Source organism: Pseudomonas sp. IzPS59, assembly GCF_014863505.1.
GTDB lineage: Bacteria > Pseudomonadota > Gammaproteobacteria > Pseudomonadales > Pseudomonadaceae > Aquipseudomonas > Aquipseudomonas kribbensis.
Genome location: NZ_CP062251.1, coordinates 2295046 through 2410388 on the forward strand (window position 1 = coordinate 2295046; position 115343 = coordinate 2410388).

A 115343-nucleotide genomic window follows, 5' to 3' on the forward strand; every position below is an offset into this window, starting at 1 on the left:
CTGCCTTGCTGCAGGATGTACGCTTCCTGATTGCTGCCCGACTGCACGATCCGCCCGAGCAGCGACTGACCGTTCTGCGAGAGCAGGGCGAGGTTGGCCTGGCCGTTCTGGTCGATCAGGGCTTGCTGGCCTACGGGGGGCGGCAGTTCACCCAGGTCGGCGGAGGGCGCCAGGTCGTCGTTGTCCATCAGGTCGTCGGCGCGCACGCCCGCACTGCCGCACAGGGCGAGCAGGCAAAGCAGGGCGGCGGTCGGCGTGTTCATGGTGAAAATCCTGTCGGGTTGCCCCACCTGCCCGAAAGCAGGTGGGGCGTGGGCTCAGAGGGTGGTCACCGAGATGGTGCGCACGGTGCCCTGGGACGAGCGGATGGTGGCGGTCGGGTTGGCCGATGGCACGACTGTCGTGTTGTTCAACGTCAGCCGCCAGCGTCCGGTGACCGGTACCGTCGTCGTGCCGAGGGTGACCAGCCCGGTCGGGGTGGTGACCTGCACGGTGATGGTGTTGCCGGTGGTCACCGACGAGGTGCCGGCAAAGTCCCAGTTGAAGCGGTTGCCGGAGCGGGCCTGCACGGTCGAGGTGGTGATCGTGAAGGTTTCCGCCGCTGGCCGTGGCGACACTTGCACGGTGACCGTGGCCGGCGTCGACAGGGCGCCGAAGCTGTCCCGGGCGATGTAGGTGAAGGTCGTGGTGAACGCGGTGGTCACGGTGGCCGGTGGGGTGTAGGTGATCACCGTGCCGTCGGTGCTGACCGTGCCGCGTCCTGCCGGCGGTTGGGTCAGGCTGGCGACGCCCAGCGGCACGTTGCCTTCCGGATCGGTGTCGTTGGCCAGGACGTTGATCGGGATCGCGACACCCAATGTGGCGACGCTGTCGGCGACGGCGGTCGGTGGCCGGTTCGGCGCGACGCTGATGGTCACCGTGGCCGGGTTCACCGAGGCCAGGCCTTTGCTGTCCTGGGCCTTGTAGGTGAAGGTCGTGGTCAGCGGTGCGTTGACCACGGCCGGCGGGGTGTAGACCACCGAGGTGGTGCCGTTCAGGGCAACGGTGCCTTGGCCGGCGGGCGGTTGGGTCAGCGCGGTGATGGTCAGCGGTACGTTGCCATCGGGATCGTTGTCATTGGCCAGGACGTTGAGGGTGATCGGCACGCCGAAGCTGGTGCTGCCGGTGTCGGCGACGGACAACGGGGCCTGGTTTTCTCCAGTGTCCGGTGCGTTGCCGACGACCACGACCGGCTCGGTGTCGCTGCCGCCGGCGGCGGATTTGACCGTGACGGTGGCGGGTGGCTGGGTCAGGTCGGCGACGGTGATTTTTTGCAGGGTACCGGTCTTCGACAGGCGTCCGTAGCCCTGGGCGACCATGTCCGGCACGGCGACTTCATCGGTCGACGTGGCTTCGATCAGCAGGCTGTGATTGGCCCAACTGTAGCGGGCGGTCTGGATTTTCACTACGTCGGTGAGCTTGCTCGACACGGCGGTCGGACGCGTCGTACCGGCGGGGTTGGTAGCCGTCACGACCACCACTGATGGCAGGGTTCCGTTGCCCAGGCGCTGGCCGAAAAACAAGCCGTTGTTGTCGCTCAGCAGGCTGGTCTGGCAAGGCGTCGGCGGTGGGCCGGGCAGCAGCGCCAGGCTTTCACGAAAGCACAGCGTCGAGCTGTTGTCGGCCTTGGCGAACACTTCGGCACGCACACCGGCCGACGTGCGGCGGTAGGTGGCACGGTCGATTTCCACGTGGGTCTGCTGGCGGTTGTCGAGGACCTTGCCGGCGACGGTGAACAGGTTGGTCTGAATCGTGCCGGCAGCCGAGGGGCCGACGATCCGCACGAAGTTGGTGTTGAACGGACTGCCGGTCACCGCTTCGGTGAGGTTCGGGTCGCCGACGAAGGTTTCGATGTTGCCGGTGTCCGGGTTCACCTCGGTGTAGGGCCCGTTGATGCTGCGCAGGAACGGCCCGATGGCGCCGTTGAGCGCACCGCTGAAGTTGCCCGGCGCACCGATGCCGACGTCCTTGGTGATGTTGATCGCCCGCCGGCCCGGTGTGGTGACGTTGACGGTCTCCACACCGAACGGGTGGGTGATGGTGTAGGTGCCGGCGACAGGCACGTTCACCCGGATGCGGATCCGCGCAAAGCTTTGCTGCTGGCCATCCACCGGATTGCCCGAGGCAAATGCCGCTTCGATCCCGGCGACGTAAGCGTCCATGCCATAACCGGCACCGTTGTTGGCAATGTTGGTCTCGGCGAGAAACCAGAAGGCTTCCGGCGGCCAGTTGTCGGGGAAGACCATCGGCAGTGTGTCGTCGAAAATCCCCGGTTCCGGCAGCAGGGTGCACATGTACGCCGGCGGTGTGGCTGCCGCGACGCGGGAGCTGGTGGCCCGCGACTGGCACAGCTCCATCGACAGCAGGTTGTTGTCCTGGTACCAGATCGGGAATTTCCCGGTGGCGTAGGTATAAGGGCCGGGATCGACGGCGGCCAGTTGCGCGAACGCACTGCTGGTCAGCGAGATTGTCAGCCCGAGCGCGTTGAGCGCGAAACGTGGCCACTTGTTCATGATGCCTCCTGATGCGGATCTGGGCATGTGAGCGTTCATTGCACGATGACCACTTCTTCGGTATCGCTGCCGCCGTTGGACGACGTTACCCGGACCCTGGCCGGCGGAATCGGCGAGATCCCGGTGGCCAGGGTTTTCACTGCGCCGTCACCGCCGAGGGCTCCAATGGCGGCGCCGGTGCCGGAGGTGGTGGTGAGCACCGGCGGCGAGGTTTCGTCACTGGTCGAGGCCACCACGGTCAGTTGCCCGGAACTCAGGCTGTACTCGGCGCGCTGGATCACCACCAGGTCAGTCAGGGCCATGGGCAGGGTGGTCGGCGAACTGGTGGCGATGGCCAGGTGGTTGTCGGCGGTCACTTGCAGCGTGGTCGGCAGGGTCGGATTGACCTGTGATTGCGCATACCAGCTGCCGGTGCTGTCGGCCTCTTTGAGGTTGAGCACTGGCGTGCTGCTGGTGACCGCGACGTTGGCCGGGGCGGGCGGGGCTTTGACGAACACGTCCTGCTGGGCCACCGGGGCGCTCTCGCCGGGTTTGCGCGAGTAGGTGCTGCGTTCGGTGATCAGCGGCGTGGGTCGAACCACCGTCGACAACTTGCCGGAAACCGCAAACACCGTGGTGCGCAGGTCGATGCCGCCGGGGCCTTCGATGCGCAGGTAGTTGGTGTTGAACGGGCTGCCGGTCACCGCTTCTTCAAGGTTCGGGTCGCCGACGAACTGTTCGGCGCCGCCGCTCACCGGATTGGTTTCGGTGTAGGGCCCGTTGACGCTGCGCAGGAACGGCCCGACGTCACCCTTGAGCGCGCCGTCGTAGGTTTTCGGGCTGCCGATGCCGATGTCGCGGGTCATGTTGATCGCGCGACGACCGGGGGTGTCCACGTTGAACACTTCGACGCCGTACGGGTGAGTGATCACGTAGGTGCCGGCGGTGGGCACATCGACCCGGATGCGGATGCGGGCGAAGCTGATCTGGTCGCCTTCTACCGGATCACCGCCACTGAACGCCGCTTCGACGGCCGAGCCGTAGGACAGGTTGATGCCCCGGGCCGCATCGACAACGGTGCCGTCGGCGGTGAACCAGAACGCTTCGTCGGGAAAATTGCCCGGGAAGACGATCGGCTGGGTGTCGTCGAACACGCCAGGCGCGGGAATCAGCGAGCACATGTAAGAAGGCGCGCCGGGCGTGCTCGGCACCCGCGAGCTGAGCGCTTTGGACAGGCACAGATCCAGCGTACGACCGTGGGTGTCCTGATACCAGCTGGCAAATCCGCCGGTCGCCGGGGCATAGGGTCCGGGATCGACGGCGAACAGAGCGGCCTGGGCAATGCCCTGGGCCAGGGCGCTCACGACCAGGACGGTCGCGGTTTTGGACAGTAAAGGGTGCATGAGTTAATCCCTCTATCGAAGTGCCTGCCCCTTGGGGGTGGGTCAGTTGCAGAGGGGCTTTACAACTTCCATACCAACGGCCGGGCAACGGGCCGCAAAGGCCCGTGGTGCAAAGGTTGGCGAGAGAAGGTGGGGATTTATTGCAGCGCTGCCATCGGGCGACAGTCCCCAGCATTGGGGATTGTGGGGATCCATCGGCAAAGCGGATTTGCGGATTTGTGATCGTGGGGCCGTTCACCCCCCGCATCCGGGCAATCACCCAACCGTGGGCTATAACCCTATAGGGACGTATCGGGAAGTCGCCGCCATGAACATGCAGTCAAAAACGCTACCGGTCGAGGAGAGCAGTCTGCGGCTGGGCTCGCGCAAGCAGCCGTTCAATCTCTTGCGCTGGTTTTCATTGATCAGCATGGCGGTGATCGGCACGGTGGCGGTGGCGCTCGGCACGGTGTCGACGCGTTTCGTGATCGAGGAAAGCGTTCAGCGCGATGCCTTGCTCACGGCACAGTTCATTCAGGCCATCGCTTCGGCTGAGGTGCGCCACGTTTCGATTCCCAATATCCGCACCATGGGCGACTTGCTGGACCCGCGCCAGGACCGGGACTTTCCCGACGTCGACCCGGCGGCCCGGGCCAGCGCCCGGGGCGAATTCCTCGATCACATCGAGCATCTGCCGGACGTGATCCTCGCCAACGTTTACGCGCCGGATCGCCTGGTGATCTGGTCGACCAACTCCGCACTGGTCAACACTCGCATCCATGCCGACGAAGACCTCGATCGCGCGTTCAACGAGAAGATTCCGGTGTCGGCCAGTTATCACAACGTCGACAAGGGCCGTGAAGAACAGAAGTTCGTGGTGCCGCCGGATTACATCTTCATCGAGAACTACATTCCGCTGTTCGACGCCGACGGCAAGAACGTCACCGCGATGGTCGAGATCTACAAGGAACCCAAGGACCTGATCGCCCGCATGGAGCGTGGCTTGACCCTGATATGGCTGGCTACCGCGCTGGGCGGCGGGCTGATTTATCTTGGGCTGTACTGGATCGTGAGGCGGGCGGCGATCCTGCTGGCGGTGCAGCAGAAGCAACTGATTGCCAATGAAACCTTTGTCGCGCTGGGCGAGATGTCCTCGGCGGTGGCGCACAGCCTGCGCAACCCGTTGGCGACCATCCGTTCCAGCGCCGAGCTGGCCCTGGAGTTCGACGCGGGGCCGGCGCAGAAGAACATCAAGGACATCATCGGTCAGGTCGATCGCATGTCGAAGTGGGTGCGCGAATTGCTGCAGTCGCTGCGACCGCTCAACGACGAACCGGAGCCAGTGAACCTGGTGGCGGCGTTGCACGAAAGTCTGGTGGCGTTCGAACAACAGATCGCCAAAAACGCGGTGCACGTGGTGTTTCATCCGCAACAAACGCCGATGGTGCTGAGCCAACCGGTGCAACTGACGCAAATCCTCAACAGCCTCCTGGCCAACGCACTGGAAGCCATGGACAAGGGCGGCACGCTGACCATAACCCTCGAACCCACAAACAACGGCGGCGTCAGCGTCATGCTCAGTGACACCGGCAAAGGCATGAACGAAGAGCAGCGCAGCATGGCGTTCCGGCCGTTCTTCACCACCAAGCAGGGCGGGCTCGGCGTAGGGCTGGTGCTGGTCAAGCGGATCATGGAGCGTTTCGGCGGCGGCGTGACCCTGGACAGCCGCGAAGGCGAGGGCACCACCGTTCGTCTGGCGTTTCAGCTCATCCAGTAAATGGGGTGAACTTTCCCCCAGGAGCGGGTGTCAGGCCCCGGTCACCGGGGAGTGGGGAATCCAACAGCGCCTGTAACAGCTTGTTTCAACGGGTATTAATACTTTGGCGAGCTAATTGCAAAACACCATCACCCCTTCCTTAGATGAGGCGGCTGGTGATGGACAGAACAACGCGTGATCACAAAAAGCTATTCCTGCTGACGCCTTTGAGCGTCTTTCTAATGCTGGCTCTGGGCAATATGGCCGGGGTCCGAGCGAGCCCGATCGACGATGAAAACCAGCCGGAAGCCTCCGACCCGTCAGCGTATTACGACGAGCCGGCGGATGAACCGGCGGCCCTCAACGCCATCCTGACCATGCCCGAGGCCAACGAAGATTCCTTCGATCTGCCCGACGGGGTGAAGGGCACGCGCAACACCACGCGTTCGGAAAACATCCTGCCGCCGACCGTGCAGACCAGTTTCAATTACCCCACCAACGGCAAGCCGAGCCCGCTGTTTGGCGCTCAGCCGTTTACCCAGCAAATCGTCCTGTTCGAAGAGTTCGGCCCGGAAAAGCTCGACCCGACCACTCCGGCCGCGCCGTTGGGTTTTCCGCCTGCGGCCATCGGCCCGGCGCCGGCCCAGGACCCGAGCAGTGTCGCCCGCAGTGCGCCACCGGGCACCGCGCTGGACGCGTTCCTGCGGCAACCGGGGCTGACACCGTTCCCGAGCCAGTTCTCCAACGTCGTCGACCGCAACCCGTGGCAGTCGCAGATCGAGCTGTTCCTCAACCGTCACATCGGCTCGTCCGCCGAAGGCCGGCCACCGGGAAAAGGCTGGGCCCACCAGCGCTGGAACGAGTTCTACCCGCAAGTCGCCTACAAGACCGTGCAGACCGGTGCGCGTCTGAACGGCGGCCTGCGTGACAGTCGGCAGATGCACGGTTATGCCGTCGGCGAATTCGGCCCCGGCGGTCTGTACCACAACGTTGCCGGCGTGCCGGCGACGGATGGCACGGCCAAAGGTGTCGATGCACGTTTCCACCCGGCGATGCCGGTGCAGAACCACAACTCGGTGTGGACCTTCGACGGCACGCTGCCGCCGAAACTGTTGATGGTTCGCTACGGCCAACCGGTGATGATGCGTCACTACAACGGCTTACCGATCGATCCTTCGGCCAACCGTGGTTTCGGCCTGCACACCATCACCACCCACGAACACAACGGCCACGCACCGGCGGAAAGCGACGGCTATGCCAACGCGTTTTTCTTCCCCGGCCAGTACTACGACTATCGCTGGCCGATCCAGCTCGCCGGTTACGACAGCATCAACACCAAGGCTGAAGATCCGCGTGCAGCGTTCCCGTGTGCACCGGGGGAAACCCTGTGGGTCAACGACATGCAGCCTGCGAAGAAGACCTGCGACCACGGCACCATCAAGATCCGCGGTGACTGGCGCGAAACCATGAGCACTCACTGGTTCCACGACCACATGCTCGATTTCACCGCCCAGAACGTCTACAAGGGCAACGCGGCGATGATGAACTACTACAGCGCCCTGGATCGCGGCAACGAATCGGTGAACGACGGGGTCAACCTGCGTTTCCCCAGCGGCAGCGCCTTGCCGTGGGGTAACCGCGACTACGACGTCAACCTGGTGTTCGCCGACAAGGCCTGGGATCAGGAAGGCCAGTTGTGGTTCAACCCGTTCAACACCGATGGCTTCATCGGCGATCAGGTGCTGGTCAACTGGCAATGGAAACCGACCCTCGACGTGCGCGCCCGCAGCTACCGGTTCCGCATCCTCAACGGCTCGGTGTCGCGCTACTTCAAGCTCGCGCTGGTACGGGAAATCAAAGGCACCGGCGGTGAATTCCAGGGGCCGAAGAACTCCGGCGTTTCCTACAGCCGCGTGCCGTTCCACATGATTGCCAACGACGGCAACATCATGGAGCACAGCGTGCCGTTCGACGGCTCGATGGATCTGGATGCCGACGGCGACAAACAGAACCACAACGCGATCCTGCCGACCCAGGGCATTGCCGAGCGGTTCGACATCATCGTCAACTTTTCGAAAAACGGCATCAAGCCCGGCGACAAGCTGTTTTTCGTCAACCTCCAGGCCCAGGACGACGGTAAAGGCCCGAAAGAGACGATCTCGCTGTCCGACGTGCTCTCCGAGAAGTACCTGGCGGTGATCAAGCAGACCAGCAAAGGCCCGCAATGGGACAAGGGTGATCCGGCGGTGGGCAAGGTCTTGCAGCTCAACGTCAAGCCTTTCACCGGCCAGGACCTGGCCATGGACCCGGCGGCCTACGAACCGGCCAAACCGGGCAAGGCTGAAGGCATGGTGATGATTCCGCTGAAGATCCATCGCGACAACGCCGCCGACAAGGCGCTGCTGGCCAACGCCCGTCACCGCACCTTCACCTTCGGCCGCAGCGACGGCACCGATGAAGCACCGTGGACGGTCAAGACCGATGGCGGCTTCGGCTTCCACATGGACCCGCGTCGGTTGAACGCCTCGACCAAATTGGCCAGCGGCCCGACCGATGCCGGCACCGCCGGGTTCGGCACCCTGGAGGTGTGGAACATCAAGCTCGGCGGCAAGGGCTGGAGCCATCCGGTGCACGTGCACTTCGAGGAGGGGATCATCCTCAGCCGTGGCGGCAAGGCCCCGCCTGAATGGGAAAAATGGGCACGCAAGGATGTCTATCGCATCGGCTCCGAAGCCGACGGGCTGGACAGCGTGGAAATGGCGATCAACTTCCGCGAGTTTGCCGGGACCTACATGGAGCACTGTCACAACACCCAGCATGAGGACAACTCGATGCTGCTGCGTTGGGACCTCGAGAAACCCGGGCAACTGCAGTTGATGCCGACACCGCTGCCGAGCTGGGATGGCGTGCGCTACGTCAACTCCGCCGCGCTGCCAACCTTCCGCACCGGCGATGGCTTCGGCCCGCAAGTGACCGTGAAGAAATGAAAAGGGAGGGAGCCGACATGACCCAGCCAACGCCGCGCTCCCGCGCCCTCGGCATGCACTTGATCCTGGTGCTGGTCACCTGCCTGCTCGGCAGTCAGGTGCTCATCGCCCATCAAGCGCTGCCCGAAGGTGCCAGCGAATCCGCCACCCCGTGGGGTGGCGACTATTTTCCCAACACCCTGCTGACCGATCAGGACGGCCGGCAGGTGCGTTTTTTCGATGACCTGATCAAAGACAAAGTGGTGGTGATCAACTTCATCTTCACCTCCTGCAGCGACTCCTGCCCGCTGGAAACCGCACGCCTGCGCCAGGTGCAGAAACTGCTGGGGGACCGGGTCGGCCAGGACATCTTTTTCTACTCGATCAGCATCGACCCGCTCAGTGACACCCCCGACGTGCTCAAGGCCTACGCGCAACGCTTCAAGGTCGGCCCCGGCTGGAAATTCCTCACCGGCGAATTCGAAGATGTCACCGACCTGCGCAAGAAACTCGGGCTGTTCATCGAAGGCGTCGACAACGGCCGCACCAAAGATCACAACCTGAGCCTGATCGTCGGCAACCAGAGCACCGGGCGCTGGATGAAGGCCTCGCCGTTCGAGAACCCGTGGATCCTCGCCGATCAACTGGCCAACACCCTGCAGAACTGGAAGCAGCCGAGCATCGAGCAAAGCTACGCCAATGCGCCGGAAATTCGCCCGCCGAGCAACGGTGAAGAACTGTTCCGCACTCGGTGCGCCTCCTGCCACAGCCTCGGCCCGCAGGACGGTGAAGGCATCGGCATGCGCAACATCGGCCCGGACCTGATCGGCGTGACCCGCCAGCGTGATCCGGCCTGGCTCAACCGCTGGATTCGCGAGCCGGATCGGGTACTGGCAGAAAAAGACCCGATTGCGCTGCAACTGTTCGAGCAATACGAGCGCATTCCGATGCCCAACCTGCGCCTCGACGAACAGTCGGCGCAGTCGATCATCGACTTCCTGCGCGATGAAACCGAGCGCCAGCACCCGACCACGCAGCCCTTGGCTGACGGGGCGTTGGCGCCAACCAGTGCGGCCGCGAGCAGCGAAACGGTGAGCCGTATGCGCTAGCGGCCAAATAGCGACTTTGAGTCCTGTATTGCGGTGATAGCCACCTACACTCACTCGTGAGGTGGCTGTAACCGGTTCGATACAAAAAAACGCCAGGGCACCCCCATGCAACGACTGGAAGAACAACAAACACCGGCGCCAAACGTCGCGGCGGCCGCCATCAAGGGATGGGGCGCGCAGTTCAATCTGCTGCGCTGGTTCTCGCTGGCGAGTTTTTTCATCATTGCCGCCGTGGCGCTGGGGCTGGGTTATATCTCCACGCGTTTCGTAGTCACCGAAAGCGTCGAGCGCGATGCGCTGCTCACCGCGCAATTCGTCCAGGCCATCGGCGATGCGGAAATGCGCCATGCCGGCATCACGCCGCTGCGCACCATGGGTGAAATGCTCGACCCGCGTCAGGACGAAAACTTTCCCGACGTCGATCCGCTGGCCCATGGCGCGGCCCGGGCCGAGTTTCTCGATCACGTCGAACACCTGCCGGATGTGCTGCTGGCGACGGTCTACGCCCTGGATCGCTCGGTGATCTGGTCGACCAACCCGGAACTCATCGGCGTCAAGTTCGAGGACGATGACGAGCTGGACGAGTCGTTCGAAATGAAAGTGCCGGTGTCTTCCAGCTATCACAAGATCGACGACGAGAAGCCCGAACAGAAACTCTCCCGCGAACCCAAATACCTGTTCATCGAGAACTACATCCCGATGTTCAACGCCGATAAAAGCAAAGTCATCGCCATGGTCGAGATCTACAAGGAGCCTGCGGACCTGGTGGACCGCATCGACCGCGGATTTGCCTCGATCTGGGCGGCGACGATCCTCGGCGGGGCGGCGATTTACCTGGGCCTGTTCTGGATCGTGCGGCGTGCCTCGACCCTGCTGCACAGTCAGCAACAGCAACTGATCAGCAACGAAACCTTTGTCGCGCTGGGGGAGATGTCCTCGGCGGTGGCCCACAGCCTGCGCAATCCGCTGGCAACCATTCGCTCCAGTGCCGAACTGGCTCAGGAAGTGGCCAGCCAGAGCGCCCAGCGCAATATCGGCGACATCATCAGTCAGGTGGACCGCATGTCGCGCTGGGTCCGGGAGTTGCTGGTTTCACTGCGGCCAATGAGTGACGACGGCGAGGCGCTGGAGCTGCGCGCCGCCGTGGAAGATTCCCTCGGCGCGTTCGAGGCGCTGATCCGGCGCAACGGTGTCGAGGTGCGATTCAACCTGCAGGACTGCCCGCCGGTGGTCAGCCACAAGGTGCTGCTGACGCAGATTCTCAATAGCCTGTTTGCCAACGCACTGGAAGCCATGCCGAAGGGCGGCGTGCTGAGTGTCGAGATTGAAGCCCCCCACGCCGGCCAAGTCTGCATGACGGTGGGTGACACCGGCAAAGGCATGAACGCGCAGCAACAACAATTGGTGTTCAAACCGTTTTTCACCACCAAGCAGGGCGGCCTCGGGGTTGGCCTGGCACTGGTCAAAAGAATCATGGAGCGCTTTCAGGGCTCGGTCGTGCTGACCAGCCGCGAGCAGGAAGGAACCCGCGTCAGTCTCAACTTTAAAGTGGCATCGGGAGGGGAATATGGAACACAGCATTCTGCTGGTCGAGGATGACGAACTGTTGGCCGACAATATTCAGACCTACCTGGAGCGCAAAGACTTCGAGGTGACGGTTTGCCACTCGGCTGAAGACGCGCTGGGGCAACTGGAAAGCTTCATGCCGGACATCGTGCTGACCGACAACTCGCTGCCGGGCATGAGCGGTCACGATCTGATCCAGAAGCTGCGCATCAGCGCGCCGGATCTGAAAGTGATCATGATGACCGGTTACGGCAATGTCGAAGACGCGGTGGTCGCGATGAAGGAGGGCGCCTTTCATTACGTCACCAAACCGGTCGCATTGCCGGAGCTCAAACTGCTGCTGGACAAGGCCCTGGCCACTGAGCGGATGGAGCGCACGCTGTCGTTTTATCAGGAGCGCGAGGCGCAAAAGTCCGGGGTGCAGGCGCTGATCGGCGAATCAGAGCCGATGCTGCATCTGAAGAACACTATCGGCCAGTTGCTCGAAGCCGAGCGGCGCATGACCGGTGGCGACCTGCCGCCGGTGCTGGTGGAAGGCGAGACCGGTACCGGCAAGGAACTGGTGGCCCGTGCGCTGCATTTCGATGGTGTACGCAGCAAAGGTCCGTTCATTGAATTCAACTGCGCTTCGATCCCCGCCAACCTGGTGGAATCGGAGCTGTTTGGCCATGAGAAAGGTGCGTTTACCGATGCCAAGGATCGCCGTGTCGGTCTGGTGGAAGCGGCGGACGGCGGCACGCTGTTCCTCGATGAAATCGGCGAGATGGACCTGGTGCTGCAGGCCAAACTGCTGAAGTTGCTGGAGGACCGCACCATTCGCCGGGTCGGCTCGGTGAAGGAGCGCAAGGTCAATCTGCGGGTGATCAGCGCCACCAACTGCAACCTCGAACAAATGGTCCAGCAGGGCAAGTTCCGCCGCGACCTGTTCTTCCGCCTGCGGATCATCTCGATCAAGGTGCCGCGCCTGTATGCCCGGGGCGACGATGCGTTGCTGCTGGCCCGGCATTTTCTCGCCAGCCACGGCAAGCGCTACGGCAAGCCGAACCTGCATTTCAGCCAGCAGGCCGAAGAGTTGCTGCTCAATTACACCTGGCCGGGCAACGTGCGCGAACTGCGCAACATGCTCGAACAGACCGTGCTGCTGGCGCCGAGCGACACCATCGCCGCGCACCAGTTGAACGTGTGCATGAGCCTGGTGGACGAACCGTCGCTGCACCAGCATCACGAGGTGCCGCACTTCGAGCCGCGCCCGGCGAGCAACACCGAGTCGATGAACCTGCCGGAGGTCGAGCGCGACATGGTGCGCAAGATGCTCGACAAGACCGACTGGAACGTCACCAAGTCCGCCCGCTTGCTGGGCTTGAGCCGCGACATGCTGCGCTATCGCATCGAGAAGCTTGGCCTGGCGCGACCGGACAAGCGTCAGTGGTAAACCGCGTTGGTTCGTGGGTTCGGCGGGCTCAGACACTCCAGCAGGCACGTCGGGTCCAGCACCTCGTCATTGACGTAGATGCCGCGCTCGGCATCGTAGGTGCGGATAAACACCCGCACCGTCGCATCGGCCACGGTCGGCAGCTGTGAGTCATGGAATACGCGGCGATCCGGGATAACGATGAAATCCTGCGGCGGCGTGTCATCGAACGCTCGCGGCGGCTGCGCATTCAGCGACGGCGGAGCAGGGTGGGCGAAGGGCTGGTCGGCCCCGTAGTAATTGAAATTGCTGTCGAGGGCTTGCGCCTGAGGGGCTGCGAGCAGACAGACGGATAACAGCAGCCGATTGAACGTTTGCATGGCGGCACCTGTGGAAGCGGTTTTCCCCAAGGCTATTAACTATAGCCGCCCGTTGGCTTACAAGTTCGCAACAACCTGGATCATCGCGCTCAACTAGACTCGGGCCGCTCAATCAAGAGCATCGTGCGGAGTGCGCCATGGAAGTGCCAGACAACAAGAACGCCATCGAGAGCAATCGTCAGGCGTGGAACGATTCGGCCCGTCACCATCAGGAATCGCCCGAGTGGCAGGCCTTGCTGAGCGAGGTCACCCAGACCGGTTTTTCCTGCCTCGACGAAACCCTGCGCGGGTTGCTGGAACAGGTTGGCATCGACGGAAAAGACGTCGTGCAACTGTGCTGCAACAACGGCCGCGAGAGCCTCTCGCTGTTTGCGCTGGGTGCGCGAAGTGTCGTCGGGGTCGATCAGTCGGCGGCGTTTCTTGAACAGGCCCGTGTGCTGAACGGCCATTCGCCGCACACGGCCGAATTCATCGAAGCCGATATTCACCGCCTGCCCGAATCACTGCGCAATCGCTTCGATGTGGCGCTGATCACCATCGGCGTCCTCAACTGGATGCCCGACATCGGCGAATTCTTCCGCCATGTCGCCTCGACCCTGAAACCGGGCGGGAAACTGGTGATCTACGAGACTCACCCGTTCCTGGAAATGGTCGATCCCGACGCCGAAGATCCATTTCGCCTCGCGACCTCGTACTTTCGCCAAGAGCCGTTCGTGCAGCAGGAACCGATCGTCTACGTCGGCAAGGTCGAGCAGCAGGTCGCGCCGTCGTACTGGTTCGTGCACAACCTCGGCGCCATCTTCACCGCCGCCCTTGACGCCGGGCTGAACATCGCGCATTTCAAGGAGTACCCGCATTCGAACCGTGAAGAGGCGTATGACCAGTATTTGAACCGCGAGGCGCAGATGCCGATGTGTTTTACGTGGGTGGGGGTGAAAAACTGAGGCAGGTACAGAAGGGTGGGTTGAAAGCCACTCTCTCTTTTGGGGCAAGTCGGATACGGGCTTCGGTCACATATCCGATTGCTCGAAGTAACTCTTCGTCGTCACCCTCTGCCAGTACCTGAGAGAGGTATTCACGGATAGCATTCAAATCAATCAGCAATGCCTTCATATCAAAATCGGATGTGTTTTGATTCATCGGTCTGTCCCTGTGTTTCTGCCCGAATGTATTCATTCACATGGCGGAAAGCAGTCAGTGGGAGCCGAAACTGAATGGCGCTGTTTCTTATACGAGAGTAGGAAGAATCTGCAGCGTCCATTAACGCCGCAGATTCAATGAACGGATCAAGCCTGCGCAGCCGCGGTCACCACCGGCCGCCCCGGTTTACGCAGCGGTTCCAGTCTCGAACCTTCATAACGAGTCTCGCGGAAGAACCGCCACTTTCCAAACAATCCATAGACGTGGGTGACGCGGCCCTGTTCGTGATAACCCATACGAATGTGCAGCTTCAGCGCCGGGATGTTGTGGGTTTCGCAGACGTCCACCACCTTGTGGCAACCCTGGGCGGCCATGGCTTGCCAGAGGGTGACTTGTACGTCCACCGACAGGCTGCTGCCAAAGTAGGCGCGGGTCATTTCGCCGCCGAATTCGAAGAACTCGCCAGGCTGGACCGGGAAGTTGCAGCCGTAGTAGTGACGGTCGTGATAGTCCCGGGTGCTGCCCCAGATGAAGGCCACGGCGTGGCCGTCGGCGTCCAGGTACATGTGCCCGGTGTGGCCTTCGCTGGCGAGTTCGGCCATGGTCTGCACACGGTCACCGAAATGTTTGCCGAACGCGCCGGCATTCTGTGGGGTGATGTCGACTTTGCGCAGGCCTTCGTAAGGGCGCAGCTTGTGCGGCGGCACCGGGCTGATCAGGTCGCGCTCCATCCACAGCAATTCCCAGTGGAAGAACACGTAGCGTTTCCACAAGGTGGAAAACGTGCGGCCCAGGCCTTTTTGCTTGATGCGTTCGCGCAGCTTTTCGATGACGCTCATGATGCCCTCCGTGGCCGAAGCCCGGGTGTTTTTGTAGTTGGCTTTTGTGGGTATAGATCAAGCTGGCAAGTACATTTCAAAGTGCCATCTTCGAAAGTGTTGCCAGTTGTGTAACTCAGTCGAGTGCCGCGGCACCGCGTAGAAAGTCCTTGTTCAAGTCGGCGTAGGAAACCCGTGGAACCCCCGGCAGCCGGCGCTCTAGCACGCGACTCAGGGACTCTCCGGGTTTTAGATAGGCATCACCGAAATCGGCCCCGAGCTGATTCGGATGGGCGACGATTTCCAGCACACCGTCGGTCGGCGCAGGCTCGTTGCGCAGGTCCACCGGGGTGCAGACATAGTCCGCCGTCGCACCGGCCAGCCCTTGCAGACGACGGTTGAGCAAACCCTTGAACAGGCGCTTCGGCAGGCTGAGGTTCTGTCCCAGATTGCGCGCCAGTCGCACCGGTACACCCTGATGTGCGGCGAAGCGCGCGACGATCTCGCCGATCGGCCAGATGTTGTGCACGTGCTGATGTGAATCGATGTGGCTCGGGCGCATGCCGTGATCCACGCAACGTTGCCACTGAGCCTGCAATTCTTCCTGCACCGCTTCACGATCTTCGCGGCCCAGCCACAGGCTGTGCCGGGCCAGGTTCAGATCGAACACCCCGTGGCTGTCGCAGAAGGTGGGGCGGGCGAGAATCCTCTGGCTCAATGGCCGGCCGTACGTCAGGTTGAAGTGCAAGCCGACCCGACCCTCCAGCATGTGATGACGAGCCATCGCGCAGGCCGCTTCGAAGGCCGGCATGTTGGCCATGGCCGTGGCGGAACTGATGACCCCGGCCTGGAAGGCGCTGAAGATCACCGCGTTTTCGTTCGGGCTCAGGCCGAAATCGTCAGCGTTGACTATGACTTGGCGAGGCATGTTCGCCCTCCGTGGTGGGGTGGGTTGCCGGTTTTACGAGGGCCACCGGTTTTGTCGTTGCCTGCCGTGCGCGCCACTGCTGTAGCTTCGGTTTTAGCCGCTGCCAGAGGCGTAATCCCAGCCCCAGCAAAACACCGCTCGGCCGCCAGGAGTAGAAGCTCCAGCGCCAGTGCTCCAGTTGTCCGGTCATGCGTTCGTGCAGTTGGTGACTGGAGTTTTCCAGGCTGACCCGCGAGGCATCGATCCAGCTCCAATGGTCATCCAGCCCCCAGCGTATCCATTCCTCCAGCAACACCCGGCCGCTGCCCAGATCCGCGTACTGCGGCAGGAAGGCGAGGTTGTAATCGTAGAGCCGGCCCTGTTCGAGCAGGCCGAGCCGGTAGCTGATGCAGCGGCCGTCCAGCTCCAGGGTGACCACCCGCACCAGACCCTGGGCGGCGAGGGCGGTGAAAGCGTTTTCGATGCAGCGGCGGCTGCGTTCGGTGGCGAAGATGCCGACGCCTTCGTCGCCTTTCCAGCTCACCGCTTCGACTTCGCGGATGGCTTGCAACAGTGGCCCCATCGTCAGGGCATCGGGCGTGATTCGTCGCACCGTCGCGCCACAGGCGGCAATTCGTTTGCGCGCGCGGCGCAGCTTGTAGCGCGGGTCGCCGGAGACTTCCTGATGATCGGCCTCGCTGATCAGGTGCACCGGCACCCGACAGCTCAGGCGTCGCTCGGCGTTGGAGCTGCGGGCCATCCATTGCGTGAGGACACTTTCCTCGCCCGCAGGCTCCGACAGTTCGTTGAGTTGCAGCAAGGCGTGGGGCATGCGCAGGCGGATCAGCAGCAGCGCCTGGCGCATCTCGTCGGCCGTCAGCACAGACAGCAGTGCCAGACGATCCGCCAGCGGATAGCCGAGGTGATGCACCACGGCAAACGGTAGCCCGCCAAAGCGTTCACGGCCGGCCACCAGCGGCAGGCACAGGCGCAATTCGTCCGCTTCCCAGCCCAGCAGAATGTGCAGATGCTCGTTCGTGTCGAGTGTCTGCTCTGCCGCGATCAACCAGCTGAGGCTGTTGAACGGCGTGTGATCCGTCACCCGCAGGCGCAGCGCTTCATAAGCCGCTGCCGGGAAGTCAGGTGCGCACAATGAAGTGCGCCATTCGAATCGCGCCATAGGCTCAGGTCGCCGTTGCTGTGACGGAGGGACGGGACGGTTTGCGCAACGCATCCAGCCGCGAGCCGCTGTAGCGGGTTTCGCGGTAGAAACGCCAGCGGGCGAACAGGGTGTACACGTTCATGATCCGGCCCTGTTCGGTGTAACCCATGCGCAGGTGCAACTTGAGCGCCGGGATGTTGTGGAATTCGCAGACGTCCACCACCTTGTCGCAGCCCTGGGCGGCCATGGCTTTCCACAGTTCCAGTTGCAGGTCCACCGACAGCTCGGTGCCCCAATAGGAACGGGTCAGCTCACCGCCGAACTCAAAGAACTCACCGGGTTTCACCGGGAACATGCAGCCGTAGTAATGGCGGTCGAAATAGTCCCGGGCGCTGCCCCAGATGAAGGCCACTGCATCGCCGTGATCGTCGAGGTGCATGTGCCCTGTATGACCTTCGTTGGCCAGCTCTGCCATGGTGCCGACGCGGTCGCCGAAGTAGCGGGCGAAGGCGCTGGCGTTGTCCGGGGTGATCTTCACCACCCGCAGCGGCGGATACGGTTTGAGGCTATGGGGCGGCACCGGGCTGACGAGGTCGCGCTCCATCCACAGCAGTTCCTGATGGGAAAAGACGTAGTGCTTCCACACCTTGGCCAGCGTGGCACGCAGGCCTTTTTGTTTGATGTGTTCGCTGATTTTTGTCACAACGTTCATGGTCGTTACTCCTGATGACGTGGCATCGCGCGGCAAGTGGCCTGCGCGGCAGGACATCAACGGGCGGTTCATCAAGTGCGCCAGCTCAGGGAAAACAGGGTCTGCCCCGGCAGCTCGAAGCGCACGCGCCCGTCCTGGCAACGGTACGGTGCGTCGCGGCTGCGGTTGTCGGCGCCGAAGTAGCGCAGGGCGCCGTTGTGCAACGGGCACTTGGCGCCCGCCAGATCGACACGCTGCAACCGCGTGCCCTTGTTCACACCCAGCAGGCCGCGCTGATCGTCGCCGGCCATCGCCAGCACATCGACTTCGAAGGCATCGTTTTCCAGCCACAGCACCTTGTGCAGCCAGTGTTGCTGGATGAACTGCTGGGCCAGGCCCACGGGTTTGAGTTCGAAGTGCTGTTCATCCGCCGAGACGCGCAACATGCCTTTGGGATATTCCGGCTCATCGGCGGCCTGGAACCAGTTGAGCATGGTCAGCAAGCCGTCCTGGGAGGCGCTGATCACCACCGAGGCCCACCACAGCGAGGTGTAATGGGTTTCCTGATCGTAGGGGCTCAGGCTTGAGCCACTGGAGAGATTGGTCTGATCCAGCAGCAAGGCCTTGCGCGGCTGGCCCTTGGCGTCGAGGCCCACCAGATCGGCGGCGCGGCGCACGCTGTCGCGGTAGACGCGAGTGGCGAGCAGGTCGCGGATCATCCATTCGTGCCAGGCCAGCGCATCCACTTGATCGGCAGACTCACCCAGCAGACGCCGGGCCCAGTCGATGCCGCGCTTGTTCGCCGCGTTATCGGCGAACGGGCCGTTGACCAGCCGCGAACTGGCCGGCATCGCGATGCGCACACCGGCCCTGGCGTTGGCCGGATCGCTGCGCACCTGGCGGGCCATGCTGGTGAAGATCGAGCGGTATTGCTCGTAGCTCGAATAATTGAGGTTGGGTTCGTCGGCAAAGCCGATGTAGTGCGTGCCTTTGCCGCCAAGCAGCCGAGTGCTCGCGAGCCAGGCGTCGAGGCCGCCGTTGCTTTGCACGTCGGCGCGCAGGTCGGCCTGACGCTGACTGCCGGCGAGCAAAGTGATGTCCTGACGAATGCCGAAACGGTCCTGATAGACCTGGCGAAACGCATCTTCGAACTGCGGTTTTTTCGCCGTCACATCGACGAAGCTGTAGTAACTGGCGGCCGTCGGTTTCAGCGCATCGAGGGCGGCATGGCTGGCGGGCGGCGGCATCACATAGGGCAGGGCGATGCCCAGGTCCGGCGTGCGGCCGAGGACTTTGTCGTGCAGGGTCAGGCGGATCTGGCCGTCGTCTTCGCGCAGCGGTTTGAGCTGCTGCGGGTTTTGCGCGAACAGATTGGCCGTGCCATCGAGCCAGAACGCCGCTTTGCCGCTGCCTTGCAGGCGCAGGCGCCAGACTTGTTCGCGATCGCTGACCGGCAGCGCGACCTGATCGAATTGCCAATAGGCGCGATAAGGTTTCAGTGCCAGTGACAGCTGTTGGCCGTCGCCGACCCGCTGCGCTTGCAGGGCGCTGACGCCACCGTGGAATTTGCCTGCGAGCACCGCGTGTTCACCCGGTGCAATCCTGAAATACAGCTCATCGCCGTCCCGGGTTTCCGCGCTGAAATGCACCTTGGCCGGGGCGAACAGCGCGACCGTATTTTCGTCGTGCTCGACCCGGTAATTGCGAAAGCTGTAGCCGGGGATTTCCAGCTGATAACTCGCGGCGCCCGGCGCCAACGGCCAGCTCTGGCTGCCACGGGTTTCGCTGGCCTTGATGAAGCGTTCGCCCTGCAATTTGCCCTGACCGTCGAGCAGGTACAGGTGCTCTTCGTTGGCGTCCGCCTGCCACGCCGGCGCCCAGCGCACGGTCACGGTGTCGGGGCGATCCGCTTGCAGGTACAGGCTGCCGTCACGAATGTCGCCCCAGCGCATCGACGCCGCGAAGGCGTCCAGCGACAGGCCGAGACCGAGCAGCAGGGCCAGACTTTTCATGCTGCCTTCCTACGCTGCAACATCAGCCACATCGGCGCGAAGTCGGCGGGCAGGATGATCAGGGTTTGCCAGAACGGCACGCCGCTCAGTCGGCAATACAGCACCAGCATCGCCACGGTCACCGCCAGATAGGCAATCGACGATGCCGCTGCGGCGCCGACAATCCCGTAAGCCGGAATCAGCACCACGTTCAGTGCCAGGTTGAGCAGGGCACCGAGGCCCATCAGCAGCGATACGGTGCCGGGGCGATTCTTGCCCAGCAGGTCCAGCCGCAGAATGCTCGCGTAGCACAGACCCAGCAGACCCGGCAGCAACGCCAGCAGCGCCGGATACGCCGGTTGGTAGGCGACGCCAAACAGGGTGACGATCAGCCATTCGCCGATCACCGCCATGGTCAGGCAGGCGCCGAGCATCACCGTGGCGGTCAGGCGCAGGGCCAGCGGGGTGACCTTGTCCATGCCTTCGTCCTGTTGCAGCAGGCGTTTCATCAGTGGTGTGGTCACGGCTTCGGGGACGATCAACAGCAGTTCGGCGGCGGCGCTGGCCATGGCGTAATGACCCAGCGCGGTACTGCCGAGCAGGGCGCCGATGAACAGGTAATCGGAGCGCAGGATGACTTGCTGGAACAACAGATCCGGATGACTGCGGGCGCTGTAGCGCAGCAGTTCGTTCTGGCTGGCGCGATCCCATTGCAGCTGCAACGGCTGCGCGCGCTTGAGCCAGACCCAACCGGTCAGCACCACCAGGCTGATTCCGGCGAGCCAACTGATCAGCGCCGCTTCCAGTGCCGCTTCTTTCCACATCCAGAACAGCGCGAGAAACAACAACAGCGGCGCCAGGGATTCCACCAGGCGCAAGGCGTTGAACGCGACCACGCCGCCGGATGCATTGTGCAACGTGAGCAGGCCGCTCTTGAGCACGGTCAACGGCACCGCCAGCAGCAACAGCCACGCCAGCAGGCCGAGTTGCACGGTCACGTCCAGCTCACTGCCGAACTCGCGCACCAGCGCCACCACCAGCAAGGTCAACAACCCCGCCAGCAAGCAACCGAACACCAGTACCTGAGCCAGCAGCAACCCCATCGGCCGTTGCTTGGCAGCCTGGTAACCGACGGCGGAATTCAAGCCACCGCTGGTGGCCGCGCTGATCAGGTCGGGCAGGGTGCTGAGCAGGGCAAACAAGCCGCGCTCGCTGGGGCCGAGGATCCGCGCCAGCAACACGTTCCTCAGCAGACGCAGGGCGATCATCGCCAGTTTGGTGCCCATGCTCAGCGCCAGGTGCTTGAGGTAACTGCTTCGACTCATGGTCGCGCCCCGCGAAAGATCCGCCACGACAGCAGTTCAGGGTTACGCGCGGTGCGCTGGCTGACGCCGAAACGCGGCAGGTTCAGCGGATCCCCCGCGCCGCGATAGATGCCGGTGCCGGTACCGAGGGCGAACGGATAATCGTGGCCGGCAATCTGTTCGCGGACTCGCGCGTCGTTGTCGCCGTTGGGGTAGCAGTACACCGGCAATGGCCGGTTGCAGCCGTTGTTCAGGGCGTCACGGCTGCGGCTGATTTCTTCGCTCAGACGCACATCGTCGAGACCGGTGAGGATCGCGTGGCTGGCACCGTGGGGGCCGAAACGCACCAGCCCCGAAGCCTCCATCGCCCGCACCTGATGCCAGTCCAGCGCCTGGGGCAGTGACTCTGGCGGGCATTCGTTGGTCAGGCGTTCGAGGATCGAAGGGTCGGTGCCCTTCAAGCTTTGCAGATAGTGCAGCAACGTCAGGCTGCGACGATCCACATCGATGTCGTCCATCAGCACCGGCAAGGGGTGGTGGAGCGCCTGCAGGCAGTCGATCAGGTGCATGCGCGGTTTTTCGCCGTGGCTGCCCCACAGGGTTTCACCGATGCTTTCCCACCAGAAGCGCTGGCGGCTGCCGATGAAATCCGTGGAGAGGAAAATGCTCGCCGGCACCTGATGCTTTTGCAGCAGCGGGAAGGCGTTGGCGGCGTTGTCGCGCCAGCCGTCATCGAAGGTCAGCGCCACTTGCGGGCGTTCGCGGCGCAGGGCGTTGGGCTGGAGGATTTCCATCAGCGGCACGCAGTCGAAGTGCCGGCGCAGCCACACCAGCAAATGCTCGAAGGCTTTCGGGCCGACGCACAGTTCGTTGCGATGCGGCAGGTCGGCGGCCCGGTCGTTGGACAGCACCCGGTGCAACATCAGGATCACCCCGGCGCCGTGCAACTGGTTTCGTCCCACGGGCGAGTTGAGATAGAGCCAGCCACTGGTGCGTTTTATCAGTTGTTTGATCGCCATGGCTTGAGCCCTCTCAACGGTTTTGGTCAGGGTTCCACTGGGCGTAACGCTGGCCGCGCAGGAACTGCCACAGGCCGATGCTCATGCCCGCCAATGTCACCAGCAGGAATGCCGCAAGGCGGAACGGTTTGGGTAAGCGGTGTTGCGAATCGAGCAGACCGGCAATCGCGATGGCGTAGCCGATCAGTTGCGCGATCAGGCTCAGACGATAGAAACCGTGGTCGTCCCACAGCCAGAAATTGCTCAGCAGCAACGGCAGCAACAGGATCGGCGCCAGCCGCCGGATCAATTTGTGGCTGATCAGCGCGATCGAATACAGCCCGTGCTTGAGCGGGTTGAGCAGCTCGCTGCGCTGGGCCAGGCTTTGCAGGCCGCCGACGGTGACCCGCTGACGGCGGCGGAATTGTTTGTCCGCTTCATCGACACCGTGGTCGATCACTTGCGCTTCAGGCACGTAGACGATGCGTTTGAATTTCACCGGAGCGCAGGTGCTGATGAAGAAGTCGTCGTTGACTTCCGCTGGCACGTCTTCGAACAACTCACGGCGCAGGGCGAGCAGGGCGCCGTCGGCGGAGACCATGCAGCCGGTGCGATTCTCGACCCGGCGCAGCCAGCCTTCGTAATGCCGATAGAGGCTGTCGCCGACACTCAAACCGCCGCCGGTGACCGGGATCACCATGTGCCCGGCACAGGCGCCGACCTGCGGATCGCTCAGGGGCGCGAGCAGGTAGCCGAGGGTTTCCCGCGACCATTGGTTGTCGGCATCGGTGAACACCAGAATGTCGCCGGTGGCCAGGGCCACACCGGCATTGAGGGTCGCCGCCTTGCCTTGGCGCGGCAGGTCGAGCACGGTGATTCGTGGATCGACCACCTTGTGCGCGCAAGCCACGGTGTCGTCGCTGGAACCGTCGCTGGCCAGAATGATTTGCAGGGTGGCCGGCTGATAATCCTGGGACAGCAGCGAGCGCAGCTTGTGTTCGATATGCCGCGCCTCGTTGTGCGCGGCGATCACAATGCTGATGTTCAGCGGTGGCGTCGGGCTGTGGCGCCACGCCGGAAACAGCGGCGCCAGCAGCGTCAGCAGCAGCGGGTAGCCGACGTAGGCGTACACCGGCAGCAACAGGCACATCCAGAAAATGAACTCAGCCACGGGCAGGCCTCCTGGCGTTCCAATGACACAGACTGAGAATGAACGCCGCGCCGGCCAGGTGCAGGCGCACCCAATGCAGCCCCCACAGTTGCAGGGTCAGGCCGATATCGTGCTGGCGGCGACTCTGACGGATGCTGAGGACCAGCGCCGGGATCGTGGTCATGAACACCATGACTGCGGCGTGATGGGGAAAGCCGTTGAGCAGCGCGGAGATCGCCAGCAGATCCAGCAGCCACGCCGCCAGCGACAACAGCGGAAAACGCAGCAGGCGCAAACTGAAACCGTGGGTGCGCAGCAGTTGCAGATGACTGCCCTGGCGCCACATTTCCTTTCCCATCCATTCGCGCCAGTTCATTTCGTAGCCCCAGTGCAGGGCCACGGATTCGTTGACCGACAGCAGCCGCGCACCCTGTTCGCTCTGGCGCAGGGTGAACTCCTTGTCTTCGCCGGTGCGCAGGGATTCGTTGAACCCGCCGACCTTGTCGAACCAGCGCCGATGCATCAGCAGGTTGGAGCTGGGCAACCAGTCCACGGCATGGGCGGTGTGGCTGGTCGGGCGCAGGGTGCGGCGTTGCCAGGCCACGGCGTACCACGGTGCAGAGGCGGGGGTGTGCAGGTCCAGCCCGAACACATCGGCGTGGCCCTCGGCTTCGAGGGCGAACAGCCCGGTGAGCCAGTCTTCGGGCATTTCGATGTCGGCATCGATGAACGCCAGCCAGTCACCGGTGGCGACGGCAGTGCCGCGATTGCGCAGGGCGCCGATCAACACGCCCGGCACCACCAGCACTTGCGCGCCGAACTGGCGGGCGATCTGCGGGCCCTCATCGCTGGAGCCGTTATCGACCACGATCAGTTCGCACTCGACATTCGCCGCATGGGCGGCTTTCTGCGCCGCCAGCAGGGTGCGGCCGATGTGACGGCCCTCGTTGTACATCGGGATGACGACACTGATCCGGCTCATGCCCTGGTCTCCACCAATGGTGCTTGCTCGGCCTTCAGGCGCAGGACGCTGGTGAGCGCGAGCATGATCCACACGTACTTCTGGTTCGGTGCACTGAGGAACATCAGAAACAGGGTCAGCGACAGGAAACCCACCCCCAGGTGGGTCATCATGTCGGCCTGTTCCCAGTCGCGGCGCTGCATCCAGGCGCGGCGCGCGCGAATCAGGTTGTACAGGCCCAGGGCGAGCATGCCGACGAACAGCAGCCCGGCAGGAATCCCCAGCTCGCTGAAGATTTCCAGGTAGGTGTTGTGCGCCCGGCGGTACAGGTCACCGATCTTGCGGTTGGCGGAAAACGCCTTGGCGTACCCGGTGGTGGCGTAGTGCAGCGGGAAGGTGCCGGGGCCGGAACCGAGCAGCGGGTTCTCGCGGATCATCTGGCTGCCGACCACGATGTACGAAGCGCGGCGGCCCAGGGATTCGTCATCGTGGCCACGGGCACCGGCACTGAGCACGCTCAGCGACTGGATACGCGCCAGATAGCCGGCGGGCATCGCATAGATCGCCAGCGGAATCACGATCGCCAGGCCGAGCATGGCGAAACCAAGGTGCCGTGGACGGATGCGTGTCAGTTGCGCGCGGTAGTGCCAGCAACCGATCACCAGACTCAACGCCAGCACCACCAGCCCGGAGCGGGATTCGGTCTTGGTCATGCCGCCGAGCAGCAGCAGGCAGCAACCGCCCCAGAACAACCGGTGCAACAGGTTCGGGCTGCGAATGATCAACAGCAGGCCCAGCGGTACGGCGAAGGCGATCAGCATGGCGAAGGCGTTCGGGTCTTCGAGCAGACCGGCGGCGCGGCCCTGATCCTGGAATTTGGTCGAGAACATCGCCATCGCGCAGGTGGCGCTGACGGCCAGCGTCACCAGTCGGGCGAACAGGTCGAGGTTCAACTCGCGACCGATCAGCAAGGTGATGACGAACAGGATCAGACCGACGCTGAGTTCGCGCAGATGACCCAGAGACATGCCCATGTCATCGGTGTTGAGCAGGCTCAGAAAGTACAGAACCATGAACCAGATCAGGTAACGCCAGATATTGCTGCGCAGGCGTTCCGCCGGGATCTGATGCATCGCCAGTTGCAGCATCAGGATCACGGCCAGCGACGCACCGATCAGCTTGCTGCCCGACAGCGAACTGTCCTTGAAGAAACCCTCGAACGGCACCAGCGCGGCAATGCCGAGCAGGCCCCAGGTCGGCTTGCGGTAGAGCACGGCGAACCCCACCAGACCGAGCACCGCGCCCGGCGCAAGATAGGGCCAGGGGCTGGCCAGCAAGGCGATGCAGACCAGACCCAGCAAGCTGACGATCGAGAGCGGGAAAATCATGCGCGTGCCTCCCGTGCCGTGCGGATGTACAGCTGCGACCAGCGTTCGGCGAGGGCCTTGAGGTCGTAGCGGTCCTGTTGCGTGCGTTTTGCGTTGTCCCGCAGCCGGCGCGCCAACCCGCTGTCGCTCAGCAGCGTGTCGAGCTGACGGCCCAGTGCGTTGCTGTCGGTCGGTGCGGCGAGCAGGCCGTTGTGCCGGTGTTCCAGCACATCGGGAATCCCGCCGACCGCAAAGGCCACCACCGGCACGCCGGTCTGCATGGCCTCCAGCAAAATCATCGGTGTGCCTTCGGTGCGCGAGCTGATTACCAGCGCGTCGAGTCGCTGCCACCAGTGGCGCATGTCGTTCTGATAACCCGGCAGACGAATGCGCTGCTGCAACCCGGCGGCGTCGATCCGTGCCTGCAACGCCTCGCGTTCCGGGCCGTCACCGAGCATCACCGCGTCGAGCTGCGGGTGCTGATGACACAGCGGGATCAGGGCGTCGAGGAACAGGTCCGGGCCTTTTTCGCTGCTCAAGCGGCCGACGTAACCGGCGAGCCAGCGCGGATTTTCGGCTTGCAGCGTTTGCGGGGCGACCGCTGCCGGCAGGCCGTTGGGGATCACTTGCAGCTTCTCCGCCCGCACGCTGGCCTGGCGGTGCAGCACCGCGATGCTTTCGGCCACGCACACCACCCGGTCCACCGAGGCAGTGCGGCACAGTTGCAGGCTGAGCCAGGTGTAGAACTTCTGCTTGCGGCTGCGCGGGGTGAAGCCGTGTTGCGTGATCACCAGCGGCAGACGCAACAGCGAAGCGCCCACCCAGCCGAACAACAGGCCCTTGAAATTGTGGGTGTTGATCAACGGACGCTCCGCCCGGCGCTGACGCAGATGCCCGAGCAGCGCGCCGAGCCCGGCGCACCCTTGCGCATCGACGCCGGCCTCGCGAAAGCGCTCGATCAGCTGCGCTGGCGCATCGAGAAACAGCACCTGATGCTGTCCCGGTGTCGCCAGGCAATGATCCAGCAACATCCGCTCGGCCCCATAGAAGCCGCCGCTGCTGAGCAAATGAATGATCGGCAGCGCGGCGTTCGGGGAGGACGGCGTGTTCAATTGCGCACCCAGTGCACGAAGCTTGGCACGGTCCAGTTCTTGTGCGGATTGCCCGGTTGGGTGCTCTGATCGTTGATCACCAGCAGCACCGGTACACCCAACTCGTGGCTGATTTGCGCCGGGTGTTTGAAGCGATGATCGAAGAACTCACGCACGTAGACCAGGGCAATCGCCAGCAGCAGGCCGGTGAACAGACCGAACGGAATGATCAGCAGCGGTTTGGGGAACGCCGCTTCGGTCGGTTCGAACGGCGGGCTCAGGACCCGGGCGTTCGACAGGTCGTCGTTCAGCGCGCGGGTGGTGCTGCTTTCGGCAAAGCGCTGGGCGTAGGTCGAGAACGCGGCGTGCAGGGCATCGATTTCGGTGTCCATCTGCCGCAGTTTGCTTTGGGTCTGCTGCAGGTCATGGATGCGCGACTTGAACTCGGCGATGCGCGCCGTCTTCTGATCGATCACCTGTTGCACCACCGCCAGATCGTTGGTGCGTTCCTGAATGCGGTTGCTCACCACTTTGAGGAACTGCTGGCGGGTGCGGGCGATCTGTTCGCGGGTCAGCAACATCGGCTCGCTGCCGGGCTGGAACACTGCCAGATCATTCATGTAGCGGCTGACCTGGGTGGTCAGTTGCTCGCCCAGCTGTTTGATCTCCCGGTCTTCGAACGCCACGTTGTCGACGGTGGTGGTGAAGGTGTAGGGGAAGGTGTAGTCATTGAGCTTGTTGTTGCTGGCGGCGGCCAGGCTGGTTTTCAGGTATTCCAGCCAACGCTGGCTTTGCAGCAGGCGATCCTGATACAGGTTCAGCGCCTGTTCTTCAGTGTTGATCGCGTTCAGGCGGAAGGTGATTTCTTCTTTCGGATCTGCCGCGCCGACACGCTCCAGCAAGGCCTGGCGATTGGCTTCCAGACCGTCGAGGCGCACTTGATACAGGTGCTTCTTGGTCTCGTAGAAGGACTGCGGCAGGTCGATCGATTGCAGCGCCTGACGGCTGACCAGATAGTTCTGCAGCAGAGCGGCGACGAAGGTCGTGCCCTGATGCGGATCCGGGAAGCTGTAGACGATCGAGATCACGTTGGAGCCTGGCAGGGTCTCGATCTTCAGGCTGTCGATGGCCTGTTGCGTCAGCCCGTCGAGCACGGTGTCACGCACCGGATCGGTTTCCAGCCCCAGCACGTTGCGCAGCGGGTTGATCAGGTATTGGCGCAGGGGCGAGGTGATGTAGCGCCGGAACGGATCGCCGATCAGTTTGGCGAACATTCCGGGTGGCGGGGTGTATTCACCCTTGTCCCGCAGTTCGCTGATGGTCTGGCGGATCAGTGCCGGCGAACGCAGGATGTTGCTCTCGGTTTCCATGTCTGCCAATGACGGCGGAATGAAGGTGGCGTTGTCCACGGTCAGCGACGTGGTGGCGTCGCCCTGGGAGAGTTTTTTCGACTGCACGATCACCTGGGCGGTGATATCGAAGCTCTGTTTGAGCACCATCGGCAGCACCAGCGCGATCACTGCAAAGATCAGGAAGACACGCTTCACCAGCCGTTTGTTGGCGAAGAAGATCCTGAAGAACTCATGCAGGTAGTTTTCCTTTGGATTCATGTCAGGTCACCCGAGAGTCAGTTGTTGTTGCTGCCCTTGTTGTCGACGCGGTAGCCGAAGCTGAACCCCACGCCCTGGAACAGCACCACGTCGGCCAGTTGCCGTGCCAGATCACCGGCACTCGCCAGTTTGGTCTTCGGCACGTAGAGCATGTCGTCCGGTTGCAGGTAGGCGATTTGCGAGGCGTCGCCGGCCAGCGCTTTCTCGACGTCGTAGCGCACGGCCTGCACCTGATTGCCGTTGCGCCGCATGATCATCACCGAGTCCAGACGCGCCTTGACGTTGGTGCCTCGGGCCAGGGTCAGTGCTTCGAGCACCGAAACCGGCCGGCGGATCGGATAGGAACCTGGCTGACCGACTTCACCCAGCACATAGATCTCGTTGCCGGCGGTGGACTTGAGCAGCACGTCCACGGTCATCCTTCCCGGCAGTTGCGCATAGCGTTTGTTGAGGAAGGTTTCCAGTTGATTGACGGTCATGCCTTGCAGCGGCACGGCGCCGATTTCCGGGAAGCTCGCATAGCCGTCAGTGCCCACGGTGATCTCGCGGCTCATGCCGGTGGCCGGGTGGTTGAGGGCGCTTTTCAGGTTCTGCTCGTTGGTCAGCGGACTGATGATCTGCACGGTCAGCTGATTGCGGTTGGGCTGGAACAACTGTTTGCGCTGATAGGCGCGCTGGATTTCATCCCGGGCCTCATCGCTGGTCAGCCCGGCGATTTTCACCGAAGTGTTGGCCCCCGGCAGATTGATGGTGCCGTCCGGCAGCACCAGTTGATTGCCGTTGAGCTGGCTGGCAGCGGTGAAGTTCAGGCCGATCTGGTCACCCGACTGCACGCGATAAGCGTCCGAGCCGCTGGTGCTGATGTGGAAGATCACGTCCAGCACATCCTGCGGGCGCAGAGTCTGCTCGACCTTTGGCATGTCGGTGGCCTGGGCGTTGGCCGGGGTGGCGGTGAGGATATTCACCGGCATGGTCTGGGTTTCGGAGTTGCTGGAGCAACCTGCAAGCGGCAGCATCAGCAGAACCAGTATCTTGGCGTTCATTGCGTCATCCCTCGCGTTGCTTACAGGTTTTTGTACAGCCATTTGGGCATGTAGTACTTGCGCCGGTTGAATACGCTGCCGACCACTTTCGCCCCGGCCTGGGTCAGCCGTTGCACCGCGGCCTGGGCGACTTCCCAGCGGGTGTCTTCGGCCCGGACCACGAACACCACGCCGTCGGCCTGGGTGCTGAGCACCAGGGTGTCGGCGGCGGAGTACACGGCATCGCCGTCGATCACCACGAAGCGGTACTGGCTGCCCAACTGATCGAGCAGCGGGCTGAGGCGCTCGGCGGTGAGCATGTCCATGGTGCGGATCGGCCGGCCGTTGGGCAGTACATGGAAGGGCAGGCTCGAAACCTGCACCACGCAGTCCTGCAACAGCGGCGGGTTGTCCGGGTTGAACAACAGGTCGCGCAGACCGCGCTCCTTGCCCAGGTTCAGTTGCTGGGTGAGGTTGTTCGCCGACTGGCTGGCATCGACGTACAGCACCAGTCCGCTGCTCATCTGTGCCAGTTGACTGGCCATGGCCAGGGCGCTGGTGGTGGTGCCGGCGCCGGGGTTGGCAGCGGTCAGGAACAGGATCCGCAGATCCAGGTCCAGCACGGTCGAGGTCAGGTTCGACTCGCTGGGGCTGGCAATGCTCAGGCTTTTGTTGGTTGAACCGTCCATTAGCTTGCTCCGTGGCCGCTGAATACTTTGAAAGGGGTTTTCAAGAGGATCTTCAAATCAAGCAACAGGCTCTGCTCGGCGATGTAGCTGAGGTCCAACTCAACGCGCTGGTCGAAGTCGATATTGCTGCGCCCGGAGATCTGCCACAGGCCGGTCATGCCGGGGTAGATCGCCAGACGGGCGAGGTGCTTGTCCTTGTAGCGATAGGCGTTGAACGAAGTCGGACGAGGCCCTACCAGGCGCATGTCGCCGGTCACCACATTGATCAGGTTGGGCAGTTCGTCGAGGCTGGTGCGCCGCAGGAAACCGCCGATCCGGGTGATGCGCGGGTCCTGGTCGATCTTGAAATCGATCGCGTCGGCGCCGTGTTTGTTGAGGTGGCGCAGCGACTCTTTCAGTTCTTCGGCGTTGGCGACCATGGTGCGAAATTTGTACATGCCGAACTTGCGCCCGCGGTAGCCGGTGCGTTTCTGCACGAACATCACCGGGCCTTTGCTGGTGAACTTGATGGCGAGTGCCAGACCGATCAGCAGCGGCGAAATCATCACCAGAATGACCAGCGCGCCGAAGCAGGCCAGCACCCGGTTGGTGCGCGACAGCTGCCATGGCCGGCCACCCTCGCGCCCGGTCACCCAGCCTTGCCCCTGGCGGTGGATGGCTGCGTCGAGGCGCATTCGATGTTCCGGATCCATGCGTTTGTCACGAACCAGATGTTGGATCGGTACACCTTTCTCATGTCCAGTCATGGAGTCCTCCGCTGGTGTTCAGCCGCGAACGGCGCGTGGGCGACAGGCAGTCGGGTAGTAATCGCGATACCAGGCGATGAAACGCCCGAGGCCTTCATCCAGCTCTATCCGGGGCTGGAACCCGGTGGCCTGGGCCAGATCGTCGGTGTCGGCACAGGTGTTGAGCACGTCGCCCGGTTGCAGGGGCAGCAGCTCGACAATGGCTTTCTGGCCGAGGTGTTTTTCCATCAGGGCCAGGTAGGTTTTCAGCTCCACCGGATGGTGGCCGCCGATGTTGAACAGGCACCACGGCGCCATGCTGCTGCCCGCGTCGGGGTGCTCGCGGTCCCATTCCGGATGGGTATGCGGCGGGTGGACCGTGAGGCGGGCGATGCTTTCGACGATGTCGTCGATGTAGGTGAAATCGCGCTGGTGCAGGCCGTAGTTGAACAGCTTCAATGGCAGGCCTTCGGTGATGGCCCGGGCGAACTGGATAGGCGACATGTCCGGCCGGCCCCAGGGCCCGTACACCGTGAAAAAGCGCAGTCCGGTGCAGGGAATGCCGAACAGGTAGCTGTAGCTGTGGGCCATCAGCTCATTGGCTTTTTTGGTCGCGGCGTACAGCGACAGTGGGTGATTGACGTCGTCATGCACTGTGTACGGCGTGTGCTGATTCGCGCCGTATACCGAACTCGACGAGGCATAGATCAGATGCTCGACCGGGTGGTGCCGGCAGCTTTCCAGAATGTTCAGGAAACCACTCAAATTGCTGTTCAGATAGGCCTGTGGATTCTCCAGCGAATAACGCACCCCGGCCTGCGCCGCCAGATGGATCACCACTTGCGGGCACTCGCGGACAAACAGCGCATCGACCGCGGCGGCGTCGGCCAGATCGACTCTGGCGATCTGGAAGTCGCCGACCTGACCGCGCACCCAGCGCACGCGGTCATGCTTGAGTTGCGGGTCGTAATAGGCGTTGAAATTGTCCAGGCCGATGACCTGATGCCCGTCACGCATCAGCCGCAACACGCAATGAGCGCCAATGAACCCGGCCGCACCGGTGACGAGGATTTTCATGACCGCAACCCGTCAGGCGCGATATGCCGCAGGCCGATGCCGCTGTAGTGCAGGCCGGCGGCCGCCACTTGTTCCGGGTTGTAGAGATTGCGTCCATCGATGATGACTTTGGAGCGCAGTTTGTCGGCCAGCAGCTCGAAGTCCACCACGCGAAAGTTCTTCCACTCGGTGCAGATCACCAGTGCGTCGGCGTCTTCCAGGGTGTCGTCGCGGGTGGCGCACAGGTGCAGGTCATCGCGGTAACCGTAAATGCGCCGGCACTCGGACATGGCTTCCGGATCGTAGGCCTGCACGCTGGCGCCTTCGGCCCACAATGCATCCATCAGATAACGGCTGGGGGCTTCGCGCATGTCATCGGTGTTGGGTTTGAACGCCAGGCCCCAGACGGCGATGGATTTGCCGGCCAGGCCCTGCGGGAACTGCGCCTTGAGTTTGCTGAACAGGATGTGCCGCTGCGTATCGTTGACGTCGGTGACACTGCGCAGCAATTTCAGCGGCATGCCGTTGTGCTCGGCGGTGTGCAGCAGGGCGCGCAGATCCTTGGGAAAGCACGAGCCACCGAAGCCGCAGCCGGGGTAGATGAAGTGATAACCGATGCGCGGATCGGAGCCGATGCCCTTGCGCACGGCTTCGATGTCGGCGCCCAACAGTTCGGTGAGGTTGGCCAGTTCGTTCATGAAGCTGATGCGGGTGGCGAGCATCGCGTTCGCTGCGTACTTGGTCAGCTCGGCGCTGCGGTTGTCCATGAACATCAGTTTTTCGTGGTTGCGGCAGAACGGCGCGTAGAGTTCGCTCAGCTGCTCCCGTGCTTCAGGGTCCAGGGTGCCGACGATGATCCGGTCCGGGCGCATGCAGTCGGCGAGGGCGCTGCCCTCCTTGAGGAATTCGGGGTTGGACACGATCCGCACGTTCAAGCCGCTTTTGCCGCGCCGGCGCAATTCGTTGTTGGCGGTGTCGAGTACCTGATCCGCCGTGCCGACCGGCACCGTGGACTTGATGATCAGGGTGCGATCGGCCTCCATGAAGCTTGCGATCTGCCGTGCCACGTTGAGCACGTGGCTGAGGTCGGCGGAACCGTCTTCGTCAGCCGGGGTGCCCACGGCAATGAAGATCAGCTCGGCGTGTTCAACGGCATCGCTGGCCTGGGTGGTGAACAGCAAACGCCCGGCCTTGATGTTTTCTTCCAAAGTTGCCGACAGACCCGGTTCACTGATAGGCGGAACTGCCTGTTGCAGTTGTTTAATCTTGTTCGGATCTATATCGACACACAGTACTCGATGTCCGACATCGGCAAGTGCCGCAGCTTGTATCAGGCCAACATAGCCCGTACCAAATACGCTCACGTCCATATTGGCGTGCCTCGTAAGACGGTGGAGGAAGATCGAATTGGAACTGTCAAAAGGGGTATAGCGCAGGGTGGGGAAAGCGTGTCAGCAAAATGACATGTTGCATGTGTATAACACCCCCGTTTTTGGGGGCTATTAGCCATCAAGTACTTGCTGCATCTGGATTTGTCCCGTCCTTGACATGTTTTTCACAATTCAAAGAAAACGATAAACGGTCGTAGGCCGCAAAATTCAAGGGCTGTAGAGACTTGGGTGTGTCAGTAATGAGTCAATGTTTTTTTGACGCTTTTGGCAAAAGTCCGACAATTCTTGCGCTTTGATAGCGCGGTGCTAGTGTCAGAAATTGACCGACAATTCATTGACCGTGCCCCGTCGGCAGCGCCCCGGAACCGCCATGTTTCGATATTTGAAAGAACTGCTTTTAGTTATTTATCTATTGCTTTATTCCGATTATTACCTTGAACGTTTAAACGCCATGGGTATCGGTCCGGCAGTACTGCTTTTTGGCGCGATGTTTTTGGCGCTGACTTTCGCATTACTACTAACGGCGTATATAAGGCAGACTTTCATTCGGCACTTGTTCGCATTGGCGATGTTTATTTCGGCGGTGTTCTTTGATGGCTATACGCGGGTTACTGCCGACTACCTGACCTACAGCAGTTTTGTCTCGCTGGTGTATTCCGGCGGTTTCATCCAGGAGGCGGCCTATCAGTACCGGGATGCGATCGTCCACGGGGTGCTCAACGGGCTCTTGCTGTTGATCGGCATCGGCCTGCGGCCGCGTCATTCGATTCCGGTTCCCAATGCGCTGCGAGTCGCGGCGCCGGTGCTGGGGGTGTTGCTGCTCAGCGCGGTGCTGTTCGTGCGGGCCGGAGAGGGCGCGCGCGGGTTGCCGATCATGTACACGCCGCTGGCCTACCTCAATCTGTTTGGCTACGAGGCGCTGCACAACACTGTCGGCCCCCGTGAGCCGGTGACCCTGGCGCGCAACGGCCCGGCAGTGAGCCACGACATCGTGCTGATCATCGACGAAAGCATTTCCGGCAATTACCTGGACATCAACGCGCCGTTCGGTGTGCACAGCAACCTCAAGCAGGCGCATCCGGGTGTCGAGATCTTCAATTACGGCTATGCGGCGTCCATCGCCAATTGCAGCGCCGACACCAACGTCACCCTGCGCTACGGCGGCACCCGCGCCGATTACATGCGCATCAACAGCACGCTGCCGTCGATCTGGCAGTACGCGAAGAAGGCCGGCCTGCGCACCGTATACATCGACGCCCAGCGCACCGGTGGCAACCTGCAGAACCTGATGACCGACACCGAGAAAAAGGACATCGACGAATTCGTGCAATTCGACCAGACCAGCGTCCGCGACCGCGACATGGCCGCCGCTGCCAAGCTGATCGAGCTGCTCAACGACGACAAGCCCGAGCTGGTGGTGATCAACAAGGTCGGCGCGCATTTCCCGGTGCATGACAAATACCCGGACGCCTTCATGGCCTACCGCCCGACCTTGCCACGGGGCCAGTTCACCGAAATCGCCGACACCGGCAAGCGCGACGGCTTCAACGGCCAGCCGGATGACTGGGTGCTGTACCGCAACGCCTACAAGAACACCGTGTTGTGGAATGTCGGCGAGTTCTTCTCGCGGGTATTTGCCCAGGCCAATCTGAACAACGCGCTGCTGATCTACACCTCGGACCACGGCCAGGACCTGCATGAGCGTGGCAACCCGGGGCTCAACACCCACTGCGGCGGCGACCCGGTGGAAGAGGAGGGACTGGTGCCGTTGGTGGTGATTCAGGGCGATCAGTTGCACACCCTCGACTGGTCGGCCCAACTGGCGGCGAACAAGGATCGCTCCAGTCACTACAACATCTTCCCGACCCTGCTGCAGTTGATGGGCTACGACCTGGCGGGGATCGAGTCGGTCTACGGCAAACCACTGAGCGTGCCGACGACGGACGACTTCACCTTCAACTACCGCTTCAATGCGCGGTTGGGGGCCAAGCCCGAGTGGAAGCACATCGACCTGAACAGCATCGTCACGCCGGGTGAGGCGCCGACGAGTGTGGCGGCGGGGCAGTAAGCCGTCGCGATCCGCTATCCTTGCCCCACACGCAACGATCGGATGGCGGCATGCTGCAGGTTCAAAACGTCTTCAAGAGCTATCTCACCCCGCAAGGGCCGTTGTCTGTGTTGCAAGGCATCGACCTGACGCTCAACCCCGGCAGCAGTCTGGCGCTGATGGGCGAGTCGGGCAGCGGCAAAAGCACGTTGCTGCACCTGATCGCCGGGCTGGATAAAGTCGACAGCGGCAGCATTCGCAGCGGCGAACATCGACTCGACGAAATGAGCGAAGCGCAACTGGCCAACTGGCGGCGCACGGAAATCGGTCTGGTGTTCCAGCAATACAACCTGATCGGCAGCCTGCGCATCGAAGACAACCTGGCGTTTCAGGCGCGACTTGCCGGGCGCCATGATCCGCGCTGGCAGAACCATCTGATACAGCGACTGGGCCTGAGTGATCTGCTCAAGCGTTATCCCGAACAACTCTCCGGCGGCCAGCAGCAGCGGGTTGCGCTCGGACGGGCGTTGGCGTCGCGGCCCAAATTGTTGCTGGCTGACGAACCCACCGGCAGCCTCGACGAGACGACCAGCGACGAGGTGCTGCGGCTGTTGCTGGAATTGCTCGACGACACGCCGACCACCTTGCTGATGGTCACCCACAGTCAACGCGTGGCCGCGCGACTGGCAGAGCGGGTGGTGCTGTCCAGCGGTCGTTTGACGTGAGGGTTTTTCGGCAAACGCTGATCGCCTTGCTCAGCCACTGGCGGCGACATCCGGTGCAGTTCTTCAGCGTGCTCACCGGGTTGTGGCTGGCTACCAGTCTGTTGACCGGTGTCGAGGCGCTCAACAGTCAGGCGCGGGACAGTTACGCCCGCGCCAGCCAGATGATCGGCGGCGAACCCCAGGCCAGCCTCAGCGCGCCGAATGGCGCGACGTTTTCCCAGCAGTGGTTTGTCGATCTGCGCCGGCAAGGCTGGCCGGTTTCGCCGGTGCTGCAAGGGCGTTTGATCCTCAAGGGCCATGAATCCCAGCGCCTGCAATTGATGGGCATCGAGCCGGTGTCGCTGCCGGCCGACAGCGCGGTGGCCGGGCAGGCGATGCCGATCGAGCGCATCGTCGAATTTTTCACCCCGCCGGGCAGCACCTGGATTTCCCCCGACACCTTGCAAGCGCTGAATCTGTCCGAAGGCGCCACGCCACAAACCGAAACCGGTCAGACGTTGCCGCCGCTGTTGGCGCAAAAGGACATGGCCCCCGGCGTGCTGCTGGTGGACATCGGTGTCGCTCAACGCGTGCTCGAACAACCCGATCAACTGTCGCGGCTGCTGTTGCCCAAGGATTTTCACGCCGACATGCCGGCGGCGTTCAAAGGCCAGTTGCAGCTCAAGAGCAGCGGCGAAGAAAACAATCTGGCGCGGCTGACCGAAAGCTTTCACCTCAACCTTGATGCCCTGGGATTTCTCTCGTTTGTCGTTGGCCTGTTCATCGTGCACGCCGCCATCGGCCTCGCACTGGAACAGCGACGCGGACTGCTGCGCACGTTGCGCGCCTGCGGTGTCAGTGCGCGAATGCTGATCGCTTGCCTGATCGTCGAACTCGGAGCGCTGGCGTTGATCGGCGGACTGTTCGGTGTTGTCAGCGGCTACTGGCTGGCCAGTGTGCTGCTGCCGGATGTCGCCGCCAGCCTGCGCGGGTTGTACGGCGCGGAGGTGGCGGGGCAGTTGCGGTTGAGTCCCTGGTGGTGGTTCAGCGGTATCGGCTTGAGCCTGCTCGGCGCGTTGCTGGCCGGGGCCAACAGTCTGCTGCGGGCGGCGCGCCTGCCATTGCTGGCGGTGGCTGATCCGCAAGCCTGGCATGAACAGCATGCGCGCTGGTTGCAGCGGCAGGGCTGGGTGGCCGGAGTGTTTGCGGCGATTGCGTTGATAGCGCTGGTGTTGGGCGACAGTCTCGCCAGTGGTTTCGTGTTGATGGCCGGGTTGTTGCTCGGCGCCGCGCTGGCGCTGCCGGTGGTGCTCAGTGCGCTGTTGAACGGTTTGCTCGGGCGCAGTCGTTCGGTGCTGGGGCAGTGGTTTCTCGCCGATTGCCGACAGCAATTGCCGGCACTGAGTCTGGCGTTGATGGCGCTGCTGCTGGCGATGGCGGCCAACATCGGCGCCGGCAGCATGACCGCCGGTTTCCGCCAGACCTTCAACGACTGGCTCGAACAACGGCTCACCGCCGAGCTGTATCTGAACCCGAGCAATCCGGCTCAGGCCCGCGAGCTGTACAGCTGGCTCAAGCAACAGCCGAGTGTCACGGCGATCCTGCCCAACTGGCAGGTTTCGGTGACGCTGCAAGGCTGGCCGACCGAGGTGTTCGGCATCATCGACCATCCGCACTATCGTCAGCACTGGCCGCTGCTCGAAGCCCGGGGCAACGACCCGTGGGCGTTGCTGGCCACGGATGATGCGGTGATGCTCAGCGAGCAACTCGCGCGCCGGCTCAAGGTGCGGCCGGGGGATCACCTGACGATTCCGACGCCGGGCCTGTCATGGTCGCCGCGCATCGTCGGGATCTACGCCGACTACGGCAATCCGAAGGGGCATGTGCTGGTCAACAGCAATCATCTGCTGCGCAGTTGGCCGCAGTTGACGCCGAATCGCTTCAACCTGCGGATCGAGCCGGCAAAGATTCCGGCATTGCTCAGCGCCTTGCAGGCACGCTTTCAGCTCGACGACAGCCGCATCGTCGATCAGGCGCGGCTCAAGGGCTGGTCGGTGCAGGTTTTTGAGCGGACCTTTGCCGCGACGGCAGCGCTCAACAGCCTGACGCTGGCGGTTGCCGGTGTGGCGCTGTTCATCAGTCTGCTGACCCAGAGTCAGAGCCGTCTCGACCAATTGGCGCCGTTGTGGGCGTTGGGTGTGACGCGACGGCAACTGATGCTGCTCAACCTTGGCCAGACCTGGTTGCTGGCGGTGCTGACCCTGGTGTTGGCCTTGCCGTTGGGCATCGGGCTGGCGTGGTGTCTGGATGCGGTGATCAACGTGCAGGCCTTCGGCTGGCGCCTGCCGTTGCGGGTGTTTCCGTTGCAGTTGCTGCAACTGACCGGGCTGGCGTTGCTGGCAACCCTGCTGGCCTCGGCGTGGCCGCTGTATTCGCTGTACCGCACGCAACCGGCGGACTTGCTGAGGACGTTTGCCCATGAGGATTAACTTCGCCGTGGTGTGTCTGGCGCTGTTGCTCGGTGGCTGCGACAACCCGGCGCCGGATCAGAAAGGTTTCGCCGGGATGGGCGCTCAGGCGCAGGCCTTCGCGCCGGTGGTGCCGGGGCGGGTGTTCAGCTTTCCGGCGGATCACGGCGCCCATGACGGTTTTCGCATCGAGTGGTGGTACGTCACGGCCAACCTCAAGGATGCCCAGGGCAATGATTTCGGTGTGCAGTGGACGTTGTTTCGCAGCGCATTGAACGCCTCGCCGGAGCAACCGGGCTGGGCCAATCAAACGATCTGGCTCGGGCATGCGGCGGTGACCTCGGCCAGCGTTCATCACGCCGCCGAGCGGTATGCCCGTGGCGGCGTCGGGCAGGCGGGGGTGAGTGCGGTGCCGTTCGAAGCGTGGATTGATGACTGGCGCTTCGTCAGTCAGGCGAGCGATCCGCTGGGCGACATGCAGCTCAGCGCGAAGGACAAAAACTTCAGCTACCAACTGCGCCTGACTTCCAGCCGTCCGCTGGTGCTGCAAGGTGATCACGGTTTCAGTCAGAAATCCGAACAGGGTCAGGCCTCGTACTACTACAGCCAGCCGTTTTTCCAGGCCAGCGGCACCCTGCAAATCGACGGCAAGACTTACACCGTCAACGGCCCGGCCTGGCTCGACCGCGAATGGAGCAGCCAGCCGCTGACCGCTAATCAGACGGGTTGGGACTGGTTCTCCCTCCACCTTGATGACGGCGCGCACGTGATGCTTTATCGCATGCGCCAGAAGGAAGGGGCGCCTTACTTGACCGGCACCTGGATTGGCGCCGATGGCCAGACTGAAACGCTGCACTCTGACCAGATCAAACTGACGCCGCAGGACACTGCGAAGGTTGCGGGTCGTTCGATGCCGGTGCGCTGGTCGATCGGGATTGCGGAAAAGAACCTGCAGATCACCCTCGATGCAATCAATCCCGACGCCTGGATGGGGCTGCGCATCCCTTACTGGGAAGGCCCGGTGCGGTTGAGCGGCAGTCAGGGCGGGCGCGGTTATCTGGAGATGACCGGGTACTGATTCACCCTGTGCCAAGAGCGACGGCGGATCAGCGTCTATGCTCCTTGGCACGCACGGCGCCGAATGCGCCGTGTGCTGCCATCCATCACAGGGAACGTACCGCTTATGAAGCTTCAATCACTGTCGCACGCCATTGCACTCGCCACTGTCCTGTCCGCCTCCACGGCGTTTGCGGCCGATATTCCTTTGTCGGCGACTGTCGAGAAGGATCAGGTCACCACCAAAGTACTGGCGGTTGATCCGGCCAATCATCAGGTTGTTCTTGAAGGCGAAGAAGGTCGCCAGGTGCATGTTCAGCTCAGCGACAAGGCGAAAAACCTCGCCAACCTGAAGGTTGGCGACAAGGTCGACATTCAAGTCACCCGTTCCGTGGCGGCTTTCCTGGACACCGACGTGGATAAAGGTCTGCCTGGCTCCACCGAACGTACCGGCGAGCTGCGCAACGCCGTGGGCAGCAGCAACCCTGGCGGCGAGGCATTCCGCCAGATTCAGGTACAACTGAAAATCACCAAAATTGATTTGAAGAAAAACCAGGTCACCCTGGAAAACCCTTCGGGCCAGTCGAAAACCCTCAATGTCGAAAAGCCTGAAATCCAAGCCAAACTCAAAGATCTGAAAATCGGGCAGAGTGTCGTGGTCACTTACACCGATGTATTAAAAGTGACCAGTGAACATGAAAGCTGAGTATTAACTCTACAGCGTGACTGTTCTTGTACAAGTAGTGGTATGAGAACAGTCATATAAAATGATCGGATCCGATAATTCTGAAAGTTTCTCGGGAAATATCGGTGATCAATATCCGTTAACGTTTTAGTACATAAAATTCATCCTCAATTAGCACGACATATCCGCCAACTTCCATTAAAATCCTTTCCGTTCGCCCAGTGTCAGGGCTCTTTACCGGTGCATGGATTGCCAGGCCATTACACTGGGCGGACACCTCCTCCGGAGAGAGGACTAAAGAATTCGGATAAAAAAGGGCGACTGTGAAGTCGCCCTTTTTTATTGTTCTCAGGATTTGGCAGGCCGCATGCCTTGCTGCATCTGAATACGTTTGAGTGTTTGCTGGTACATGGTGGTGCGGCGGTGGTTTTTCGCGTAGCCACCGGCAGCCGCCACGGTGCCGGCCTGGATGTGATCCAGGTAGCGGAAGATCGTCCGCGGCGAAAGAAATCTGATGCCGTAGCCAAGGCTGCTTAATCGATCCTGCAGCGTGTATCCCGGGACCCGGTCGTCCAGCGAAAAATGCAGGCCATGGGCCTTGATCAACCGTGCATTCCACAAGGTGCAGAAGCTTTTCAGGTGGGTTTCCCGGTAGGGTTTTGGCTCCCGGGAGCGCAGGCCCAACTGCAGTTTTGCCCGCCGGAAATAGTGTTTGAAGTAACGCGAAGACAAGCGCCAAGTGTCTCTTAAAACACCCCGGTCAAGCTGTTCGACACAACCGACGGCTGCTGTATCCAAAGATTGCATGCACTCTTTCATCATCATTGAAAAGACAGTGCTGTCGAAAACGAAAGTATCGGTGTGCAGTAAAAACAGGTAATCGGTTTCAACCTTTTCAAGTGCCAGATCGAGTGCCTTGCCGTGAGCAATATGCCCGGCTTCTTTGCAAGGGGAAGGGCGCTCGATCAAGTTGATCCAGTCCAGAGAGCGCAAGTAAGCCAGGCTTTCGTCGGCAGAATCGTTGTCCACCACCCACACCGGAATCTGCTGTTCCTTGACGTATTCCTGAAGAAACTCCAGGCACATCCGGGTTATTTCCGGGGTTTTGTAATTGACCAATACAAGACTGAACGCGGGCTGTTGTGCCGAGGGGAAATCAAACTCTCTCATGATCCAGGCTCACATCGAATGGAATGGCTTTGTGTGCGGCAATCAACGCTCGCACCCGCTGCTTCGTGGCCCGGATGGTAGGGACGCAACCTTAGTTCAAACTTAATTTCGAAACGCTCGGCGTCGGCCGACTTGTAACGGCTTGCGACGCCTGCGCGAGCAGCGCACACGGCGATATTCCACGGTAAGATGCGCCGCCCTTTTCAGATCAAGGAAGACAACGGCCCGCGCCGTTCGCCACGGATGAAACCACTTTCCCTCTACCACCCGGCCCTATACTGGCTGCGCGTGTGGCAAAAAAGACTGTTCCGCCACATCGCCTGGCACTGCTCGAGCAAACGCTACGCACGACCTGCCGCGACGCCTGAGCGCTTGCCGTATCGCTACCTCAAACACACCTCCAAACTGATCCGCAAACTCGGCGACTCAGACCTTGCGCTGCAACACAACAAGGTCATCAACCTCAAACTCGCCGTCGCCGCCATCGACGGCGTCACCATCGCCCCCGGCGAGTATTTCTCCTTCTGCCGCCTCGTCGGCCGCCCGACCCGCCAACGCGGCTACGTCGAAGGCATGGAACTGTCCTTCGGCCAGGCCCGCACCGGCATCGGCGGCGGCATCTGCCAACTCAGCAACCTCATCCACTGGATGGCCATTCACTCACCCCTGGTCGTCATCGAACGCGCCAACCACAGCTTCGACCCCTTCCCGGACGACGGCCGCGTCCTGCCATTCGGCTCCGGCGCCGCGATCTTCTACAACTACATCGACCTGGTACTGCACAACCCGACGGATCGCAGCTTTCAGTTGAAGTTGAAGGTGGGGGAGACGCAACTGGAAGGGGAGTTGTTGTGTGATCGGGAGCGGGAGTTTCGGTATCACGTGTTTGAGTTGGGGCATAAGTTTGTGCGGGAGGGGGGAAGGGTGTTTCGGGAGAATGAGATTTGGCGGGAGGTGAGGGAGAAGGGGCAGGTGGGGGCGTTGGTGGAGAGGGAGAAGTTGTATGGGAATCGGGTGGTGGTTAAGTATGAGGTGGGGGAACAAGCCATTGAAAGGCAGCAGTAGGTTGCGTTTTTACCTTAGGGTTTCCAGCGTACGATGGAAATAACGCAATTACAGGTTTCTGTAGGGATATGTTTCGCCGCATAGGTGAAACGTATCGTCCAAATAATAAACTCCGGAAATCGAGTTTATTACCACTTCTAGCTTTTCCTTTGATGGGAATAGCAAATAGAGCAGCTCAAAGAATAAATAGTCCTTGATGAGGATTACCGCTACGTCTGGGTGGTTTCTTATCAGGGTTGCAAGTGGTGGGTAATTGCAATCTCGTAATTCGGGGATGTCGGCGTAGCCTTGTTTGTTATCGTCTTGTATGCATTGGGCGATGAATGCATTTGTCAGCTCGTGGAATTGCTCGGGCAGTTCGTGAATTTTTATTGATAAAGTATATTTTTTGGCATTGTTGAAGAGAGGTTCACCGAAGCCAAGGCTGCGGTAGGTTACAGAGGTTGGGTCAATGATGTCGTTTTCAGATTTGAAGATCATGATTGTTTAATCGCTGGAGGGGGCAAAGGCGCTGCTGTATGTACGCAGTCGTGGTCGTCTACATAAATTAAGAAGCTAAGGGCTGTATTAGTTATCCAGAATGGAAAGCCAGTCGTTTCTGAAAGCAATATTTTCAAATCGGATGATGACTGAAGCGTCCAGGCATGGATTTGGTTGTCGAGGACGATTAATGTTGGTTTCTCAGAAGGGTATAGGAGATCGACCTTTTTCCAAAAATCTGAGTCGTGTTGTTTTGTTACGAATTTTAGATTGAAGGGGTCAAGGGTATCTGTGTTGGAGTAAAAGAAGCGGGTTTTTACGTCTGAAATTATTTTTTCTAATTCATCTTTCTTGAGTTTCTGGTTTTTTAGATGGTTTGTTTCGAGTGCTAATGTGATTTCTTTTTCCAAGTAGCCCATCGAGGTATTCCTATTGTTTTATAGAAGAAAATAGATCAGTTCCATTTGGTTGGGAGGGCAGCATTTTCAAGCTTCGAGCATGAAGCGTTCAATCTGTTCGATAAAATCTTCTTTGCTTTTTGTTCTGTATTGTCCTAATGGTAGCTCAGAGTTTTTGATCGGTTTTCCTTTGTTGTCGTACTTGATTGTCAGGAATTCAATGATAAAGTCCCCGTCAGGATCTCCCTCTGGCTCAAGTCTTGAGTCAAAGCAATGACCAGTAGTTCGTCGGACACCACCCAGTAAAACTGAGTTACTAAACCACTCGACAGTCTCTGGTGTGAAATCAACCTCGAAAAGGTTGTTGATTGTAATAGTCCATCCGCTTGGGACTCGAAGGGGATGGAGTTCGTATTTAAGCTTGGTTCTCATGTTAGTGTGTCCTCTGTGGTCTCTTTTGTTGAATTCAGTCTAGCGGGTACTCGCAAGTCCATGGTGGCGTAAATAGCTCTGGGTTTATGTTGTTTTCGTAAAGAAAAGAGTTGATTTCTTCCTCTGTTTCGAAGGTTTTGCATTTTGTTATTGTCGTGTCGTTGGTGCCAATGCTGTCTTTTGTTTCGAGAAGGTGGATTGCGAGAGTGAATTCTATAATGACGTATTTAGAATTTTTTGCATTTTCTAGGAACTTGTAATAACGCTCTCCTGGGGATCTATTTTCGAAGTTTAAATGATAAGCAGCGTAGATTGCGATCCATTTTCGAAGTGACACATCCTGTGATGGTAGTTCTTGAGCAATTTCTGTATATGATTTTGCCTCAAAACCCCACCAGATTTTTCTAGGGATTGTCTTTTGAATACTCATTTTTTCTTTAAACTGATTTGGGGAATAGTAAAGGGTTAATAAAAAAGGCGGATTACAGTTTGGCTACTAGCATGTGAAAAGGGGACTGAAAAGGGGACGGATTTATTTTCTCGAAAAACAAATCCGTCCCCTTTTTTCCTTGAGACCGACTAAGAAGTTTTTTCTTTGGATGCTTTTGAGTTCGAATATGGTCGCAGTTTTTAGGATCTTAATTCTACATACTCTTCAAAAAAAGCATAAAAATTTTCTGCAATTGTTTTGGAGGGTTTCTTGTTGAATAAGTCGTAACTTATAACCCTTCCGCTTCCGGATGGGCTGCAATCTATTGCCCAGCAGACTTCGTCATCTTTGAAGTAGATGGCAGCTAAATGTGTAGGTGGTTCAATTCTGATCTGCAATATGTAGTACTGTGGTTTATTGTTGAGCCTGACTCTATAGTGGCGTCATTATCCTCAATGCCACATATTTCTGAGTCTACTGCGCCGCGGCCGCCGCAAATTTTGAGGAACTCAGAAAAATCTAGCGGAAATTTTAACCCCAAATTTTTTTCAAGTTTTTCGATCTGCTCCGCGTCGCATGCTCCAAACCAAAAAATTTCTTCGTCGGAGTTTTCGAGTTTTTTCATTAGATTTTGATAATTATACATTTGTATCGTCACTCAAAGTCTTTGGCTCGTTCTTTACAATAACCCTTTCTGAATTTTTAATATTGCAGTTCAAGCCTCTGAAAAGGAGATAGATTTATTTTCTTCACAAAAAAATCTCCCCATTGTTGGCTGTCTTTTGGATTTCTATGACTGTATTATTTCAATGATGCCGGTTTTTGATTTTATATTGGTTTCCATTAGCGCTTTGTCTGGTCTTGGTTTGTTGTCTATTAGTTGTAGAAACCAGTTTGCGTCGAGTATTTCAAATAGTCTATCCCAGCGTGGTTCTCTAGCAATTGCTTCGGGTAAGACAATTCCATTGAATCCATAGCCGTTGCCTTCAATGAAAAGGAATGAATTGGTCTCGTAACAATATCCAATAATTTTGGGCCACTCAGGGCTGTTTGGTATCTCAGGTTCGAAATCCTTTTTGCCAATCACGTAAAAATTTTGCATTATTCCTCCGGGAGAATATCGACTTTATCGAACTTTACTGTTTTCCTGTCGAGGTGTATCTGTTGAGCACCGCCGTCACCGTACTCTTTGTAAGCTTCGGTTATTGGTTCAAGCTTTGTTTTATCAGTATCACCCTTCCAGAAAGGAACTCGAGCTTGCGGTTTCCCATCAACATAAAGTTGTAAGGTGTCGAATTCTGCCCTTATGCGTGAGTCACTCCAAGATCCTGGACCGTTAGCGTCGGGTCCAACCTCTGGCCCCTTAACTTGATAAGCTTCCCTAGCGCTTTTACCAGTCTCGTGTTTTTCGAAACCAGCATAGGTCACAGGCGCCTCCTTCATGCGAATAGTGTCTTGTCCGTATTGATTAAGCGTACCGTCATCATTCATGTACCTCACATAACTATAGCCGGTGCCCGGCAATGTGGAATCGGGACCGGATGGCCCTACATAAAAGTCTGGTCTGCCTTCCGTTATCGATGGGGGAGTATTTCCATCATCTAGTACAGCGGGCGTCAAATCTCCGGGAGAGCAGTTAGGGTTTGGGCAAGTATTCAACCCCAGCGGATCCACCCACCCAGTAGGATTAGGCACGTACTGGTAGTTATTCAACCCACCCGCAAGCTTGATCGGATCCGGCGTCAGATACCGCGCTGTGTTCGGATTGTAGTAGCGGTGCCGGTTGTAATGTAACCCCGTCTCGGCGTCGAAGTACTGACCCTGGAATCGCAGCGGGTTGTCGACTTCACTGACATCCAGTGCCGCAAGGTTGCCATAGGCACGGTATTTTGCCGACCACATGATTTCGCCGCTGTAGTCGGTGAGTTCCTGAGTGTGAAAAGGTGACAGATTTATTTTTTATTGTCTTTAACGAAAAATAAATCTGTTCCCTTTAGTTTCTTTAGTTTCAAAACTGATTCTCGGAAGCGCCTATAAAATCCGGGGGTATTCAGAATTTAGCGCTAAGGATTTTCCTTTGTGATGTTCATGCCTTCGGTAACTTGTTTTAAGAATTCAATTTTTGCACTCGAAAAGTCTGAAAACTGTCGAAGATCTTCCATTCTTCCTCGTTCGGCGTAATAAACACTCCAAATCGCATTATCAAAGACTATGCATGTTCGTTCGTTTTGGTTTTTTCCAAGAGAGTAATTGCTCTTCGGAACTCCCAAGAGCTCTAGATCTTTTGCCAGCCTATTCAGGTTTGTAGTCACTGTGTTTTCCACGGTATACCTCTTTCAAGAATGGATCGTCACCTTGGGTGAGAGTCGCCGGCGAACGCCTTACACCATCTATCGAGTCAAGACGGTATTGAATTCCTCCACCCGATTCACTGAACCAGGGAAGAACTTCCCCTGCTTTAACGGTCAAAGGTTTCTGGACCTCGTACACATAATAGTCTTCTCGTTGAGTTCCTGGCTTCAGAGCCCTTTCAGAGTATCCCGTTCCTGTAGGAGATAAAAAAGAACCTCTCGGCGAACCAAATCGGTCAATATAGGTACCCGGTAACAGAGTAAAGTCAGCTTCTACTTGACCTACCGTGCCAGGATAGGGAGGCCACTCACGAGCAGTTAGTCCATTTTGCCGATCATTGAAGTTTGAAGAAGCCCGCGCATTGGCACTTTCAGCTACGTTTGATTCAACCCTAGCTCGAATACTTGCCGCGTCCGTCTCAGGACATTGTCCGGGCACACATTCCAGACCAAGTGGATCCACCCACCCAGTAGGATTAGGCACGTACTGGTAGTTATTCAACCCACCCGCAAGCTTGATCGGATCCGGCGTCAGATACCGCGCTGTGTTCGGATTGTAGTAGCGGTGCCGGTTGTAATGTAACCCCGTCTCGGCGTCGAAGTACTGACCCTGGAATCGCAGCGGGTTGTCGACTTCACTGACATCCAGTGCCGCAAGGTTGCCATAGGCACGGTATTTTGCCGACCACATGATTTCGCCGCTGTAGTCGGTGAGTTCCTGCGGTGTGCCGAGGTGGTCGAGTTGATAGTAGAACGGCGTGGCCTTTATTGGACCCTCGCCGTCGAGCATCGCCAAGGGGCGGAAGCTGCCGGGTTCGTAGATGTAGGTGCGATAGCGGTTGTCGGCGCTCTCGGCGATCAGACGTTCGCCTTGCCACAGGAATTCGGTGGTATGGCTGTCGACGGTCTTTTCGATGCGGCGGCCGAAGGCATCGTATTTGTACGACGCCGTACTGCCTCCCGGCAGGCTTACGCCGATCAGACGATGTTGGCAGTCATACCGGTATTCAGTGACGAGTTTCTGGTTGGCGCCGCGCCGCTCGCGGATCAGGTTGCCGTAGGCGTCGTAGTCGTAGTGGCGGTCGCCTTGCATCAGCAGGCGGTTGCCTTTGACGTTGGCCAGGTTGGCAACGGGCATGTCAGTCTGACCGAGCAGGTTACCCGCCGGGTCATGGGCGAAGCTTTCGGGTGTCGCGCCACGTACGCTGATTAGACGATCCAGAGGATCGTAGTGGTAGCTGCGATTGCCTTTGCGGCTGTCGTCGATGCCGGCGAGGTTGCCGTTGGCGTCGTAGTTATAGCGACGCTGGAACAGGTTTTTTTCACGCTGGCTGACGCTGTGCGCTTGCAGGCGACCTTGTTCATCGTATTGGTATTGGCTGAGCAGCAGACCTTGCTGGCGTTGCTGTTCACGACCCGCGCTGAATTGGTGGGAAGTCAGGCGTGTGCCGTTGAGGTCGATGCTGCTCAGATGCCCGCCGGGTTGGTGGCGATAATCGAGCGTGCTGCCATCCGGCAGGCGGCAGTGACTGAGCTGTCCGACGCTGTCGTATTCGTAACGCGTGGTGCCCCAGCCCTGATGCTCTGTGATCAGCCGATCCTGTACATCATATTCATAAGCAAGTGGCCAATGACCATCGTCCACGTTGACCAAGCGGCCAAGTGCATCGTAGCTGTAGTGAATTTCCTCGCCGTCAGGCAGGGTCTTCACCAGCAGTCGGCCGGCAGCGTCGCGTTGATACTCGATGACCAGTTCACTGCCGTCGTCACCGAATTCGGTTTTCTTCAGCAGCTTGCCGTTGAGGTCGTACTCGTAGGTAGTGCGGCGTCCGTCGAAACCGGTTTCCTGCTGGATCAGCCCGTTCGAGTAGTAATCCAGCTGATAGTGTTCGCCGCGTTCGTTTTCGATGTCGGTGAGCAGCAGGCGTGCGTTGTCATAGCGATAACGCAGTTGACTGCCGTCCGGGTTGATTCGACGGCTGACCAGGTGCAGGTTATCGGCATACTCGTAACGGGTTACGCGGCCCAGTTCGTCGCGTTCAGCCGTGACGCGACCGTACGGGTTGTAGGTAAACGCGCGGGTGGCACCACCGGGCAGGGTGATCTGTGCCAGACGGTTTGCAGCATCCCACTGGTAGTGGGTGATTGCACCGGTTTCAGCCTGACGTGTGATCTGCCGACCGAGTGCGTCGTAGCGATATTTGCGTTGACCGCCGTCGGGCAGTCGCTCCTCCAGCAACTGGCCGAGGTTATTCCAGCCCAGTTGATGACGGCTGCCATCAGGGTGTCTGATTTCCAGCAAGCGTCCCTGACGATCGTAGCTGTAGTGCGTCGAGTTTCCATCTGGATCAATTTTTTCGGTGATATCGCCCTGGTCGTTGCGCCAGTAGATCCATTTGGCCGGACCACGGTTAACCACACGGACGTAGCCGTGGTAGTACTCGTAGGAGGTCGGCATGTCTTCCGGCGGGATGACCGCGACCAGCCGACCGGCCTCGTTGTATTGGTATTCAGTGACCGCACCCAGTGGATCCTTTTCGGCGATCAACCGGCCTTGATCGTCGTAAGCTTTCAGGTGTTCCGCGCCATCCGGATCGACCTTGGCGACGAGTCGAGCCTTGTCGTCGTGGGTGTAGACCTCTTCACTGCCATCGGCGTTGGTAACCGTGACACTACCTTTGTCATCCCAGGCGTAGTGCGCGTCCATCTGCGAGAAGCTGGCCCAGTGATGGATGCAACGCGCTGACTTGCCTTCCTTTTCCCATTCCCAGTAAAAGCTGGCGCCACCGGCGAGTTGCCGCTCGAGAATGACGTTCTGTTCGTTGTAGGTGTAACGCTCGGATTCACCGGCAGCGTTCGTGGCTTTGATCAGGCGTTGTTGAGCATCGTATGTGTAGGTGACCAGCGTCTGGACGGTGCTCCATGCATCTTCCAGATTGTCTGCCGGGACGAATTGCTGATAGTCGATGGAGACAATGTGTTTGCGGTCGTACCGAACCAGAAGTGCTCGACCAGCCCCGTTATCCACGCGCTTGATTCGACCGTGGATGTCACGGGTTATGTGCAGGCGATTGTCGTAGTTGTCGCTGATGGCGATCAGCGTCGCGCCTTTGGTGTTGAAGCGGAAGTGATAGAACTGCGGACGTTCGCCAGCCTGTGTGAGGATAAGTTCGGAAGGGTCGTTGCCGATGAAGATCGCGGCTTCCGAAAGGCTGTTGGTGATTGCCGGACGCTGCTCGCTCGGCATAGGAAAAGTCGTGACACGGTTTTCGTGGTCGGTCCATACGACTTCATCGCCATTGATCTCCACCCGTTGGGCGAGGGCATGGCTCCAGCCAAAGCCGAGGCCGCAATCCATTTCCGCCGCACTGGTGCGATAGAGACGCGTCCAGGTGAATGGCAGCAAACCGCCGAGTTCGCCGTCGGTAATAGTCAACAGTTCTTCACCCGTCACCATTGAAACCGGGCAGCCATTGGTGCAGGTTTTCTTGGCACAGGTAGCGCTTTTGTCGTCAGGTGTCTTGGACTGATCAGGAGCGTCGTCGATCTTTTCCTTTGGCTGAAGCGAGGTTTGTTTCTGCTTTTTGTCCCGTGGAAATGAGGAGGCGTCCTTGACCTCTTGTTTCGGTGTATCTGAAGTTTTCGGCAGCGGGCCTTTGGCTGGTTGCTCCGCTACCTGGCTTTTCGGTGCGGCCTGCGGTGGCTGGGGTTTAGGCTTGGGCGCTTCAGTGGCGGCTTCATCAATCTTCAACGCTGCGGTTTTTGCGGGCTTCATCGGCACATTTTTAGCGCTGGCGATGATTGGCTTCGACACTTCCGCGTGAGCGGGCAGGGCGTGTTTGTTGCTGAGCGTCATCAGAGTGGAGGCAAGATCTTCCAGGTATTTGACTGCTTCTCCCGATTTGACGGTGGACAGGACTTTTGTCCCTGCTCTTACAGCCAGTCCGGCACCCCCTGTCAGGCAGATGCCTACCAGTACGTTGATCAGAAACTCCGAAGCAATCGCCATCATAACGTCGACGATGACCTGCGGCGGAAGCATGCCGACCCACGCCACAATCGCCGAAACATAGATGTACATCAGCGGCTCGTCGCTGAGGATCAGCAACCCTGAGGCGATGGACTCTTTCGACGCGGCATAGAGCTTGTCGATTTCGATGTCCGACAGATACTTTTTGAGTTTTGCGTAGTTTTTTCGCGGATTAGCGAGCAGCTCGAACAGGCTTTTGATGTCGTCCCATAGGCGAAGAAGAGCTTTCTCAAAACCATCCAGTGCCCGTTTAAGCAAAATGACCGAACGCCCGGCACGATCTGCCGCCGAGTAGCTCGCCCATTGCGGCTGAAACTTGCTCGACCATTCGCTTTGCAGCCAACCTTCAAGCTTGCCGATAACGCCTTGATAGGAGTCATAGAGCGCTTTGACGTCGCTCTGCGAGACATTCGGAAAGAACGTGATGCGATAGGTCTGCCCCTTCTTGCAGCCTTCAACCACCTTGATGCCGCTTGGGCCGATCATGGTTTCGATGACCGGTCCCGTAACGTCGTCGTAGAAGGTTCCTTTGGTCACTGGCTCCAGTTTCACTGGAGTGTTGCCGATAGGGACGAATCGCGCTGACTCGAACATATGGATCAGCGTGAAATCACCTACCAACGGGCAAGTCGCATAGGTTTCCACGGCACCGGTTTTGGTCTTGCGTTTCGTGACGCTGACTTCATTGCCGACCTTGAAGGTCTGGTCGACATCCAGTGCCCAGCCTGTCCAGAAACCGTCAGCCCATTCCTTGTAATCGCTCAGGCAGTTTTTGAAGTCTTTGAGAATCAGGCTCACGTCAGGCGTTTTGGCGTCCAGCACACGCAGGACCAATGTACCAATCGGGGTATTCATGACGTGACTTCCTTTGTCAGCTCAGCAGCAAGACGCTCTGCCATTTCTTCTGTATTTGGATTTTGGCGTACGAAGCGCTCAACCTTTCTACGCAGGTTGGCTACGGGAAACTCGAAGTACAGCTCCGGACAATCCTCTGATAGCCACTGCATCAGGTTCTCGACGACGGTGGTGTGATCCTTTTTCGCGAGGAGATCCAACAGCGTTTGAGGCACTTCCCACCAAGGCCACTCTTTCGCAGGCGGCACTGCCCTTCGGCCCACTTCAACGCTTTTGCCATTGATCAAATATCGCTCGAATACCGGTAAAACTTCGCCGGTAGCAGGGCCAAGGGCCTCTATGATCGGGTAGATATGCCGACCATCCCAAAATCGAAAAAATACTTCCGTTGCATCCGGCATACGCACTTGGGTCAGGCTACGTAAATGTTCCATTACCAGGTCTGGATCGCAGGTAGACACGGCGAGCCACCCCCAATCCAATGCGTCGGTTTCAGCTATCCAAGACAAGAATCCAGCGTTCGGGTTGATTTCTGCGAGGTACGGCATCACCGGTTTCCAATCGGCGTATGGCGTTCCGCTCCAGATAGGTAGAAGTTGCGGAGCCGTATCATGCTGATAAAAGGGCTTGAGTGGCTCTGCATCGCTGGCAGCACTGACGATCAAGTACAAGCGCTCGTCTTTCTGCAACGGCTGTTGTGCCAGCCAATCCTTGGGTGTCAGTCGATTAGATGGCACAGGCACCTGCCTTACACTTCTCACACTCTTCACAAAACGGCGCATTACGCTTGAGCGTGTTGATCTGCGCCGGTGTCAGCACAGCCCCCGCCTTATCGGCATCCGCCTGCTTCAACGGCCCCGGCATCAACGGCGCCGCACCCGTTCCGCTCCCCGGTCCACCACCCGAGTTGATATTGATCGCCGGCCCGCTCATGGTCACGCCGCCGCCATCGATCTTGATGAAGCTGCCGCCACCGACCAGCGTCAGTTCAGCGCCAGCTTCCAGCACCACTTTCATCCCGCTGCTCAGGTGAATTTCCTGCCCCGCGTCGATGAATTGCCCGGTGCCGATCTTGATGTGCTGGTTCACGCCCACGGTCAGGTGGTCGTTGGCGCGGGCTTCGACTTTGCGGTCTTCGTAGACGGTGTGGTGTTCTTCGGCCTTGAATTCCGTGTAGCTGTTCTTTTCCACGACGTCGTGGCGTTCGTTGCCGACGCGGATTTTCTGGTCGTGTTCGATGTTCTCGTCCCAGTCGCGCTGGGCGTGGAGGAAGATCTGTTCCTGGCCTTTCTTGTCTTCGATGCGCAGTTCGTTGAAGCCGCCGCCGCCCATCGAGCTCAGGGTCTTGAAGGTGGTGCGCGTCTTGTTCGCCGGCAGGGCGTAGGGGACGGTGTTTTCCTTGTGGTACAGGCAGCCACTGATCAGCGGCTGGTCGGGATCGCCTTCGAGGAAGGTGACCAGCACTTCCATGCCGATGCGCGGGATGGCGATGCCGCCGTACTGGGCGCCGGCCCAGGCGCTGGAGACGCGCAGCCAGCAGCTGGTCTTGTCGTCGGCCTGGCCGTCGCGGTCCCAGTGGAACTGCACTTTCACCCGGCCGTATTCGTCGCAGTGGATTTCCTGGCCTTGCGGGCCGGTGACCACGGCGCTCTGGCTGCCGAGGATGCGCGGTTTCGGGTGGCGCAGGGGCGGGCGGTTCGGCACGTCCCACGGGGTGCCCTGGAAGCGGTTACGGTAGCCCTGATGGAAATCGTCCTTCAGCGCGGTGGTGTCGCTGGTCACCGACTCTTCCAGCACTTGCGGCTGCTTGCCTTCGTGGTGGACTTCGGTGAGCAGCCACAGGTCATTCCACTTGGCCTTCGGGTGTTCTTTCAGCGCGAGGAAATGGCCGCTGACCAGCAACGGCTGGTCGCTCTTGCCTTCGGCGAGCTGGAAGTCGCTGCGATGGCGTTCGAGGGCGCGTTTGGCCAGGTGTTTGCCGCGCTCGCGGTCGACGAAACGGCCCGGGTAGTCGTAGTTCTCGAGGTCGGGCAGGGCGTCGCCGCGGTTTTCGCTTTCGAGGGTGATCCGCGGTTTTTCGAAGTCGTAATCGCGGCGAGTGGTGCGGCTGGTGCGGGTTTCCAGGCGCAGGTCGAAGCGCTTGATCACCGGGTCGCTGGCGACCATGCCGGAGTCCTGCTGGTAGGCCACCGGCGCCAGTTTGTGGAACACCGTCTGGTCATCGCCGAACACCAGTTTGTGCGCCGTGGCGCTGTGCTGGAAGTGGTAGTGAATGCCTTCTTCTTCGCACAGGCGCTGGATGAAATGCAGGTCCGATTCGTCGTACTGCACGCAGTAGAGGCGCTCGGGGTAGATCGAACCGGTCTGGAATTCATAGGCGTTGCCCTGGATGCCATGTTCTTCGAGGACCTTGCCGATGATCTTCGGCACGCTGAGGTTCTGGAAGATCCGCTGGTTGATCCGGTGCGCGAGGTACGAAAGCTGCGGGCGCAGGGTCACGGAGTAGCGCGTCAGGCGCTTGCCGGAATCGCCCTGCGCGGCGCGGTCGATCAGGCCATGGATGCCGCTGCCGTCGGGCGACAGCTGCAGAAAGGCCGGTTTGTGCAGCAGTGTTTCGAGGTCCAGCGACGGCTGCTCACTGACCAGCTCCACCTCGAAGGCAAACGGCTGGCTGATGGCTTCCCGACCGGTGAGGGTAAACACCTGGAAATCGGCGGAAAGCCCTTCGATGGTCAGGGCAAAGTGGGTTTCATTGGCCGGCGCGAACATCCCTTGTTCCTCGTGCTGTACAGCGGCGCCCGTCGACCGCAAGAGCGGTCAACGCGCGCGAAATTCTGGAGGGGCGTAAACAACATCGACCAGCAGAGCTGGCCGATGCTTGAAACAATCAGCCGTAATTAAACGACTGGAGCACGCCAGTCATCGGAACCCGAAGTACCGGATACTTCGTGGGTCCAGGTGATTTTGCGGTAGGTGAACTGCACTTCTTCCAGGTGGGTGAAGTGCGCGTTGCCTGGATCCTGGCAGTTGTGCATTTTGTTGTTGATGGCGACGATGATCGCGTCTTCCAGTTTGGTGGTGTAGTAGTGCTCTTGGGTACCTTGAGCCGAAGTGCGGTACCACTGGATAACGATTTCGCTCATGCGCTCGCCGGAGGTCAGAGCGGCTTGCAGCAGAGGCGAAGCCTTGTCGTAGACCTTGGTGATCACAACTGGCTTGTGCACGCGCTGACCGGTTGGCTGACCGGATTGCGGGTCACGCGGGATGATCACGTCGTGGGTGAAAGCCTGAACCATGACCTGGTCTTCGTGGCCTTCCTGGTAGGTGTTGCCAACGGAGTCGGCGGTGAAGGCGCCGGCAGTGATCAGGCCTTGTTTTTCGCCGGTAACCGACATGTACGCTGGTGTTGCCATGGGAGGTGCTCCTTGCGGATAAAGTTAGGGTGCCCGGGAGGCGAAATCGCCCGGTGGGTGCCAAAGCTATATCAAGGAGCGTGCCAACATTTTCGAAGCCATATAAACCAAGGGGTTGGCACGGAGCGGCATTGAATGCGTCGAAAAAAGGCAGGGTTTCAGGCAAAAAGTGCGCAAGAAGTTGCGCAGTACTGCGCAACTTCTTGCGCACTTGGCTGCAGCCCTTGATGTGCAAGGGCTGCAGCGATTCCGATGGGGTTTTTATTACGGGGAACTGCGCAACTTCTTGCGCAGTATGGCAAAGCGCCGCTTCGTCGCGTTATCGGGCAAGCGCCTTCAAACATTCCTCGATCGAACGCTGTTGAGTCTCTGCATACAAGCCCAGTTCATCGATGGTCGAACGTCCCAGCGACAGTTCGAATGACTGCCGATTGGAGTGCTCGCCATAGTGCGTCTGCGCGGCGTCCCCCAGGTTCGACTGAAAAATCCCCGCCGCACTCACCGGCAGGAAATCTTCGTACACCAGCGGTTCGGCTTTCACATAGTCGTCGCGCAACAAAGCTTGCAGCGAAACCTCAGCGGGACGACCCGCCGCCAGCCCTTTGTCTGTCAGGAAATACCGGAAATACGCCAATTCCTGCTCGCGCATGCCATCGAGGCTGTCAGGAAATTCGCTGAAGTGCCGGGTCATCAGCGCGTTGTAGCGTGAGGCATTGCCTTCGTTGGGGAAATCACCCAATTCATCCCGCGCCGCATTCAGCAGTCGGTCGTACAACGACCGGCCCTTGGGTGTCAGCGCCGCACCGCGTTGCTCGATTTCGCCAAACCGGGCGCTGTGGCTGCCGCGGGTTTGCGTCTGGTCGGTGAAGGCGATCGGCTCGTCCAGCGCCTTGAAACTGGTCTGGCGCAGGAGGATCGGATGCTGCCGGCGCGGTGGCCCTTCTATCACCGCTTTTGGCGTGATGCCACGCAGCGGCATCTGCGCCTGAACGATGTCGATGTCCAGGGTGCGCGGAGTCAGGTGGTTGATGTGCGGGCCTTTGAACGCAACCACATCGGCGATCAGACGATGCTGGGCGCTGAGGGTCTGGTATTGCGCAGCGGTGACGGTGGCGCTGTGGTGCCAGCGAAAAGTCTCCAGTGCCTGCAGGACAAATTCCCCGGCCTCGGATTCATTCAGTCCGCCAGCGGCTTCGGCCTGCTCGATGAGGCGCAGCGCGGCCGGGGTGAAGATCGAACGCTGATCCAGCACCGATTGCGCAAAAGCACGCAGCTCGGGATCTTCGATCAACTCCAGTCGCAACAACGAAGTGAACACCCGGAACGGACTGACCTGCAGTGCATCTTCATGCACTGCTCGAAACGCCGTGGAATGCACCGGCACCCCGGCGGGGGTCAGGTCGTAATAACCCACCGGTTGCATGCCCATCACCGCAAACAGACGGGCGAGGGTGGCCAGTTCGGCGGCGGTGCCGACGCGGATCGCGCCATGGCGCTCCATGTCCAGCCGTTCGATTTCGCCGGTGCTGTGCAACTGACTGGCGATCTGCGGCTCGCGGGCCAGCACTTCGCGGTTGGTCTGCTCCACCAGTTCCATCAGTGCGCCGTACAGCGGCACTTCTTCGCGGTACATGTCGGACATCGCTTTGGAGAAGCGTTGGCGGATCAGGTCGGGGCTGACGAACGGCTGCACGGTCATGAAAAAAATTCCTGGCACGGTCACGTAAAGGATGGAGGAAAAGATCGCAGCCTTCGCCGACGCGGGCAAACGAAGAATCCTACGAACTTCATTCTGCCAACGACTGACCGTTTACCTGTCTGCGCGTGAGTTTTCCCCCAGGAACTCCCGATACAAACGCGCCGTGTTCGACGGCTGCTCGACCATCGGCATGTGCCCGACGCCGTCCCACACATCCACACGCAGATTGGCGATGCCCTTGCTCCACACCGGCACACTGCTGACATCGATCAACCGGTCCTTGCGACCCCAGAGCAACAGCGCCGGGCATTTGATGTCTGCAAGTTTCGGTTCCATCGGCGGACTCGCGCGAAAGTCCCGGAAGATCTCTTCCAGTTCGTCACGTTGTTGCTCGTAGCGCTGGGCGATGGCGTCGAGCACCAGACCGGGTACCCAGGGCGGCGAGGCCATGGTCATCGCATAGAAGTGTCGGAATTCTTCCCGGGAATTGATCAGGAACGGATTGTGCCCACGGGCCAGGTGACGCTCCATGTCGCTGGCCTCGGGCGCGGTGACGCCGGCCGGGTCGATCAGCGCCACCGAAGCGATACGATCAGGGTAGGTCGCCGCCAGCCACGCGGCGATGTAACCGCCCATGGAGTTGCCGATCACGTGGACCTTCTCGACGCCGCAGACGTCGAGCAGCTGGATCATGCGTTTGGCCTGAACCGGAATGTCGTAGCCGCCACCGGCCTTGAAGCCGGTTTCGCCGTGGCCGGCCAGGTCCGGGATTATCACTCGATACTGGCTGACGAAATGCCGGGCAAAGCGCAGCCACAGGTTCTTTTCCGCGCTGTAGCCATGCAGCATCAGAATGCTGCTCGACGCTTCATACGGCCCGCCTTGCCAGGTCGACACCGTCATTTCCGCGATCGGCACTTCAATCTTGTGCAGCCGATACAGCCTGGCCTCCAGGGCCGCGCTCAGGTCGTAGAGCCAGTGACCGACCGCCGGGTAGCTCAACCAGCTCCAGGCCACGAAAACTGCGAGGGCGACAAACAGCAAAAGCATCGTGGGTCTTCCTTGTTCAAGACAGAATGTGGTCGGCCGGTTTCAGCGCTCGGGTCAAGCGGTGATAGCTGAAACTGAAGCCGGGGAACATCGCGATCACGTGACCGCTCCTGCTTTGATACCAACTGTGGCAGCCGCCGGTTTTCCAGACCGTGCGTTCCATTTCCCGATGAATCATCTGAGTGTAGGTACGTTCTGCTTCGGGGCGAACTTCGATGCTGCGCAGACCCTTGGCCTGTACGGTGCGGATGCAGTCGAGGATGTAGTTCATCTGCGATTCGATGATGAATAGTGCCGAGGTATGCCCGATGCCAGTGTTCGGCCCGGTGACGATAAACAGGTTGGGAAAGTCCGGCAGGCTGGTGCCGAGGTAGGCGCGCGGGTATTGCGCCCAGACATCACGCAGTTTTACGCCGTTTTTTCCGCTGACCGGATAGGAAATCACGCCATCGGTGGCGTCGTAGCCGGTCGACCAGACAATCAGATCAACGTCGATGTGCTGGCCATCCGTGGTGAGGATGCCGGTTTCGTCGAGGGCGGCGATACCTTGTTCGCGGCTGTGCAAGGTGACGTTGGGCCGGGTCAGCGTCGGATAATAGGTGTTGGAGAGCAATACCCGTTTGCAGCCGATGGTGAAGTCCGGCGTCAGTTTTTTCCGCAACTCGGGATCAGTCACCTGGCGTTTGAGAAATTTCAGCGCCTGGTTCTGCACCATGTGAATCGCCGGTTTCGAATATTTGAAGGCGATGATCCGGGTTTCGAACTGCCAATAGATCAGCCAGCGCAGCAGCTTCCAGGCCGGTTTCAGCCCCAGCAGCCAGCGCTGGAAACGTCCGAACTTTCGGTCGGGGCGCGGCAGCACCCAATGGGGTGTGCGCTGAAAGACATGCAAGTGCGCGACATCCGGCGCAATGGTCGGAATCACCTGCACGGCACTGGCGCCGCTGCCGACGATCGCCACGCGTTTACCGCGATAGTCGTAGCTGTGATCCCAATTGTTTGTATGAAAGGTCTTGCCCTGAAAGCGATCCTGACCGGGGAAGGGCGGCACGACTGGCTGACTCAGCGGCCCGGTGGCATTGATCACGAACTGCGCGTAATAAGTGCCCTTGGCGCCGGTGTGTACGGCCCAGCGTTTTTCGTTTTCATCCCACTCGATCTGCTCGACATCGGCTTGCAGCTCCACCCGCTCGCGCAGGCCGAAACGCTCGATGACGTGTTCGGTGTAGCGATGCAGTTCGGCCTGCCCGGCGAACATCTGCGTCCACGGGTAGGGCGCGAACGACAGTGAATACAGGGGCGACGGCACGTCCACCGCCGCGCCGGGGTAGGTGTTCTGGCACCAGGTGCCGCCGAAAAAGTCCCGCCGCTCCAGCAAGCGAAAATCGTCGATGCCGGCCTTGAGCAAGTTGACCGCCGCGCACTGGCCGCCAAACCCGCTGCCGATGATTAACACCTGATAGGTCTGCATGGGCCTCCTTCTTAGAGTCTTTTTTCCATTTTCTACCTTTCATGTATAGCCAATCATTTGCCTGCCGTGTGCCGGAATTGGCGGGCCGCGGGGTCGGAGACTGCCGGCCGCTGGCCGGTGATGGCTATTTAACGTTGCCCTGTTAGACTCCGAGCACATCCTTTTGCGGTGTACTCGAGGCCCTTATGGGAAGAACGGGAGGAAAGGGACTTTCACTGGCCAGGAGGCTTTACACATCGCGAACCCTGGGGCTGGTCCTGGGGCTTTTGTGCGTGAGCGTCGCGATGTATCCGCTCGATCCCCCGGCCTGGGTCTGGGCGCTGATGTTGTTCAACGGCCTGGTCTGGCCACACCTGGCGTATCAGTGGGCACGACGCTCGAAAGTCCCTTACCACGCCGAACACCGCAACTTGCTGATCGATGCCTTCCTCGGCGGTCTCTGGGTCGCTGCCATGCAATTCAACCCGCTGCCCAGTGCCACGACCATTTCGATGATGGCGATGAATAACGTTGCCATCGGCGGTCTGCGCTTTCTGCTGGCAGGGTCGGCGGCGCAGTTGCTTGGCGTCGGTGTCGGGCTGGTGGTGTTCGCCCCGGCCTTCATCCCGGCGACCACACCGGCGCAGATGTATGCCTGTCTGCCATTGTTGATGTTGTACCCGTTGGCGCTGGGCTGGATCTGCTTTCGTCAGGCCTACACTCTGGGCGTGCAGAAACGTGAATTGCTGGCGCTGAGCCGTACCGACAGCCTCACCGGTCTGCTCAATCACGGCGCCTGGAAGGATCAACTGGAAATCGAATTCCTGCGCTGCAAGGGCCAGCAAAAAGGCGCGGCGATTGCGCTGATCGACATCGACCACTTCAAGGCGATCAACGACACCTACGGCCACGTGGCCGGCGATATCGTCCTGCGCCAGTTGAGCAAGATGCTCAAGCAGAACCTGCGCATGGCGGACGTGGCCGGACGCTACGGCGGCGACGAGTTCTGCGTGATCCTGCCGGACTTGCCGCTGTTCAATGCGGCGCAGGTGATGGAAGCCTTGCGTGAGCGATTTTCCTTTCTGGTCTACGAGCAGAATCCGGCGCTGAAAGTCAGCCTGAGCATCGGCCTGGCCGCACTCGATCCGGCTCACGGCGATGCGACACGCTGGCTCAATGACGCTGACCAGGCGCTTTACGAAGCCAAGGCGACCGGGCGCAACCGGGTGATCTGTTGCAATGACGACAAGCCACGGCGCGAGGTGCTGGGTTCGGTTTGAACGGATGGGGTGTCGCATCCGGGATAGAGCCTTGCGGCGATGTCAGGTACGGTTCAGTACCCGACACGAAACAAGGATTGATTCATGACGTTCAAATTCCCTCGTTCCCTGCTGGCCGCCGGTCTCGGCCTGACCCTCTCTTTCGCAGCCGCTGACGCCTTCGCCGAACCGCACAAACAAGTGCTGGCCGACGCCGAGCAATACAAACCTGAAGCCCTGAAATTGCTGGAGCGGCTGGTCAACATCGACTCCGGCTCCGGCGATGAAAAAGGTCTCAAACAAGTCAGCGAAATCGCCATCGACGAGCTGAAAAAACTCGGCGCCACCATCGAACTGGTGCCCAACACGCCGGAAAAAACCAACCACGTGCTCGCCACGCTCAAAGGCACCGGCAAGGCCAGAATCCTGCTGATGGCGCACATGGACACGGTGTTCAAGGAAGGCTCCGCCGCCGAGCGTCCGTTCCACATCAAGGACGGCCGCGCTTACGGGCCGGGGGTGATGGACGACAAGGGCGGGATCGTCGCCGGCATCTACGCGCTGAAAATTCTGAAGAACCTCGACTTCAAGGACTACGCGCAAATTACCTTCCTGCTCGATGCCAGCGAAGAAACCGGCTCGGACGTCGCCACCGACCTGATCAAGAAAACCGCCAAACTTCACGACGTGACACTCAACCTCGAACCGGGTCGTCCGGCGGATGGCCTGGTGGTGTGGCGCAAGGGCAGCGCCACCGCGCTGGTCGAGGTCAAGGGCAAGGCTGCTCACGCCGGCGTCGCGCCGGAACTGGGGCGCAACGCGGCGATGGAGGCGGCGCATCAGATCCTGCAACTGGGCAAGCTCGGCGACGAAGCGAAGAAAACCACCATCAACTTCACCGTGCTCAAGGCGGGCGACCGCACCAACGTGATCCCGGATCAAGCCATGGCCAAGGCTGACGTACGGGCGGCGGTGCCGGAAGAGTTCGACCGGATCGAGAAGGATCTGACGCGGGTGTCCCAGGACAAGCTGATTCCCGATACCGAAGTGAAAACGTCATTGCAGCGCGGCTTGCCGCCGATGCCGCAGACGGCGGAGTCGGATCGTTTGATGGCGATGGCTCAGGGGATTTATGGCGAGATTGGCCGCAAGTTGACTGAAGAAGGTAGCGGCGGGGCGGCGGATGCGAGTTTGTCGGCCGGGGTAGGGACGCCGACGCTGGACGGGTTCGGGATTGTTGGCGGCAATATTCATACGCCGGAGGAATATGCGGAAGTGGAGAGCGTGGCGCCGCGGATTTATCTGTTGTCGCGGATGATTATGGAGTTGGCGAAGGGGCGGTGAGCGGGGCAGTGGTGTTGATCGTTCCCACGCAGAGCGTGGGAACGATCGTCGAGCGGCGCACAACTTTCCAAGACCTTTCCTACAACGTACCCTGTTGCCGCGTTTCGGTGCCGACCCCTATAGTCTGGGCTCGCGGAAAAACTCCGCGAACGATCTTGGCCGGTCGATAACCTGAAACGTAACAGCGCCATCGCTCAGAGCAGTTTCTGGGCAACGTGTTATGGCGGCTGTGCGCGGGACACCTTAGGGTGTGCCGGATCTTTCAGGTATCTGGTCGGCCAACCCGCTCACAGCTGCCACCTTTATTCGCTTGGCCGCGAACGGTGGTTGTCTCACCTGGAGTCACACCAATGTCAGAACAAGTAATCCCCCGCTACCTCCCCATCGACACCTACGACGCCGAATCCCCGGTGCTCTTCATCAATACTCAAAAAGAACTCAGCGACATGGCCGCGTGTGCGATGCACCGTTTTGTGGTCGTGCGCGATCTGGCGGATACGTTTTCCAGTCTCGACCTCAAGGGTATTTCCGATTGTGATCTGACGCGCATTACCAGCGCAGTGCATCTGCTGATGCGAGAGGGCTGCGCCATTCTGAACGTGATTCAGACGCGGGCATTGCAGCGGGAGGAGGGCTTCAAGGCAGCGGTCTAGCGGTTTCGCGGCGGGCGCCATGCGAGTGGACTCGTAATGGCGTCGGGCCGCGCTGCCTCTTTGTCGCGTGGTGCGAAGTTACTCTTTGACGCTCATGTATTCCTTGGCCCAGAGGATGTATTCCTCAGGCTGGGTGTAGGTGTGAGTCAGTTCGGTGGCGCTCAGGTCCGAGGCCTGGGTGAAGATCTGCCGTTGTTCGCGCAGGCTGTCGTAAGTCGCCTTGATCGCCGCGAAGTAAGCACCGTGGCCGTCGATGGTCACGCGCACACCCAGTTCGGCCAGGCGTTTGTCGTCGCGCAGCGCCGGGTTGCCATAGGTCACCAGCATCAGCGGGACGGTCAGGTGTTCGGCGATCTGCTCGAGCTGATCGAAATCCTGAATGCCGACCATGCAGATACCATCAGCGCCGGCGGCCTGGTAATGCTTGGTGCGGCTGATGATTTCCTGGTTCGGCAGGATGCCGGCGTTGGTCCGGGCGATGATCGCCATTTCCGAATCGACCCGGGCTTCCAGTGCCGCGCGGATCTTGCCGACGCCTTCGGCGACGGTGATCAGGTCGGTGGATTTACGGCCAAACTGGGCTGGCAGCAGGGTGTCTTCGATGGTCAGCGCGGCGACGCCGGCGCGTTCCAGTTCGACGATAGTGCGCATCACGTTCAGGGCGTTGCCGTAGCCGTGGTCGGCGTCAGCGATCACCGGCAACTGGGCGACGCGGCCGATGCGGGTGGCCTGCTCGGCGAATTCGCTGAGGGTGATCAGGGCAAAGTCCGGGGCGCCCAGCACCTGCAACGAGGCGACCGAGCCGCCGAGAATCCCTACTTCAAAACCCAGGTCAGCGGCGATGCGGGCGGACATCGGATCGAACACCGAGGCGGTGTGATAGCAGGTGTCGGAAGCCAGCAGCTGACGGAAGTTACGGCGCAAATCTTGATGAGAAAGCCTGGTCATACGAGTTCCACCAATACAAAGGAATGGAAAGGCTTGAGCAAAGGTGTCAACGCCGAAGGTGAAAAGGCTATCACGCCAATGGGTCAAGGATCATGACGAATTAACGAGGAAGTTAACCAGGAAAAACCTGTTCAGGCTTTCTAGCAGCAGGCAGAGGCGCTCAGGCCGCCACTGCCTGCTGCTGTTGATTGGGCAGCGGCACGGCCCGTACCGAGTTGCCCGGCTGCAATTGCAGGCGTTTGGCGGTGAGGCGGTCGACCACCAGACTGCTGCCGACCCGGCGGCCCGCAGCGACGGTGATGCGGCAGTTTTCCAGACGGCGGTTGTGGATCAGCCACAGCGGCGCCTGTTCGTCCGGCGTGCCGATGCTCAGGGTCAGTTCCAGGCTGTCGCGCACGGTACGGATGCTGCGGATCGGTGCTTCGATCACCGGGCCACCGTCAAAGATGTCGATGTAGCCTTTGTGGGCGAAACCCTCGGACTGGAGGATTTTCAATGCCGGTTCGGTGTTGGGGTGGGCCTGACCGATCACGGCCTGGGCCTGTTCGGTAAGCAGGCAGGTGTAAAGCGGCTGGCGCGGCATCAGTTCGGCGATGAACGCCTTGTTGCCCAACCCGGACAGGTGGTCAGCGTGGCTGAAGTCCATCTGGAAGAAGTGTCGGCCCAGACTGTCCCAGAACGGCGAACAGCCTTGCTCGTCGGCACTGCCGCGCAGCTCGGCGATCATCTTTTCGCCGAACAGGTGCGGGAATTCGGCAACGAACAGCAAACGCCCCAGCGACAGCAGACGTCCATTGCTGCCGTGACGCTGGTCGTGGCGCAGGAACAGTGAGCACAGTTCCGATTGGCCGGTCAGTTCATTGTTGAGGAACAGGGTCGGAATCTGTCGCTGGATACCCAGATCCGGTGCCGAACTGACGGTCAGCCCGACCCGGTAGTTGTACCAGGGCTCGCGCAGGCCGACGGCGCCGGCCAGGGCACTGACCCCGACCACCCGCTGCTCGTCGTCTTCAAGCACGAACAGATAATCGGCATCGGCCCGCTCGACCTGCTCGGCGAAGGCGCGCTGCGCCCAGCGCACCCGGTGGGCCAGGCGATCTTCGTTGGCAGGCAGGGTGGTGAACCCCGGCCCGGCCTGTTGCACCAGCGTCATCAACGCTGGCAGGTCGCTGACTTGGACCGGACGGACAATCATGCTGCAACTCCTTTTGCGCGCCTGCTCGGGCACTGTCGTTGGGTGAGGGCGCGATTCACAGGGCAATCACCCGGATCGTGTCGCCAGCGCCGACATTCAGCGCCGCACATATCGCCGGCGTAAGTGCCAGGGGTTGACCAGGCTGGTAATCCAGCTCGGCGACCACCGCCCTGAAGCCGTGCAGTGCATCGTTGCTCACGAGATAACGACCGCGGGCGTCGATCAGAGGTTCCTCTTGAACCGTTGCGATCTGGCTTTGCACGATCGAGCGGATGTTGGCCGTGCGCGCGTACAAGGTTGGCCCGGCATCGAACAAATCGATGTAGCTGTTGGTTTCAAAGCCCTCGCGCTCAAGGATGTCGAAGGCTTCCTGGCCGTCCGGGTGAATACGACCGATGCACTCCTGCGCCGCCAGCGGCAGCATCGGCACGTAGATCGGGTATTGCGGCATCAGTTCGGCGAGAAACGTACGGCTCTGCAAGCCGCACAGGCGCTCGGCCTCGACGTAGGGCAGGTCGAAGAAGTGTTTGCCCAGAGCATCCCAGAACGGCGAGTGGCCTTGAGCGTCGCTGTAGCCAACGATTTCGGTGATGACGGCTTCGGCAAATCGTTGCGCGTGGGCAGCGATGAACAGCAGGCGCGCCCGTGACAGCAACTCGGAATACGGTGTGCGTACCAGTGCTGCGTCGATGTGAAAGCCGCGCAGCAGGGTGTGACCGCTGAGGTCGTGGCACAGCGACAGCGCCGGCACGCCGTGTTCGATGTTCAGTTCCCGCGAAGCGCTGGTGAAATGGCGATTGCGCAGGCTGTAGAACGGTTCGTTGAATCCGGCAGTGGCGAGAATTTCCGAGCAGCCGACCAGGCGACGGCTGTCCAGATCTTCCAGCACGAAAAAGTAATTCTCCGGGCCTTGGGCCGCGACATTCGTGTCGAACGAGGCGCAGGACGCGGCGATCTTTTCGCCCAGGTGCTGGCTGTCATCCGGCAGGGACGTGACGCCCACCAGGCTGTCGCGAGCCAGTTGTTGCAATTGAGGCAGGTCGTTTGGCTCGACTGGACGTAAGACCAGCATGGATGCACTCCTGTATCAAAAGGTTCGGCCCATTCGCCGAACCTGACTATCACTGTCGGTTTCCACGCGTTAAAGCGGCGGTCGCCTGAATTCTTGTCAGACGCCGCCCTTTTTCTTGTCAGCCATTGCTCGGGTCAGGCAGCGCGGTACTGGCGCCGAGCTTGTTCAGGAAGAACAGGTACACCAGACCCAAGGCGATCCAGATCAGGCCGAGCTTCTGCGCATCGACGCCCATGTTGTACATGATGGCCGCGACGATGCCGAAGCCGATCACCGGGCAGATCAGGTGACGGATCACCTGGCCGGACTTCTGTCGGCGCCAGTAGTAATTGATCACGGTCAGGTGCAGCAGCATGAAGCCGCTCAGGGCGCCGAAGTTGACCAGCGAGGTCAGGGTGTCCACCGAGTTGATGAACAGGTAACAGATCACCAGCGACAGCACGGCCACCAGATAAATGCTCAGGTAAGGCGTGTTGTGTTTCGGGTGGACCTTGGCCAGCACTTTCGGCAGCTTGCCGTCGCGGGCCATGCCGAACAGCAGGCGCGAGACCGCCGCTTGCGAAGTGATCGCCACCGCCACACCCCAGGCCAGGGCTGTGGCTACGCCGGTCAGCGTCGCGAGCCAGCTGCCGGCGGCGATTTCGGCGATTTCATAAAACGCGGTATCGGCGGACTTGAAGCCCATGCCGGCGGCCAGATCGGTGGCGATCCAGGTCTGTACGACGAAGATCGCACCCATCACCACCAGGGTGATCAACGCTGCTTTGCCGACGCTGCGGCCCGGATCGCCCTTGATCTCTTCGGCAAGCGTGGAGATCGCATCGAAGCCGAGGAACGACAGCACCGCAATCGACACCGCTTGCATCAGCAGGGCGAAGTTGAAGGTTTCCGGGTGGTACAGCGGCGCCAGGGTCAACTGGCCGTTGCCGCCACCGTTGTGCAGTGCGTTCCAGGCGTAGAACAGGAAAATCCCCAACACAACGAGCTGCGCCAGCAGGAACAGGATGTTCATGCGGGCGGTGAAGGTGATGCCGCGCAGGTTGACGAAGGTCGCGCTGACGAGGAATGCCAGGATGAATCCGACTTTCGGGATGTCCGGGTACAAATGGTTGAGCGCCATCGCCGCATAGACGTAAAGCAGCGGCGGAATCAGCAGGTAGTCGAGCAGCATCAGCCAGCCGGCGAGGAAGCCGACGTGTTGATTCAGGCCCCGTTGTGCGTAGGAGTACACCGAGCCGGCAATCGGAAAGGCCCGGGCCATGCTGCCGTAGCTCAACGCGGTGAACACCATTGCCACCATGCCGATGATGTACGCCAAGGGCACCATCCCCGGTGCCTCGGCGTTGACGTAGCCATACACGCCGAACGGGGCGATGGGGATCATGAAGATCATCCCGTACACCACCAGGTCGGTCAGTGTCAGGCTACGTTTCAACTCCTGTTTGTAGCCGAACTCTTCTATTTCCATGAAGCGCAACTCCTTGTCAGCCAATCGTTCGTTTTAGTTGTTATGTCGGTCCGTCGTTTACAGCGTCAGCGGTGTTTACAGCAATGTTCAAAGCAGTGGAGCCAGATAATTTGCCCAGCGAGAAACCGCTTCCGGGCTGCGCAGCAGGTCGTTGCGCACCTCGATCAATACCGATTCGAGGCCTCGGGCATCGCCGTGCACCGGCACGGTCATATCGCCCAGCGGGTCGATTTTGTACGGCTGGTTGCCGGCGACTTTCAGCGGATGCTGACCGAGGCCGTCGAGCAGGCGCTGGGCGTATGCCTTGGCCTGGCCGAACAGCACGCCGACTTCCAGCTCACGCGGCTGGCCGTAATAAATCGGGGTGAAACTGTGAATCCCCACCACCCGCACCGGCCGGCCTTCGGCCAGACGCTCGTCGATCAGATGTTGCAGCCGTGTATGAAACGGCTTGAACAGGCACTGGCGACGGTATTCGCGGGTGGCTTCGTCGAGCTCGCGATTGCCCGGCACCTGATAGATTTCGCTCTGCGCCGGGATGCTGTCCGGGGCGTGGCGGGGCCGGTTGAGGTCGATCAACAGTCGCGAATAATTGGCGCTCAGCAGTGTGGCGCCGATTTTTTCCGAGAGTTGCTCGGCCAGCTCCAGCGCACCGATGTCCCAGGCAATATGTTCACGTGCAGCCGTGTCATCCAGGCCCAGGTTGTTCAGAGCGTCGGGGATGTAACGGCTGGCGTGCTCGCACACCAGAATCAGCGGGTGCGTCGAATCTTCACGGGTCAGGTTGTAGACCGGTCGGGTGTACAACCCAAGCTCGGCGGATTCAGTACAGGCGTGCATAGTGCTCACACAGGTCAGCGGGCGAGAGCTGTTCCGTCAGCGCCAGTTCCTCGGTTTTAAGGGCGAAATACGTGTCGAGCAACGGTGCCGGCAGCGCTGCCATCAGCGCTTCGCTGCGACGCAGGCAATCCAGTGCCTGAGCCAGAGAGGCGGGCAGGGCAACGATGCCCCGCGCCTCGCGTTGTTCGTCGTTGAGTGCATCGGGGATTTCATCGGTGATTGCGTTCAGCGCCAGACGCTGTTCGATGCCCAGGCGTCCGGCGATCAGCAACGCAGCCATCGCCAGGTGCGGCGAGGCGGTGGCGTCCATGGCGCGGAATTCCAGGTTGTACTGCTTCGCCACGGGTTTGTTGCCCAGGCTCACGGTCGGGCAGATGCGCAGCGCCGCTTCGCGGTTCTGCTGGCCGAGGCAGGCGTAGGACGCGCTCCAGTGGTGCGGCTGCAAACGTTCGTACGACACCGGGGTCGGTGCGGTGAACGCACACAGCGCCGGCAAGTAATGCAGCACGCCCGCCGCCCAGTGCTGGCCAAGCGTGGACAAACCATTGCTGGTGCCGGCGTCGTAGAGCATCGGTTGGCCGGCCAGATCCAGCAGGCTGACGTGCAGATGCACGCCGTTGCACACCGCATCGGCGGCGGTTTTCGGCGCGAAGCTCAGATCCAGGCCCATCTGCCGGGCGATTTCGCGGGTGATCTCGCGCACGTTTACGGCGCGATCTGCCGCCGCCACGCCGAGGGTCGGGCGGCAGGTGATTTCGTATTGATGCTTGCCGTATTCGGGCAAGAACATTTCCGGCTCGACCCCGCCGGCGCGCAGAGCGCTGAGCAGCCAGCCACCGAATTCCGCGCCCTGGCGCTGGGACTCGAGGGAGAAGGCAAGGTGTTCGGCAAACCCGGCGTGCAGGTTGAATTCGTGTTCGAACGCGGCGTTGACCTGCAACCCGAGCTGATCGCGATAACGCTCGATTTCATCGCTCAGCAGTGTGCGCGGGCAGGCGCCCCAAGGGCGACCGTCAGTCTCGCGGATATCACCGTGGATAAAATCCAGCGCCGGGGCGACGGCGTCCGGCCCGTTGCCGACCGTGACGCGGCTGGCGAGGTCGGGAATCAGCCGCAGATCGCCATAAGCGCCCCACGGGTTGGTCGAGGCGATGATGTCCTGCGGCGTCAGCGCACTGTTGGCCGGCACCCAGCCGCAGCCGGCGGCCTGATAGTGCTCCAGCTCATCGCTGGGAAACGAGCGGCCACGGGTGATACCGATCAGGTCGGTGGTGACGATGGTGGTCATCGGCAACGGCGACAGGCGCTCGCTCATGGCTGCATCTCCCGCAGACGACCGAGGACGGTGTCGGTATCGGTGATCCAGCAGTAGCCCTTGATCGCGTTCAGGCAGGCGTCGTGGCGTGCCTCGGTGTAGGTCGCGCAGGCGTCCGCCACCAGGGTGACCAGATAGCCACGGTCGGCGGCGTCGCGCACGGCCATGTCCACGCACTGGTCGGTGACGATGCCGGCGATGATCAGGTGACGGGTTTCAAGGTTGCGCAGCACGTAGTCGATGTTGGTCGAGTTGAAGACCCCGGAGGAGGTCTTGGGCAGCACGATTTCGTTTTCTGCCGGGGTCAGCTCGGCGATGACCTGTGCCTGCGGGCTGCCCTTGGGCAGGTGCATGTCCGACAGTTTGTGGTCCAGCGAGCGGTCGCGGCCGTCGGCGGTCAGGCTTTCGATCAGGGTGTGCAGCACGTTCTGCCGTGCATCGCGAAAGGCGTTGAGCAGACGCACCTGATTGGGCACCACTTGCGAGCGTGTGCGATTGAGGAAGTACGCGGCGTCCGGGCCTTCGAGGTGCGGGTCGAACTGCGGTTCGAGCCAGGCACGCTGCATGTCCACCAGCAACAGCGCGGTGTGGTCGGTGACAAACGGCAGGTCCCGCGGCGAGCGGTGGGGAAGGCTGAACATCCTTATTTATCCTCCAGCAAGTGGGTGTCGAAGTCGTTGCGCAGGGCATCGATGCCTTCCAGGCGATCGGCCAGATCCGGGCTGCGCAGGGTCAGGCAAGCGATCAGCGCTTCGACCTGGGCCAGCGCCGGAACCATGGTGTCGAACGGCGAAGCCGATTCCACCGGGGCGCTGATGATCATGTCGGCCAATTCGCGCAGCGGCGAGGCGTAGATGTCGGTGAACAGCACGACGCGAGCATTGTTGTTCTTGGCCGCAGTGGCCACGCGCAGGGCCTGGGTCTGGTAGCGGCGATAGTCGAACACCAGCACCACGTCCTGGCGTTGCAGGTCGAACAGGCGATCGGGCAGTTGCGCGTTGTCCTCCAGCGCAAAGCAACCGGGGCGCAGCAGGCGCAAATGATTGAGCAGGTAAGTCGCCATCAGGCTGCTGAAACGCCCGCCGAAGCAGTAGACCTGATGGCGCGTATCGAGCAGCCATTGCGCGAGAATCCGCACGTCTTCGGGTTGGGTCAGGGCCTGGGTTTCCGCCAGCAGATTGTGGCTATGGGCCAGATAGTGGCTCCAGGCATCGTCCTGGTTCAGGTTCGAACGGGGTTGCAACAGCGTGCGCGGCGAGCTCAGGCGATGGTCCATGTCGCTGAGCAGGGCGTCCTGGAATTCGGCGTAACCGCCAAAACCGAGTTTTTTTACCAGACGCACGATGGTCGGATCGCTGACGCCGGCGTGTTCGGCCAGCCGCGCCATGGGCCCGAGGCCATTGCGCGGGTACTGATCGAGCAAGGCCCGGACGACTTTGCGCTCTGACGGCGTAAGGTCCAGGCCGGGATCAGTAATCAGGTCTCTGAGAGGGGGCATCCGGGCTCCTGCTGGATGGGTGTGTTGAATTCGCTTCACAATCCGTTAAAACAGTATTTATGTAACTGACGTTACATGTCTAGTGAATTTTCCGCAGCGTCCGTGAAGCCCCAAAATGGGGCGAGATGCCCGTGTAGCAAGGGCTACACGTCTGTCGATCATTCGTGTAGTCCATCGCCCATGGCCGTGTCAGACATTGCCGCTTTGTTGAGGGTGGTCAATTGAATGGTGTTGCCCTGAGCCCTCCGGTTTACGGCACAATTGCTGCCCTGTCGGCACTTCGCCGGGTGTTTTTTTACCTTCTGACCGAGTGACTCATTGTGCAAGCCACCCGTTTGACCTTGATTTGCCATGCCAGAACCGTCTCACAGAAATTGGCGCGTTTTCCTACGAACGAAGCTGTTGAAGAAAGCGCAGTAGCGTCTGACTCGCTGGCCGCTCGGTTCGAGATGTCACGCCGTTTGATTTGTGGCCCGGAATTGCGCACGCGTCAGACGGCTCAATGGTTCGGTGATGATGCGCAGGTTGATGAGGCCTTGCGCGATTGCGACTGGGGGCGTTGGCACGGGCAGTCGATCAAGGACCTGCAGCGCAAAGAGCCCGAAGCGCTGCAAGCCTGGCTCGAAGATCCCGCCGCTGTGCCCCATGGCGGAGAGTCGGTGGCACAACTCGGTGAGCGAGTGGCCGCATGGCTGGCAACCCTGCAAACCACGCCGGGTCATGTCGTGGCCGTCACGCATCCGTTCATTATTCGTGCGGCGCTGATGCAGGTCCTGCAGGGCCAGGCCTTCCACAGCATCGATGTCGAGCCGTTGGCGGTGGTCGAGTTGAGTTTCTTCGGACGCTGGCGGCTACGCTTGCCCGGTATCGACCTTGAAGGAGACCGTACATGAAACGCTTGCTGGTCATCGGCATTGGCGCCGGCAACCCGGACTACATCACGATGCAGGCGGTGAAAGCGCTGAATCAGGTAGACGTGTTCTTCCTGATGGACAAGGGCCAGAGCAAGGACAAGCTGATCGACCTGCGTCGCGAAATCTGCGAGCGCTACATCACCGATCCTGCGTACCGTTTCGCCGAAGCCCACAGCCCGGAGCGCGAGCGCGGCGATGTGGACTACAGCGCCAGCGTCGATGATCTGAACCGCGCCAAGCAGCAAACCTTCGAACGCTTGATCAATGACGAATTGGCCGACGGGCAGTGCGGCGGTTTTCTGGTGTGGGGCGATCCGGCGCTGTACGACAGCACCATTCGCATCCTCCAGGCGATTCTGGCTTCGGGGCTATGTGCGTTTGAATTCGAAGTCATTCCGGGGATTACCAGCGTTCAAGCTTTGGCGGCGCAGCACAAGGTGCCGCTGAATACCATCGGCCGCTCGATTGAAATCACCACCGGCCGGCGTCTGGCGGCGGGGCAGGTGAGTGATACCGACAGCCTGGTGGTGATGCTCGACGCCGAAGATTCCTACCATCGGGTGGCGGATCAGGAGACAGAGATTTACTGGGGTGCCTACCTCGGCACGCCGGATGAAATCCTCATCAGTGGCAAGCTCAGTGATGTTGCCGATGAGATCGAACGGGTGCGCAAGGCTGCCCGGGCCGAGCATGGCTGGATCATGGACACTTATCTGTTGCGCAAGCCTTGATCTCACGACCAAAGCGCTCGCGATACACCGACGGCGGTACCCCGATCACGCTGCGAAACGCCACGCGAAAGCTTTCCACCGAACGATAACCGCAGCGCTGGGCGATCTGCTCGGTGTTCTGCGGTGTGCTTTCCAGCAACTCCCGGGCCCGGGCCAGACGCTCGTGTTGCAGCCAGGCCTTGGGTGACTGGCCGCTGGCTTCGGTAAATTTGCGCAGGAAGGTGCGTTCGCTCATCGCCGCTTCGCTGGCCAGGTCGCGCACTTCCAGCGGTTCGTGCAGGCGCTCGCGGGCCCACTGCATCACGCGCGACAAGTCGCTGCGCGGGGTCGGGCTGACCGGTGTCGGAATGAATTGCGCCTGACCGCCGGTGCGTTGCGGCGACATCACCAGCCGCCGCGCCACCGAGTTAGCCACCTGAGTACCGAAATCCCGCGCCACCAGATGCAGGCAGGCGTCGATCCCGGCCGCACTGCCGGCTGAAGTGATCAACTGACCTGAATCGACGTAAAGCACATCAGGATCGACATCGATGGCGGGAAAGCGCTCGGCCAGTTCTGATGTGTAGCGCCAGTGGGTGGTGGCGCCATGCCCGTCGAGCAGGCCGCTGGCGGCCAAAACAAAGACGCCCGAACAGATCGACAGCAACCGGGCGCCACGCGAATGGGCATCACGCAATGCTTCGAGCAATGCCTCCGGCACCGGCGCGCTGCGGTCGCGCCAGCCGGGAATGATGATGGTGCGCGCCTGCGCCAACAGTTCCAGACCGCCATCGGCCAGCACCTGAATCCCGCCCATGGCGCGCATCGGGCCTTGATCGACAGCGGCGATGCGGTGCTCGTACCACGGGAATTCGAACTCCGGCCGGGCGAGGCCGAAGATCTCGACGGCGATGCCGAACTCGAATGTGCAGAGGCCGTCGTAGGCCAGAATCGCGACCAGTCCAGGTGAATCAGGCATTTGGCGGAAAATTCCCGGTGAGTGTCTTGTGCGCCACTGTAGCGGCAAGCGGCGGCTCGATAAAGTCTGTTTATCCCTTCACAGACGTAGGAGCAACACAACATGCCCAGCCTGGTTCGCGAAATTCCTGCCGCCCCTTCGGCGATTGCCCTGATGCACTTCAGCAACCGTCTGACTTTCGAAACCGATTGTTCCGACGTCTTCAACAGCCAGGAGGCCGGCGAGGTCGATTTCGTGCTGGTGGATGTGCGCGGGCCGCTGGCCTTCGAGCACGGCCATGTGCCAGGGGCAATTAACATTCCCGGGCGTTTGCTGACGGCGGAAGGGCTGGCGGACTACTCGAAAAACACCCTTTTCGTGGTCTATTGCGCGGGGCCGCACTGCAACGGCGCCAACAAGGCCGCGGTGAAACTGGCGGTGCTGGGTTACCCGGTCAAGGAGATGATCGGCGGGGTGACCGGCTGGCTCGATGAGGGCTTCGAATTGAGTGTTGCTGCACCGCGAGCCGCCACTAACCCGATTGCCTGCGATTGCTGATATTCAGTGAGTTGCCGCCCTCGGCGGCAACTTTTAATGGCTTTGTCCTACAACCCTTGCACCGCTCTGGCGCACACTATTCCTACGTGATGGCACTCGCCGATTTTCTGTAAGTATTTGTCGCTTAAACACAATTTGCCCCGTGCGCGCCGCCATAGACTGCCGGCCACTTCGGTTTCTTTGCGCTCCATAGCCCAAGGCCGAACCTGACAATCGAAAGCTGCCAATAAAAGCCTCCGCACACGGGAGTAATAAATGAAAAAGCTGGTTATGTTCGGTGCCTTGGCACTGTCGATGTTGTCCCTGACCGCCGTGGCCGAAGACGCCAAACCGATCCGTATCGGTATCGAAGCCGGTTACCCGCCATTCTCGATGAAAACCCCTGACGGCAAACTGGCCGGTTTCGACGTGGACATCGGTGATGCGCTGTGTGAGCAGATGAAAGTCAAATGCACCTGGGTCGAGCAGGAATTCGACGGCCTGATCCCGGCGCTGAAAGTGAAGAAGATCGACGCGATCCTGTCCTCGATGACCATCACTGACGATCGCAAGAAAAACGTCGATTTCACCATCAAGTACTACCACACCCCGGCGCGCTTCGTGATGAAGGCAGGCTCCGGCGTGAAGGACCCGCTGGTCGAACTCAAAGGCAAGAAAGTCGGCGTGCTGCGTGCCAGTACCCACGACCGCTACGCCACCGAAGTGCTGGTACCGGCCGGGATCGAGCTGGTGCGTTACGGCTCGCAGCAGGAAGCCAACCTGGACATGGTGTCCGGTCGTATCGACGCGATGCTGGCCGACTCGGTCAACCTGAGCGACGGTTTCCTGAAGACCGACGCTGGCAAAGGCTTCGAATTCGTCGGCCCGACCTATGAAGACGCCAAGTACTTCGGCGGTGGCGCCGGTATTGCCGTGCGTAAAGGCGATACCGAGCTGGCAGAGAAATTCAACACTGCCATCAACGAAATCCGCGCCAACGGCAAGTACAAGCAAGTGCAGGACAAGTACTTCGACTTTGACGTGTACGGCCATTAATACGCCGTAGAAAAAAGTGGCCCCGTTGACGCGGTGGCCACTTTTTTTTCGCCTGTGATTTATCCTGTCAGCACATTTTCAATGCAGTCGCTGTCTGGCAGCGACTACAGAATATCCGGAGTTCCCCATGCAACGCATCGATCATGTTCTGCCCTGGAGCCACCTGGGCAGCGAACGTTCCCTCAGCGTCTTCCGTTACGGCGCCGGCCCGCGCAAGGTCTACATCCAGGCCAGCCTGCACGCCGATGAGCTGCCGGGCATGCGCACCGCGTGGGAACTGAAAAAACGCCTGAGCGAGCTGGAAAACAACGGCCAGTTGCAAGGCGTGATCGAACTGGTGCCGGTGGCCAACCCGATCGGTCTCGATCAACATCTGCAAGGCAGTCACATGGGCCGTTTCGAACTGGCGAGCGGCAAGAACTTCAACCGCTCCTTCGTCGAACTCAGCGCCCCGGTGGCCGCGCGCATCGGCAATCAGTTGGGTAACGACGCCGAGGCCAACATCCGCCTGATCCGCCAGACCATGGGCCAGGTACTTGACGAACTGCCGGCCCCGGCTTCGCAACTGGAAGCGCTGCATCGCCTGTTGCTGCGCCACGCCTGTGATGCCGACGTCACGCTGGATCTGCACTGTGATTTCGACGCGGCGATTCACATCTATGCGTTGCCGCAACACTGGCCGCAGTGGCAGTCCCTGGCCGCGCGCCTGAAGGCTGGCGTGGCGCTGTTGTGTGAAGACTCTGGCGGCAGTTCGTTCGATGAATCGTGTTCCACTCCATGGTTGCGTCTGGCGCGGATGTTCCCGGCGGCGGCGATTCCACCGGCCAACCTCGCCACCACCCTAGAACTGGGCAGCATGGGCGACACCCGGGTCGATCAGGCCCAGGCCAATTGCGAGGCGATTCTGGGTTTCCTTGCCGAACAGGGCTTCATCAGCGGCGAATGGCCGAAAGCGCCGGACGAATGCTGCGAAGGCATGCCGTTCGAAGGCACCGAATACCTGTTCGCCCCGCACCATGGCGTGGTGAGTTTCCTGCGCAATGCCGGCGAATGGGTGGAGCGCGGTGATGCGCTGTTCGAAGTGGTCGATCCATTGAAGGATCGCGTGACCACCGTACGCGCCGGCACCAGCGGCGTGCTGTTTGCCATCGACCGTGGACGCTACACCCAGCCGGGCACCTGGCAGGCGAAAGTGGCGGGGCGCGAGCCGATTCGCGCGGGCAAGCTGATCAACGACTGATGACCCCAACTTCCGGATCACAGTGTTAGGCTCTGCCACGAACCCTGCACTGTGTGAAGGAAGGCTTATGTTGAAGGTGTTTGCTCTGCTGACCCTGCTGGCGTCCAGCGCCGTCCATGCTCAAACCTCGCTGCAAACCGATCTGCCGTTCAACTACCTGGCTCAGGTTCACCCGGACGCCGAACAGCGTCCGCTGGTGGTGTTCCTGCATGGCTATGGCAGTAACGAAGCCGATCTGATCGGCATGAAATTTCAGCTGCCCAAGCAGTACAACTACCTGTCGGTGCAGGCGCCGATGGCGTTGGGGGAAGGGCGTTTCCAGTGGTTTCGCAAGAAGGGTGACGGTGCCTACAACGGCGAGACCGATGATCTGAAGGATGCCAGCCAGAAGCTGCGGGCCTTTATCGCTGCGGCGGCGCAGAAATATCACGCGCAACCGGACAAGGTGTACCTGATCGGTTTCAGCCAGGGCGCGATGATGACCTACGAGGTTGGATTGCGGCAGCCGGCGGCGGTCGGTGGCATTGCCGCGTTGAGCGGGCGGGTGTTGCCGGTGCTCAAGGGTGAGCTGAAGTCAGCGCAACAGCATCCGCCGCTGGCGATTTTCATCGGCCATGGCACGGCGGATGACCGCGTGCCTTACAGTGGCGCCACGGCCGCCAAAGATCTGCTGGAGAAGCTGGATTACAAACCGCAATTTCATGCCTATCCCGGCGTCGGCCACAGCATCAGCGCGGCCGAGCTTCGGGATTTGAACGACTGGTTGCAGCGACTCAATCCGTGAAGATCATTTTTCGCTGAGGATGGTTTTCACCAGCGCATCGTGACCGCTCTTGTCGCTGGCCCGGGAAATCACCTGGACCAGCGCCATGTGCGTGCCGGAGCCTGCGATCAGCGTGGTGTTGAGGGTCTGGCCGCCGCCCTGGGTCGCGGTGCTGTCCACCTGGCGCAGGCCGAGGCCGTTGCCTTTCTGGGTCAGGCTTTTCTCGCTGAGCTTGTTGAAGTCCGGCAGGGCCTTGCGCTGGGCGTCGATGAAATCGGACACGGTGCCGTCGAGGAACGCACTGTCGTTGTCCTTGACGTTGTTGCCTTCGGGAATCTGGTTTTCGGCGGTGATGACCACCGTCTTGGTCGCGTCGTTGGTGAACATCGTGCCCTTGGCACCGGTCGGGCCGGCCGGCAGCGGGTCGCCGACAAAGCCTTTGGGCAGGACAAAACTGAACTTGCCGTCGAGCATCGAGACTTTCTCGGTGACAGCCTTCTCTTTGGCCTTGGCTGCCTGAGCATCGAGGGCGCCGAAACCGGCCACCGCCGCCAGCAACAGGACGACGGCTTTCTTGCTAAGCAATGACATTCGAATCTCCGAGGGATGGTCGCGCTTGGGCGGCGATCATCCCACGGAGCACACCTGGCACTCCAGAGCGGTTTGTCCGGGCGGGTTCAGTTCGTCGACGGCGCAGGCGCCGGTTTGGCCAGCAACTGCCGGGTGACGCCCAGCATCGCCACCGAAACGGCCACCGCCACCACGAAGCCGCCGAAACCGAGACTTGGAACAGTCAGCGCCAACACCAGACAAAACGCCGAAAACGAATACATCCCCGTGGCTGTCGCCCGTAACAATGCAGCGGTAAACGCCGGCCCCCGCGTCTGCTGGGAAAACACCGCCATCACGCTGCCGAGCACCGGGAACACCGCGAGCAATCCGCTCCAGCGCTCGCCGACGGTGCTGGCCAGCATCGTCACCACCAGCGTCAACGCCGCGCCGGCAATCATCCGCCAGACCAGTTTGTCCGACTTCGGCGCCGGCCCACCAACCACCGGTTGCACCTTGGGAAACAGGTACGGCGCGGCAAGGAGGGCGGTCGCAGCGGCAGCGATGGAGAAGGGCAACGACGCCGGAATCAGCGACAGGATCAACGCCAGCACGGCCCAGACCGATAAGGAAACCAGCAACGCCAGCGGCCAGTTCGCCCGCTGCGCCACCTGCGCATAGGTGACGCAAAACGCGATCATCGCAAACATGGCCGACAGCGCCGCGACCGCCGATTGCGCGGCAAACGCCGGCCCTTGCTCGATTGCGAGGAAAAACAGAATCGGCCCGACCACCACCGGCAACCCCGACAGCCACCCGGCGACGCTGGGCCCCCAGCGCTTGCCGGCCAGGGAAATCAGCAGCAGGAAACCGGGAATCAGCAGCAGTTTGAGGATCAGCACGCAGGTCTCTCCATCGGGTCAATGAGGGCCACGTTAGCATTGTCGTGAATGGATTGCTGCAAGTGCATGCAGAACATGTATACAAAGTGCCGGGCGTGATCGCCGACTATGCTCTGACTATCAGGGTTTACCGGAGTCGATGCCGCGATGAGCAGAACACCGAAGGTGTTACGTGGATGCTGCGGAATCGGCTTGTGGGCGCTGTTGCTGACGCCGACCTGGGCCAGTTGGCAGGACGCGGTGCCCGGCGCGCAGATCATTGGCACCGGGGATTTCAGTGTGTTCGGTTTCGACGTCTACAACGCTCGGCTGTGGAGTGCCGCGCGTCCGCTGGCCGACGGCCAGCCCTTCGCTCTGGAATTGATCTACCGGCGCAATGTGTCCCGTGAAGATCTGGTCAAGGCCAGCGTCGATGAGATCAAACGCCTGGCGGGTTCCTCCATCAGCCCGGCGCAACTGGCCGTGTGGCAAGCGCAGATGCAGCAATCGTTCGTCGATGTGCAGGCCGGCACGCGGATTACCGGGGTGTATCTGCCGGGGCAGGGCGCGCGGTTCTTTGTCGGCCAACAATTGCAGCATGAGATTGATGACCCGCTGTTCGCCCGGGCATTTTTCAACATCTGGCTCGATCCACGCACGCGCAATCCCGAACTGCGTCAGCAATTGCTCGGCACTGCCAAACCCTGAGCGCAGCACATCTGCTCTTGGGCGCGTCGACTGAAACGTCTAAGCTGCGCCTTTCGACTTGTTTCTGGATGTGTGCGTGAAATTCAGCTTGCCCAAAATCGCCACCGCGCCGTTCTGTCCGCCGGAAGTGGCCGGCAGCGTCCCGGTTGATCCGAATGCCTCGTTCTTCAAACGCGTGCTGCGTTTTGCCGGCCCGGGTTTGCTGGTGTCGATCGGCTACATGGACCCGGGCAACTGGGCCACTGCCATCGAGGCCGGTTCGCGTTTCGGTTACAGCCTGTTGTTTGTGGTGTTGCTGGCGAGTCTGGCGGGCATGGTCGTGCAATGCCTGTGTTCGCGATTGGGCATCGCCACAGGACGCGATCTGGCGCAGTTGTCCCGCGAACGCTACAGCACCCCGACGGCGCGGTTGCAATGGGTGCTGGCGGAAATTTCGATCATTGCCACTGACCTTGCGGAAGTGCTCGGCTGCGCACTGGCGTTTCACTTGTTGCTGGGCTGTTCGCTGACCTTCGGCATCGCCCTCACGGCGTTCGATACATTGCTGGTGCTGGCTCTGCAAAACCGTGGCTTCCGCAGGCTGGAAGCGATCATGCTGGTACTGGTGGGCACCATCGGCGTGTGCTTCTTCGTCGAGTTATTGCTGATCAAACCGTACTGGCCGGACGTCGCCCAAGGCTTCAAACCGTCACTGGCGGCCATCAGCGATGCGGCGCCGCTGTACCTGGCCATCGGCATCCTCGGCGCCACGGTGATGCCACACAACTTGTACCTGCACACCTCGATCGTACAAACGCGGCTGATCGGCCAGGATCTGGCGAGCAAGCAGGACGCGGTGAATCTGGCGCGCATCGACACCATCGGCTCGCTGGCGCTGGCGTTGCTGGTCAACGCGGCGATCCTGATTCTCGCCGCTGCTGCGTTCCATCAAACCGGGCACTCCGATGTGGTGGATATCCAGGACGCCTACCACTTGCTCGATCCGCTGGTGGGCGGCGCGCTGGCCAGTGTGCTGTTCGGCGTAGCGCTGCTGGCGTCGGGGCAGAGTTCAACGTTCACCGGCACCATTGCTGGCCAAGTGATCATGGAAGGCTACCTGAACCTGCGGATTCCCTGCTGGCAGCGGCGCCTGATCACCCGTGGGCTGGCGCTGATTCCGGCGTTCATCGGCGTGTGGCTGATGGGCGACGGCGCGGTGGGCAAGTTGCTGGTGCTGAGTCAGGTGGTGTTGAGCCTGCAATTGCCGTTTGCCCTGTATCCGCTGATTCGCATGACCAACGACAAACAGCTGATGGGGCCGTTTGTGAACCGCTTGCCGACCCGGATACTGGCTTGGGGACTGTTTGTGGTGATCAGCGGCGCCAATGCCTGGCTGATTCTTCAACTGGCCGCCTAACGGCCGAAGGCATCCACCACAAAATCAATGAACACCCGGGTCTTGGCCGGCATCAAGGTGCGGCTCGGGTAGTACAGCGAAATCGCCCCGGCATCGCATTGCCAGTCCGGCAACAGCCGCACCAGTTCACCACGCTCGATCTGCACGCTGACATCGGGCAACACCAGCATCGTCACGCCGAGGCCCAGCAGCGCAGCCTTGCGCATGGCCATCGGATCGTTCAGCACAATATTCGGATTGAGCAGGGCGCTGGTCTGTTCGCCAGCGTCGTTGTGCATTTGCCATTGGCGGATGCGTCCTGTGCGCAGGCCACGCATGACAATGCCCTGATGATCGGCGAGGTCTGTCGGATGCCGGGGCAGGGTGCGTCCGGCCAAATACGCCGGTGACGCCACTGCCAGTATTTCAGCGGATGCCAGTCGCCGGGAAACCACCCCGGGCGTCAGCTCGAACCCGCCGCCAATCGCCACGTCGTAGCCCTCGGCGATCAAATCCACCTGGCGATTTTCGAAATGCCATTCCGGGCGGATCAACGGATAGCGCGCCAGAAACTCCGGCAGCAGCGGCAGCATGTGATCGATGCCGAACGTCGGCGGCAGGCTGATCTTGAGCACACCCGCCGGCTCGCCGCGCTCGGTCGTCACCGTCGCAATCGCGGCCTGCAAGGCATCAAGGTTGCCGCCGATACTCGCCAGAAAACCTTCACCGGCTTCGGTCAGCGACAGCTTGCGGGTCGAGCGCTGAAACAGCCGTACGCCGAGGTTGCGTTCAAGGATCGCCACGTTGCGGCTGACCGCCGCCGGGGTCAGTGCCAGCAACCGTGCTGCGGCAGAAAAGCTGCCGGTCTCGGCGCTGCGGACGAAGGATTCGAGATTGGCGAGGGTTTCCATGATTCCGGCCTGATAGCGATGCTTGAAGATCATTCAAGGCATTACCGGCTAATCAAGTGGGAATGGCAAGCGCAAGATTCGTTTCGAGTCTTACCAAACCTTCTGGAGAACACCATGAGCACTATCGGAATCATCGGCGCTGGCGCCATCGGTTCAGCGTTTGCCAAAGCCTTGTCGCGTCAGGGTATCCCGTTGGTCATCGCCAACAGTCGCGGGCCGGAGACCTTGGCCGATCTGGTCGCAGAACTCGGCCCGACCGCTCGCGCCGTCACCCGTGAAGAAGCCGCCGCCCAGGACATCGTGCTGGTCGCGGTGAACTGGTCGAAACTGCCGACGGCGCTGGCCGGGCTGCCGGACTTCGGCGGTCGGATCGTCATCGACGCCAACAACTCGATTGAAGCGCCATCGTTCAAACCGGTGGACTTGCAGGGGCGGCCGTCCAGCGAAGTGTTCGCTGAATGGGTGCCGGGTGCGCGGGTGGTCAAGGCGTTCAACCACTTGCTGGCGCGTTTGCTGGAAGCGGATCCGGCGTCGGAGGGCGGCAAGCGTGTGCTGTTCCTGTCCGGAGATGATGTGCAGGCCAAGGCTGAAGTGGGTGCGCTGATCGATCAGATCGGCTTCTTCGGGATCGACCTGGGCGAGTTGAGCGTGGGTGCGCGCCTGGTGCAGTTCCCGGGTGGGCCGTTGCCGGTGCTGAATCTGGTGAAGTTCGCCTGACGCTCAGGCAAAAAAATACCCGGTGCGACGTGAGTCGTACCGGGTTTGTTGCCAACGGGCAGTGGATGTCGTGGATCTGCCGCCCGCTGTTGAACCTCTTTTGCGCTTACGCGCGTTCCAGCGCCAGGGCCACGCCTTGACCGCCGCCGATGCACAGGGTCGCCAGACCCTTTTTCGCATCACGCTTGATCATTTCGTGCAGCAGGGTCACCAGCACGCGGCAGCCCGATGCACCGATCGGGTGACCGAGGGCGATGGCGCCGCCGTTGACGTTGACCTTGTCCAGATCCCATTGCAGATCCTTGGCCACCGCCAGGGATTGCGCGGCGAAGGCTTCGTTGGCTTCGATCAGGTCCAGTTGGCCGATGTTCCAGCCGGCCTTGTCCAGGCAGCGGCGAGTGGCCGATACCGGGCCGATGCCCATGATCGCCGGATCAACGCCGGCGTTGGCGTAGGCGGCGATTTTCGCCAGCACTGGCAGGCCCAAGGCTTTGGCTTTTTCGGCGCTCATCAGGATCACGGCGGCGGCGCCGTCGTTCAGCGACGAAGCGTTGCCGGCGGTGACGCTGCCGTCCTTCTTGAAGGCCGGGCGCAGTTTGGCCAGGGATTCGGCGGTGGTGTCGCCCCGTGGCTGCTCGTCGACCTTGAACGCTACTGGATCGCCTTTGCGCTGCGGAATCAGGATCGGGGTGATTTCATCGACAAATCGACCGGCCTCGATGGCGGCAGCGGCTTTCTGTTGCGAGGCGGCAGCGAAGGCGTCCTGCTGCTCGCGGCTGATCTCGTACTTCTCGACCAGGTTCTCGGCGGTGATGCCCATGTGGTAATCGTTGAACGCGTCCCATAGGCCATCGCTGATCATGGTGTCGACGATTTGTGCGTGACCCATGCGCAGACCGGTGCGCGCGCCCGGCATGACGTAGTTGGCCAGGCTCATGTTTTCCTGGCCGCCGGCAATGATCACGTCCGCGTCGCCGCAACGGATCGCCTGCGCGCCGAGGTGCAGGGCCTTGAGGCCCGAGCCGCAGACTTTGTTCAGGGTCATGGCGGGTACGGCGTGGGGCAGGCCGGCCTTGATTGCCGACTGGCGCGCCGGGTTCTGGCCGGCGCCGGCGGTCAGCACCTGGCCCATGATCACTTCATCGACCTGGGCACCGTCCAGACCGGTCTGCTCAAGCAACTGGCGGATGACCGCTGCGCCCAGATCCACGGCGGAAACGGTGGCCAGCGATCCCTGGAAACTGCCGATCGCGGTACGCGTGGCGGCAACAATGACGACGTCTTGCATTTTCGAATTCCTCACTCGGCAGCGAACTGCATTTCCGGTACGTGATCCGGGACGATCAGTTTACCAGCGGTTTTGGCGACGATTTCCTCGACGCTGACGCCAGGTGCGCGTTCCTTGAGGACAAAAGCGCCATTTTCGATTTCCAGGTACGCCAGGTCAGTCAGCACACGCTTGATGCAACCGGCGCCGGTCAGCGGCAGGCTGCACTGGCTCAGCAGTTTGGACTCACCGTCCTTGGACGCGTGGGTCATGATGACGATGATGTTGTCGGCACCGGCCACCAGGTCCATCGCGCCGCCCATGCCCTTGACCAGTTTGCCGGGGATCATCCACGAGGCGATGTTGCCCTGTACGTCCACTTCGAAGGCGCCGAGCACGGTCAGGTCGACATGACCGCCACGTATCATCGCGAAGGACTCGGCAGAGTTGAAGATCGAAGCGCCGATGCGCGCCGTCACGGTCTGTTTGCCGGCGTTGATCATGTCGGCGTCGATGGTGTCTTCAGTCGGAAACGGGCCCATGCCTAGCAGGCCGTTTTCCGATTGCAGCATGACTTCCATGCCTTCGGGGATGTAGTTGGCGACCAGGGTCGGGATACCGATGCCGAGGTTCACGTAGTAGCCGTCCTGCATTTCGCGGGCGACGCGTTGAGCCATTTGTTCGCGGGAAAGTGCCATGTTCTTGTTCTCCGTCAGCCTGGATTATTTGCGGATGGTGCGTTGTTCGATGCGTTTTTCGAACGTGCCGCAAATGACCCGGTCGACGTAGATGCCGGGGGTATGGATCTGCGACGGATCCAGCTCGCCGGGTTCGACGATTTCTTCGACTTCGACCACGGTGATCTTGCCGGCGGTGGCGGCCAGCGGGTTGAAGTTCTGCGCGGTGTGACGGTAGATGACGTTGCCGAAATGGTCGGCTTTCCAGCCTTTGACGATGGCGAAGTCGCCGGTGATGGACTCTTCCATCAGGTACTTGCGACCGTGGAATTCACGCACTTCCTTGCCTTCGGCGACCGGGGTACCGACGCCGGTTGCGGTGAAGAACGCCGGAATGCCAGCGCCGCCTGCACGCATTTTTTCGGCGAGGGTGCCTTGCGGGGTCAGGACGACTTCGATGTCGCCCTTGAGCAGTTGCTCTTCGAACAGTTTGTTTTCGCCGACGTAGGAGGCGACCACCTTGCGGATCTGGCGATCGGTCAGCAGCACGCCGAGGCCGAAGCCATCAACACCGCAGTTGTTGGAGACGACGGTGAGGTCGCGGGTGCCTTTGCGTTTGATCTCGGCGATCAGGTTTTCCGGAATGCCGCACAGGCCGAAGCCGCCGGCGATCACGGTCATGCCGTTTTCAAGGCCTGCCATGGCTTCCTCGTAGGAATACACGCGCTTGTCGAAACCTGCCATATGCACCTCTTTTATTGTTTGTCGGGCGGCTGGCTAGCCGAATGACTGGAGTGTCTCGCTGGGGGATATATTTGTTAAGTTGATTTTTAAGGTTGATTGATTGATAAAGCTCAATAGTTGGTTTGGTTCTCTGCTCCCACGCGGGAGCGAGGGAGCAATCAAGAAATGCTCGCCGTCGTCGTCGGGCGGATGTTCAGCTTAGCCGTTGGAGCGACACGACCATGACCATCAAGCAGATCCGCGCCTTCCTCGCCGTGGCCCAGAGCCTGAGTTTCGCCGTGGCCTGCGAGCGTCTGCACCTGTCGCAATCGGCGCTGAGCCTGACCATCAAGGCGCTGGAGGAGGGACTGGGCGGGCGCCTGTTCAGCCGCAACACGCGCAACGTGGCGCTGACCCCGGAAGGGGAGTCCCTGCTGCCGCTGGCCCGGCGCCTGATCGCTGACTGGGACAACGCCGAAGACGAAATGCGCCAGCGCTTCAGCCTGCAACGGGGGCGCGTGACGCTGGCGGCGATGCCGTCGTTTGCCGGCAATCTGCTGCCGCCGATCCTCAAGACCTTCCGCGCGCGTTATCCGAACGTCAACGTGACGGTCAACGACGTGATCAACGAGCAAGTGCTGGAAATGGTCCGCGATCGTCAGGTCGAACTCGGCGTGGCGTTCGAGCCGTTGCAGAACACTTCGCTGACCTTCACACCTCTTTATAAGGATCGCTTCGTCGCGGTGGTGCCACAGGACTCACCGCTGGCCCGGCGCACCGATATCGACTGGCAGACCTTGCTGCAGGAACCGTTCATCACCCTGCAACGCCCGTCCACGGTGCGGGTGATGCTGGAAGAACACCTGCAGGCCCGGGGCATGAAACTGCCGGTGGAATTTGAAAGCCATCAACTGGCGACGGTCGGACGGATGGTTGCCAGTGGCCTGGGCGTCAGCGCGGTGCCGGCGTTGTGTGCCGAGCAGATGCGCGAACTGGGGGCGCGGTGTCTGACCCTGCATGAGCCGGTGGTGGAGCGGGCGATTGGCGTGTTGACTGATTCCGGGAATGAACTGTCGGCGGCGGCGCAGGCGTTGTTCGACATCCTTAAGGCTGAGCATTGAGGCGTTGTGTCAGTAGCGGCAACAGCTGTTCGCAAGACGCCTCGATCTTCAAATCCAGCAACTCATCCGCCCGGGTCTTCCCCAGGTTTATCGCAATCAGCGGCTTGCCCCGATCTGCAATCACCCGGCACAGGCGAAACGCCGAATACGCCATCAACGACGACCCGACCACCAGCATCCCGGCAGCATTCTCCGCTGCCGCCATGGCCCGGGCCGCCGTCGGTTGCGCCACGTTCTCGCCAAAAAACACCACATCCGGTTTCATCCGTTCGCCTTCGCAATGCGGACAATGCGGCACCTGAAATCGTGCTTCAAAAGCCGGGTCGAGCAGGGTATCGCCGTCCGGCGCCTGCACCGCATCGACACCTGCCAGATACGGATTCTGCGTCTCCATCAGTTGCTGAATCGAATCCCGCTCGCTGCGCAAACCGCAATCCAGACACAGCACCCGATGCAGACTGCCGTGCAGTTCGATGACATCGTGGCTGCCGGCCTGATCGTGCAGGGTGTCGACATTCTGGGTGATCAGGCCGCCGATCCGGCCCTGGCTTTGCAGGCTGGCCAGTGCCTCGTGAGCTGCATTCGGCTGCGCCTGGCGTACGCGTGGCCAGCCGAGCATCGCCCGGGCCCAGTAGCGACGGCGTGACTCGGGCGCCGACAGAAATTCCTGATACATCATTGGCTGCCGGCCCCGGCGCACGCCGTTGGTGTCGCGGTAATCCGGGATGCCGGAGGGCGTGCTGATACCGGCGCCGGTCAGCACCACGAAATCGCCGTCGGCCATGGCCTGTTGCAGGTAATCGAGATGTTCATGGAGGGGGCGGTCGAGCATGTTCAGCGCTCCGCAGGCTGTGAGTGCCTTGCAGGTTAGCACTGCCGGGCGCCTCTTATGGAGGCGCCCGGTATCGACCTTTACTTGCGTGCCTCCAGTATCAGGTTGAACGGCGTCTGCGTCGCCCGCCGGAACTGCTTGAACCCGGCTTCATTGAACACTTTGCGCAAACGCATCTCGCCGGCCTGCGCACCGAGCCCCAGGCCCACTTCCTGGGACAGCGAGTTCGGCGTGCAGATGAACGTCGATGCTGCATAGAACAGCCGCCCGACCGGGTTGATGTTGTCGTCCAGCGTATCGTTGGCAAAGGGCTCAACCAGCAACACCGTGCCGTCGTCCTTCAGGCAATCGTAGGCATGCCGCGCCGCGCCGACCGGGTCGCCCATGTCGTGCAGGCAGTCGAAATAGCAGATCAGGTCGTAGTCATCGCCGGGAAAGCTTTTCGCCGTGCCCTGGAAAAACCGCGCCCGGCTGCTCACTCCGCCTTCTTCGGCTCGCTGGGTAGCGACACTTACCGAAGGCGCGTGATAGTCGAAACCGACGAAACGCGAGTTGGGATAGGCCTGGGCCATGATCACCGTGGACGCGCCATGACCGCAGCCGACATCGGCGACCTTGGCGCCGTCTTCGAGTTTGGCCACCACGCCCTCCAGCGCCGGCAGCCATTCGGCGATCAAATGCCCTTTGTAACCGGGGCGGAAGAAACGTTCGGTGCCGGTGAACATGCACGGATGGTGATCGCCCCAGGGCAAGGCACCATTGCCGCGCATGGCTTTGACCAGTTTGTCCTTGTCGTGGAAAAACGACGCCACCACGCCGAGGCCGCCGGCGACATAGACCGGCGAATCTTCCTTGGCCAGGGCCATGGCCTGTTCTTCCGGCAGACGGAATTTGCCGTCAAGGTGTTCCATGTAGCCGGACGCCGCGTGTGCGCTGAGCCATTCGCGGACCAGTCGGGTGTTGCAGGCGGTTTTTTCGGCGAGGGTTTCCGGGGAGATCGGCTGGCTGTCGGCCATGGCCTTATACAAGCCAAGTTCTTCGCCGACGATGACATTGGCCAGCATCGCCGCGCCGCCCATGTCATTGACCAGTTTGCCCATGAATTCGTTGAGTCTGGCCTCGTCCATGTCATGTGCTCCTGTCAAGGATCACAGTCCGGTGGTGATGGGGGTCGAGGCATTCACCACCGGGCGGTGGTCGTGGAAACGGGCAGGGCGACACTGCTGTCCTGCGTCCCCCTCGACTGGGTACTGATTGAGTCTAGTCGGTGTTGGTGCTGGCGAAAGCACGAGAGGCGCACTTCCTTACGCAACACGCAGATTTTGCCTACAACTTCGAAGTGGCTCTATCCCATATTCTGAATCGACTCGGTCGAGGCAAGGACTTTTGAGTGCTGAAGTCATTGTTTATCTGTGAAGTCCGAAGCCACTTCCTCGCACAGATTGATCGAGTCCGCCGAGAAATCATCCCCGCTAAAAGCCATGAACTCTGTCGTCTTGCCGGGTTACTCATCGATGGAGCTCGGGAGCCAAAGCGCAGAAATAAAGTGATGCATTGGATGCAACGGAGAGCGAATTGACCGCCTACTTTCCACCGCTGTGCATAGGCGGATTGACGTACAACCTTTCTCATCTAGAACCCTTTACGTTCACGATTCAGAGTCAATTGGCGAGGCGTGATTTGCGCGTGCATGTCACTTTTTCGAATCATTGTTTCAGCACGGGGTACGATCAAGCTTTACATCCGGCCGGGGAGCCCATCCTGCTCGACCATGCCCAGCGGCAGCGTAGCTTTTGCATGACCCGCTACCGCCTTTCGCTGTCACTGCCGCCAGTGATCAAGGGATTGAATCATCCCCAGGCGAAAGTCAGCGAAACGGCGGCGATGCGAAACTGGGCGTACTCCATCATGATTGAGGATCCGAGCGGGCCCTACCATGTCTTTTTTGAGTTGCGCCGCGCTGCAGAAGGGAAGCCGCAAGATCTCAACCTAGTCGTGGAAAGCGCCTAACACCAGACTGAAAAGCCGCCCAGGCTGTTCGGGAAAATGGGATTTATGCTGCTATGCGGTAAGGTCTACCTTCGGCAACCGACCTCCACCAAACGCTGATGCCAGAAACGAAAAAAGGCGCCAGAGGCGCCTTTTTCGATTCGGTAAAGCAGATCCAGACACCACTTGCGAACCGCCTTGCGCGGTTACAGCTCTCGCTGCCGGGAAGCGCTCAATCTCATCTGGTCAGTCGCTTCGATGGGCAAAACTAACGAAAACTGGCGGATACGTCAATGAATTCGTAACTCGTCGTTCAGGAAGAGGGCAGCGAGTCTGTATCCCATTGTGTACGGGCCCGCCGCCGATACAAAACCCGCCATTTCCCGCGCATCACCTACACAGCAGCGATACACCCTCCGGTTTAACTGGGCCTCTCGGCCGCCACTGTCGGCGGCTCTATTGCAGAGGTCTTGCCCATGCAGATTCCCCACACCACCTTGCAGGCCAGCGTCGGGCTCGGCCTGCGTCGCGGCCTGATGAAAGATCTTCAAGCCGCCCGCACCGGCGATTTCGACTTTCTTGAGGTCGCCCCGGAAAACTGGATCGGCGTCGGCGGTGCCCACGGTGCCGCGCTGCGCGAACTGGCCGAGCGTTATCCGTTGTCCTGCCACGGTTTGTCGTTGTCGCTCGGCGGGTCGGTGCCGCTGGACGTCGATTTCCTTCGGGAAGTCCGGGTGTTTCTCGATCATTACAACGTGCCGCTGTACAGCGAGCACTTGAGCTATTGCAGCGACGACGGTCACCTCTATGACCTGCTGCCGCTGCCATTCACCGAAGAGGCGGTGCACCACGTCGCCGCGCGGATCCGTCAGGCCCAGGACATCCTCGGCCGGCGCCTGGCGGTGGAAAACGTTTCCTATTACGCCGCCCCCCGGCAGGACATGGACGAGGTGACCTTCACCAACGCCGTGCTGCGCGAGGCAGATTGCGACCTGCTGCTGGACGTTAACAACGTGTACGTCAACTCGATCAACCATAGTTTCGACCCACAGACGTTTCTGGCCGGGATCGAACCGGGCCGGGTGGTCGGGATGCATGTGGCGGGGCATTTCGACGAGTCCGACACGCTGAAGATCGATACCCACGGCGCCTCGGTGAAACCGGTGGTCTGGTCGTTGCTGGCGGAGGCCTACGCACGTTTTGGCGCGCAGCCGACCTTGCTCGAACGCGACTTCAACTTCCCGGCGTTCTCCGAGTTGGTGGCGGAGTTGCAGACCATTCGCCGCTTGCAGCATCAAGGAGGCCAGCGTGGATAACCTTGAGCAGCAACAACAGGCCCTGACGCGCTACCTGCGCGACCCCGAGAACCAGACGCCCCCGGTCGACATGAATGCGGCGCGGGTCAACGTCTATCGCGACCTGGTGTTCAACAATATCTCGCAACTGTTGGGCGGGACCTTTCCGGTGCTGATCCGGATCATCGGCCAGGAGCGCTGGCGCGCCCTGATTCGCGGCTTCCTGCGGGACTACCGGGCACAGACGCCGAAATTCGGTGAGATCGCCGAGGAGTTTGTCGGTTTCCTCGCCTCGGAGCCCGCCGTGTTGAACGCGGGTGAGTGGCCGGCGTTTCTGGTGGAGCTGGCGCATTACGAGTGGGTGGAGATGGTGTTGCAGCAATCCGATGCCGATCCGCTGCCGGCAAGTGATCCCGCGTCGCTGCTGGAGCAGCCATTGCAGGTTTCGGCGCTGGCCTGGCCATTGGCGTATGCGTGGCCGGTGCAGATCCTTAGTCCTGAATATCAGCCGTCCACGCCACCGGCCCAGCCAACGTTGTTGCTGGTGCGGCGCGCGGTGGATTTCAGTGTGAAGTTTTCCGAGCTGAGTCCGTTGGCGTGGCGGTTGCTGCAGCGGGTTGGGGAGTTTCCGTTGCTGAGCGGTCGTGAGCAACTGGAGGGTCTGGCGATGGAGGCGGGTTTGCCGGGAGCTGCGTCGTTCATGGACAGCGGACTGGCGTTGTTGCAGCAGATGCATGAGGACGGTGTGATCGGGATCAACTGATCCCACCAACAAAAAGACCCGGGGAGCACGATGGCTCCCCGGGTCTTTTTGTTTGTCTCAGGCCTGAAGCGGCAGCTTCAACTCCGCACACAACCCGCCACCTTCACGGTTGCTCAGATTCAGCGAACCACCCAGCGCCATCGCCAGTTGCTGGGCAATCGCCAGACCCAGGCCGGTGCCACCGGTGCTGCGGTTGCGCGAGTTTTCCACGCGATAGAACGGCTCCATCACCTGAGCCAGTTCCTCTTCGGCGATGCCCGGTCCGCGATCCATGACCTTGATCGACAGGCCGGTCTTGTCCCGTTGAATCAACAGCTCGGCAGCGCCGGCAAACTTCAGCGCGTTATCGGTCAGGTTGACCAGCACCCGGCGCAGGGCGTGGGGGCGGGTGTCGATGACCGCTTCGCTCTTGCCGCTCAACTGCACCTCTTTGCCCATGTCCTGGTAGTCGAAGACCAGGCTGTCGAGGAACGAATCGAGATTGGTGCGGCGGCTTTCTTCGGTCGAACCGTGGATGCTGCGCGCATAGGCCACGCCTTCACGCACCAGGTGCTCCATCTCGCCGAGGTCGTTCCACAGTTTGTCCTTTTCCGCCGAATCGTCCATGAACTCCGCCCGCAGTTTCATTCGCGTGATCGGGGTTTGCAGATCGTGGGAAATCGCTGCCAGCAACTGCATGCGCTCTTTCAGGTACGCGGCAATGCGCGCCTGCATGGTGTTGAACGCACGGGCGGCGTAGGCCACTTCGTTCGGACCCTGTTCATCCAGATTGATCGGATGGGCGTTGGGATCAAGGGTTTCCACCGCGTTGGCCAGACGGGTCAGGGGACGGATGGCGATGCGCACCGCCAGCCAGGTGCAGGCAATCATCAGCGCCAGTTGCCCGAGCAGCACCACCGGAAGCCACGGCGACAGCGGCACCATCGACGGTCGCACGTCGATAGTCACCGGGCTGCCGTCGCTCAGGCGCAGGTGGCCCTGAAAGTGTTTTTTCGGCCCCGGAATGTCGGTGAAAGTCAGCGGATAGGCTTCGCCGATGGCGTCGGTGATCGAGGTGACCGCGATCGGTACTTCGCCGGCACCGATCGGTGTACCCGGTTCGCCCTCGCTGAGCAGGTAGCCGTAGTTGGGCCGGGCCAGACGTTCGAGCCATTGCGGGCGCTCGTCGGCCGGCAGGCGGTCGAGGATCGCGATCGAGGTCGAGACGTCGGTTTCCAGGTTGCCGAGCATGGTGTTCTTCGCGCTTTCGTAGCGCTCGTAATACTGCGCACCGAACGACAGGGCTTGGGCGAGGATCAGGCCGATCAGAAAAATCAGCGACAACCGCGAGGCGAGGGTGCGCGGCCAGTGCAGCGCAACCTTCATGCCGGGGCTCCGAGGATTTCCACCGGCAGCGAGAACACATAACCCTCGCTGCGCACGGTCTTGATGTAGGCCGGTTCCCGGGCGTCGTCGAGCAGACGCTGGCGCAGGCGACTGACCAGCAGGTCGATGGATCGGTCGAACAGATCGGCGTCACGGCCCTGGGTCAGGTTGAGCAGTTGATCGCGGCTCAGCACCCGCTGCGGATGATCGAGGAACACTCGCAGCAAGCGATATTCCGCGCCGCTCAGGGCAACCATGGTGCCGTCGGTGTCCAGCAGATGCCGGGCCGAAGTGTCGAGCTGCCAGCGACCGAAGGCCAGCAAGCGGCCGCTTTCAGTCACCACCAGATTGGGCGGCAGCATCCGCGTGCGGCGCAGCACGGCATTGATTCGCGCCAGCAGCTCGCGGGCGGCGAAGGGTTTGGTCAGGTAGTCGTCGGCGCCCATTTCCAGGCCGATGATGCGGTCGGTCTCATCATTGCGTGCGGTGAGCATCAAGACCGGCGTGGCCTTGTGTTTGCCGGCGCGCAATTCGCGGCACAGCAGCAGGCCGTCATCGCCGGGCATCATGATGTCGAGCACGATCAGGTCGACGGTGTTGGCTTCCAGAAAACTGCGCATCTGCCGGCCATCGGCGACCACGGTGGTGCGCAGGCCGTTCTTTTTCAGGTAATTGCCAACCAGTTCGCGAATCTCGCGGTCGTCATCGACGATGAGAATGTGATCGACATGATCCATGGAGCCAAACCTCTATCAAGTGGGGGAATGTCTCGCAGTCTATAGAGCCCGCGCGGGCTCGCCTGCCTGCCTTTGTATTGCAGTGTATCTGCCGCAACGACGGATACATGTGGACGCAAAATCAGGATTTTTTCAGGGTTTTGTATCGCTGTGTATCCCCCGGCGGGCGAGATACGTAGCGATTTATACCGGCCGTTTTCCGACACAGACGGGATACCTCGCGAGCTTTAAATGAGCTCCATCGAGGCACACCACAGCGCCTCGGCTCAATCAACCGATCTACCCATTGAAGCCCTGAGGAAAACGCCATGACCAACAAATCCGTAATCGCCGCTTGCCTGTTCGCTGCCCTGAACATCTGCACCCTGTCGGCCCGCGCCGAAGCCGTTGCCCCGCAAACCTACACCTACGGCACCCATCTGGATATCCAGAAAGTGATCTCGATGAAAGAAGACAAATCGATGACCTGCGGGATCGTCGACGCCCGCATGACCTACCTCGATTCGGCCGGTCAGACCCGCGTGCTCGACTACAGCAAATTCGCCGACGGCTGCGACAACCAGAACTGATCCGCCACCCACTGACTGAAAGGAAGATTGCCATGAACAACGTATCGCGTTTCTTGACCGCCATTGCCTTTTCTTTTGCCGGTGTCGCGGCTCACGCCAACAGCGCCATCGAGCAGAGCAGCTGCGCCGGCAGCACCTGCTTTCAACTGAGCCCGGTCGCGAAACAGGGCAGCGATGCCTTGATCGCCGCCGACGGCGCCAGCCACACGCCACAAGGGCAGATGGTCGCGGCAGACGGCTCCAGCCATACGCCGCAAGGGCAGATGGTCGCCGAAAACGGCGCCAGCCGCACACCGCAAAGCCAATGGCTGGACAGCCAGAACGCTTGAGTCCCCGTGTGTGTCTGCCGGTGAACGGCAGACACCTCTTTTATCGGCAGACCGCCCATCCTTCAAGAGGTGAACCTCATGTTCCTTATCGCGTTTCTGGGCGGTCTGTTGACTGTCCTCAGTCCCTGCATCCTGCCGGTGGTGCCGTTTCTGTTTGCCGGCGCCGACCGCACGCGCTCTTCGATCCTGCTGACCCTCGGCGGCATGGCCCTGACTTTCGCCCTGATCTCCAGTCTCGCGGTGGTCAGCAGCGAGTGGGTGATCCAGGCCAACAACACCGGCCGACACATCGCGCTGATCGTGATGGTGCTGTTTGCGCTGTCGCTGATTTCCGCACGCATCGGTGACTGGCTGGCGCGGCCGTTCGTGTTGCTCGGCAATCGCCTGGATCCGGACACTCGCAAGAAGGCTGGCCCTATGGGGTCGGTGATGATCGGCGTGGCCACCGGTCTGCTGTGGGCACCGTGCGCCGGTCCGATTCTCGGTGTGATCCTCACCGGTGCCATGCTGCAAGGCGCCAGCGCTCAGACCAGCTTGTTGCTGCTGGCCTACGGTGCGGGCAGTGCGCTGTCGCTGGGGACGCTGATTTTCGCCGGTCGCGGCCTGGTCAACCGGCTGAAACCGTCGATCCCGTTCACTGGCTGGTTCCGTCGTGGCGCAGGTGTCGCCGTGCTGGCGGCGGCGGTGGTGATTTCCACCGGGGCCGATCGCACCCTGCTGGCCGGTACATCGTCCGAGGGCGTCGCCAGTGTCGAGAAAAACGTGTTGGAAAACGCGCCGAAAGTGATCGATTACTTCATCAGCAAAGTGCGGGCGGATTCGACTTCGGACGAGCAGGGCAAAGGCGCGATGCCGTCGCTGGCCGGCGCGGTGCAATGGCTGAACTCACCGGAGCTGAACGCCGAATCCCTGCGCGGCAAAGTGGTGCTGGTGGACTTCTGGACCTACGACTGCATCAACTGCCAGCACACGCTGCCGTATGTGAAGGATTGGGAGAAAAAGTACGGCAAGGACGGCCTGGTGGTGATCGGCGTGCACACCCCGGAATACGGTTACGAGCGGATCATCGACAACGTCAAGGATCAGGTGAAGAAACTCGACATCACCTATCCGGTGGCCATCGACAACAACTACGCGATCTGGCGTAACTTCGACAACCAGTACTGGCCGGCGCACTACCTGATCGATGCCAAGGGGCAGGTGCGTTACACCCACTTTGGCGAGGGTCGTTATGAGGCGCAGGAGCAGATGATTCAGCAATTGCTCAAGGAGGCCAAGACACCTTCTGCATGAGCCTGATCGACGACGGCCCGGAGGTGAATGCTCCGGGCCGTTTTCGTTTGCCGGGAATCTGTTTCGAGCGCTTTACAAAATCCCGCCACTCATCGGCGAAGTCCCGGTTTACGGGGCTCTCCAGACGATTGGCAAGGACGGCGCACAGTCTCGGGACGATAGTGAAAGAGCAGGGCTGTATCCGCCCTGTCACTGATAAAAAGAAAGCGAGGTTGCCATGCCGAAATTCGTGATTGAACGCGAGATTCCAGGGGCCGGAAACCTGTCGGAGCAAGAACTCAAGGCGGTATCGCAAACGTCCTGTCAGGTGTTGCGTGAACTCGGGCCGCAGGTGCAGTGGCTGCAGAGTTACGTCACTGCCGACAAGATCTACTGCGTGTACATCGCCCCTGATGAGGAACTGGTGCGCGAGCATGCGCGGCTGGGTGGATTCCCGGCCAACAGCGTGTCCCGGGTGATGAGTGTCATCGACCCGACCACCGCCGAGTGACGCCCGACCCAGCCTGTCTTGGAGCACCTGTTGATGAGCACCCCCATCGATCTCAATGCCCTCAAGGAACGCCAGAAAGTCGCGTGGGCCAGTGGCGACTATGCCGTGATCGGCACCACCTTGCAGATCGTCGGGGAAAACCTCGCCGAAGCCTGCGATCTACGCTGCGATGAAGAAGTGCTGGATGTCGCCGCCGGCAATGGCAATGCCACGCTGGCGGCGGCGCGTCGAGGTTGTCGGGTGCTGTCCAGCGATTATGTCGCGGCGCTGCTGGAACGCGGTCAGGACCGGGCGCGGGCCGAACATCTGGATGTGACCTTCCAGGTGGCCGATGCCGAAGCGCTGCCGTTTGCCGACGCCAGTTTCGACGCGGTGCTGTCGACTTTCGGGGTGATGTTCGCCCCGGATCAGGCCAAGGCTGCGCAGGAGCTGGCCCGGGTCTGCCGCCGGGGCGGGCGGATCGGCCTGGCCAACTGGACGCCGGAAGGCTTCGTCGGCCAGATGTTCAAGACCCTCGGTCGCCATCTGCCACCGCCCGCCGGCGCGCAACCACCGTCGAACTGGGGCGCGGAAGCCTGGCTGCATTCGCAGTTCGATGAACGCCAGTTCCAGGTGCAGGTGACTCGTCGTCACTTCAACTTCCGCTATCGCTCGGCGGCGCACTTCATCGACATCTTCCGCCACTGGTACGGGCCGGTGCACAAGGCGTTCGCGGCGTTGCCGCCGGAGAGCGGGCAGGCGCTGGAAGGGGATCTGACGCAACTGATCGACGGGCTGAACCGGGCTGGGCCGGGTTCGATGGTGGTGCCCAGTGAGTATCTGGAGGTGGTGATGACCAAACGCTGAGCGCAAACCCATGTGGGAGCGAGCCGGCTCGCTCCCACGGGATTTCTATTTCAGGTGCGAAGCATCAAACCACTCCAGCGCCGTACGCCAGATGCAGATGCCGAGAAAATACGCCGACGCCAGCAGCCACAAACCCATCACCAGCGGGTTGATGACCGGGTGATTGAGCACCAGCGACAGGCTGCACAACAGCCAGATCGCCGTCACCGCAATATTGATCGGCATGAACCGGCGCACGCGGAACGGGTGCAGGAATTTCATCCGGGTGATGGTCAGCAGCGCCAGGCCGATCACGGTCAGGAAGGTAATCCACGGCCCCGGAGCGATGATGTACAGGCACAGCGCGACCACGTTCCACGCGGCGGGGAAACCGACGAAGTAGTTGTCCTTGCTCTTCATGTTGACGTTGCAGAAGCAGAACAGCGACGACACCAGAATCAGCGACACCGTCAGCAGCAGGGTGTAGTCGGGCAGGGGAATATAGCGATAGATGAACAGCGCCGGAATGAACACGTAGGTCAGGTAATCGATCACCAGATCGAGGATCGAGCCGTCGAAACTCGGCAGCACCGACTGCACGTTGACCTTGCGCGCCAGCGCCCCGTCGAGGCCGTCGACGATCAGCGCGACGCCCAGCCACATCAGGCAATGGGTCGGCTGGTTTTCCAGCAGTGCGAGGGTGGCGAGGAAGGCGGTGACCACGCCGGTCGCGGTGAAACCATGGGCGCCCCAGGCCTTGAGCCTGGCAATGTGGACGGTCGATATCACAGGGGCGTTCTCCAGAAAGTGAAGCAAGCCGGGAATCACACTTGAGCAACAAGGGTGGCGGCCAACCGGGTCGGGTTTGCAGCTATCGACCGGTCGGGCCGGGATAAGGTTCATCCTTCATGAATCTTAGCTGGCCGGGAAAATTTTTCGACGCCGATATCGCTTCACCGCAGCAGCGTCAGCCAAACGGTGCTGGCGCAACCCGTGCGCAGGTCTATCGTTGCCTGACGCCGTTACGCTTTTGCCTGAGGATGACGTCATGAACACCAGTGATTTGCTCGAACAACTGCTGCGAGGCCAGGCCTCGGCGGGACAACAAAGTGGCGCCTCGGCTGGTGATGGCCTGGGCGGGCTCGGTGGTTTGCTGGGTGGCCTGCTCGGTGGCGGTGGCACCAGCGGCGGCGGTGCGCCTGCCGGCGGACTCGGTGGTCTGGGCGGGCTGCTCGGCGGATTGCTCGGTGGCGGCGGTTTGGGTGGCGGGGCGCTGGGCGGTGGGACGCAAAGTCGTTCCGGCGGCACCAACTACGCGGCTCTGGCCTCGCTGGGCATGATGGCGTTCCAGGCCTATCAGGCCTGGCAACGCAGTCAGGCGTCGGCCGCGCCGCAGCAGACACCGCAGACCGCGGACCTGCTGGCCGGCCCGCAGGTCGAGGAACACAGCCACGCGGTATTGCGCGCACTGATCGCGGCGGCCAAGGCCGACGGGCGGATCGACGAGTCGGAGAAACAGTTGATCAGCAGCGAAATCGGCCGCCATACCGATGACCCGGGCCTGCAGCAATGGCTGGACGCCGAAGTCGCCAAACCCCTCGATGCCCGCGAAGTCGCGCAAGCGGCGAACAACGATCCGGCGGTGGCCGCCGAAATGTATATCGCCAGCGTGATGCTGGTGGATGACCAGCAGGACGCCGAGCGCAATTACCTGGATGAACTGGCGGCGGCCTTGCAGATCGATCCCGAATTGCAGGTGCATCTGGAGCAACAGGCCAAGGGCACCGCCTGAAACACCTCAACACCCGGGCCCCGGACGTTTCCATCCGTCCGGGGCTTTTTTACGTCGATTGAATTTTTCTGCGCAGGCGTCGCTCTTCTGCATAACAGCACCAGACTGCAGCCGGAGCCGCCATGAACAGGAACCTCGACGACTACAACCGCATGCGCGACTTCTCGGCGACCTCGGAACCGGCAGCGGTCAAGCGCCGGGGCAAAAAGACTGGCGCCGATCACGCGTTGCAGTTCTGCATCCAGAAGCATGACGCCTCGCACCTGCATTACGACTTTCGCCTGGAGTTGGACGGCGCGCTCAAGAGCTGGGCGGTGCCCAAGGGCCCGTCGCTGGATCCCAAGGTCAAGCGCCTGGCGGTGCATGTCGAAGATCACCCGCTGGATTACGCCACCTTCGAAGGCCACATCCCCGAGGGGCATTACGGCGCAGGAGATGTCATCGTCTGGGATCGCGGCGTGTGGATTCCGCTGGAGGATCCGCATAAGGCCTACGCCAAGGGCAAGCTCAAGTTCGAGCTGCAGGGCGAGAAGCTTGGCGGGGTGTGGAATCTGGTGCGTACCCACATGCCGGGCAAGCAGGAACAGTGGTTTCTGATCAAGCATCAGGACAGCGCCGCCCGGCCGCAAAGCGATTACGACGTGCTGGTCGCCGAGCCGGACAGCGTGCTCAGCGAGCGCACCCTCGTCGACAAACCGAAGCTCGACGCCAGACAGGTCAAACCGCTGAAACAGCCAACGCGCAAACCCGTCTCGGGCAAGCTCGTCGGGGCGCACAAGGCGCGAATCCCCGCACAGTTGAAACCGCAATTGGCGACGTTGGTAGACAGCGCTCCGGCCGGTGACTGGAGCTACGAAATCAAATTCGATGGCTACCGGATCATGGCGCGCATCAGTCATGACGACGTGCAGTTGTTCACTCGTAACGGCCATGACTGGACGCACAAACTGCCCGAGCAGGCCCAGGCAATTGCGGCGCTGGGGCTGGAGTCGGCGTGGCTTGACGGTGAAGTGGTGGTCGCCAACGAAAACGGCATTCCGGACTTTCAGGCGCTGCAGAACGCCTTCGACGACAGTCGCAGCAGCGACATCCTTTATTACCTGTTCGACCTGCCTTACCTCAACGGTGTCGACCTGCGCGAAGTCCCGGTGGAAGAGCGGCGCGCGGCGCTGGCCACGATATTGAAGGCGCACAAGAGTCCGTTGCTGCGTTTCTCCGAAGCCTTCGACGAAACCCCGGAGGCCTTGCTCAACAGCGCCTGCCAGATGCAGATGGAGGGCTTGATCGGCAAGCGTCTTGGCTCGCCCTATGTGTCACGGCGCAGCAGCGACTGGATCAAGCTCAAGTGCAAGCATCGCCAGGAATTCGTGATCGTCGGTTACACCGATCCGAAAGGTTCGCGCAGCGCCTTTGGTGCTTTGTTGCTGGGTCTGCACGATCGAGACAGTGGAGAGTTGCGTTATGCCGGCAAGGTCGGCACCGGATTCAACGAGGCTACCTTGAAAACAGTACTTGCCCGGCTGAAACCGTTACGGGCGAAGAAGCCTGCGCTGGCCAACCCGCCCAGTGGTTTCGAGGCCAAGGGTGTGCACTGGCTTAAACCGAGTTTGCTGGCCGAGGTGGCGTTTGCCGAAATGACTCGCGAGGGTTCGGTTCGCCATGCCGTGTTCCATGGTCTGCGCGATGGCAAACCGGCCAAGGACATCACCGAGGAGCGCGCCAAACCCATGAAGACTTCAAAGGCTCAAGCTGCCGCGCCGTCCCAAGCCGGCCTGGCCGACGGCAAGGTGCGCATCACTCATCCCGACCGTGTGATTGACGCCAGCAGCGGCACCACCAAGAGGCAACTGGCCGAGTATTACGCCAGTGTCGCCGAGTGGATCCTGCCGCAACTCAAGGATCGCCCCGTGGCGCTGGTGCGGGCACCGGACGGCATCGCTGGCGAACTGTTCTTCCAGAAGAACGCCGAACACCTGGCGATCCCCGGCATCCGCACGCTGGACAAGGAACTGACCGGCCAACCGATGATGCTGATCAACAACGCCGAGTCGCTGATTGGTGCGGTGCAGATGAGCACCGTCGAACTGCACACCTGGAACGCCACCACGGTGGATCTGGAAAAACCTGACCGCTTCGTTCTCGACCTCGATCCGGATCCGGCGCTGCCCTGGAAAAGCATGGTCGAAGCCACCGCCCTGACCCTGACAGTGCTGGATGAACTCGGTTTGCGGGCATTCCTCAAGACCAGCGGCGGCAAGGGCATTCATCTGGTGGTGCCGCTGATTCGCAAGCACGGTTGGGACGAGGTCAAGGATTTCAGCCATGCGATCGTCAGTCACATGGCCAAACAGTTGCCGGAGCGGTTTTCGGCGGTGTCCGGACCGAAGAACCGCGTGGGGCGGATTTTCATCGATTACCTGCGCAACGGGCTCGGCGCCACCACGATTTGTGCTTACGCGGCGCGGACTCGGGAAGGGCTGCCGGTATCGGTGCCGCTGTTTGTCGATGAGGTGAAGGCGATCAAGGGCGGCAATCAGTGGAATATTCATAATGTCCACGAACGGCTGGCGGACGTCGGCGATGAACCCTGGGCGGACATGAAGAAAACCCGCCAGAGCATCACCGCCGAGATGCGCAAACGGGTCGGCCTGTAAGAGTGATCAGGCGTCGCGCAGCAAGTCGTGGGCGTTGAGCAGTTCGAAAGCGATCTCGGGGTGTTTTTCCAGCCCGCGGCGAATGGCGGCCGGGATCGCCTGACGAGTCTTGCGGCACATCCCCGGCAGTTCATCGATTTCGATGGCGATGCCGCGCATGGTCCGTACTTCGTTGTAGCCTGGGGCGATGGCCATGCCAATTCCCAACTGTTCGAACATCCGCTGTTGCAGGCGTTCGAGGTCAGCCAGGCTTTGCAGGTTTTCAAGGCGTTCGAGCAGGCGCTTTTCCTCCTGCCTTGTGAGCAAGAGTATGCGCAGATCCGCACCGGGCATTTCCAGCAACGGATCGCGCCCGCAGATGCAGGCGCCGGGCGGGCAGGGGGAGCGAAGCGGGGCGGCAATCGTCATGGCCTCCATCATAGAGGCCGTTCGACGGTTTTGCCCATGGTCGCCCGGCTGCCGTCCATCGGCAGAACGCAGAGGTGGCAAATCCGTCAGCCACCGTCGTCGAGCGTGCGGCTGTTATTGCGACAGGCCTTCGTAGTGGACCAGGATCGCATTGGCCAGCTCTTCATCGCTGGCGTTCAAGCCCGGGTTTTCCTGACGAACCTGTTGCAGCGCCGATTCCAGATACGCGCCACGGATGGCACCGCCGCTGGCGACGAATGCGGACAGGTCGTCACGGGCCGGAATCACCATTTTGTGATCCTTGAAGGTGGAATACAGCGACGCTGAAACACCGGCCGAAGTGGCGACATCCCCCGCATCCACGCGGGCGAAGGCCGAGCCAAAAGGCAGGCAGAGCACAAGAGACGAAACGAGTAATAAACGACGCATGACGGTGTTCCTCCAGCAGCGTAAAGCGAAAAGGAAGTACCACATAATGTGAGAGGTGCGGCGTGGCTCGGGAGTTCCATGCGCCGGAACAAGTTCTCGGGGCTGCAAACCGATAACTGCCGCACAGAATTCTTTTTTACCGGATGTGACGACATACCTTGAGACGCTCTAACCCGGCGGGTTCGTGGAAATAGGCTTAACTGAAGCGCTGAAAGCGCTGTGCGGCGCGACCAGGGAGGAAATCACCGTGTCGATCAAACTGCGTTTGGTGCTGCTGATCGCGACCAGCCTGCTGACGGCGCTGATCGTGAGCCTGGTCAGCTATGTCGGCAATCAGCGCATGGCTTCGGCAGTCAGTGCCAACGCGGTGAGCATGAGCGCGCTGCGCAATCACATGGAAGCCGACATGATGCACGACGCCCTGCGCGCCGATGTCTACTCGGCCATGCTGGTGGGGCTGGGCAAAAGTACGGGTACGGCGGACGAAGTGCGCAGTTCTGTCGAAGAGCACGCCGGGCATTTTCGCGAGGTGCTGGGCGAAAACCTGAAACTGCCGCTCGACACCACGATCCGGGCCGCGCTGGAGCAGATCAAGCCAAGCCTCGACACTTACATCAACGCGGGCGAGCGGATTGTCGGGCTGGCGCTGGACAACCCCGACACGGCACAACAGGAACTCGGCACCTTCAGCGCTGCGTTCAGCCAGCTCGAAGAACAGATGGCGTCTCTGAGCGAACTGATTGAAACCAACACCCGGCAGACCAGCCAAGGCACCGAAGCGGCGATCCGCAATGCCAACATCGCCCTGGGCATTGTGCTGATCGCCAGCCTGTTGCTGCTGTTGGTGCAGGGGCGCTGGGTGATCCTGAGCATCACCGGCCCGCTTAAAACCGCCAGTCGCATCGCCGAAAGCATTGCTCATGGCAACCTCAGCGAACCGATCGCCGAGCCTTCCGGCAAGGACGAAGCCAGTACGCTGATCCGCACACTGGCGACCATGCAGCGGGATCTGCGGGACATGATCGACGTGGTGCGGCGCAATGCCCATGGTGTCAGCGGCATGAGCGAACAACTAAGTCACGGCTGCCATCGGGTGGCCGACAGCAGCCAGCAACAAAGCACCGCTGCCGGCACCATGGCCGCTGCCGCGAGCCAGATGACCACCAGCATCGAGGAAATCACCCGCCACGCCGAGCGGGCCCTGAGCATGGCGAATCAGGCCGAGTCACTGGCCAAGAATGGCGGGCAGGTGATTCATCAAGTGGTCAGCGACATGGACGACATCGCCCGCTCCGCCCAACAGTCGGCACAGGTGATCCGCACTCTGGACCATGAGTCCGAAGGCATCTACAACATCATCCAGGTGATCAAGAGCATCGCCGACCAGACCAATCTGCTGGCGCTCAATGCGGCCATCGAAGCGGCCCGGGCCGGTGAGCAGGGCAGAGGGTTTGCGGTGGTTGCCGATGAAGTGCGCAGTTTGGCTGCCCGCACCAGCGCCTCGACCCAGGAAATCGCCGCGATGGTCGCGCGCATCCAGAACAGCACCCGCGAGGCGGTCAGCAGCATGGAGGCGGGCGTGGCCCAGGTCGACAAGGGCATGGCCGTCACCGCTGACGTCGAACGGGCCATCCGCGAAATCCTCGACGCCACGTTGAACACCACGCAACTGGTCAACGACATCACCCGCACTATTGGCGAACAAAGCCAGGCCAGCAACGAAATCGCCCATCAGGTGGAGATGATCGCCGGCATGTCGGAAGGCAACAGCAAGGTGATCGGCGAGACAGCGAATACGACGGACGAGTTGTCGAATCTGGCGGGGCGGCTGGCGCAGTCGGTGGATCGATTCCGGTTGTGAGGCTGGCGCCGTCAACCCATTTGTAACAACCGCAAGGCTGCAGACGAGCGGGGAAAGGACGGTCAAATCGCTGAAAGGCTTCAGCCAGAGGCATTGCCGGGGTCATGTTCGGCGATTGGCCGCCGATAAGTCTCTGGGCGGATAAAGACCATCAAGTCGGGAACAGACGCGCGGGTTTGCCCTGACGTGATATTCTTCGCGCCACTTGGTTTGACCTAATTCAGTCTGGCGCGCTTTTTGGCGAGCCGACCGAACCCCTGTCGCTCAAGTAGCTGAAGCCAATAATGATAAAAAGTCAGTTCAGAAGGGACATATAACTGAGGTCGACGCAGCCTGTCGGCCTTGTGTGCCCACCCGTCAAAATTGAAGTGTGCCGGAACCCGCGACGCTGGCCTGAGTGTCGCGAAAAAAGGGGAACGCATACGCACAACAGCGGCGGGCGGAAGGCGTTTTATCATAGGTGCAACAGATGTTTAAAAAAGTGAACACAGCCTTGCTGGGGCTGGCTTTGGCGATGGGGATGTCGTCCGCCAATGCCGCAGAAGCAAAGAAAGTCGACGTCCTGCTGATCGGCGGCGGCATCATGAGCACCACTCTGGGTGTGTGGATCAATGAGCTGGAACCGAGCTGGTCGATGGAAATGGTCGAGCGCCTCGACGGCGTCGCCCTGGAAAGCTCCAACGGCTGGAACAACGCCGGTACCGGTCACTCCGCCCTGGCCGAGCTGAACTACACCCCGGAAGACGACAAGGGCAACGTAACGATCCCGAAAGCCGTCGAGATCAACGAAGCGTTCCAGGTTTCCCGTCAGTTCTGGGCCTGGCAGGTTCAGCAAGGCGTTCTGAAGAACCCTCGCTCGTTCATCAACACCACTCCGCACATGAGCTTCGTGTGGGGCGATGACAACATCAAGTTCCTGAAAAAGCGCTACGAAGCCCTGCAGGCGAGCCCGCTGTTCGCCGGCATGCAGTACTCCGAAGACCCGGCTGTGATCAAGAAGTGGGTCCCGCTGATGATGGAAGGGCGTGACCCGAACCAGAAAATCGCGGCCACCTGGAGCCCGCTGGGTACCGACATGAACTTCGGCGAAATCACCCGCCAGTTCGCCGGTTACCTGCAGACCAAGCCTAACTTCGATCTGAAACTGTCGAGCGAAGTACAGGACATCACCAAGAACGCCGATGGCACCTGGCGCGTCAGCTACAAGAACCTGAAAGACGGCACCAAGACTGAAACCGACGCCAAGTTCGTGTTCATCGGCGCCGGTGGCGGTGCCCTGCACCTGCTGCAGAAGTCCGGTATCGAAGAAGCCAAGGAATACGCTGGCTTCCCGGTAGGCGGCTCGTTCCTGGTGACCGATAACCCGGCCATCGCCGAGCAGCACCTGGCCAAGGCCTACGGTAAGGCTTCGGTTGGCGCGCCTCCGATGTCCGTTCCGCACCTGGACACCCGTGTCCTGGACGGCAAGCGCGTCATCCTGTTTGGCCCGTTCGCGACTTTCAGCACCAAGTTCCTGAAAGAAGGTTCGTACCTGGACCTGCTGACCAGCACCACCACCCACAACATCTGGCCTATGACCAAGGTCGGCATCAAGGAATACCCGCTGGTCGAGTACCTGGCCGGTCAACTGATGCTGTCGGATGAAGACCGCATGAACGCGCTGAAGGAATACTTCCCGAACGCGAAAGCCGAAGACTGGCGCCTGTGGCAAGCCGGTCAGCGCGTGCAGATCATCAAGCGTGATGAAGCCGCTGGCGGCGTGCTGAAACTGGGCACCGAAATCGTTGCTTCGAAAGACGGCTCCATCGCCGGTCTGCTGGGCGCATCCCCAGGCGCATCGACCGCTGCACCGATCATGCTGAGCGTGCTGCAGAAAGTCTTCAAGGACAAGGTCGCTACCCCTGAGTGGCAAGCCAAGCTGCACCAGATCGTTCCAAGCTACGGCACCCAGCTGAACAACGATCCGGCCAAAGTGGCTGAAGAGTGGGCTTACACCGCCAAGATCCTGCAACTGCCAACGCCTCCGGCGATTGGCCAGGCTGCACCTGCGGCGGCACCTGCTTCGGCTGAAAAGCCACAGGCTCCGAAAGAAAGCGCTGCACGTGACATGGCTCTGTAATTTAGACGCCTGACACACAAAGCCCACTGAACCGGTGACGGTCAGTGGGCTTTTTTGTGTCCGGATTTCAGGCTTTGGCGTTGGCCAGATACGCCCCCAACCGCCGTCCCATCTCTTCCCCCAATGCCTGCAACCCGCTCAACGGCCGCACCATCACCTCGAATTCAACAATCTTCCCCTGTTCATCGAAGCGGATCATGTCGATGCCTTTCAGCTCTTTCGCCCCGACCTTCGCGCTGAATTCCAGCACCACGTTCAAGCCATCCGCTGTCGCCAGCTCACGGTGGTATTTGAAGTCTTCAAATACGTTGAACACGGTGTTGAGGATCATCGAGACCACCGGTGCGCCGGGGTAAGGCGTGTGGGCCATCGGCGAGCGGAACACGGCTTGCGGATCGAGCAAGTCGGGCAGGGCCTTCAGGTCGCCGGTACGGATCATGTCGTGCCAGCGGTTCAGGGACTCGGCGGCGTTGCGGTGCAGGTTCAGCTCGGACATGGTTTCACTCCTGTATTTTTTGTTGTTCCTGGCGCGGCGCCCATGACTCTAGATCAAAGCGGCGCAATGGAAACCCTCTGTACCGGTCTGAATATCGATACATGCGCGGGCCGAATCCATCTGATCCGCTTTTTCCGGTTGAATCTGCATCTGTAACCGTCTCAGCCATAGGCCCAAAATACCCTTGCCGTTCGGCCATACGCGACGCGCTTCATTCCGAAGCACCCGGTGCGCCGGACATTCAGTATTCAGGAGGCCTTCATGGCTAAGATGGCGTTTTTCCTCGGCGGCTTTCTCGTGTTGACCATCATGATCGGCGTTCTGGCGACGATTTCACCGGTCTGAACCGTCCCGCGTCAGTCGGTTTTCCGCAGGCCAGGACTGGTGCCTGCACAGGATTTGAACTAAACCGGGGTATCCCTTCACTGGAGTACCCACCGTGGCGCCTGTGTCATGGACTCGCTGATCAACGCCGCCGGCCGCGCCCTGGCGGCGGGTGCCCCCTTGGCGGCGCTGAATTTTGTGGCTCTGCGTGAAGACCCTCCCGCCCTGGCCTTGCGCGGAATCGCCATGGCCCAGCTCGGCGATATGGCGCGGGCCAAGGCACTGTTGCAACGGGCGGTGAAAGCGTTCGGTGCCAACGAGCCGTTGTCTCGGGCGCGCTGCGTGGTGGCCGAGGCCGAAGTGGCGCTGGCGGCGCGGGATCTGGGCTGGCCGATGAAGGCGCTGGAGGCGGCGCGTCAGGTCTTGCACGATCACGGTGACCGGCTCAATGCGGCGCACGCACGCTATCTGCAGATTCGTCGGTTGTTGTTGATCGGGCAGTTGAATGAGGCTGACAAGTTGCTCGATGAACAGGACCCTGCACCGTTACCCCCGGCCTTGCGCGCCGCCCATGAACTGATGTCAGCCGGGATCGCGCTGCGGCGAGTGCAGGCGCACAAGGCGCAATCGGCGCTGGAGCGTGCGCAACGGGCGGCGCAACTGGCCGATATTCCGGCGCTGCTGGCGGAGATCGAACACGCCCGGCAAACCCTCGCCGCTCCCGCCGCCCGTTTGCGCATTGCCGGTGACGTGAAAACGGTCACGCTCGCACAAGTCGAAGCCTTGTTTGCGTCTGCGACGCTGGTGGTGGATGCCTGTCGCTACAGCGTGCGCGGTGCCGGCATGACGGTGGCGCTGGCAACCCGGCCGGTGTTGTTCAATCTGCTGCAACTGCTCGCCGAAGCATGGCCGGGGGATGTTCCGCGAGAGACGCTGATCGCCAGGGCTTTTCGTTTGAAACTCGATGATGAATCCCACCGCGTCCGATTGCGGGTCGAGATCGGCCGGCTGCGCGCCGCACTGCAACCACTGGCCGGAATCACTGCGACGTCCCGTGGCTATGCGTTGGTCGCGCAAGACGTGGCGCTGCTGACGTTACCCCTCGAAGACAAGCACGCCGCGCTGCTGGCCCTGCTCGCCGACGGCGAGGCGTGGTCGAGTTCGGCACTGGCGCTTGCGCTGGGCAGCAGTCAGCGCCAGATACAACGGGCGCTGGAAACCCTGGCCGCGCAAGGCAAGGTCCAGGCATTCGGTGTTGGCCGTGCACGTCGCTGGCTGACCCCGCCCGTGCCGGGTTTCGCGACGATCTTGTTACTCCCGGTGTCGTTGGGCAATGGCTAGGCTGGACTCACCACTCAACGAGGCAACCGAAATGAAACAGGCAAATGCAGAAATCCTTCGTGAATACGGCCCGTTCGAAGGCATCCACGGCGTCCATGGTGTGACCTTCGACGGCCAGCAGGTCTGGTTCGCCAGCGACGGCCAGCTCAATGCGCTGGACCCGGCCAGCGGCGAAACCGTGCGCACGATCAAGATCGGGGCCGATGGCGGCACGGCATTCGACGGCAAGCATCTGTATCAGATTGCCGACCGGCGTATTCACAAGATCGATCCGGCCACCGGCAAGGTGCTCCATACCATCGCGGCTCCCGGCGGCGGTGGCGACTCGGGCATGGCCTGGGCCGAGGGCACGTTGTGGGTCGGACAGTATCGCGAGCGCAAGATCCATCAGATCGACCCGGAAACCGGCAAGATCCTCCGCACGCTGGAGTCAAACCGTTTTGTCACCGGCGTGACCTGGGTTGACGGTGCGCTGTGGCATGGGACGTGGGAGGGCGATGAAAGCGAGATCCGCCGTATTGATCCGGGCAACGGCGAGGTGCTCGAAAGTCTCGCGTTGCCCAGCGGCATCGGCGTCTCGGGACTGGAGGCCGATGGCGGTGAACGCTTCTACTGTGGCGGCGGGGATACCAGCAGCGTACGGGCGGTGCGCCGGCCGAAGTGAGTCAAGGCGCGCCGAACAGCATCGTCCAGTACACACCGTTGTCACTGCGGGCATCACTGGCAAAACCGGCGCCGACCTGGGTAAACATCGGGTTCATCAGGTTGGCGCAGTGACCGGGGCTGGCGAGCCAGCCGGCCATCGCGCTGCCGGGAGAGCTTTGCCCGGCGGCGATGTTCTCGCCGATCTGCCGGCCACGGTAGCCGGCGGATCGGGCACGGTCTGCAGGCATGTCACCGTCCGGGTCCTGGTGAGCGAAGTAGTTGCCGTAGGCCATAGCCTTGCTGTGACCCTGGGCAGCGGCGCCGAGGGACGGGTTCCAGCTCAAGGGGCGGGCGGCGGCGAAACGCTGTCGTCCGCACATCCGGGGCCGGGCGCGGGCAGCGTTGACTTGCGCCAGCAGGGCCTTGCCAACGCTGCGGTTGTCGCCCATGCGACTGTCGATCACCGGTCGGGCCAACACTACTTGCCATTCACTGCGGGCGCGGCTGATGCCGATGTCGGCGTACTGCGCGTCGATCAGTGCGCTGCAATGTTCGTCCTGCAATTGATCGAACGCCTCTTCGGCATCCTCGGCCCCGACAATGCGGATGCTGCGCACGGCCACCGCCGCATAACCGGAAGACTTCAACTGCTCGCGCAACCCGCCGCCGTAGCCATAACCGATGGGCAACGCAATATTCTGCTTCAGCGCCAGTGGCGCCAGGCGTTGTGCTGCACGCCGGTCACAGCGTTGCGGATGGGCGCGCAGGTCATTGATGGCGGCCGCCAGTTGTCGTTCCGCGCCGGCATGGGCGGAGGGAGCGAGCAGAGGAGAGAGGATCAACAGGCACAGCGATACGAAGCGAGACGAACGAACGGCGTGGCGCATGGGACGCAGGACTCTGAAAAAAGACAGCGCTGACAGGGAGTTAACCGCGAATGCGGCGCGAGTAGGACTGGCCTTTCTGCACTTGGTTCACGGGGCACCCGTGGCTTTGTCCGGACGCCGACGAACTGCGCAGTGGCCGCTCACCGGTTCAACACTTCCTTCATCCATTGCAGGTATTGCGGGCGCTCGGAAATCGAATTGTGCGTCGCCTCCGGCACCACTTTCAGGGTCGCCACGCCATCCGGGAAATTGCGCAGCAGGCGTTCGCTGCTGCCCCGTGGCACCACCTCGTCATCGCTCGCTGCCATCAGCAGGGTCGGCGCACGGATATGCTCGGCGTATTTGCCGGATTCGTAACGCTCCTTGAGCAGCCATTTCACCGGCACCCACGGGTAATGCCGGACGGCGAGTTCCTGGAGGCTGTTGTAGGGTGTGACCAGAATCAGCCGTGTCACCGGCCGCTGACTGGCCAGCCGCACCGCGACGCCGGAACCGAGGCTGCGCCCGATCAGCGCAATCTGCGGATGCCTGGAAAACACCTGATCGAACAACCCCAGGGCGTCCCGGGCAATCGCCTCTTCGGACGGCGAACCGCCGCTGCCGCCAAAACCGCGATAGTGCAGCAGGTAGATCGCGTAGTCGGGAAACGCCTCGGCAAAGGCCGGCAGATTGCGCGAGACGTCTTCGGCATTGCCACCGAAATAGATCAACGCCCGCGCCCCGGAATGCTCGCGGACACTGACCCGTATGTCCGCATCGGCCAAGGTCAGAGTCATCCGCGATTCCGCCGAATCCACTGAGCCCGCCTGCGGAAAATAGATCAGCGAGCGCTGGAACACGAACAGCGCTGCACACAGGATCAGGTACAGGGCCAGCAGCAAAACGACGAGTGACATCAGGATTCTGGACATTCGGCTAACTTTAACGGGGCGTGAGGGTTTGCCCATGCAGTGTAGTTGAGCCTTCCCCGGTGACCGCCGCTGCACACAAGGTGCAACAGATCCACCCGACAGAGAAGCCAGCATGAGCCACACTGAGGGCTATTCCCGCCGCCGTCTGCTCGAGCTGGCAGCGGGGATAACGACCGTTTTCACGTTTGACCGGGCGTTGGCTGCCGCCACGTCGTCGAGTGCCCCAGGAGGCCAGACCATGCAGACCCGCGCCATCCCTTCCAGCTCCGAGCTGCTGCCGTTGGTAGGACTGGGCACCTATCGCGGCTTCGACGTCGCGCCCGGCGAACCGGCCTATAAACAATTGCCGGCGGTGCTCGACGAGCTGTTCAGAAAGGGCGGCACGCTGATCGACAGTTCACCGATGTATGGACGTGCCGAAGAAACCACCGGCGAGCTGTTGTCGATCCACGAACCCCGTTCACCGGCGTTTCTGGCGACCAAGGTGTGGACCCGCGGGCGCGAGGAGGGCATCGCGCAGATGGAAAACTCCTTTCGCCTGCTGCGCACCGACCGCATCGACCTGATGCAGATCCACAACCTGCTGGACTGGCAAACTCATCTTCCGACCCTGCGCGAATGGAAGGAACAGGGTCGCATCCGCTACATCGGCATCACCCATTACACGCCCTCGGCCTACGACGAAGTGGAAGCTGTGTTGAAGGCCGAACCGCTCGACTTCCTGCAAATCAATTACGCCCTCGATGACCGTGGCGTGGAAAAAAGAATCCTGCCGTTGTGCCGTGAACGGGGTGTGGCGGTGATCTGCAATCGGCCGTTTGGCGGTGGCGGGCTGTTGGCCCGGCTCAAGGGCAAACCCCTGCCGGGCTGGGTGTCGGACGTGCAGGTCAACAGCTGGCCGCAACTGGCGCTGAAGTTTTTGCTCTCGAACACGGCGGTGACTTGCGTAATCCCCGGCACCGGCAATCCACGCTACATGGCCGACAACGCCGGCGCCGGGTTCGGGCCGATGCTGACGGATGCGCAGCGACAGCAGTTGATTGCGTTGGTCGGGTAATTTCTATCGGAGGAATGAATAGCGCACCTGCACTCCATGCTGGTGCGCCAGCAGATTCAGATCATCGGCGGCAGCGAGTCGAGAATCTTGTCCAGGGTAATCGGATACTCCCGCACCCGCGCACCAGTGGCGTTGTAGATCGCATTCGCCACCGCCGCGCTGACCCCGCAGATCCCCAGTTCGCCCACGCCCTTGGCCTTCATCGGCGAAGAGATCGGGTCGGTTTCATCGAGGAAGATCACCTCCTGGTGCGGGATGTCGGCGTGTACCGGCACCTCGTAGCCGGCCAGATCATGGTTGACGAAAAAGCCCAGGCGTTTGTCCACCGACAGCTCTTCCATCAGCGCTGCCCCTACGCCCATGGTCATCGCGCCGATCACCTGGCTGCGGGCGGATTTCGGGTTGAGTATCCGCCCCGCAGCGCAGACCGCGAGCATGCGTCGCACCCGTACTTCGCCGGTGGCGGCATCGACCGCGACTTCGACGAAATGCGCGCCGAAGGTCGATTGCTGATACTGCTTGGCGAGGTCGGCGAATTCGATGCTGTCCTCGGCTTCGATCACACCGTTTTGCGCAGCGTTGCGCAACGGGATGTGTTTGTTGCCGAGCTGCACCTGGCCATCGGCGAACACTGCGTCACCGTCGGTCATGCCCAGTTTTGTCGTCACCGCTTCGCGCAGTTTCATGCACGCGGCGTAGACCCCCGCGGTCGAGCAATTGGCGCCGAACTGGCCACCGGAGCCGGACGACACCGGAAAACTCGAATCCCCCAGATGCACCACCACATCATCCAGGCCCACGCCCATCATTTCGGCGGCAGTCTGGGCGATGATCGTGTAGCTGCCGGTGCCGATATCGGTCATGTCGGTTTCCACGGTGATCTTGCCGTCGCGCTCCAGCCGAACTCTTGCGCCGGATTTCACCAGCAGGTTGTTGCGAATCGCCGCCGCCACGCCCATGCCGATCAGCCAGCGACCTTCGCGACGGGTGCCGGGCGTTGCATTGCGCTTGTCCCAGCCGAAGTGTTTGGCGCCGGTTTGCAGGCATTCGATCAGGCGTCGTTGCGAGAACGGCCGCTCGGTTTTTACTGGATCGACCTGGGTGTCGTTGAGGATACGGAACTGGATCGGGTCAAGCTTGAGCTTTTCCGCCATCTCGTCCATGGCGATTTCCAGTACCATCAAACCCGGTGTTTCGCCGGGCGCGCGCATGGCGTTGCCTTCCGGAAGATCCAGCGGTGCGAGGCGCATGCTTACCAGACGATTTTCCCCGGCATAGAGCAACTGACTCGGCTGCGCGGCGACTTCGACCTTGCCCTCGGCCAGGTTGCCCGACCAGCCTTCGTGGGCGATGGCGGTGAGTTTGCCGTCCGCCGTGGCGCCCATGCGGATGCGCTGGAGGGTGGCCGGGCGGTGGGTGGTGTTGTTGGCGATCTGCGGGCGGGCGAGAGCGACTTTCACCGGGCGGTTGGCCAGGCGTGCGCCGAGGGCGGCGAGGATCGAGTCTGCGCGGATGAACAGCTTGCCGCCGAAACCGCCGCCGATGTAGGGCGAAATCAATCGCACTTTTTCTTTGGGCAGGCCTAGGGTGGTGGCGACGTCGCCGACGCTCCAGGCGATCATCTGGTTCGAGGTCCACAGGGTCAGCTGATCGCCTTGCCACGCGGCGAGTGTCGCGTGGGGTTCCATCATTGCGTGGGACTGGTCCGGGGTGCTGTAGGTCTGGTCGAACTGCACCGGGGCGGCGGCGAAGGCCGTGGCGAAGTCGCCGTGTTTGACGTCCGGCAGTTCTTCCTTCGGCTCCTTGCCCTGATCGCGTACCGCGGCCAGATCGAACTGGCCTTTGTCTGTCGCGTACTCGACATGCACAAGCTGCGCGGCGGCCCGTGCCTGTTCGAAGGTTTCGGCGACAACCAGCGCCACTGCCTGGTGATAGTGCTGCACCTCGGGCCCGGCCAGCAGGCGCGCGGCGTTGTATTTGCCCTTGCCGAGTTTGCCGGCATTGGCGGCGGTGACGATGGCCAGCACGCCGGGGGCGGCGTGGGCCTCATCCAGATCCATGCGCGTGATGCGACCCTTGGCGATGGCCGCACCGACCATGACGCCGTAAGCCTGATTTTTCACTGCTTCATGTTGTTCGTAGGCGTAAGGGGCCGTACCGCTGGTCTTCAGCGGACCTTCGATGCGGTCGGTGGGTTTGCCGATGACCTTCAACTGGTCAATCGGATTGGTCGCGGCGGGCGTGTCGAATTTCATGCTTCGTCCCTCGCTTGGGCCAGCACCGAGGCGAGCGTGCGCTCCACCAGCGTTACCTTGAACTGGTTGTCATGGGTGGGCGTGGCGCCGTCGAGCAGACGTGCGCTGACGGCTTTCGCGCCTTGAGGCAGCAGCGCTTCTGCCGCCTCGACCCGCCAGGGTTTCGGCGCGATGCCGCCGACGGCAATGCGGCCGCTGCCGTCCTTTTGCAGGATCAACCCGACAGACACCAGCGCGAAGGCATAGGATGAACGGTCCCGCACTTTGTGATAGACGTGGGTGCCGCCCACCGGAGCGGGCAGGGTGACGCCGGTAATTAATTCCCCGGGTGTGAGCGCGGTTTCGATGTGCGGTGTGCTGCCGGGCAAAGCGTGGAAATCAGCCATGGCGATGCGTCGGGTGCTGCCATCGGGTTTGAGGGTTTCGATCTGCGCATCCAGCGCCCGCAGGGCAATCGCCATGTCGCTGGGGTGCGTGGCGATGCACGCGTCGCTGACACCGATGATCCCCAGTTGCCGGGTGACCCCGCCAATCGCCGCGCAACCACTGCCGGGATTGCGTTTGTTGCAGGCCTGGTTGGTGTCGTAGAAGTACGGGCAACGAGTGCGTTGCAGCAGGTTGCCGGCGGTGGTTGCCATGTTGCGCAATTGCCCCGAGGCCCCGGCCAGCAAGGCCCGCGAAAGCAGGGCGTAGTCTTTGCGCACACGCGGGTCGGCGGCCAGATCGGTGTTGCGCACCAGCGCACCGATGCGCAAACCGCCCTCGGGGATGGCTTCGATCTGGTCGAGCCCCAAGTGATTGACGTCGATCAGGTGCGGCGGCGTTTCGATGTCGAGCTTCATCAAATCCAGCAGGTTGGTGCCGCCGGCGATGAACCGCGCGCCTGCCACCTGCGCCGCTTGGGCAGCGGCTGCGGCGGGGGAGTCGGCGCGACTGTAATTGAACGCTCTCATGCCGAGACCTCCGCGACTTCGCTGATGGCTTCGATGATGTTGGAGTAGGCGCCGCAACGGCAAATGTTGCCGCTCATGCGTTCCTGCAATTCGCTGGCGATCAGTTGCGGCGGCTCGGTCAGGTTGGGGCTGGCGTGACTGGGAATGCCGTCGCGGATTTCCTTGAGCACGGCCACCGCCGAGCAGATCTGCCCCGGCGTGCAATAGCCGCACTGATAACCGTCATGCTTGATGAACGCCGCTTGCATCGGATGCAGGTGGTCCGGCATGCCGAGGCCTTCGATGGTGGTGACCTTGGCGCCGTCCTGCATCACCGCCAGGGTCAGGCACGAATTGATCCGCCGGCCATCGACGATCACCGTGCAGGCGCCGCACTGGCCGTGGTCGCAGCCTTTTTTGCTGCCGGTCAGGTGCAGGTGCTCGCGAAGAGCATCCAGCAGCGTGGTGCGGGTATCGATATCAAGGGCCTGCGGCGTGCCGTTGACTTCAAGCGTCACTTTGCTCATGGCCGGTTGCTCCAGACTGGCCGCGTAGGCCTTGAGGCTGATGAAAGGCGGTAGCGCAAAGGCTGTCGCTGTCACGGCGCCGAGAATCAGGAACCGGCGTCGGGACATCCCCGATGGCGGATGATCGTTCATGGCTGGGCTTCCTCTGATCAGGTCGGCGGGTCGCGAATGACCCGCACGCATGCCGGCGTGGTTGCCAGTCTTGGTCTGTTCTAGGAGTGACCGCCAGGGAGAGGAAAAGGTTTTGTCGGATTTTTGTTCGGGTATCAGGCCCGCCACGCAGAGGCAAACGAGGCGATCAACGGTCACGGGTCGTCAGTGAATCATCGGTGTTTTCCCCGGTCGAAACCGCGGCTGCGCGCACCGCGCTGACCACTTCCGTCGTCAAGACCTTGGTTTTAGGGAAATTCTGAATGATGCGTGCAACAAGCCTGTTGCTGACAGTTTCTGCCGCCGTACTGCTGGGCGGTTGTGTGGCGGACTTTGATGATGACTACCGCCATGGCCGGCATTACGACCGTGATCATGGCCGTTATTACGATCATGACCGGCGCTGGGATGA

Annotated in this window: 102 protein-coding genes and 5 pseudogenes (2 of these 107 only partly in view); 42 read left to right on the forward strand and 65 right to left on the reverse strand. The window is 61.0% G+C overall.

Going from position 1 to position 115343, the window contains the following annotated elements; genetic code table 11:
• The 3 genes in view from IF189_RS10375 to IF189_RS10385 are tightly spaced (at most 54 nt apart) and all read right to left on the reverse strand, a layout consistent with a single transcriptional unit that may run on beyond the window.
• Positions 1-263 carry the 5' portion of a curlin gene (locus IF189_RS10375; RefSeq protein WP_134826195.1) on the reverse strand. Its footprint begins 199 nt before the window's first position, so 263 of the gene's 462 nt are visible here — the first part of the coding sequence; it begins with the start codon at positions 261-263; its stop codon lies beyond the left edge, outside the window.
• Between the two features lie 54 nt (positions 264-317).
• A complete protein-coding gene (locus IF189_RS10380) occupies positions 318-2552 on the reverse strand; it encodes an Ig-like domain-containing protein (RefSeq protein ID WP_192553226.1) in 2235 nt (744 codons plus the stop codon).
• A 35-nt stretch (positions 2553-2587) separates the two neighbouring features.
• Positions 2588-3934, reverse strand: a complete 1347-nt coding sequence (locus tag IF189_RS10385) for a hypothetical protein (RefSeq protein ID WP_192553227.1) — start codon at positions 3932-3934, stop codon at positions 2588-2590.
• A 307-nt stretch (positions 3935-4241) separates the two neighbouring features.
• On the opposite strand from IF189_RS10385, the gene IF189_RS10390 reads away from it, so the two are divergent.
• The 5 genes from IF189_RS10390 (at position 4242) to IF189_RS10410 (ending at position 12742) form a co-directional block, all read left to right on the forward strand.
• The gene (locus tag IF189_RS10390) at positions 4242-5690 is read left to right on the forward strand and encodes an ATP-binding protein (RefSeq protein ID WP_192553228.1); all 1449 of its coding nucleotides are present in this window, start codon (positions 4242-4244) and stop codon (positions 5688-5690) included.
• A 158-nt stretch (positions 5691-5848) separates the two neighbouring features.
• Positions 5849-8656, forward strand: a complete 2808-nt coding sequence (locus IF189_RS10395) for a multicopper oxidase domain-containing protein (protein ID WP_134826199.1) — start codon at positions 5849-5851, stop codon at positions 8654-8656.
• Positions 8657-8673: 17 nt separating this feature from the next.
• Positions 8674-9744 carry an SCO family protein gene (locus IF189_RS10400; RefSeq protein WP_134826200.1) on the forward strand — a complete coding sequence of 357 codons (1071 nt, stop codon included), beginning with the start codon at positions 8674-8676 and terminating at the stop codon, positions 9742-9744.
• A gap of 105 nt (positions 9745-9849) precedes the next feature.
• Positions 9850-11343: an ATP-binding protein gene (locus IF189_RS10405; RefSeq protein ID WP_192553229.1), complete on the forward strand. Its 1494-nt coding sequence runs from the start codon at positions 9850-9852 to the stop codon at positions 11341-11343.
• A complete protein-coding gene (locus tag IF189_RS10410; RefSeq protein ID WP_119429847.1) occupies positions 11312-12742 on the forward strand; it encodes a sigma-54-dependent transcriptional regulator in 1431 nt (476 codons plus the stop codon). The genes IF189_RS10405 and IF189_RS10410 overlap by 32 nt, the downstream gene beginning before the upstream one ends.
• On the opposite strand, the gene IF189_RS10415 is transcribed toward IF189_RS10410, so the two are convergent.
• Positions 12733-13101: a hypothetical protein gene (locus IF189_RS10415; protein ID WP_192553230.1), complete on the reverse strand. Its 369-nt coding sequence runs from the start codon at positions 13099-13101 to the stop codon at positions 12733-12735. The two genes, IF189_RS10410 and IF189_RS10415, sit on opposite strands and share 10 nt — an antisense overlap.
• A gap of 137 nt (positions 13102-13238) precedes the next feature.
• Between IF189_RS10415 and IF189_RS10420 the strand changes: the two genes are divergently transcribed.
• Positions 13239-14045 (forward strand): class I SAM-dependent methyltransferase, encoded by an 807-nt coding sequence (locus IF189_RS10420; RefSeq protein WP_134826204.1) that lies wholly within the window; start codon positions 13239-13241, stop codon positions 14043-14045.
• 55 nt (positions 14046-14100) lie between these two features.
• On the opposite strand, the pseudogene IF189_RS29100 reads toward IF189_RS10420, so the two are convergent.
• The 18 genes and pseudogenes from IF189_RS29100 to IF189_RS10505 form a co-directional block, all read right to left on the reverse strand.
• Positions 14101-14241 (reverse strand): annotated as a pseudogene (locus IF189_RS29100) (DNA-binding protein); the annotation flags it as partial.
• Positions 14242-14387: 146 nt separating this feature from the next.
• Complete coding sequence (locus tag IF189_RS10425; RefSeq protein WP_085712097.1) at positions 14388-15080, reverse strand: GNAT family N-acetyltransferase; 693 nt, start codon at positions 15078-15080, stop codon at positions 14388-14390.
• Positions 15081-15195: 115 nt separating this feature from the next.
• Positions 15196-15987 carry a ChbG/HpnK family deacetylase gene (locus IF189_RS10430; protein WP_192553231.1) on the reverse strand — a complete coding sequence of 264 codons (792 nt, stop codon included), beginning with the start codon at positions 15985-15987 and terminating at the stop codon, positions 15196-15198.
• Positions 15959-17146 carry a GNAT family N-acetyltransferase gene (locus tag IF189_RS10435; protein WP_192553232.1) on the reverse strand — a complete coding sequence of 396 codons (1188 nt, stop codon included), beginning with the start codon at positions 17144-17146 and terminating at the stop codon, positions 15959-15961. Before IF189_RS10435 ends, IF189_RS10430 begins: the two co-directional genes overlap by 29 nt.
• A 4-nt stretch (positions 17147-17150) precedes the next feature.
• Complete coding sequence (locus tag IF189_RS10440; protein ID WP_085712100.1) at positions 17151-17840, reverse strand: N-acetyltransferase; 690 nt, start codon at positions 17838-17840, stop codon at positions 17151-17153.
• Positions 17841-17911: 71 nt separating this feature from the next.
• A complete protein-coding gene (locus IF189_RS10445; RefSeq protein ID WP_192553233.1) occupies positions 17912-19831 on the reverse strand; it encodes a hypothetical protein in 1920 nt (639 codons plus the stop codon).
• The gene (locus tag IF189_RS10450) at positions 19828-21135 is read right to left on the reverse strand and encodes a lipopolysaccharide biosynthesis protein (protein ID WP_192553234.1); all 1308 of its coding nucleotides are present in this window, start codon (positions 21133-21135) and stop codon (positions 19828-19830) included. Before IF189_RS10450 ends, IF189_RS10445 begins: the two co-directional genes overlap by 4 nt.
• Positions 21132-22133, reverse strand: coding sequence for a polysaccharide deacetylase family protein (locus tag IF189_RS10455; protein ID WP_192553235.1), 1002 nt, complete (start codon positions 22131-22133; stop codon positions 21132-21134). The genes IF189_RS10450 and IF189_RS10455 overlap by 4 nt, the downstream gene beginning before the upstream one ends.
• A gap of 13 nt (positions 22134-22146) precedes the next feature.
• Positions 22147-23283, reverse strand: a complete 1137-nt coding sequence (locus tag IF189_RS10460; protein WP_114882161.1) for a glycosyltransferase — start codon at positions 23281-23283, stop codon at positions 22147-22149.
• A complete protein-coding gene (locus IF189_RS10465; RefSeq protein ID WP_114882162.1) occupies positions 23276-24244 on the reverse strand; it encodes a glycosyltransferase in 969 nt (322 codons plus the stop codon). The genes IF189_RS10460 and IF189_RS10465 overlap by 8 nt, the downstream gene beginning before the upstream one ends.
• Positions 24241-25611 carry an O-antigen ligase family protein gene (locus IF189_RS10470; RefSeq protein WP_114882163.1) on the reverse strand — a complete coding sequence of 457 codons (1371 nt, stop codon included), beginning with the start codon at positions 25609-25611 and terminating at the stop codon, positions 24241-24243. Before IF189_RS10470 ends, IF189_RS10465 begins: the two co-directional genes overlap by 4 nt.
• Positions 25608-26714 (reverse strand): glycosyltransferase family 4 protein, encoded by a 1107-nt coding sequence (locus tag IF189_RS10475; protein ID WP_413038525.1) that lies wholly within the window; start codon positions 26712-26714, stop codon positions 25608-25610. Before IF189_RS10475 ends, IF189_RS10470 begins: the two co-directional genes overlap by 4 nt.
• Entirely contained in the window at positions 26699-28291 is a 1593-nt protein-coding gene (locus IF189_RS10480) for a GumC family protein (protein ID WP_192553237.1), read from the reverse strand. The genes IF189_RS10475 and IF189_RS10480 overlap by 16 nt, the downstream gene beginning before the upstream one ends.
• 17 nt (positions 28292-28308) lie before the next feature.
• Positions 28309-29334, reverse strand: coding sequence for a polysaccharide biosynthesis/export family protein (locus IF189_RS10485; protein WP_085733202.1), 1026 nt, complete (start codon positions 29332-29334; stop codon positions 28309-28311).
• A 20-nt stretch (positions 29335-29354) separates the two neighbouring features.
• On the reverse strand, positions 29355-30002 hold the full coding sequence (locus IF189_RS10490) for a CpsD/CapB family tyrosine-protein kinase (protein ID WP_085712110.1): 648 nt from the start codon (positions 30000-30002) through the stop codon (positions 29355-29357).
• Positions 30002-30748 (reverse strand): sugar transferase, encoded by a 747-nt coding sequence (locus tag IF189_RS10495; RefSeq protein ID WP_085712111.1) that lies wholly within the window; start codon positions 30746-30748, stop codon positions 30002-30004. Before IF189_RS10495 ends, IF189_RS10490 begins: the two co-directional genes overlap by 1 nt.
• An 18-nt stretch (positions 30749-30766) precedes the next feature.
• Positions 30767-31804 carry an NAD-dependent epimerase/dehydratase family protein gene (locus IF189_RS10500; protein ID WP_085712112.1) on the reverse strand — a complete coding sequence of 346 codons (1038 nt, stop codon included), beginning with the start codon at positions 31802-31804 and terminating at the stop codon, positions 30767-30769.
• Entirely contained in the window at positions 31801-33153 is a 1353-nt protein-coding gene (locus tag IF189_RS10505; protein WP_085712113.1) for a UDP-glucose dehydrogenase family protein, read from the reverse strand. Before IF189_RS10505 ends, IF189_RS10500 begins: the two co-directional genes overlap by 4 nt.
• Positions 33154-33544: 391 nt before the next feature.
• Here IF189_RS10505 and IF189_RS10510 point away from each other — a divergent pair, with 391 nt between their 5' ends.
• The 5 genes from IF189_RS10510 (at position 33545) to IF189_RS10530 (ending at position 40155) form a co-directional block, all read left to right on the forward strand.
• Positions 33545-35242, forward strand: a complete 1698-nt coding sequence (locus tag IF189_RS10510) for a sulfatase-like hydrolase/transferase (RefSeq protein WP_192553238.1) — start codon at positions 33545-33547, stop codon at positions 35240-35242.
• Between the two features lie 50 nt (positions 35243-35292).
• On the forward strand, positions 35293-35946 hold the full coding sequence (locus tag IF189_RS10515; RefSeq protein WP_134826215.1) for an ABC transporter ATP-binding protein: 654 nt from the start codon (positions 35293-35295) through the stop codon (positions 35944-35946).
• Positions 35943-38414 (forward strand): ABC transporter permease, encoded by a 2472-nt coding sequence (locus tag IF189_RS10520; RefSeq protein WP_192553239.1) that lies wholly within the window; start codon positions 35943-35945, stop codon positions 38412-38414. The genes IF189_RS10515 and IF189_RS10520 overlap by 4 nt, the downstream gene beginning before the upstream one ends.
• Positions 38404-39471 carry a lipocalin-like domain-containing protein gene (locus IF189_RS10525; protein ID WP_192553240.1) on the forward strand — a complete coding sequence of 356 codons (1068 nt, stop codon included), beginning with the start codon at positions 38404-38406 and terminating at the stop codon, positions 39469-39471. The genes IF189_RS10520 and IF189_RS10525 overlap by 11 nt, the downstream gene beginning before the upstream one ends.
• Positions 39472-39576: 105 nt before the next feature.
• Positions 39577-40155, forward strand: coding sequence for a hypothetical protein (locus tag IF189_RS10530; RefSeq protein WP_114882173.1), 579 nt, complete (start codon positions 39577-39579; stop codon positions 40153-40155).
• Positions 40156-40482: 327 nt separating this feature from the next.
• Here IF189_RS10530 and IF189_RS10535 read toward each other — a convergent pair whose 3' ends face one another.
• Positions 40483-41304, reverse strand: coding sequence for a glycosyltransferase family 2 protein (locus IF189_RS10535; RefSeq protein ID WP_134826218.1), 822 nt, complete (start codon positions 41302-41304; stop codon positions 40483-40485).
• Between the two features lie 243 nt (positions 41305-41547).
• Here IF189_RS10535 and IF189_RS10540 point away from each other — a divergent pair, with 243 nt between their 5' ends.
• A complete protein-coding gene (locus tag IF189_RS10540) occupies positions 41548-42369 on the forward strand; it encodes a VanW family protein (protein WP_134826228.1) in 822 nt (273 codons plus the stop codon).
• 48 nt (positions 42370-42417) lie between these two features.
• On the opposite strand, the gene IF189_RS10545 is transcribed toward IF189_RS10540, so the two are convergent.
• The 14 genes and pseudogenes from IF189_RS10545 to IF189_RS10615 form a co-directional block, all read right to left on the reverse strand.
• Positions 42418-42849 carry a hypothetical protein gene (locus IF189_RS10545; protein WP_134826219.1) on the reverse strand — a complete coding sequence of 144 codons (432 nt, stop codon included), beginning with the start codon at positions 42847-42849 and terminating at the stop codon, positions 42418-42420.
• The gene (locus IF189_RS10550) at positions 42846-43268 is read right to left on the reverse strand and encodes a hypothetical protein (protein ID WP_192553241.1); all 423 of its coding nucleotides are present in this window, start codon (positions 43266-43268) and stop codon (positions 42846-42848) included. Before IF189_RS10550 ends, IF189_RS10545 begins: the two co-directional genes overlap by 4 nt.
• Positions 43269-43334: 66 nt before the next feature.
• Positions 43335-43679 (reverse strand): hypothetical protein, encoded by a 345-nt coding sequence (locus IF189_RS10555; protein WP_134826221.1) that lies wholly within the window; start codon positions 43677-43679, stop codon positions 43335-43337.
• A gap of 34 nt (positions 43680-43713) precedes the next feature.
• On the reverse strand, positions 43714-44109 hold the full coding sequence (locus IF189_RS10560) for a hypothetical protein (RefSeq protein ID WP_134826222.1): 396 nt from the start codon (positions 44107-44109) through the stop codon (positions 43714-43716).
• Between the two features lie 364 nt (positions 44110-44473).
• Positions 44474-44755, reverse strand: coding sequence for an SMI1/KNR4 family protein (locus IF189_RS29105; protein WP_192553243.1), 282 nt, complete (start codon positions 44753-44755; stop codon positions 44474-44476).
• 144 nt (positions 44756-44899) lie between these two features.
• The gene (locus IF189_RS10575) at positions 44900-45211 is read right to left on the reverse strand and encodes a hypothetical protein (protein ID WP_192553244.1); all 312 of its coding nucleotides are present in this window, start codon (positions 45209-45211) and stop codon (positions 44900-44902) included.
• Between the two features lie 541 nt (positions 45212-45752).
• A pseudogene (locus IF189_RS29110) lies at positions 45753-46041 on the reverse strand (RHS repeat-associated core domain-containing protein); the annotation flags it as partial.
• Between the two features lie 360 nt (positions 46042-46401).
• Entirely contained in the window at positions 46402-51345 is a 4944-nt protein-coding gene (locus tag IF189_RS10585) for an RHS repeat-associated core domain-containing protein (protein WP_192553245.1), read from the reverse strand.
• Positions 51342-52082: a DUF4123 domain-containing protein gene (locus IF189_RS10590; protein ID WP_192553246.1), complete on the reverse strand. Its 741-nt coding sequence runs from the start codon at positions 52080-52082 to the stop codon at positions 51342-51344. The genes IF189_RS10585 and IF189_RS10590 overlap by 4 nt, the downstream gene beginning before the upstream one ends.
• On the reverse strand, positions 52072-54114 hold the full coding sequence (gene tssI / locus IF189_RS10595; protein WP_192553247.1) for a type VI secretion system tip protein TssI/VgrG: 2043 nt from the start codon (positions 54112-54114) through the stop codon (positions 52072-52074). Before tssI ends, IF189_RS10590 begins: the two co-directional genes overlap by 11 nt.
• Before the next feature lie 128 nt (positions 54115-54242).
• Complete coding sequence (locus IF189_RS10600) at positions 54243-54758, reverse strand: Hcp family type VI secretion system effector (RefSeq protein ID WP_007949952.1); 516 nt, start codon at positions 54756-54758, stop codon at positions 54243-54245.
• 319 nt (positions 54759-55077) lie between these two features.
• Positions 55078-56457: a VOC family protein gene (locus IF189_RS10605; RefSeq protein WP_192553248.1), complete on the reverse strand. Its 1380-nt coding sequence runs from the start codon at positions 56455-56457 to the stop codon at positions 55078-55080.
• A gap of 111 nt (positions 56458-56568) precedes the next feature.
• Complete coding sequence (locus IF189_RS10610; RefSeq protein WP_134827351.1) at positions 56569-57507, reverse strand: alpha/beta fold hydrolase; 939 nt, start codon at positions 57505-57507, stop codon at positions 56569-56571.
• A 16-nt stretch (positions 57508-57523) separates the two neighbouring features.
• On the reverse strand, positions 57524-58978 hold the full coding sequence (locus IF189_RS10615; protein WP_134827350.1) for a flavin-containing monooxygenase: 1455 nt from the start codon (positions 58976-58978) through the stop codon (positions 57524-57526).
• A 185-nt stretch (positions 58979-59163) separates the two neighbouring features.
• On the opposite strand from IF189_RS10615, the gene IF189_RS10620 reads away from it, so the two are divergent.
• The 3 genes from IF189_RS10620 to IF189_RS10630 all read left to right on the forward strand — a co-directional run bounded on the left by IF189_RS10620 (position 59164) and on the right by IF189_RS10630 (position 62213).
• Positions 59164-60237: a diguanylate cyclase gene (locus IF189_RS10620; RefSeq protein WP_134827349.1), complete on the forward strand. Its 1074-nt coding sequence runs from the start codon at positions 59164-59166 to the stop codon at positions 60235-60237.
• 84 nt (positions 60238-60321) lie between these two features.
• Complete coding sequence (locus IF189_RS10625) at positions 60322-61560, forward strand: M20/M25/M40 family metallo-hydrolase (RefSeq protein WP_134827348.1); 1239 nt, start codon at positions 60322-60324, stop codon at positions 61558-61560.
• Between the two features lie 350 nt (positions 61561-61910).
• Positions 61911-62213, forward strand: a complete 303-nt coding sequence (locus tag IF189_RS10630) for a hypothetical protein (RefSeq protein WP_192553249.1) — start codon at positions 61911-61913, stop codon at positions 62211-62213.
• A gap of 78 nt (positions 62214-62291) precedes the next feature.
• Here the strand turns inward: IF189_RS10630 and IF189_RS10635 are convergent, their stop codons facing one another.
• The 8 genes from IF189_RS10635 to IF189_RS10670 all read right to left on the reverse strand — a co-directional run bounded on the left by IF189_RS10635 (position 62292) and on the right by IF189_RS10670 (position 70549).
• Positions 62292-63161 (reverse strand): isocitrate lyase/PEP mutase family protein, encoded by an 870-nt coding sequence (locus IF189_RS10635; RefSeq protein ID WP_085708719.1) that lies wholly within the window; start codon positions 63159-63161, stop codon positions 62292-62294.
• A gap of 160 nt (positions 63162-63321) precedes the next feature.
• Positions 63322-64356: an arginine N-succinyltransferase gene (astA, locus tag IF189_RS10640; RefSeq protein ID WP_134827346.1), complete on the reverse strand. Its 1035-nt coding sequence runs from the start codon at positions 64354-64356 to the stop codon at positions 63322-63324.
• Between the two features lie 55 nt (positions 64357-64411).
• Positions 64412-65428, reverse strand: a complete 1017-nt coding sequence (locus tag IF189_RS10645) for an arginine N-succinyltransferase (RefSeq protein ID WP_134827345.1) — start codon at positions 65426-65428, stop codon at positions 64412-64414.
• 118 nt (positions 65429-65546) lie between these two features.
• The gene (locus IF189_RS10650) at positions 65547-66896 is read right to left on the reverse strand and encodes an APC family permease (RefSeq protein WP_085708716.1); all 1350 of its coding nucleotides are present in this window, start codon (positions 66894-66896) and stop codon (positions 65547-65549) included.
• An 87-nt stretch (positions 66897-66983) separates the two neighbouring features.
• A complete protein-coding gene (locus tag IF189_RS10655; protein ID WP_134827344.1) occupies positions 66984-67736 on the reverse strand; it encodes an N-formylglutamate amidohydrolase in 753 nt (250 codons plus the stop codon).
• Entirely contained in the window at positions 67720-69051 is a 1332-nt protein-coding gene (locus IF189_RS10660) for a glutamine synthetase (protein ID WP_134827343.1), read from the reverse strand. Before IF189_RS10660 ends, IF189_RS10655 begins: the two co-directional genes overlap by 17 nt.
• Positions 69048-69692: an isochorismatase family cysteine hydrolase gene (locus IF189_RS10665; RefSeq protein ID WP_114882193.1), complete on the reverse strand. Its 645-nt coding sequence runs from the start codon at positions 69690-69692 to the stop codon at positions 69048-69050. The genes IF189_RS10660 and IF189_RS10665 overlap by 4 nt, the downstream gene beginning before the upstream one ends.
• 2 nt (positions 69693-69694) lie before the next feature.
• Positions 69695-70549, reverse strand: a complete 855-nt coding sequence (locus IF189_RS10670; protein WP_085708712.1) for a MurR/RpiR family transcriptional regulator — start codon at positions 70547-70549, stop codon at positions 69695-69697.
• 320 nt (positions 70550-70869) lie between these two features.
• On the opposite strand from IF189_RS10670, the gene IF189_RS10675 reads away from it, so the two are divergent.
• On the forward strand, positions 70870-71442 hold the full coding sequence (locus IF189_RS10675; RefSeq protein WP_192553250.1) for a histidine phosphatase family protein: 573 nt from the start codon (positions 70870-70872) through the stop codon (positions 71440-71442).
• Positions 71439-72194, forward strand: a complete 756-nt coding sequence (gene cobF / locus IF189_RS10680) for a precorrin-6A synthase (deacetylating) (protein ID WP_134827340.1) — start codon at positions 71439-71441, stop codon at positions 72192-72194. Before IF189_RS10675 ends, cobF begins: the two co-directional genes overlap by 4 nt.
• Here cobF and ftrA read toward each other — a convergent pair.
• A complete protein-coding gene (gene ftrA / locus IF189_RS10685; RefSeq protein ID WP_192553251.1) occupies positions 72163-73152 on the reverse strand; it encodes a transcriptional regulator FtrA in 990 nt (329 codons plus the stop codon). The two genes, cobF and ftrA, sit on opposite strands and share 32 nt — an antisense overlap.
• Positions 73153-73254: 102 nt before the next feature.
• Here ftrA and IF189_RS10690 point away from each other — a divergent pair, with 102 nt between their 5' ends.
• From IF189_RS10690 to IF189_RS10705, 4 genes are all read left to right on the forward strand, one after another.
• Positions 73255-73689: a rhodanese-like domain-containing protein gene (locus tag IF189_RS10690; RefSeq protein ID WP_134827338.1), complete on the forward strand. Its 435-nt coding sequence runs from the start codon at positions 73255-73257 to the stop codon at positions 73687-73689.
• 255 nt (positions 73690-73944) lie between these two features.
• Positions 73945-74724, forward strand: a complete 780-nt coding sequence (locus IF189_RS10695; protein WP_007956251.1) for an ABC transporter substrate-binding protein — start codon at positions 73945-73947, stop codon at positions 74722-74724.
• A 127-nt stretch (positions 74725-74851) separates the two neighbouring features.
• Entirely contained in the window at positions 74852-75964 is a 1113-nt protein-coding gene (locus IF189_RS10700; RefSeq protein ID WP_134827337.1) for a succinylglutamate desuccinylase/aspartoacylase family protein, read from the forward strand.
• A gap of 67 nt (positions 75965-76031) precedes the next feature.
• Entirely contained in the window at positions 76032-76748 is a 717-nt protein-coding gene (locus IF189_RS10705; protein WP_192553252.1) for an alpha/beta hydrolase, read from the forward strand.
• 3 nt (positions 76749-76751) lie between these two features.
• Here the strand turns inward: IF189_RS10705 and IF189_RS10710 are convergent, their stop codons facing one another.
• Positions 76752-77318, reverse strand: coding sequence for a hypothetical protein (locus IF189_RS10710; RefSeq protein WP_192553253.1), 567 nt, complete (start codon positions 77316-77318; stop codon positions 76752-76754).
• A gap of 86 nt (positions 77319-77404) precedes the next feature.
• On the reverse strand, positions 77405-78178 hold the full coding sequence (locus IF189_RS10715; RefSeq protein WP_192553254.1) for a hypothetical protein: 774 nt from the start codon (positions 78176-78178) through the stop codon (positions 77405-77407).
• 147 nt (positions 78179-78325) lie between these two features.
• On the opposite strand from IF189_RS10715, the gene IF189_RS10720 reads away from it, so the two are divergent.
• Together IF189_RS10720 and IF189_RS10725 are read left to right on the forward strand one after the other, a co-directional pair.
• On the forward strand, positions 78326-78865 hold the full coding sequence (locus IF189_RS10720; RefSeq protein ID WP_134827333.1) for a chalcone isomerase family protein: 540 nt from the start codon (positions 78326-78328) through the stop codon (positions 78863-78865).
• A 76-nt stretch (positions 78866-78941) separates the two neighbouring features.
• Positions 78942-80261 (forward strand): Nramp family divalent metal transporter, encoded by a 1320-nt coding sequence (locus IF189_RS10725; protein ID WP_134827332.1) that lies wholly within the window; start codon positions 78942-78944, stop codon positions 80259-80261.
• Here IF189_RS10725 and IF189_RS10730 read toward each other — a convergent pair.
• Positions 80258-81151 carry a LysR family transcriptional regulator gene (locus IF189_RS10730; RefSeq protein ID WP_134827357.1) on the reverse strand — a complete coding sequence of 298 codons (894 nt, stop codon included), beginning with the start codon at positions 81149-81151 and terminating at the stop codon, positions 80258-80260. The two genes, IF189_RS10725 and IF189_RS10730, sit on opposite strands and share 4 nt — an antisense overlap.
• A 114-nt stretch (positions 81152-81265) precedes the next feature.
• Between IF189_RS10730 and IF189_RS10735 the strand changes: the two genes are divergently transcribed.
• Entirely contained in the window at positions 81266-81868 is a 603-nt protein-coding gene (locus IF189_RS10735) for an NADPH-dependent F420 reductase (RefSeq protein WP_192553255.1), read from the forward strand.
• Positions 81869-81974: 106 nt separating this feature from the next.
• On the opposite strand, the gene IF189_RS10740 is transcribed toward IF189_RS10735, so the two are convergent.
• From IF189_RS10740 to IF189_RS10750, 3 genes are read right to left on the reverse strand one after another with little or no spacing between them, the layout of a single operon-like run.
• Positions 81975-83156 carry an acetyl-CoA C-acetyltransferase gene (locus IF189_RS10740; protein ID WP_085733159.1) on the reverse strand — a complete coding sequence of 394 codons (1182 nt, stop codon included), beginning with the start codon at positions 83154-83156 and terminating at the stop codon, positions 81975-81977.
• 11 nt (positions 83157-83167) lie between these two features.
• Positions 83168-83833 carry a CoA transferase subunit B gene (locus tag IF189_RS10745; RefSeq protein WP_085613539.1) on the reverse strand — a complete coding sequence of 222 codons (666 nt, stop codon included), beginning with the start codon at positions 83831-83833 and terminating at the stop codon, positions 83168-83170.
• Between the two features lie 24 nt (positions 83834-83857).
• Positions 83858-84556 (reverse strand): CoA transferase subunit A, encoded by a 699-nt coding sequence (locus tag IF189_RS10750; RefSeq protein WP_085708698.1) that lies wholly within the window; start codon positions 84554-84556, stop codon positions 83858-83860.
• A 221-nt stretch (positions 84557-84777) separates the two neighbouring features.
• Here IF189_RS10750 and IF189_RS10755 point away from each other — a divergent pair, with 221 nt between their 5' ends.
• Entirely contained in the window at positions 84778-85656 is an 879-nt protein-coding gene (locus IF189_RS10755; protein ID WP_085708697.1) for a LysR family transcriptional regulator, read from the forward strand.
• On the opposite strand, the gene IF189_RS10760 is transcribed toward IF189_RS10755, so the two are convergent.
• On the reverse strand, positions 85640-86488 hold the full coding sequence (locus IF189_RS10760) for an NAD-dependent protein deacetylase (protein WP_134827329.1): 849 nt from the start codon (positions 86486-86488) through the stop codon (positions 85640-85642). The two genes, IF189_RS10755 and IF189_RS10760, sit on opposite strands and share 17 nt — an antisense overlap.
• Before the next feature lie 80 nt (positions 86489-86568).
• On the reverse strand, positions 86569-87615 hold the full coding sequence (locus IF189_RS10765) for a class I SAM-dependent methyltransferase (protein WP_192553256.1): 1047 nt from the start codon (positions 87613-87615) through the stop codon (positions 86569-86571).
• Positions 87616-88063: 448 nt separating this feature from the next.
• Between IF189_RS10765 and IF189_RS10770 the strand changes: the two are divergent.
• From IF189_RS10770 to IF189_RS10780, 3 genes and pseudogenes are all read left to right on the forward strand, one after another.
• Positions 88064-88597: pseudogene (locus IF189_RS10770) on the forward strand (hypothetical protein).
• 356 nt (positions 88598-88953) lie between these two features.
• Positions 88954-89793, forward strand: a complete 840-nt coding sequence (locus IF189_RS10775; RefSeq protein ID WP_192553257.1) for a DUF692 domain-containing protein — start codon at positions 88954-88956, stop codon at positions 89791-89793.
• The gene (locus IF189_RS10780) at positions 89786-90535 is read left to right on the forward strand and encodes a DUF2063 domain-containing protein (protein ID WP_192553258.1); all 750 of its coding nucleotides are present in this window, start codon (positions 89786-89788) and stop codon (positions 90533-90535) included. The genes IF189_RS10775 and IF189_RS10780 overlap by 8 nt, the downstream gene beginning before the upstream one ends.
• 57 nt (positions 90536-90592) lie before the next feature.
• Here IF189_RS10780 and IF189_RS10785 read toward each other — a convergent pair whose 3' ends face one another.
• Together IF189_RS10785 and IF189_RS10790 are read right to left on the reverse strand one after the other, a co-directional pair.
• Positions 90593-91900 (reverse strand): ATP-binding protein, encoded by a 1308-nt coding sequence (locus IF189_RS10785; protein WP_192553259.1) that lies wholly within the window; start codon positions 91898-91900, stop codon positions 90593-90595.
• Positions 91897-92637, reverse strand: a complete 741-nt coding sequence (locus IF189_RS10790; RefSeq protein WP_085708690.1) for a response regulator — start codon at positions 92635-92637, stop codon at positions 91897-91899. The genes IF189_RS10785 and IF189_RS10790 overlap by 4 nt, the downstream gene beginning before the upstream one ends.
• Positions 92638-92945: 308 nt before the next feature.
• On the opposite strand from IF189_RS10790, the gene IF189_RS10795 reads away from it, so the two are divergent.
• From IF189_RS10795 to IF189_RS10815, 5 genes are all read left to right on the forward strand, one after another.
• A complete protein-coding gene (locus IF189_RS10795; RefSeq protein WP_085708689.1) occupies positions 92946-93206 on the forward strand; it encodes a DUF2790 domain-containing protein in 261 nt (86 codons plus the stop codon).
• A gap of 32 nt (positions 93207-93238) precedes the next feature.
• Positions 93239-93535 (forward strand): hypothetical protein, encoded by a 297-nt coding sequence (locus tag IF189_RS10800; RefSeq protein WP_192553260.1) that lies wholly within the window; start codon positions 93239-93241, stop codon positions 93533-93535.
• Positions 93536-93613: 78 nt separating this feature from the next.
• Positions 93614-94828 (forward strand): cytochrome c biogenesis protein DipZ, encoded by a 1215-nt coding sequence (locus IF189_RS10805; RefSeq protein ID WP_192553261.1) that lies wholly within the window; start codon positions 93614-93616, stop codon positions 94826-94828.
• Between the two features lie 217 nt (positions 94829-95045).
• Complete coding sequence (locus IF189_RS10810; RefSeq protein WP_085708685.1) at positions 95046-95318, forward strand: DUF4242 domain-containing protein; 273 nt, start codon at positions 95046-95048, stop codon at positions 95316-95318.
• Between the two features lie 33 nt (positions 95319-95351).
• Positions 95352-96164, forward strand: coding sequence for a class I SAM-dependent methyltransferase (locus IF189_RS10815; protein WP_134827320.1), 813 nt, complete (start codon positions 95352-95354; stop codon positions 96162-96164).
• Between the two features lie 45 nt (positions 96165-96209).
• On the opposite strand, the gene pcsA is transcribed toward IF189_RS10815, so the two are convergent.
• On the reverse strand, positions 96210-96932 hold the full coding sequence (gene pcsA, locus IF189_RS10820; RefSeq protein WP_085733149.1) for a phosphatidylcholine synthase: 723 nt from the start codon (positions 96930-96932) through the stop codon (positions 96210-96212).
• Between the two features lie 259 nt (positions 96933-97191).
• Between pcsA and IF189_RS10825 the strand changes: the two genes are divergently transcribed.
• Both IF189_RS10825 and ligD read left to right on the forward strand, forming a co-directional pair.
• Positions 97192-97935 carry a tellurite resistance TerB family protein gene (locus tag IF189_RS10825; protein ID WP_134827319.1) on the forward strand — a complete coding sequence of 248 codons (744 nt, stop codon included), beginning with the start codon at positions 97192-97194 and terminating at the stop codon, positions 97933-97935.
• A 122-nt stretch (positions 97936-98057) separates the two neighbouring features.
• Entirely contained in the window at positions 98058-100589 is a 2532-nt protein-coding gene (ligD, locus tag IF189_RS10830) for a DNA ligase D (RefSeq protein ID WP_192553262.1), read from the forward strand.
• 6 nt (positions 100590-100595) lie between these two features.
• Here ligD and IF189_RS10835 read toward each other — a convergent pair whose 3' ends face one another.
• Entirely contained in the window at positions 100596-100997 is a 402-nt protein-coding gene (locus IF189_RS10835; protein ID WP_192553263.1) for a hypothetical protein, read from the reverse strand.
• Between the two features lie 114 nt (positions 100998-101111).
• Complete coding sequence (locus IF189_RS10840) at positions 101112-101426, reverse strand: DUF2388 domain-containing protein (RefSeq protein ID WP_114882220.1); 315 nt, start codon at positions 101424-101426, stop codon at positions 101112-101114.
• Positions 101427-101733: 307 nt separating this feature from the next.
• Between IF189_RS10840 and IF189_RS29115 the strand changes: the two are divergent.
• From IF189_RS29115 to mqo, 3 genes and pseudogenes are all read left to right on the forward strand, one after another.
• Positions 101734-102384 (forward strand): annotated as a pseudogene (locus IF189_RS29115) (methyl-accepting chemotaxis protein); the annotation flags it as partial.
• A gap of 309 nt (positions 102385-102693) precedes the next feature.
• Positions 102694-103287: pseudogene (locus IF189_RS29120) on the forward strand (methyl-accepting chemotaxis protein); the annotation flags it as partial.
• A 469-nt stretch (positions 103288-103756) separates the two neighbouring features.
• Positions 103757-105406, forward strand: a complete 1650-nt coding sequence (gene mqo, locus IF189_RS10850; protein WP_085708677.1) for a malate dehydrogenase (quinone) — start codon at positions 103757-103759, stop codon at positions 105404-105406.
• Between the two features lie 67 nt (positions 105407-105473).
• Here mqo and IF189_RS10855 read toward each other — a convergent pair whose 3' ends face one another.
• Positions 105474-105902 (reverse strand): nuclear transport factor 2 family protein, encoded by a 429-nt coding sequence (locus IF189_RS10855; protein ID WP_134827315.1) that lies wholly within the window; start codon positions 105900-105902, stop codon positions 105474-105476.
• Positions 105903-106355: 453 nt separating this feature from the next.
• Between IF189_RS10855 and IF189_RS10860 the strand changes: the two genes are divergently transcribed.
• A complete protein-coding gene (locus IF189_RS10860; RefSeq protein WP_192553265.1) occupies positions 106356-107567 on the forward strand; it encodes a helix-turn-helix domain-containing protein in 1212 nt (403 codons plus the stop codon).
• Between the two features lie 31 nt (positions 107568-107598).
• The gene (locus IF189_RS10865) at positions 107599-108231 is read left to right on the forward strand and encodes a PQQ-binding-like beta-propeller repeat protein (protein WP_134827313.1); all 633 of its coding nucleotides are present in this window, start codon (positions 107599-107601) and stop codon (positions 108229-108231) included.
• Between the two features lies 1 nt (position 108232).
• Here IF189_RS10865 and IF189_RS10870 read toward each other — a convergent pair whose 3' ends face one another.
• Both IF189_RS10870 and IF189_RS10875 read right to left on the reverse strand, forming a co-directional pair.
• Positions 108233-109099 carry a CAP domain-containing protein gene (locus IF189_RS10870; protein ID WP_134827312.1) on the reverse strand — a complete coding sequence of 289 codons (867 nt, stop codon included), beginning with the start codon at positions 109097-109099 and terminating at the stop codon, positions 108233-108235.
• Positions 109100-109239: 140 nt separating this feature from the next.
• Positions 109240-110010 (reverse strand): alpha/beta hydrolase, encoded by a 771-nt coding sequence (locus IF189_RS10875; RefSeq protein ID WP_192553266.1) that lies wholly within the window; start codon positions 110008-110010, stop codon positions 109240-109242.
• A 112-nt stretch (positions 110011-110122) separates the two neighbouring features.
• On the opposite strand from IF189_RS10875, the gene IF189_RS10880 reads away from it, so the two are divergent.
• Positions 110123-111067, forward strand: coding sequence for an aldo/keto reductase (locus tag IF189_RS10880; protein ID WP_192553267.1), 945 nt, complete (start codon positions 110123-110125; stop codon positions 111065-111067).
• Between the two features lie 56 nt (positions 111068-111123).
• On the opposite strand, the gene paoC is transcribed toward IF189_RS10880, so the two are convergent.
• Genes paoC through paoA form a run of 3 tightly spaced genes read right to left on the reverse strand, consistent with a single transcriptional unit; the run spans position 111124 to position 114913 of the window.
• Positions 111124-113322: an aldehyde oxidoreductase molybdenum-binding subunit PaoC gene (gene paoC, locus IF189_RS10885; RefSeq protein ID WP_134827310.1), complete on the reverse strand. Its 2199-nt coding sequence runs from the start codon at positions 113320-113322 to the stop codon at positions 111124-111126.
• Positions 113319-114275: an FAD binding domain-containing protein gene (locus IF189_RS10890; protein WP_192553268.1), complete on the reverse strand. Its 957-nt coding sequence runs from the start codon at positions 114273-114275 to the stop codon at positions 113319-113321. The genes paoC and IF189_RS10890 overlap by 4 nt, the downstream gene beginning before the upstream one ends.
• Entirely contained in the window at positions 114272-114913 is a 642-nt protein-coding gene (gene paoA / locus IF189_RS10895) for an aldehyde dehydrogenase iron-sulfur subunit PaoA (RefSeq protein WP_192553269.1), read from the reverse strand. Before paoA ends, IF189_RS10890 begins: the two co-directional genes overlap by 4 nt.
• 281 nt (positions 114914-115194) lie before the next feature.
• Here paoA and IF189_RS10900 point away from each other — a divergent pair, with 281 nt between their 5' ends.
• Positions 115195-115343, forward strand: partial view of a hypothetical protein gene (locus IF189_RS10900; RefSeq protein ID WP_085708661.1) — the 5' portion only. The gene runs 61 nt beyond the window's last position; only the first 149 of its 210 coding nucleotides appear in the window; it begins with the start codon at positions 115195-115197; the stop codon falls past the right edge of the window.

Coding starts and splice junctions, on each gene's coding strand:
- IF189_RS10730 (WP_134827357.1), bottom strand. CDS start 81,151: ATGGAAACCCTCGCCAATCTCGAATCCTTCGTCCGCAGCGCCGAGACC.
- IF189_RS10735 (WP_192553255.1), top strand. CDS start 81,266: ATGAGCACTATCGGAATCATCGGCGCTGGCGCCATCGGTTCAGCGTTT.
- IF189_RS10650 (WP_085708716.1), bottom strand. CDS start 66,896: ATGGAAATAGAAGAGTTCGGCTACAAACAGGAGTTGAAACGTAGCCTG.
- IF189_RS10540 (WP_134826228.1), top strand. CDS start 41,548: ATGAAACCACTTTCCCTCTACCACCCGGCCCTATACTGGCTGCGCGTG.
- IF189_RS10430 (WP_192553231.1), bottom strand. CDS start 15,987: ATGCCTCGCCAAGTCATAGTCAACGCTGACGATTTCGGCCTGAGCCCG.
- IF189_RS10575 (WP_192553244.1), bottom strand. CDS start 45,211: ATGCAAAATTTTTACGTGATTGGCAAAAAGGATTTCGAACCTGAGATA.
- IF189_RS10560 (WP_134826222.1), bottom strand. CDS start 44,109: ATGAGTATTCAAAAGACAATCCCTAGAAAAATCTGGTGGGGTTTTGAG.
- IF189_RS10515 (WP_134826215.1), top strand. CDS start 35,293: ATGCTGCAGGTTCAAAACGTCTTCAAGAGCTATCTCACCCCGCAAGGG.
- IF189_RS10720 (WP_134827333.1), top strand. CDS start 78,326: ATGAGCAGAACACCGAAGGTGTTACGTGGATGCTGCGGAATCGGCTTG.
- IF189_RS10755 (WP_085708697.1), top strand. CDS start 84,778: ATGACCATCAAGCAGATCCGCGCCTTCCTCGCCGTGGCCCAGAGCCTG.
- IF189_RS10410 (WP_119429847.1), top strand. CDS start 11,312: ATGGAACACAGCATTCTGCTGGTCGAGGATGACGAACTGTTGGCCGAC.
- IF189_RS10825 (WP_134827319.1), top strand. CDS start 97,192: ATGAACACCAGTGATTTGCTCGAACAACTGCTGCGAGGCCAGGCCTCG.
- IF189_RS10600 (WP_007949952.1), bottom strand. CDS start 54,758: ATGGCAACACCAGCGTACATGTCGGTTACCGGCGAAAAACAAGGCCTG.
- paoC (WP_134827310.1), bottom strand. CDS start 113,322: ATGAAATTCGACACGCCCGCCGCGACCAATCCGATTGACCAGTTGAAG.
- IF189_RS10765 (WP_192553256.1), bottom strand. CDS start 87,615: ATGGACGAGGCCAGACTCAACGAATTCATGGGCAAACTGGTCAATGAC.
- IF189_RS10790 (WP_085708690.1), bottom strand. CDS start 92,637: ATGGATCATGTCGATCACATTCTCATCGTCGATGACGACCGCGAGATT.
- IF189_RS10800 (WP_192553260.1), top strand. CDS start 93,239: ATGAACAACGTATCGCGTTTCTTGACCGCCATTGCCTTTTCTTTTGCC.
- IF189_RS10605 (WP_192553248.1), bottom strand. CDS start 56,457: ATGACCGTGCAGCCGTTCGTCAGCCCCGACCTGATCCGCCAACGCTTC.
- IF189_RS10690 (WP_134827338.1), top strand. CDS start 73,255: ATGCCCAGCCTGGTTCGCGAAATTCCTGCCGCCCCTTCGGCGATTGCC.
- IF189_RS10840 (WP_114882220.1), bottom strand. CDS start 101,426: ATGCGTCGTTTATTACTCGTTTCGTCTCTTGTGCTCTGCCTGCCTTTT.
- IF189_RS10870 (WP_134827312.1), bottom strand. CDS start 109,099: ATGCGCCACGCCGTTCGTTCGTCTCGCTTCGTATCGCTGTGCCTGTTG.
- ftrA (WP_192553251.1), bottom strand. CDS start 73,152: ATGCCTGATTCACCTGGACTGGTCGCGATTCTGGCCTACGACGGCCTC.
- IF189_RS10665 (WP_114882193.1), bottom strand. CDS start 69,692: ATGTTCAGCCTTCCCCACCGCTCGCCGCGGGACCTGCCGTTTGTCACC.
- IF189_RS10630 (WP_192553249.1), top strand. CDS start 61,911: ATGTCAGAACAAGTAATCCCCCGCTACCTCCCCATCGACACCTACGAC.
- IF189_RS10760 (WP_134827329.1), bottom strand. CDS start 86,488: ATGCTCGACCGCCCCCTCCATGAACATCTCGATTACCTGCAACAGGCC.
- mqo (WP_085708677.1), top strand. CDS start 103,757: ATGTTTAAAAAAGTGAACACAGCCTTGCTGGGGCTGGCTTTGGCGATG.
- IF189_RS10635 (WP_085708719.1), bottom strand. CDS start 63,161: ATGACCAGGCTTTCTCATCAAGATTTGCGCCGTAACTTCCGTCAGCTG.
- IF189_RS10700 (WP_134827337.1), top strand. CDS start 74,852: ATGCAACGCATCGATCATGTTCTGCCCTGGAGCCACCTGGGCAGCGAA.
- IF189_RS10585 (WP_192553245.1), bottom strand. CDS start 51,345: ATGAATACCCCGATTGGTACATTGGTCCTGCGTGTGCTGGACGCCAAA.
- IF189_RS10550 (WP_192553241.1), bottom strand. CDS start 43,268: ATGGGCTACTTGGAAAAAGAAATCACATTAGCACTCGAAACAAACCAT.
- IF189_RS10695 (WP_007956251.1), top strand. CDS start 73,945: ATGAAAAAGCTGGTTATGTTCGGTGCCTTGGCACTGTCGATGTTGTCC.
- IF189_RS10625 (WP_134827348.1), top strand. CDS start 60,322: ATGACGTTCAAATTCCCTCGTTCCCTGCTGGCCGCCGGTCTCGGCCTG.
- IF189_RS29105 (WP_192553243.1), bottom strand. CDS start 44,755: ATGTATAATTATCAAAATCTAATGAAAAAACTCGAAAACTCCGACGAA.
- ligD (WP_192553262.1), top strand. CDS start 98,058: ATGAACAGGAACCTCGACGACTACAACCGCATGCGCGACTTCTCGGCG.
- IF189_RS10435 (WP_192553232.1), bottom strand. CDS start 17,146: ATGGCGCGATTCGAATGGCGCACTTCATTGTGCGCACCTGACTTCCCG.
- IF189_RS10380 (WP_192553226.1), bottom strand. CDS start 2,552: ATGAACAAGTGGCCACGTTTCGCGCTCAACGCGCTCGGGCTGACAATC.
- IF189_RS10810 (WP_085708685.1), top strand. CDS start 95,046: ATGCCGAAATTCGTGATTGAACGCGAGATTCCAGGGGCCGGAAACCTG.
- IF189_RS10785 (WP_192553259.1), bottom strand. CDS start 91,900: ATGAAGGTTGCGCTGCACTGGCCGCGCACCCTCGCCTCGCGGTTGTCG.
- IF189_RS10815 (WP_134827320.1), top strand. CDS start 95,352: ATGAGCACCCCCATCGATCTCAATGCCCTCAAGGAACGCCAGAAAGTC.
- IF189_RS10670 (WP_085708712.1), bottom strand. CDS start 70,549: ATGCCCCCTCTCAGAGACCTGATTACTGATCCCGGCCTGGACCTTACG.
- IF189_RS10860 (WP_192553265.1), top strand. CDS start 106,356: ATGGACTCGCTGATCAACGCCGCCGGCCGCGCCCTGGCGGCGGGTGCC.
- IF189_RS10510 (WP_192553238.1), top strand. CDS start 33,545: ATGTTTCGATATTTGAAAGAACTGCTTTTAGTTATTTATCTATTGCTT.
- IF189_RS10805 (WP_192553261.1), top strand. CDS start 93,614: ATGTTCCTTATCGCGTTTCTGGGCGGTCTGTTGACTGTCCTCAGTCCC.
- IF189_RS10610 (WP_134827351.1), bottom strand. CDS start 57,507: ATGCTTTTGCTGTTTGTCGCCCTCGCAGTTTTCGTGGCCTGGAGCTGG.
- IF189_RS10750 (WP_085708698.1), bottom strand. CDS start 84,556: ATGGCAGGTTTCGACAAGCGCGTGTATTCCTACGAGGAAGCCATGGCA.
- IF189_RS10400 (WP_134826200.1), top strand. CDS start 8,674: ATGACCCAGCCAACGCCGCGCTCCCGCGCCCTCGGCATGCACTTGATC.
- astA (WP_134827346.1), bottom strand. CDS start 64,356: ATGATTGTCCGTCCGGTCCAAGTCAGCGACCTGCCAGCGTTGATGACG.
- IF189_RS10485 (WP_085733202.1), bottom strand. CDS start 29,334: ATGAACGCCAAGATACTGGTTCTGCTGATGCTGCCGCTTGCAGGTTGC.
- IF189_RS10390 (WP_192553228.1), top strand. CDS start 4,242: ATGAACATGCAGTCAAAAACGCTACCGGTCGAGGAGAGCAGTCTGCGG.
- IF189_RS10450 (WP_192553234.1), bottom strand. CDS start 21,135: ATGAGTCGAAGCAGTTACCTCAAGCACCTGGCGCTGAGCATGGGCACC.
- IF189_RS10415 (WP_192553230.1), bottom strand. CDS start 13,101: ATGCAAACGTTCAATCGGCTGCTGTTATCCGTCTGTCTGCTCGCAGCC.
- IF189_RS10745 (WP_085613539.1), bottom strand. CDS start 83,833: ATGGCACTTTCCCGCGAACAAATGGCTCAACGCGTCGCCCGCGAAATG.
- cobF (WP_134827340.1), top strand. CDS start 71,439: ATGAAACGCTTGCTGGTCATCGGCATTGGCGCCGGCAACCCGGACTAC.
- IF189_RS10740 (WP_085733159.1), bottom strand. CDS start 83,156: ATGCAAGACGTCGTCATTGTTGCCGCCACGCGTACCGCGATCGGCAGT.
- IF189_RS10890 (WP_192553268.1), bottom strand. CDS start 114,275: ATGAGAGCGTTCAATTACAGTCGCGCCGACTCCCCCGCCGCAGCCGCT.
- IF189_RS10470 (WP_114882163.1), bottom strand. CDS start 25,611: ATGATTTTCCCGCTCTCGATCGTCAGCTTGCTGGGTCTGGTCTGCATC.
- IF189_RS10395 (WP_134826199.1), top strand. CDS start 5,849: ATGGACAGAACAACGCGTGATCACAAAAAGCTATTCCTGCTGACGCCT.
- IF189_RS10535 (WP_134826218.1), bottom strand. CDS start 41,304: ATGAGAGAGTTTGATTTCCCCTCGGCACAACAGCCCGCGTTCAGTCTT.
- IF189_RS10555 (WP_134826221.1), bottom strand. CDS start 43,679: ATGAGAACCAAGCTTAAATACGAACTCCATCCCCTTCGAGTCCCAAGC.
- IF189_RS10705 (WP_192553252.1), top strand. CDS start 76,032: ATGTTGAAGGTGTTTGCTCTGCTGACCCTGCTGGCGTCCAGCGCCGTC.
- paoA (WP_192553269.1), bottom strand. CDS start 114,913: ATGAACGATCATCCGCCATCGGGGATGTCCCGACGCCGGTTCCTGATT.
- IF189_RS10465 (WP_114882162.1), bottom strand. CDS start 24,244: ATGAGCCGGATCAGTGTCGTCATCCCGATGTACAACGAGGGCCGTCAC.
- IF189_RS10880 (WP_192553267.1), top strand. CDS start 110,123: ATGAGCCACACTGAGGGCTATTCCCGCCGCCGTCTGCTCGAGCTGGCA.
- IF189_RS10660 (WP_134827343.1), bottom strand. CDS start 69,051: ATGAGCGAGCGCCTGTCGCCGTTGCCGATGACCACCATCGTCACCACC.
- IF189_RS10855 (WP_134827315.1), bottom strand. CDS start 105,902: ATGTCCGAGCTGAACCTGCACCGCAACGCCGCCGAGTCCCTGAACCGC.
- IF189_RS10405 (WP_192553229.1), top strand. CDS start 9,850: ATGCAACGACTGGAAGAACAACAAACACCGGCGCCAAACGTCGCGGCG.
- IF189_RS10385 (WP_192553227.1), bottom strand. CDS start 3,934: ATGCACCCTTTACTGTCCAAAACCGCGACCGTCCTGGTCGTGAGCGCC.
- IF189_RS10545 (WP_134826219.1), bottom strand. CDS start 42,849: ATGATCTTCAAATCTGAAAACGACATCATTGACCCAACCTCTGTAACC.
- IF189_RS10865 (WP_134827313.1), top strand. CDS start 107,599: ATGAAACAGGCAAATGCAGAAATCCTTCGTGAATACGGCCCGTTCGAA.
- IF189_RS10505 (WP_085712113.1), bottom strand. CDS start 33,153: ATGGACGTGAGCGTATTTGGTACGGGCTATGTTGGCCTGATACAAGCT.
- IF189_RS10645 (WP_134827345.1), bottom strand. CDS start 65,428: ATGCTGGTCTTACGTCCAGTCGAGCCAAACGACCTGCCTCAATTGCAA.
- IF189_RS10775 (WP_192553257.1), top strand. CDS start 88,954: ATGCAGATTCCCCACACCACCTTGCAGGCCAGCGTCGGGCTCGGCCTG.
- IF189_RS10495 (WP_085712111.1), bottom strand. CDS start 30,748: ATGACTGGACATGAGAAAGGTGTACCGATCCAACATCTGGTTCGTGAC.
- IF189_RS10655 (WP_134827344.1), bottom strand. CDS start 67,736: ATGCACGCCTGTACTGAATCCGCCGAGCTTGGGTTGTACACCCGACCG.
- IF189_RS10525 (WP_192553240.1), top strand. CDS start 38,404: ATGAGGATTAACTTCGCCGTGGTGTGTCTGGCGCTGTTGCTCGGTGGC.
- IF189_RS10445 (WP_192553233.1), bottom strand. CDS start 19,831: ATGAAAAGTCTGGCCCTGCTGCTCGGTCTCGGCCTGTCGCTGGACGCC.
- IF189_RS10875 (WP_192553266.1), bottom strand. CDS start 110,010: ATGTCCAGAATCCTGATGTCACTCGTCGTTTTGCTGCTGGCCCTGTAC.
- IF189_RS10710 (WP_192553253.1), bottom strand. CDS start 77,318: ATGTCATTGCTTAGCAAGAAAGCCGTCGTCCTGTTGCTGGCGGCGGTG.
- tssI (WP_192553247.1), bottom strand. CDS start 54,114: ATGTTCGCGCCGGCCAATGAAACCCACTTTGCCCTGACCATCGAAGGG.
- IF189_RS10480 (WP_192553237.1), bottom strand. CDS start 28,291: ATGAATCCAAAGGAAAACTACCTGCATGAGTTCTTCAGGATCTTCTTC.
- IF189_RS10615 (WP_134827350.1), bottom strand. CDS start 58,978: ATGCAGACCTATCAGGTGTTAATCATCGGCAGCGGGTTTGGCGGCCAG.
- IF189_RS10420 (WP_134826204.1), top strand. CDS start 13,239: ATGGAAGTGCCAGACAACAAGAACGCCATCGAGAGCAATCGTCAGGCG.
- IF189_RS10835 (WP_192553263.1), bottom strand. CDS start 100,997: ATGACGATTGCCGCCCCGCTTCGCTCCCCCTGCCCGCCCGGCGCCTGC.
- IF189_RS10425 (WP_085712097.1), bottom strand. CDS start 15,080: ATGAGCGTCATCGAAAAGCTGCGCGAACGCATCAAGCAAAAAGGCCTG.
- IF189_RS10490 (WP_085712110.1), bottom strand. CDS start 30,002: ATGGACGGTTCAACCAACAAAAGCCTGAGCATTGCCAGCCCCAGCGAG.
- IF189_RS10440 (WP_085712100.1), bottom strand. CDS start 17,840: ATGAACGTTGTGACAAAAATCAGCGAACACATCAAACAAAAAGGCCTG.
- IF189_RS10795 (WP_085708689.1), top strand. CDS start 92,946: ATGACCAACAAATCCGTAATCGCCGCTTGCCTGTTCGCTGCCCTGAAC.
- IF189_RS10455 (WP_192553235.1), bottom strand. CDS start 22,133: ATGGCGATCAAACAACTGATAAAACGCACCAGTGGCTGGCTCTATCTC.
- IF189_RS10530 (WP_114882173.1), top strand. CDS start 39,577: ATGAAGCTTCAATCACTGTCGCACGCCATTGCACTCGCCACTGTCCTG.
- IF189_RS10500 (WP_085712112.1), bottom strand. CDS start 31,804: ATGAAAATCCTCGTCACCGGTGCGGCCGGGTTCATTGGCGCTCATTGC.
- IF189_RS10620 (WP_134827349.1), top strand. CDS start 59,164: ATGGGAAGAACGGGAGGAAAGGGACTTTCACTGGCCAGGAGGCTTTAC.